Annotated in this window: 103 protein-coding genes and 2 pseudogenes (1 of these 105 only partly in view); 56 read left to right on the top strand and 49 right to left on the bottom strand. The window is 70.0% G+C overall.

The genetic code is table 11. From position 1 onward, the window contains the following. Positions 1-150: 150 nt before the first annotated feature. From FHR37_RS24200 to FHR37_RS24180, 5 genes are all read right to left on the bottom strand, one after another. Positions 151-1,338 carry a globin domain-containing protein gene (locus tag FHR37_RS24200; protein WP_092889013.1) on the bottom strand — a complete coding sequence of 396 codons (1,188 nt, stop codon included), beginning with the start codon at positions 1,336-1,338 and terminating at the stop codon, positions 151-153. Between the two features lie 80 nt (positions 1,339-1,418). Next, entirely contained in the window at positions 1,419-1,889 is a 471-nt protein-coding gene (locus FHR37_RS24195) for an RrF2 family transcriptional regulator (RefSeq protein ID WP_202885100.1), read from the bottom strand. A gap of 89 nt (positions 1,890-1,978) precedes the next feature. Next, entirely contained in the window at positions 1,979-2,461 is a 483-nt protein-coding gene (locus FHR37_RS24190; RefSeq protein ID WP_092889007.1) for a hypothetical protein, read from the bottom strand. A 125-nt stretch (positions 2,462-2,586) separates the two neighbouring features. After that, positions 2,587-5,889, bottom strand: a complete 3,303-nt coding sequence (locus tag FHR37_RS24185; RefSeq protein ID WP_139239182.1) for an NACHT domain-containing protein — start codon at positions 5,887-5,889, stop codon at positions 2,587-2,589. A gap of 453 nt (positions 5,890-6,342) precedes the next feature. Continuing rightward, positions 6,343-6,696 carry a phosphotransferase gene (locus FHR37_RS24180; RefSeq protein ID WP_269086105.1) on the bottom strand — a complete coding sequence of 118 codons (354 nt, stop codon included), beginning with the start codon at positions 6,694-6,696 and terminating at the stop codon, positions 6,343-6,345. A 35-nt stretch (positions 6,697-6,731) separates the two neighbouring features. Between FHR37_RS24180 and FHR37_RS24175 the strand changes: the two genes are divergently transcribed. The 3 genes from FHR37_RS24175 (at position 6,732) to FHR37_RS24165 (ending at position 8,549) form a co-directional block, all read left to right on the top strand. Next, a complete protein-coding gene (locus tag FHR37_RS24175; RefSeq protein WP_092888998.1) occupies positions 6,732-7,478 on the top strand; it encodes an alpha/beta fold hydrolase in 747 nt (248 codons plus the stop codon). 115 nt (positions 7,479-7,593) lie between these two features. After that, on the top strand, positions 7,594-7,974 hold the full coding sequence (locus FHR37_RS24170; protein ID WP_092888995.1) for a VOC family protein: 381 nt from the start codon (positions 7,594-7,596) through the stop codon (positions 7,972-7,974). Positions 7,975-8,072: 98 nt separating this feature from the next. Beyond that, complete coding sequence (locus FHR37_RS24165; protein ID WP_092889093.1) at positions 8,073-8,549, top strand: cupin domain-containing protein; 477 nt, start codon at positions 8,073-8,075, stop codon at positions 8,547-8,549. A gap of 6 nt (positions 8,550-8,555) precedes the next feature. Here FHR37_RS24165 and FHR37_RS24160 read toward each other — a convergent pair whose 3' ends face one another. Further along, on the bottom strand, positions 8,556-9,047 hold the full coding sequence (locus FHR37_RS24160) for an HIT family protein (protein ID WP_092888992.1): 492 nt from the start codon (positions 9,045-9,047) through the stop codon (positions 8,556-8,558). A 209-nt stretch (positions 9,048-9,256) separates the two neighbouring features. Between FHR37_RS24160 and FHR37_RS24155 the strand changes: the two genes are divergently transcribed. Both FHR37_RS24155 and FHR37_RS24150 read left to right on the top strand, forming a co-directional pair. Beyond that, the gene (locus FHR37_RS24155) at positions 9,257-9,814 is read left to right on the top strand and encodes a hypothetical protein (protein WP_139239181.1); all 558 of its coding nucleotides are present in this window, start codon (positions 9,257-9,259) and stop codon (positions 9,812-9,814) included. A gap of 485 nt (positions 9,815-10,299) precedes the next feature. After that, positions 10,300-10,590, top strand: a complete 291-nt coding sequence (locus FHR37_RS24150) for a hypothetical protein (RefSeq protein ID WP_092888986.1) — start codon at positions 10,300-10,302, stop codon at positions 10,588-10,590. A 22-nt stretch (positions 10,591-10,612) separates the two neighbouring features. Here FHR37_RS24150 and FHR37_RS24145 read toward each other — a convergent pair whose 3' ends face one another. The 3 genes from FHR37_RS24145 to FHR37_RS24135 all read right to left on the bottom strand — a co-directional run bounded on the left by FHR37_RS24145 (position 10,613) and on the right by FHR37_RS24135 (position 12,996). After that, positions 10,613-11,386 (bottom strand): ANTAR domain-containing protein, encoded by a 774-nt coding sequence (locus FHR37_RS24145; protein ID WP_202818368.1) that lies wholly within the window; start codon positions 11,384-11,386, stop codon positions 10,613-10,615. An 81-nt stretch (positions 11,387-11,467) separates the two neighbouring features. Next, positions 11,468-12,205 (bottom strand): GAF and ANTAR domain-containing protein, encoded by a 738-nt coding sequence (locus FHR37_RS24140; protein WP_202818367.1) that lies wholly within the window; start codon positions 12,203-12,205, stop codon positions 11,468-11,470. An 83-nt stretch (positions 12,206-12,288) separates the two neighbouring features. Further along, positions 12,289-12,996 carry a GAF and ANTAR domain-containing protein gene (locus FHR37_RS24135; protein ID WP_092888980.1) on the bottom strand — a complete coding sequence of 236 codons (708 nt, stop codon included), beginning with the start codon at positions 12,994-12,996 and terminating at the stop codon, positions 12,289-12,291. Between the two features lie 180 nt (positions 12,997-13,176). Here FHR37_RS24135 and FHR37_RS24130 point away from each other — a divergent pair, with 180 nt between their 5' ends. Then, the gene (locus FHR37_RS24130) at positions 13,177-13,566 is read left to right on the top strand and encodes an alcohol dehydrogenase catalytic domain-containing protein (protein ID WP_269086106.1); all 390 of its coding nucleotides are present in this window, start codon (positions 13,177-13,179) and stop codon (positions 13,564-13,566) included. Next, entirely contained in the window at positions 13,517-13,711 is a 195-nt protein-coding gene (locus tag FHR37_RS32030) for a hypothetical protein (protein ID WP_237769081.1), read from the top strand. The genes FHR37_RS24130 and FHR37_RS32030 overlap by 50 nt, the downstream gene beginning before the upstream one ends. A gap of 544 nt (positions 13,712-14,255) precedes the next feature. On the opposite strand, the gene FHR37_RS24125 is transcribed toward FHR37_RS32030, so the two are convergent. After that, entirely contained in the window at positions 14,256-14,936 is a 681-nt protein-coding gene (locus FHR37_RS24125) for a hypothetical protein (RefSeq protein WP_202818366.1), read from the bottom strand. Positions 14,937-15,070: 134 nt separating this feature from the next. Between FHR37_RS24125 and FHR37_RS24120 the strand changes: the two genes are divergently transcribed. After that, a complete protein-coding gene (locus tag FHR37_RS24120; RefSeq protein ID WP_092888978.1) occupies positions 15,071-15,517 on the top strand; it encodes an Hsp20/alpha crystallin family protein in 447 nt (148 codons plus the stop codon). A 388-nt stretch (positions 15,518-15,905) separates the two neighbouring features. Here FHR37_RS24120 and FHR37_RS24115 read toward each other — a convergent pair whose 3' ends face one another. After that, positions 15,906-16,403, bottom strand: a complete 498-nt coding sequence (locus FHR37_RS24115) for a winged helix-turn-helix domain-containing protein (protein ID WP_202818365.1) — start codon at positions 16,401-16,403, stop codon at positions 15,906-15,908. Between the two features lie 58 nt (positions 16,404-16,461). Here FHR37_RS24115 and FHR37_RS24110 point away from each other — a divergent pair, with 58 nt between their 5' ends. Continuing rightward, positions 16,462-17,388: a S41 family peptidase gene (locus FHR37_RS24110; protein WP_175542791.1), complete on the top strand. Its 927-nt coding sequence runs from the start codon at positions 16,462-16,464 to the stop codon at positions 17,386-17,388. Positions 17,389-17,486: 98 nt separating this feature from the next. Here the strand turns inward: FHR37_RS24110 and FHR37_RS24105 are convergent, their stop codons facing one another. Together FHR37_RS24105 and FHR37_RS24100 are read right to left on the bottom strand one after the other, a co-directional pair. Continuing rightward, the gene (locus tag FHR37_RS24105; RefSeq protein WP_092888972.1) at positions 17,487-19,166 is read right to left on the bottom strand and encodes an MFS transporter; all 1,680 of its coding nucleotides are present in this window, start codon (positions 19,164-19,166) and stop codon (positions 17,487-17,489) included. Continuing rightward, positions 19,163-19,717 (bottom strand): TetR/AcrR family transcriptional regulator, encoded by a 555-nt coding sequence (locus FHR37_RS24100; protein WP_175542790.1) that lies wholly within the window; start codon positions 19,715-19,717, stop codon positions 19,163-19,165. Before FHR37_RS24100 ends, FHR37_RS24105 begins: the two co-directional genes overlap by 4 nt. Before the next feature lie 153 nt (positions 19,718-19,870). Between FHR37_RS24100 and FHR37_RS24095 the strand changes: the two genes are divergently transcribed. Then, on the top strand, positions 19,871-20,227 hold the full coding sequence (locus FHR37_RS24095) for a YciI family protein (RefSeq protein ID WP_092888966.1): 357 nt from the start codon (positions 19,871-19,873) through the stop codon (positions 20,225-20,227). A 38-nt stretch (positions 20,228-20,265) separates the two neighbouring features. Here the strand turns inward: FHR37_RS24095 and FHR37_RS24090 are convergent, their stop codons facing one another. Next, on the bottom strand, positions 20,266-20,925 hold the full coding sequence (locus FHR37_RS24090) for a DUF1345 domain-containing protein (protein ID WP_202818364.1): 660 nt from the start codon (positions 20,923-20,925) through the stop codon (positions 20,266-20,268). Positions 20,926-20,939: 14 nt separating this feature from the next. Next, the gene (locus FHR37_RS24085; protein WP_092888963.1) at positions 20,940-21,416 is read right to left on the bottom strand and encodes a MerR family transcriptional regulator; all 477 of its coding nucleotides are present in this window, start codon (positions 21,414-21,416) and stop codon (positions 20,940-20,942) included. Positions 21,417-21,440: 24 nt separating this feature from the next. On the opposite strand from FHR37_RS24085, the pseudogene FHR37_RS24080 reads away from it, so the two are divergent. Beyond that, a pseudogene (locus FHR37_RS24080) lies at positions 21,441-22,894 on the top strand (DHA2 family efflux MFS transporter permease subunit). Between the two features lie 45 nt (positions 22,895-22,939). On the opposite strand, the gene FHR37_RS24075 reads toward FHR37_RS24080, so the two are convergent. Genes FHR37_RS24075 through FHR37_RS24065 form a run of 3 tightly spaced genes read right to left on the bottom strand, consistent with a single transcriptional unit; the run spans position 22,940 to position 25,782 of the window. Continuing rightward, on the bottom strand, positions 22,940-23,626 hold the full coding sequence (locus FHR37_RS24075) for a Type 1 glutamine amidotransferase-like domain-containing protein (RefSeq protein WP_092888960.1): 687 nt from the start codon (positions 23,624-23,626) through the stop codon (positions 22,940-22,942). Positions 23,627-23,635: 9 nt separating this feature from the next. Next, entirely contained in the window at positions 23,636-24,793 is a 1,158-nt protein-coding gene (locus tag FHR37_RS24070; protein WP_092888957.1) for a Gfo/Idh/MocA family protein, read from the bottom strand. After that, a complete protein-coding gene (locus FHR37_RS24065; protein ID WP_092888954.1) occupies positions 24,790-25,782 on the bottom strand; it encodes a S66 peptidase family protein in 993 nt (330 codons plus the stop codon). Before FHR37_RS24065 ends, FHR37_RS24070 begins: the two co-directional genes overlap by 4 nt. Positions 25,783-25,877: 95 nt before the next feature. On the opposite strand from FHR37_RS24065, the gene FHR37_RS24060 reads away from it, so the two are divergent. The 10 genes from FHR37_RS24060 (at position 25,878) to FHR37_RS24015 (ending at position 42,713) form a co-directional block, all read left to right on the top strand. Further along, positions 25,878-26,939 (top strand): phosphotransferase enzyme family protein, encoded by a 1,062-nt coding sequence (locus FHR37_RS24060; protein WP_092888951.1) that lies wholly within the window; start codon positions 25,878-25,880, stop codon positions 26,937-26,939. A gap of 525 nt (positions 26,940-27,464) precedes the next feature. Beyond that, positions 27,465-28,883, top strand: a complete 1,419-nt coding sequence (gene ngcE, locus FHR37_RS24055) for an N-acetylglucosamine/diacetylchitobiose ABC transporter substrate-binding protein (protein WP_237769078.1) — start codon at positions 27,465-27,467, stop codon at positions 28,881-28,883. Then, positions 28,880-29,878 (top strand): carbohydrate ABC transporter permease, encoded by a 999-nt coding sequence (locus FHR37_RS24050; protein WP_092888945.1) that lies wholly within the window; start codon positions 28,880-28,882, stop codon positions 29,876-29,878. Before ngcE ends, FHR37_RS24050 begins: the two co-directional genes overlap by 4 nt. Next, positions 29,875-30,777 (top strand): carbohydrate ABC transporter permease, encoded by a 903-nt coding sequence (locus tag FHR37_RS24045; protein ID WP_092888942.1) that lies wholly within the window; start codon positions 29,875-29,877, stop codon positions 30,775-30,777. Before FHR37_RS24050 ends, FHR37_RS24045 begins: the two co-directional genes overlap by 4 nt. 190 nt (positions 30,778-30,967) lie before the next feature. After that, entirely contained in the window at positions 30,968-33,001 is a 2,034-nt protein-coding gene (locus tag FHR37_RS24040) for an ABC transporter substrate-binding protein (RefSeq protein ID WP_092888939.1), read from the top strand. A 144-nt stretch (positions 33,002-33,145) separates the two neighbouring features. After that, on the top strand, positions 33,146-33,871 hold the full coding sequence (locus tag FHR37_RS24035) for an ATP-binding cassette domain-containing protein (protein ID WP_092888936.1): 726 nt from the start codon (positions 33,146-33,148) through the stop codon (positions 33,869-33,871). An 8-nt stretch (positions 33,872-33,879) separates the two neighbouring features. Continuing rightward, positions 33,880-36,987, top strand: a complete 3,108-nt coding sequence (locus FHR37_RS24030; RefSeq protein WP_139239179.1) for a hypothetical protein — start codon at positions 33,880-33,882, stop codon at positions 36,985-36,987. Beyond that, positions 36,984-40,061: a hypothetical protein gene (locus FHR37_RS24025; RefSeq protein WP_092888930.1), complete on the top strand. Its 3,078-nt coding sequence runs from the start codon at positions 36,984-36,986 to the stop codon at positions 40,059-40,061. Before FHR37_RS24030 ends, FHR37_RS24025 begins: the two co-directional genes overlap by 4 nt. After that, positions 40,061-40,888 carry an ABC transporter ATP-binding protein gene (locus FHR37_RS24020; protein WP_092888927.1) on the top strand — a complete coding sequence of 276 codons (828 nt, stop codon included), beginning with the start codon at positions 40,061-40,063 and terminating at the stop codon, positions 40,886-40,888. Before FHR37_RS24025 ends, FHR37_RS24020 begins: the two co-directional genes overlap by 1 nt. Before the next feature lie 115 nt (positions 40,889-41,003). Beyond that, positions 41,004-42,713: an HNH endonuclease signature motif containing protein gene (locus tag FHR37_RS24015; protein WP_179771022.1), complete on the top strand. Its 1,710-nt coding sequence runs from the start codon at positions 41,004-41,006 to the stop codon at positions 42,711-42,713. Between the two features lie 30 nt (positions 42,714-42,743). Here FHR37_RS24015 and FHR37_RS24010 read toward each other — a convergent pair whose 3' ends face one another. From FHR37_RS24010 to FHR37_RS23985, 6 genes are all read right to left on the bottom strand, one after another. Beyond that, positions 42,744-43,523 carry a phytanoyl-CoA dioxygenase family protein gene (locus FHR37_RS24010; protein WP_092888921.1) on the bottom strand — a complete coding sequence of 260 codons (780 nt, stop codon included), beginning with the start codon at positions 43,521-43,523 and terminating at the stop codon, positions 42,744-42,746. A gap of 91 nt (positions 43,524-43,614) precedes the next feature. Then, complete coding sequence (locus tag FHR37_RS24005; RefSeq protein WP_092889078.1) at positions 43,615-44,415, bottom strand: sugar phosphate isomerase/epimerase family protein; 801 nt, start codon at positions 44,413-44,415, stop codon at positions 43,615-43,617. A 59-nt stretch (positions 44,416-44,474) separates the two neighbouring features. Then, complete coding sequence (locus tag FHR37_RS24000) at positions 44,475-44,918, bottom strand: hypothetical protein (RefSeq protein WP_175542789.1); 444 nt, start codon at positions 44,916-44,918, stop codon at positions 44,475-44,477. A 135-nt stretch (positions 44,919-45,053) separates the two neighbouring features. After that, positions 45,054-47,258 carry a serine hydrolase gene (locus FHR37_RS23995; protein ID WP_139239177.1) on the bottom strand — a complete coding sequence of 735 codons (2,205 nt, stop codon included), beginning with the start codon at positions 47,256-47,258 and terminating at the stop codon, positions 45,054-45,056. 60 nt (positions 47,259-47,318) lie between these two features. Continuing rightward, positions 47,319-47,528: a hypothetical protein gene (locus FHR37_RS23990; RefSeq protein ID WP_092888912.1), complete on the bottom strand. Its 210-nt coding sequence runs from the start codon at positions 47,526-47,528 to the stop codon at positions 47,319-47,321. 81 nt (positions 47,529-47,609) lie between these two features. After that, positions 47,610-48,563, bottom strand: coding sequence for an SDR family oxidoreductase (locus FHR37_RS23985; protein WP_237769077.1), 954 nt, complete (start codon positions 48,561-48,563; stop codon positions 47,610-47,612). Between the two features lie 61 nt (positions 48,564-48,624). Here FHR37_RS23985 and FHR37_RS23980 point away from each other — a divergent pair, with 61 nt between their 5' ends. Together FHR37_RS23980 and FHR37_RS23975 are read left to right on the top strand one after the other, a co-directional pair. After that, positions 48,625-49,257 carry a TetR family transcriptional regulator gene (locus tag FHR37_RS23980; RefSeq protein ID WP_092888906.1) on the top strand — a complete coding sequence of 211 codons (633 nt, stop codon included), beginning with the start codon at positions 48,625-48,627 and terminating at the stop codon, positions 49,255-49,257. 64 nt (positions 49,258-49,321) lie between these two features. After that, positions 49,322-49,714 carry a VOC family protein gene (locus tag FHR37_RS23975; protein ID WP_092888902.1) on the top strand — a complete coding sequence of 131 codons (393 nt, stop codon included), beginning with the start codon at positions 49,322-49,324 and terminating at the stop codon, positions 49,712-49,714. Here the strand turns inward: FHR37_RS23975 and FHR37_RS23970 are convergent. Beyond that, positions 49,711-50,617: pseudogene (locus tag FHR37_RS23970) on the bottom strand (IS5 family transposase). The gene FHR37_RS23975 and the pseudogene FHR37_RS23970 overlap by 4 nt on opposite strands. A 46-nt stretch (positions 50,618-50,663) precedes the next feature. Continuing rightward, positions 50,664-52,220 carry an FAD-dependent monooxygenase gene (locus tag FHR37_RS23965; protein WP_092880712.1) on the bottom strand — a complete coding sequence of 519 codons (1,557 nt, stop codon included), beginning with the start codon at positions 52,218-52,220 and terminating at the stop codon, positions 50,664-50,666. Between the two features lie 60 nt (positions 52,221-52,280). Between FHR37_RS23965 and FHR37_RS23960 the strand changes: the two genes are divergently transcribed. Further along, positions 52,281-52,916, top strand: coding sequence for a TetR/AcrR family transcriptional regulator (locus FHR37_RS23960; protein ID WP_092879437.1), 636 nt, complete (start codon positions 52,281-52,283; stop codon positions 52,914-52,916). A gap of 7 nt (positions 52,917-52,923) precedes the next feature. After that, positions 52,924-53,310 (top strand): VOC family protein, encoded by a 387-nt coding sequence (locus FHR37_RS23955; protein WP_092879450.1) that lies wholly within the window; start codon positions 52,924-52,926, stop codon positions 53,308-53,310. A 65-nt stretch (positions 53,311-53,375) separates the two neighbouring features. On the opposite strand, the gene FHR37_RS23950 is transcribed toward FHR37_RS23955, so the two are convergent. Beyond that, the gene (locus FHR37_RS23950; protein ID WP_092879451.1) at positions 53,376-54,599 is read right to left on the bottom strand and encodes a beta-ketoacyl-[acyl-carrier-protein] synthase family protein; all 1,224 of its coding nucleotides are present in this window, start codon (positions 54,597-54,599) and stop codon (positions 53,376-53,378) included. Between the two features lie 218 nt (positions 54,600-54,817). Between FHR37_RS23950 and FHR37_RS23945 the strand changes: the two genes are divergently transcribed. The 3 genes from FHR37_RS23945 to FHR37_RS23935 all read left to right on the top strand — a co-directional run bounded on the left by FHR37_RS23945 (position 54,818) and on the right by FHR37_RS23935 (position 59,449). Then, positions 54,818-55,477: a class I SAM-dependent DNA methyltransferase gene (locus FHR37_RS23945; RefSeq protein ID WP_237768502.1), complete on the top strand. Its 660-nt coding sequence runs from the start codon at positions 54,818-54,820 to the stop codon at positions 55,475-55,477. Positions 55,478-55,591: 114 nt separating this feature from the next. Then, complete coding sequence (locus FHR37_RS23940) at positions 55,592-57,463, top strand: glycoside hydrolase family 3 protein (RefSeq protein WP_092879452.1); 1,872 nt, start codon at positions 55,592-55,594, stop codon at positions 57,461-57,463. Positions 57,464-57,568: 105 nt separating this feature from the next. Beyond that, entirely contained in the window at positions 57,569-59,449 is a 1,881-nt protein-coding gene (locus FHR37_RS23935) for a glycoside hydrolase family 3 protein (RefSeq protein ID WP_092879453.1), read from the top strand. A gap of 31 nt (positions 59,450-59,480) precedes the next feature. Here FHR37_RS23935 and FHR37_RS23930 read toward each other — a convergent pair whose 3' ends face one another. Then, positions 59,481-60,644, bottom strand: a complete 1,164-nt coding sequence (locus FHR37_RS23930; RefSeq protein WP_092880716.1) for an alpha/beta hydrolase family protein — start codon at positions 60,642-60,644, stop codon at positions 59,481-59,483. A 97-nt stretch (positions 60,645-60,741) separates the two neighbouring features. Further along, positions 60,742-61,116, bottom strand: a complete 375-nt coding sequence (locus tag FHR37_RS23925) for a hypothetical protein (protein ID WP_092879454.1) — start codon at positions 61,114-61,116, stop codon at positions 60,742-60,744. 265 nt (positions 61,117-61,381) lie between these two features. On the opposite strand from FHR37_RS23925, the gene pknB reads away from it, so the two are divergent. The 3 genes from pknB to FHR37_RS23910 all read left to right on the top strand — a co-directional run bounded on the left by pknB (position 61,382) and on the right by FHR37_RS23910 (position 66,799). Next, positions 61,382-63,283 carry a Stk1 family PASTA domain-containing Ser/Thr kinase gene (gene pknB, locus FHR37_RS23920; protein WP_092879456.1) on the top strand — a complete coding sequence of 634 codons (1,902 nt, stop codon included), beginning with the start codon at positions 61,382-61,384 and terminating at the stop codon, positions 63,281-63,283. Positions 63,284-63,454: 171 nt separating this feature from the next. Next, positions 63,455-66,046, top strand: a complete 2,592-nt coding sequence (locus FHR37_RS23915; RefSeq protein WP_092879471.1) for a polysaccharide lyase family 8 super-sandwich domain-containing protein — start codon at positions 63,455-63,457, stop codon at positions 66,044-66,046. 348 nt (positions 66,047-66,394) lie between these two features. Beyond that, entirely contained in the window at positions 66,395-66,799 is a 405-nt protein-coding gene (locus FHR37_RS23910) for a VOC family protein (RefSeq protein WP_092879474.1), read from the top strand. On the opposite strand, the gene FHR37_RS23905 is transcribed toward FHR37_RS23910, so the two are convergent. Then, the gene (locus FHR37_RS23905) at positions 66,786-67,448 is read right to left on the bottom strand and encodes a TetR/AcrR family transcriptional regulator (RefSeq protein WP_092879478.1); all 663 of its coding nucleotides are present in this window, start codon (positions 67,446-67,448) and stop codon (positions 66,786-66,788) included. The genes FHR37_RS23910 and FHR37_RS23905 overlap by 14 nt on opposite strands. Positions 67,449-67,566: 118 nt before the next feature. On the opposite strand from FHR37_RS23905, the gene FHR37_RS23900 reads away from it, so the two are divergent. After that, complete coding sequence (locus FHR37_RS23900) at positions 67,567-67,941, top strand: ester cyclase (protein ID WP_092879481.1); 375 nt, start codon at positions 67,567-67,569, stop codon at positions 67,939-67,941. A 206-nt stretch (positions 67,942-68,147) separates the two neighbouring features. Here the strand turns inward: FHR37_RS23900 and FHR37_RS23895 are convergent, their stop codons facing one another. From FHR37_RS23895 to FHR37_RS23885, 3 genes are all read right to left on the bottom strand, one after another. Next, positions 68,148-68,531, bottom strand: a complete 384-nt coding sequence (locus FHR37_RS23895; protein ID WP_092879484.1) for a DUF2089 domain-containing protein — start codon at positions 68,529-68,531, stop codon at positions 68,148-68,150. A 4-nt stretch (positions 68,532-68,535) separates the two neighbouring features. Further along, positions 68,536-69,105: a hypothetical protein gene (locus tag FHR37_RS23890; RefSeq protein ID WP_092879485.1), complete on the bottom strand. Its 570-nt coding sequence runs from the start codon at positions 69,103-69,105 to the stop codon at positions 68,536-68,538. Between the two features lie 408 nt (positions 69,106-69,513). Then, positions 69,514-70,170, bottom strand: coding sequence for a hemerythrin domain-containing protein (locus FHR37_RS23885; protein WP_202817845.1), 657 nt, complete (start codon positions 70,168-70,170; stop codon positions 69,514-69,516). Between the two features lie 205 nt (positions 70,171-70,375). Here FHR37_RS23885 and FHR37_RS23880 point away from each other — a divergent pair, with 205 nt between their 5' ends. The 3 genes from FHR37_RS23880 (at position 70,376) to FHR37_RS23870 (ending at position 72,940) form a co-directional block, all read left to right on the top strand. Beyond that, the gene (locus FHR37_RS23880; RefSeq protein ID WP_092879489.1) at positions 70,376-71,014 is read left to right on the top strand and encodes a TetR family transcriptional regulator; all 639 of its coding nucleotides are present in this window, start codon (positions 70,376-70,378) and stop codon (positions 71,012-71,014) included. A gap of 109 nt (positions 71,015-71,123) precedes the next feature. After that, positions 71,124-72,074 carry an alpha/beta hydrolase gene (locus FHR37_RS23875; RefSeq protein ID WP_202817846.1) on the top strand — a complete coding sequence of 317 codons (951 nt, stop codon included), beginning with the start codon at positions 71,124-71,126 and terminating at the stop codon, positions 72,072-72,074. After that, positions 72,071-72,940: an alpha/beta fold hydrolase gene (locus FHR37_RS23870; RefSeq protein WP_092879493.1), complete on the top strand. Its 870-nt coding sequence runs from the start codon at positions 72,071-72,073 to the stop codon at positions 72,938-72,940. Before FHR37_RS23875 ends, FHR37_RS23870 begins: the two co-directional genes overlap by 4 nt. Before the next feature lie 42 nt (positions 72,941-72,982). Here FHR37_RS23870 and FHR37_RS23865 read toward each other — a convergent pair whose 3' ends face one another. Next, the gene (locus FHR37_RS23865; RefSeq protein ID WP_092879495.1) at positions 72,983-73,543 is read right to left on the bottom strand and encodes a TetR/AcrR family transcriptional regulator; all 561 of its coding nucleotides are present in this window, start codon (positions 73,541-73,543) and stop codon (positions 72,983-72,985) included. 104 nt (positions 73,544-73,647) lie between these two features. Here FHR37_RS23865 and FHR37_RS23860 point away from each other — a divergent pair, with 104 nt between their 5' ends. Next, entirely contained in the window at positions 73,648-74,796 is a 1,149-nt protein-coding gene (locus FHR37_RS23860; RefSeq protein ID WP_092879498.1) for an FAD-dependent oxidoreductase, read from the top strand. Positions 74,797-74,842: 46 nt separating this feature from the next. Here FHR37_RS23860 and FHR37_RS23855 read toward each other — a convergent pair whose 3' ends face one another. The 4 genes from FHR37_RS23855 to FHR37_RS33275 all read right to left on the bottom strand — a co-directional run bounded on the left by FHR37_RS23855 (position 74,843) and on the right by FHR37_RS33275 (position 77,803). Next, positions 74,843-75,619 (bottom strand): SAM-dependent methyltransferase, encoded by a 777-nt coding sequence (locus FHR37_RS23855; RefSeq protein ID WP_092879500.1) that lies wholly within the window; start codon positions 75,617-75,619, stop codon positions 74,843-74,845. 86 nt (positions 75,620-75,705) lie between these two features. Further along, entirely contained in the window at positions 75,706-76,683 is a 978-nt protein-coding gene (locus tag FHR37_RS23850; RefSeq protein ID WP_092879503.1) for a phosphotransferase enzyme family protein, read from the bottom strand. After that, entirely contained in the window at positions 76,683-77,321 is a 639-nt protein-coding gene (locus FHR37_RS32705) for an SRPBCC family protein (RefSeq protein ID WP_202817847.1), read from the bottom strand. Before FHR37_RS32705 ends, FHR37_RS23850 begins: the two co-directional genes overlap by 1 nt. Then, complete coding sequence (locus tag FHR37_RS33275) at positions 77,318-77,803, bottom strand: carboxypeptidase-like regulatory domain-containing protein (RefSeq protein ID WP_175542277.1); 486 nt, start codon at positions 77,801-77,803, stop codon at positions 77,318-77,320. The genes FHR37_RS32705 and FHR37_RS33275 overlap by 4 nt, the downstream gene beginning before the upstream one ends. Positions 77,804-78,065: 262 nt before the next feature. Between FHR37_RS33275 and FHR37_RS23835 the strand changes: the two genes are divergently transcribed. Further along, positions 78,066-78,821, top strand: a complete 756-nt coding sequence (locus FHR37_RS23835; RefSeq protein ID WP_139238752.1) for a TNT domain-containing protein — start codon at positions 78,066-78,068, stop codon at positions 78,819-78,821. On the opposite strand, the gene FHR37_RS23830 is transcribed toward FHR37_RS23835, so the two are convergent. The 3 genes from FHR37_RS23830 to FHR37_RS23820 form a co-directional block, all read right to left on the bottom strand. Beyond that, positions 78,814-79,530: a class I SAM-dependent methyltransferase gene (locus tag FHR37_RS23830; protein WP_092879542.1), complete on the bottom strand. Its 717-nt coding sequence runs from the start codon at positions 79,528-79,530 to the stop codon at positions 78,814-78,816. The genes FHR37_RS23835 and FHR37_RS23830 overlap by 8 nt on opposite strands. Continuing rightward, positions 79,523-79,975, bottom strand: a complete 453-nt coding sequence (locus FHR37_RS23825; protein ID WP_092879549.1) for a nitroreductase/quinone reductase family protein — start codon at positions 79,973-79,975, stop codon at positions 79,523-79,525. Before FHR37_RS23825 ends, FHR37_RS23830 begins: the two co-directional genes overlap by 8 nt. A 91-nt stretch (positions 79,976-80,066) precedes the next feature. Then, complete coding sequence (locus FHR37_RS23820; RefSeq protein WP_092879552.1) at positions 80,067-80,825, bottom strand: S1C family serine protease; 759 nt, start codon at positions 80,823-80,825, stop codon at positions 80,067-80,069. Positions 80,826-81,332: 507 nt separating this feature from the next. Here FHR37_RS23820 and FHR37_RS23815 point away from each other — a divergent pair. After that, complete coding sequence (locus FHR37_RS23815; protein WP_092880722.1) at positions 81,333-81,974, top strand: DUF1918 domain-containing protein; 642 nt, start codon at positions 81,333-81,335, stop codon at positions 81,972-81,974. Here FHR37_RS23815 and FHR37_RS23810 read toward each other — a convergent pair. Next, the gene (locus tag FHR37_RS23810; RefSeq protein WP_092879555.1) at positions 81,959-82,906 is read right to left on the bottom strand and encodes an AraC family transcriptional regulator; all 948 of its coding nucleotides are present in this window, start codon (positions 82,904-82,906) and stop codon (positions 81,959-81,961) included. The genes FHR37_RS23815 and FHR37_RS23810 overlap by 16 nt on opposite strands. Before the next feature lie 305 nt (positions 82,907-83,211). On the opposite strand from FHR37_RS23810, the gene FHR37_RS23805 reads away from it, so the two are divergent. From FHR37_RS23805 to FHR37_RS33265, 8 genes are all read left to right on the top strand, one after another. Continuing rightward, on the top strand, positions 83,212-84,075 hold the full coding sequence (locus tag FHR37_RS23805) for an ABC transporter permease (protein WP_092879558.1): 864 nt from the start codon (positions 83,212-83,214) through the stop codon (positions 84,073-84,075). Further along, the gene (locus FHR37_RS23800; protein WP_092879561.1) at positions 84,075-84,962 is read left to right on the top strand and encodes a carbohydrate ABC transporter permease; all 888 of its coding nucleotides are present in this window, start codon (positions 84,075-84,077) and stop codon (positions 84,960-84,962) included. Before FHR37_RS23805 ends, FHR37_RS23800 begins: the two co-directional genes overlap by 1 nt. 44 nt (positions 84,963-85,006) lie before the next feature. Next, a complete protein-coding gene (locus tag FHR37_RS23795; RefSeq protein WP_092879564.1) occupies positions 85,007-86,737 on the top strand; it encodes an extracellular solute-binding protein in 1,731 nt (576 codons plus the stop codon). Beyond that, the gene (locus tag FHR37_RS33270; RefSeq protein WP_092879567.1) at positions 86,734-88,998 is read left to right on the top strand and encodes a heparinase II/III domain-containing protein; all 2,265 of its coding nucleotides are present in this window, start codon (positions 86,734-86,736) and stop codon (positions 88,996-88,998) included. Before FHR37_RS23795 ends, FHR37_RS33270 begins: the two co-directional genes overlap by 4 nt. 98 nt (positions 88,999-89,096) lie before the next feature. Next, positions 89,097-91,241 (top strand): ABC transporter substrate-binding protein, encoded by a 2,145-nt coding sequence (locus FHR37_RS23785; protein ID WP_092879569.1) that lies wholly within the window; start codon positions 89,097-89,099, stop codon positions 91,239-91,241. Positions 91,242-91,360: 119 nt separating this feature from the next. Next, complete coding sequence (locus tag FHR37_RS23780) at positions 91,361-91,693, top strand: plasmid stabilization protein (RefSeq protein ID WP_092879572.1); 333 nt, start codon at positions 91,361-91,363, stop codon at positions 91,691-91,693. A gap of 133 nt (positions 91,694-91,826) precedes the next feature. Further along, positions 91,827-92,372, top strand: coding sequence for a hemerythrin domain-containing protein (locus tag FHR37_RS23775; RefSeq protein WP_092879575.1), 546 nt, complete (start codon positions 91,827-91,829; stop codon positions 92,370-92,372). 14 nt (positions 92,373-92,386) lie between these two features. Then, positions 92,387-92,947, top strand: a complete 561-nt coding sequence (locus FHR37_RS33265) for a DUF402 domain-containing protein (RefSeq protein WP_092879578.1) — start codon at positions 92,387-92,389, stop codon at positions 92,945-92,947. A 25-nt stretch (positions 92,948-92,972) separates the two neighbouring features. Here the strand turns inward: FHR37_RS33265 and FHR37_RS23765 are convergent, their stop codons facing one another. Both FHR37_RS23765 and FHR37_RS23760 read right to left on the bottom strand, forming a co-directional pair. Next, on the bottom strand, positions 92,973-93,365 hold the full coding sequence (locus tag FHR37_RS23765; protein ID WP_092879581.1) for a DUF2237 family protein: 393 nt from the start codon (positions 93,363-93,365) through the stop codon (positions 92,973-92,975). A 266-nt stretch (positions 93,366-93,631) separates the two neighbouring features. Beyond that, the gene (locus FHR37_RS23760) at positions 93,632-94,210 is read right to left on the bottom strand and encodes a GNAT family N-acetyltransferase (RefSeq protein WP_092879584.1); all 579 of its coding nucleotides are present in this window, start codon (positions 94,208-94,210) and stop codon (positions 93,632-93,634) included. 211 nt (positions 94,211-94,421) lie between these two features. On the opposite strand from FHR37_RS23760, the gene FHR37_RS32010 reads away from it, so the two are divergent. Further along, positions 94,422-96,449: an HNH endonuclease signature motif containing protein gene (locus FHR37_RS32010; protein WP_238344812.1), complete on the top strand. Its 2,028-nt coding sequence runs from the start codon at positions 94,422-94,424 to the stop codon at positions 96,447-96,449. Positions 96,450-96,509: 60 nt separating this feature from the next. Here FHR37_RS32010 and FHR37_RS23750 read toward each other — a convergent pair whose 3' ends face one another. After that, the gene (locus tag FHR37_RS23750; RefSeq protein ID WP_092880724.1) at positions 96,510-97,730 is read right to left on the bottom strand and encodes an RNA polymerase sigma factor; all 1,221 of its coding nucleotides are present in this window, start codon (positions 97,728-97,730) and stop codon (positions 96,510-96,512) included. A 216-nt stretch (positions 97,731-97,946) separates the two neighbouring features. Beyond that, on the bottom strand, positions 97,947-98,372 hold the full coding sequence (locus FHR37_RS23745; protein ID WP_092879587.1) for a YciI family protein: 426 nt from the start codon (positions 98,370-98,372) through the stop codon (positions 97,947-97,949). Between the two features lie 253 nt (positions 98,373-98,625). Here FHR37_RS23745 and FHR37_RS23740 point away from each other — a divergent pair, with 253 nt between their 5' ends. The 6 genes from FHR37_RS23740 to FHR37_RS23715 all read left to right on the top strand — a co-directional run bounded on the left by FHR37_RS23740 (position 98,626) and on the right by FHR37_RS23715 (position 108,008). Continuing rightward, positions 98,626-99,150: an SRPBCC family protein gene (locus FHR37_RS23740; protein ID WP_092879589.1), complete on the top strand. Its 525-nt coding sequence runs from the start codon at positions 98,626-98,628 to the stop codon at positions 99,148-99,150. Between the two features lie 63 nt (positions 99,151-99,213). Continuing rightward, positions 99,214-101,016, top strand: coding sequence for an ABC transporter ATP-binding protein (locus FHR37_RS23735; protein ID WP_092879592.1), 1,803 nt, complete (start codon positions 99,214-99,216; stop codon positions 101,014-101,016). After that, positions 101,013-102,905, top strand: coding sequence for an ABC transporter ATP-binding protein (locus tag FHR37_RS23730; RefSeq protein ID WP_092879595.1), 1,893 nt, complete (start codon positions 101,013-101,015; stop codon positions 102,903-102,905). The genes FHR37_RS23735 and FHR37_RS23730 overlap by 4 nt, the downstream gene beginning before the upstream one ends. A gap of 140 nt (positions 102,906-103,045) precedes the next feature. Further along, the gene (locus FHR37_RS23725) at positions 103,046-104,755 is read left to right on the top strand and encodes a cellulase family glycosylhydrolase (protein WP_092879598.1); all 1,710 of its coding nucleotides are present in this window, start codon (positions 103,046-103,048) and stop codon (positions 104,753-104,755) included. A gap of 85 nt (positions 104,756-104,840) precedes the next feature. Further along, positions 104,841-106,472: a hypothetical protein gene (locus tag FHR37_RS23720; protein WP_202817848.1), complete on the top strand. Its 1,632-nt coding sequence runs from the start codon at positions 104,841-104,843 to the stop codon at positions 106,470-106,472. A gap of 27 nt (positions 106,473-106,499) precedes the next feature. Beyond that, positions 106,500-108,008, top strand: coding sequence for a hypothetical protein (locus FHR37_RS23715; RefSeq protein ID WP_175542278.1), 1,509 nt, complete (start codon positions 106,500-106,502; stop codon positions 108,006-108,008). On the opposite strand, the gene FHR37_RS23710 is transcribed toward FHR37_RS23715, so the two are convergent. Together FHR37_RS23710 and FHR37_RS23705 are read right to left on the bottom strand one after the other, a co-directional pair. Next, positions 107,984-109,228 carry an MFS transporter gene (locus FHR37_RS23710; RefSeq protein ID WP_092879607.1) on the bottom strand — a complete coding sequence of 415 codons (1,245 nt, stop codon included), beginning with the start codon at positions 109,226-109,228 and terminating at the stop codon, positions 107,984-107,986. The genes FHR37_RS23715 and FHR37_RS23710 overlap by 25 nt on opposite strands. Continuing rightward, positions 109,225-109,800 (bottom strand): ArsR/SmtB family transcription factor, encoded by a 576-nt coding sequence (locus tag FHR37_RS23705; RefSeq protein WP_092879610.1) that lies wholly within the window; start codon positions 109,798-109,800, stop codon positions 109,225-109,227. Before FHR37_RS23705 ends, FHR37_RS23710 begins: the two co-directional genes overlap by 4 nt. 180 nt (positions 109,801-109,980) lie before the next feature. Between FHR37_RS23705 and FHR37_RS23700 the strand changes: the two genes are divergently transcribed. After that, positions 109,981-110,613: a cysteine hydrolase family protein gene (locus FHR37_RS23700; RefSeq protein WP_092879614.1), complete on the top strand. Its 633-nt coding sequence runs from the start codon at positions 109,981-109,983 to the stop codon at positions 110,611-110,613. Between the two features lie 52 nt (positions 110,614-110,665). Next, positions 110,666-111,466 carry a class I SAM-dependent methyltransferase gene (locus tag FHR37_RS23695; RefSeq protein WP_092879617.1) on the top strand — a complete coding sequence of 267 codons (801 nt, stop codon included), beginning with the start codon at positions 110,666-110,668 and terminating at the stop codon, positions 111,464-111,466. A gap of 63 nt (positions 111,467-111,529) precedes the next feature. Here the strand turns inward: FHR37_RS23695 and FHR37_RS23690 are convergent, their stop codons facing one another. Continuing rightward, on the bottom strand, positions 111,530-112,618 hold the full coding sequence (locus tag FHR37_RS23690; RefSeq protein ID WP_092879620.1) for a mandelate racemase/muconate lactonizing enzyme family protein: 1,089 nt from the start codon (positions 112,616-112,618) through the stop codon (positions 111,530-111,532). 115 nt (positions 112,619-112,733) lie between these two features. On the opposite strand from FHR37_RS23690, the gene FHR37_RS23685 reads away from it, so the two are divergent. Further along, a protein-coding gene (locus FHR37_RS23685; RefSeq protein WP_092879623.1) for an SDR family NAD(P)-dependent oxidoreductase crosses the window boundary here: on the top strand, positions 112,734-113,177 show its 5' portion. 324 nt of this gene lie beyond the right edge of the window; 444 of the gene's 768 nt are visible here — the first part of the coding sequence; it begins with the start codon at positions 112,734-112,736; the stop codon falls past the right edge of the window.

Here is a 113,177-nt window from a genome sequence, read left to right as displayed (position 1 = left end):
GCCTCCTGTGGGCAGGGTGAGACGTACTTCGTCGGACACGGTAGCGACATCCCGCATCGGGATGGGTTCTCGACGCTGCCCGGCAGGTGGCTGTGCACGGGTGCTCGTACGCAGGGGGCCCGGACGACCCCCTGCGTACGGCATCGGGGTCTACTGCTGGCCGAGCCAGAGGTCGGGGCCGAAGACCTCGTAGTGGATGGCCTCCGGTGCGAGTCCGAGCGCCAGCAGCTGTCCTCGTACGGCACGAAGGAACGGCAGCGGTCCGCAGAGGTAGGCAGTCGCGTCCGACGGGATCGACAGCGCACGCAGGTCGACGAACCCCGTCAGCTCAGCCGGCCACTCACCCTCAGGGACCTCGTACCACACCGTCGCCTGCGCGTTCCCCAGCTTCGCGACCAACTGCTCCAGGTCGGACCGGAACGCGTGTGTCGCAGGGGAGTAGTCGCCGTGGGCGACGGTGATCTGCCGCGTGGAGTTCGTGGCGGCGAGGTGGTCGAGCATGCTCATGATGGGCGTGCAGCCGATGCCCGCGGAGGCGAGCACCACAGGGCCGTCCGCGTCGTCCAGGCTCACGTCGCCGAACGGCGCGCTCACCCGCAGCACCGCACCCTCGCGAACGCGGTCGTGCAGGAAGTTCGAGACCTCGCCGTCCGGGGCGCCGACGATCCGCTTCACCGCGAACCGCAGGGCGTCCGGCGCGGTTCCGGTCAGGCTGTACTGTCGGATCTGGTGCGCGCCGTCGGGCAGCTCCACCTGCACCGAGACGTACTGTCCCGGCAGGGCCTGCGGTAGCCCGCCTTCGTCCACCGGGCGTACGAGGAACGTCGCCACGTCCGCGGTCTCCTCGTACCGCCCGACGATGCGGTACTCCCGCCAGGTGTCACCATCGGCGGCGCCGGCCTCCGCGTACAGGCGAGACTCGATGGCGATCAGCGCGTTCGCCATCAGCCAGTACACCTCGTTCCACGCCTGCGCGACCTCGGGCGTGACCGCCTCGCCGAGCACCTCCACGATCGCCTCGAAGAGGTACTTGTGCACGATCGTGTACTGGTCGCGGGTGATGCCGAGCGACGCGTGCTTGTGGGCGATCCGGGCGAGCATGGCGTCCGGTCGTACGTCGGGACGCTCGAGGAGAGCCGACGCGAACGCCGCGATGGAGCCGGCCAGCGCCTGCCGCTGGGCGCCGTTCGCCTGGTTGCCCCGGTTGAACAGGTCTCGAAGCAGTTCGGGGTGGGCGGCGAACATCCGGTCGTAGAAGAGACTGGTGATGTCACCGATCGCCGCGCCGACGGCGGGCAGAGTCGCGCGAATCGTGGCAGCCGACTGCTCGGACAGCATGGTCAACCTCCAGGAGTGGTTTCGTGGGTGGAACGGTGGTGGATCGGGTTGGAGCGTTGGTGCTTCGCGTACCTGCGCACTCAGCTCGCCGCGGGTCGCGCGGCCAGACCGAGTAGCACTGGGCCCGTGGGGGAAGCCACGAGATCCTCGACGGTGACGGGATCGAGCGTGGAGTAGAACGCCTCCAGCGCCTGGCGTAACAACGAGCGCAGCCGGCAGGCGTTACGCAGCGGGCAAGGCGGGTCGTCCTCACACCCCACGACATCGCGTACGCCCTCGAGCTCGCGAACGAGCCAGCCCACGGAGGTGGATCGGCCCGCGTCGGTGAGTGTCAACCCGCCGTTGCGTCCGCGCCTTGCTTCGACGATGCCGAGATGCTGCAGGCGGGTGACGACCTTGGCGGCGTGGGAGTAGGGGACCGCCATCGCGGCCGCCACCTCGCGGGTGGTGGGCATCGAGGCGGCATCGCCCCCTGCGTTCCCGTTCCCGTCCCCGTTCGCCACGGCCAGCCGCATCACCACGCGGAGGGCCAGGTCGGTGCTCGCCGTCATTCGCACGGCCTCAGTGTAGGTAAAGACGAATCGCAGATTCCACTTTGAGGAGTGTTGGGTACGTCACGCTGAGGGTGCGGGTGGGCGCGTCAGGTGCGGGCGAGCAGGCTGACGCCGAGGCCGAGGAGGGCGAGCACTTTCACGACCTCACAAGCGACGTAGGCCAGGTGGCCGTGCGAGCGGGGTTGCTCGGATTCGCCGCGTACGTCCGTTCCTGCGGGCCCGTCTGCTCGGTGACTTGCGCCGGCGAGGACGTCGTCCGACCGCCGGTTGAGCCGCGGACGAATCGCGGTGAGCTGTACGACGAGCAGGGCGACCACGACGACGGTGAACGCCACGACCACCGCTGACGGCCTACCCAATGCCACGGCGATCACGACGGCCAGCGCGAGCAGCACCTCGACGGCGTTGAGCGCACGGAAGACCAGCCGGCCGATGCCCAGCCCGACCGGGATCGTCACGCCGGGAGCGCGGAACTTCAGCGGCGCCTCGAGGAACGAGATGGCGAGCACCATCCCCAGCCACACGAACGTCACCGCACCGGCGGCGACGGCGGCAGCTGTCGAACTCATATCCGCGGCTCCTTGTGCTTCGAACCCGTTAGCTCCCGTCCGCTCCAGCCGGTGCGGACCCGCCGTCGAGGATAGGCGTTGGCCCCGAGCCGCAGACACAGTTACCGAAGCCAGCCCGCCGGTGTCTAACGACGCGCGCGTTCTCTCATGTCGTCCCAGAACGCCTTGAGCTGCCTCGGCGTCTGGCCCTGCCACGGTGCGGTCCGGCTAACGCGGAGCTTTACTCGTATGTTGGTGGGTAACCCGAGTATCACCTTCTGACGCCTGCAAAAGGCCTCGCTGAGCTCGGCTCGTGGGGGCTGCTTTCCTTTCACGGGGTAGGGACACAGGTCGAGCAGACACTTGCAGCTGGTCTCGTTGCCTGGTTTGCGGGTTCGGAGCGGGTCGAGGAGCTCCCGGTCCTTGGTGAGGCACCTTGGCAGGCGCGTCGTCGCGGTAGCTGCCAGACGACGCTCCCGCTCGCGAGGGCCAAGGTCGCCCCCCTCGGCCGTGTTGAGCAGGATCAGAACGTCGGCTGCGAGTTGCTGCGCTCGGGGATCAAGGCCGCTCCATCCAGCAGACAGCGGAATCCACCGGTCACGCCGGGGCGGGTCGGTATCGGTCGGTGGACCGGAGCCCGTCTTGGCCAGAAGGCCGGACTCGTCGATCCACAGGAAGCGCTCTGGTTGTTTACTCGTAAGCGCGAGGGTGCAGAGGTCAGCCGCGTGATAAACGAAGGGATGCTCGGTCAGCGACTCAGACCGGCGAACGCGCTCGGTTTCCTCCTTGCTCATGATTCTCCACTGGCGAACGACCGCGTTCGGAAGTTCTTGGTCATCGGCAGACTCATCATTGCTCTGTGAGAGTGACCAGAGCGTTAATGCCTGGAGGAGCGCAAGGCGGGAATACCAGAAGTCCACCCTGTGGAGCATCTGTCTCGCCTGCTCGGCAAGATACTTCAGTGACTCGGGATTGCAGCGCGGGCCTCCGAGGCGTAGGTTTGCTGAACTCTTGAAGCCTTGCACCAGAGCAATCTTGGTGTTGAGGGGAAACTCCAAGCGTTTGCAACTGCCAGCAACGGCATCAACCCAAGTTTCCAATTTTTCTCTCGCATCGCGGGATCGCCCCTTTCCCTTCACAGAACTGACCAGGAGGGGTGCCAGCCACGCTCGCATGGTGGATGTGCGCAACCTGTGCTCATAATAGACGTTTCCCTGTGCGACGCTCCGGTATTGGTACCTGGCCTCCAGTTCCTCCCTCGAATCCTTCAGTTGGACGAAAGCCTCAACTTGAACACCGCCGGGCGCGGGCCCCAACGGAGTAGTGGCACGGATCACTGGGTGCTGACCCTCGGGTAGTTTTCCTCGCAGGTCTGGCAAACCGGCGCCTGGCTCCCGCACGCAGTCGAACTGCAGTTGAGCCGATGGCGGTATGGGATCCAATTGTGTTTCCAGTGCTTCGTGCGCGAGATCACCTCCAGCCCCGATCTCCTGCGCCAGTGCCAGTCGAACGGCGTAAGACGGCTCGCAATGGCTAAGGCGGACCATCTCGCGGTAGGACTCGAGAAGGTCGTCGCGGCGCTCACTCTCCCGGAAAGTGTCCTTCGCCCCCGCGCGACGAATCGCCTCGCCCAATCGATAGACCAGTTCAAGTCTCTCCTGCTCCAGCGTGCAGGGATCAGCGGCTTGTGTACTGGGTTTCTGCTGTGTCTCGCACACATGCAGTCGTATCTTCCGGATCTTCTCTGCGAACGACTCCTGCTCAGTGTCGGGGATAATCTCCAACGCATGGGTGTACAACTCGAGAAACTTGGCGTCCGAACCCGCTAGGGCGTGCCAGCGATTCTCTGCCTCATCGCAAAGTCTGGTGACGATTTCATCCAACGTCGAGACTGCACCGTCTGGGTATTCGGGAATCCAGGCAGTGGGAAGCGGGCGGGGATGGAAGAGATGTGCGGAATCCCAGCGCGTCGCTGCAACTAGGTCCGGCCTGTCGGCACGTCTCCGGGCATACATGGTGAGGGATAGTAGGAACTCGCGGCCGGACTGCATCAATGCCGTATTCAGATATGCCGAGTTGTCCAGTGCGGCTTCCATGTAGTGTGAACCCAGATACGCCTGCAGGATGCTGTGCGGAAATCGAACGCCATCGCCGAAAGGCTCTACGAATCCGAGTTGCTGTCCACGGGTCGCCGCTAACTGAAGGTCCAGCCTGCGATCGAGTTGACGGAGTTCGTCGCGGAGTTGGGTCAGAATTCCCTTATAGTGCTTCGAATTGTAAGCCTGCTGCTTCTTGTACCTTTTTTGCTCTTCGGATTCGAGTCGGTCCGGATCCCTCCTGCGCATGTACTCTTCTAGCTCACTTGGCTGGTTGAAGTCGGTGAACTTAACATACAGCGAGTCCATCATGAGTCCGACGCAGGCAAGAGCCGAGAGTTGTAGGACGGTGGCCTTCCGATCATTTGCGTCCAAGGTAATCGTGTCACGTAGATAGCAGTCGTTCACGGCGTGGACCCATGTGTCCAGCAATCTCAGCCGCAGCCCGACTAAATCAACTCCCCGGCTGTCCAAGTGGTGGTCGCGCCCAGGGGTGACGCGATGGAGTAGCCCGGCTTTGTTCAGCTGATTTGTAATCTGCAGGTAGAGCGGAGAGTGGGAGATTTCCGCTTGCTCCACGATCGCACGGAGCCGCGGCTCGTTCTCTACTTCACCCTCCTTGCGAAGGTAGCCAAGGGCGTCTCGCTCACTGAGCGGTTCCAGGAGCGTCATCGAGGCATCCATCCCATTGAGGGCCTTGTACGGCCGAGATGCGATGACGATCGGCAGGTTGTCCCTCTTGGCACGGTCGATGGCCACGCGGATGAGGTTGTCCCTCTCGTGCTCGTGTACGACCCCGAGGTCCTGAAGCGCCTCCTCGAGTCCGTCGGCGAGAACCACAATCTGATCGTTGTCGCAGAGGTATTGCCAAATACTCTCCGTGTTCCACATTGAAAACTTGAATAACTTCGCCTCTTCGCAGAAGCGTTGCTTCGCGGCCTCTCGGAAGTTCAAGCTCTTGTCGTAGTCGCGTAGGCGTATCGGAACTGGAATTGCGCCCTTTTTGGCCAGCATCCCAGTGAGCCGTACGATCATCGCGGTCTTTCCCGCCCCGATGCCTCCGACGATAACGTGCGGTCGTCGGTTGTCGCGGTCTCGAAGATCCTCCATGATCGCCCTGCATAAATCATCCCTGCCCACGACGTCGCCTAGCAGTGGACCTGCTGTCCGCACGAAGTCGGCCGTCTTCTTTTTGGCTATGCGGCGGTAGGTCCTCCTAAGTCTGACAATGCGCCATAGGACGAAGAACAGGTATCCTGCGCAAAGAATTGCGATCGGTGTGAGTAGGTCTTTTGCCAGCTTGTAATCATAGGTGTTAATGAGACCGTCTGTGATATTCTCTGGCCACAGCAATTCTAGGATGCTTCGCACAAGTATGAATGAAGCTCCGAGAGCAGCGAGCAACCCGAGGGCGATCCGCTTAGGAGATGATCGCCAGGAGCCTGCGTGCTCCACTGACCTATGTGCTTCTCTGCGCAACAGCAAGCCGTGGGCCCGTCGCAGCCAGGGTTGGTATGTAGCTCGGATGAGTCCTGTCGTCCAAGCCCACATCGGTCTGGCCTCTTGGTGTGGCGCCTTTCGTGTTGTGCTTCTGTCCGCCCTCGTCATACTCCTCGCCCCTTGCCGGAGGACCTGGCCGCGGCTGGCAAAGCGGGGGTTTTGTTCCACCGTGTAGGACCTCGCGGGCCGCGGCATCCCCCGGTCGGCCTTGTCTACGGGGGACGCACTTCCGTGGATCGGGACGCGGGACAGCCTCGTCCCCCAAGGGAGCTACCCCAGAGGTCCTGCCCTGCGGGGGTCCGGCGTTCAGGGGAGCAGCGACAGTCGGCGCGTTCGATGGCCGTCGTCGAGGAGTTCGACGTGCTGGCTGGCTTGGTCGAGGTCGGCCAGGATCCGGTGGCACAGGCAGGTCATCACCACGTCCGCGCTGGTGAGCTCGATCGCACGGTCTACGACGAGGCGCCGCTGGTCCGAATCGGACTGCGAGGGCAGCAACGCCAGCAGGTCTACCGCGACGGTGCCCGTCCCGAAGCCCTCCAGATCCACGACCGTACTCAGGGTGGGGCCATCGAAGGACATGTTGCGGAACGTGAAATCGCCATGGGGCAGCTCGCCCGGTCTGGCAAGTAGCGACCGGCCCGACAAGATGCGTGGGCCCACCGATGGGTTCTGCGGCGACGGGTAGTTGTGGGGACATGCGGACTCACACGCTGGAGACTCCCGATGTGGACCTTGTCTACGACGTGGCCGGCCCGTTGCCGGCCGCCGACGGTCGTCCGCCGCTGCTCATGATCGGCCAGCCGATGGACGCGAGTGGGTTCCGCGAGCTGGCCGGGTACTTCCCGGACCGAACCGTGGTCACCTACGACCCGCGCGGAGGCCCTCGCAGCGTCCGTAAGGACGGACGAGGCGAGCAGACCCCGCAGGATTCGGCCCGCGACGTACACGCGGTGATCGAGGCGGTCGGAGGCGGACCGGTCCACCTCTTCGCCAGCAGTGGTGGCGCGGTGGTGGCGCTCGCGCTCGTCGCCGCGTTCCCGAACCACGTCGCCGTCCTCGTCGCGCACGAGCCACCGATGAACCCGGTGCTGCCCGACGCCGCGGCCGCACACCGCGCCCGCGCGCACTACCTGGAGACCTACCAGGCGAAGGGGGTCGAGGATGACGGCTCGCGCGACAATCCGCTGCTGTCCGGGCTGGCCGTGGCCATCACCGACTACCACCCCGACGTGGCCGCGCTGACCGCGTCGCCGACCCGTGTGGTGATCGCGGTGGGCGAGGAAACCGGCCACGTCTACACGGCCCGCACCGCCCGCACAGCCGCACGGGTGCTGGGCCAGGAAGCGACGAGCTTCCCCAGCCACCATCTCGGCTTCGTCGGCGGGCTCGGCCGGCCGGAGGAGTTCGCGGCACGTCTGCGCGAGGTGCTCGACGCGGAGTAAACCCGTCGCCGGGCTCCGCCTCACCCGGTACGCTCGCGGCGTCGCTCCCGAGATCGGGAGCTCCTGTACGCTCCATAGCCCGCCGAAAAGTCCATGCAGAGAAGAGGTTTCGCCCATGGCGTGCCGGCTCAGTGAGCTCGTACTCGAATGCCGCGACCCGGAGTTGCTGGCGCGGTTCTGGTGCGAGGTCCTGGACTTCGTCGTGCTCGACCGCGCGGACGACGGCGCGTTGGAGATCGGCCCGCGGGAAGGGTTCGGCGGCCCGCAGCCGACGATCATCCTCAGCCCCAACAACGAGCCGAAGAACGCCAATCCGCCGCTGCACATCGACGTCAACGCCACCGACCGCGACCAGGACGCCGAGCTCGAACGCCTGCTCAAACTCGGTGCCCGCCCGGCTGACATCGGCCAGACGGGTGAGGAGTCGTGGCATGTGCTGGCCGACCCCGAGGGCAACGTGTTCTGCCTGCTCAGGGCCCGTCTCGCCCCGCTCTGAATGCTTGTCGGCGCCCAGGGGCAGAATGCCCCTGCGGGCCGATGGAACCCCCGAAACGGCCCGCGACGCTGACCTGACGTCGGACGGAAAGAGTGGCCGTGAGCATCAAGGACATCGGGCCGAAGCCGCAGAGCTTCGACCTGGAGAGCGCGACCCTGGAAAACTCCAACTACAGAACGGTCGCCTGGTCCGGGAAGTACCTCCAGCTCACCCTCATGTCGATTCCCGTCGGAGAGGACATCGGCCTGGAGGCACACCCGGAGACCGACCAGTTCCTGCGGCTCGACGGTGGCCGGGGCCGGGTGCAGATGGGCCCGGCGGAGGACCGGCTCGACTTCGACCAGGAGGTCGAGGACGGCTGGGCGGTCTTCGTACCTGCCGGCACCTGGCACAACATCACCAACATCGGTGACGAGCCGATGCGCCTGTACGCCGTCTACGCGCCGGTCCACCACGCGGCCGGCAAGATCCACGCCACGGCGGCAGACGCTGAACGCGACGAGGAGTCCGGCACCGACGAGCCGCCGAACTGGTCGGTTCAGCCGGGCTCGCAGCCGGAGGACAAGCACGCCTGACGCGGGTCAGCGGCCGCCCTGACCGGCATCGGCCCGGAACCAACGCCGGGCCCGCTCGCAGAAGGCCTCAACCTCTTCGCGCGGCGCCTCGTAGTCGGTCAGCATCATCGCCGCCTGCAGTTGCTCGGACCGCCGACCGTCGAAGGCGCGTACGACATCCGCGGTGACCGGCTGGACGACAAAGTGCAGATGCTTGCGTGCGGACTCACCGTGCGACCACTGGCACACGTACACCTGCTCGGGTTCGCACAACGCCTCGAGCATCCGCGAGGCGTCCCGCAACACCTGCCCCAGCTCCTCCGCAGCGTCGACGGAGAGGTCCGCGGCCGAGACGACGTGCAGGCGGGGGGCGACGATCAGCGTGCCGAGATTCAGCGGACCGAGGACGTGCTGGACGACCCAGTGATCGGTCTCGCGAATGACACCGCCGGGCAGTTCGCGCCTGCCCGCGCGCAGGTCGCACCCCAGGCACCCTGGTACGTCGTTCACCGCCACCATGTCGGCAAGCCTTCCACGGGGCGAACCGTTGCCGATCGCGGGCCGGCATGCCGCTGGCGCGGGAGGCGAGCCCCCACAGGCGTCCGCGGGAGGGAGCCGGCTCCCTCCACCGAGTGAGCCGCCCAGTCCTCCGCTGGGAGAGGTTCGTCTGATGCCCATTCAGGCGGAGCTCACCGGAGCTTCGCCGAACTTCCAGCGGAGGATTTGAGATGAGAGCCACGAACAGGGCCTGGGGACGCGGACTGGTCGCATTGGCTGTTCTGGTCGTCACAGCGGTGGGAACGGTCGCGACCACCCAGGCGTCGGCACCCAAGTCGAGCGGCATCCCGACGGGAAGCGTGGTGGGTACCTCCACCGGGACGCTTCCGGACTGGTTCCCACCGGCATGGGCCGGGGACCGCGTACGGTTCGACCTCGACGCACACGGCAACCCGATGCGGACCACCGGTTCGTTCAGGGTGTTCCACGGTGTGGGTACGACCGACCAGGCCCGGGCCGAGTTCGAGGGCGACATCACCTGCCTGACCGTCGCCGGTCCGGTGGCCATCGCCACCGGCGTCATCCGCCACGGCTACGCACACTTTCCCGGCATGGACAACCCCGACGTGACCGGGAAGAAGGTCTCCTTCACCGTGCTCGACCAGGGCGGCCACGACCGGATGTACTGGGCGTGGGAGTTCGCCCACGCGCCGGTCACCGACTGTATGGGTCTGGCGCCGCTCTTCCAGCCAAGCCACGGCGGCTTCCGGGTGCGCACGCAGGGCTGACCACCAGACGACCGACACCGACAGTGAACGCGACAGGCCGGATGCGGCCACCGAGGCCGGGGCAGGCCACCTGGACCGGCCCCGGCCAGGGTTGTTTGCGTACGGGTGGATGTCCCGGCCCTGTGGTAGCTTCGATTCCGGTTGGGCAGCTAGCCATGCGGCACCGTCGCGGCAACATCGAGTTGTGCGAGGCCTGGCATGTGCGAGCCCCCAAGTTCTGTGAGTCGGATTTTCCGGCGCGGATCCCTGCTCAGGCAGGCCAACCGTCCCGACACTTCCTCTCTGCGGGCGTTCGCCGATCGACGGCCTGACGACTCGATACGTCGCCACGTCGCAGCCCGATCCGGACCTGCACCCAGACCCTGTGCCGACCCGGCGGAGACCCGAGCGGCAACGACGCCTCCCGGACACGACCCGCCTACTGGACAGCCGACCCGGACCCTGCCGGCTGTCCATACCTCCGACCGGGTTCCTGAAGGTGCGTTGTGACCGACCTCGACGAACGCCAACAGCTGAACGCCGAACCGCGCTCGGCCCTCGCGGCGAAGAGCCTCACCGGGCATCACGTTCTGTTGATCACCATCGACGAGGACCTCGGAACCGCCGAGTACGCCTACGGTTACCGGGCCGTCTCCGACGTCATCACCGGCCTGGACGGGCAGCGAACCGTCCAGGTCGCTCAGCACTCCGGATGGCACCCGCACGCGGAGACCGTCACCTGGCCGGCGGAACTCGTGCTGGTCACCTGCGCCGTGGGATGCGCCTGCCTGTCCTGACCATCACCACCGCACACGCCGGTCAGGTGGAGTCGTCGTCATCCAATGAGACCCGCCGGGCCACGATGTCCCGGGCGAGTGCGAGCAGTGGCCGATCCTCGGAGTAGGCACGGGCGCGCAGCCGCGCGAACGCCTCGTCGAGTTCGACCTCCAGGTGGGCGGCCAGCATTCCGGTGGCCAGATGCACCTCGTGGTACGACAACGGCAGGTCGCCGGCGTTCGGCGCGGGGCCCGGCCCCTCCGCGAGCTCCGGTTCCTCCGCGGGATCCGGCACCCCCGAAGGGCCCTCCGCCGGCGAGTCACCCAACTGCCGCAGCAGCGCGTACACCGACAGGTCGGCGAGAACCGCGGCGTCGGCCAGCGCCTCCGGGGTCAACCGGCCGCTCGTACGGCAGAACAGATCGAGGGTGCCCAGCCGGATCGCACCGACCTGCAGGGGAAACGCGACGGCGGCACCGAGTCCGAGACTGGACACGGCCTGGACGAACGCCGGCCAACGGGCCTCTTCGGAGCCGAGATAGGGCGCGAGGACGACGTTCCCGGTCCTGAACGCGTCCAGTCCCGGCCCTTCACCAAGGGTGTACTGCAACTCCTCCAGGCTCGCGGCCCACTCGTCGCTCGCGCCCCAGGTCTCCTGCGCACGGGAGTTCGCGCGTACGGTCAGGGTCGCCGCGTCCACGCCGTCGACCAGCGACACGACGGCGGCGCACACCGCGCCCGCCCACCCGGTCGAGCCGGAGCCCTCCGCCCGTTCGGCGATCGTGCGCCACAGGCGTTGGTGACGCTCCTCGTCCACAGACCTGCTCCTGACTGATCTGACGCGCGCGTTTCCCTGTCACGTAAGGCGTTTGGGTCTTCGGTGCGCGCCGCGGGGACTTCAGCCCGGCTCGGCCGGATGGTCCAGGCCGGCCGGCCGCAGCGATCCGCTGGTGAGGGCATGCGCCACGACGCGCAGGGCGATCCGGCGGTTGCGAGCGTGGTGGCGCACGAGCGTCCACGCCTGGTCCACGTCGATGCCCAGGCCACCGGCGACCATGCCGACCGCCTGGGCGAGCACGGCGCGGTCGTTGACTGCCGCCAACGTGCGTTCGAACAGTCGTTCCGTACGCCGTACACCCGGCTCCTGGGCGAGGCCCAGCACCGCGAGATCTGCCAGCGACTGCGCGAGGTCTCGGCGCCATCGTGGAGATTCCCCGGGCTCAGCGTAGAGGAGGTTCAGCCCGCCGACCGCCCTGCCGTCCAGCCGCATCGGGATCGCGTCCACCGCGTGGTAGCCGGCCGCCGTCGCCGCGGGGGCGAACCGCGGCCATCGGGAGGCCTCGCGGGAAAGGTCGGTCGCCACCACGATCTCACCGGAACGAACGCAGTCCACGCAGGGACCCTGGTCGATCTGCGCCTGCCACAACTCCACGAACTCGGCGCGCTCGTCGGATGCGGTCACCAGGCGTACGACACCGTGCGGGTCGACCATCAGCACCCCGGTCGCGGCCGCACCGAGCACTTTCACACAGGCGGCGGTGACCTGGTGCAGAACCTCCGGATCACCTCGCTCGTCGGTGAGTCCGCCGGTGATCTCGACCAGGCCCGCCGCAAGACGATCCGTCACCTCAGACACGTGCGCCAGAGTACTCGGCGCGGGAGTCCGAGGCCGGTCGACGGCGCGCTGGAGACCGCGAGCGGCAGCCGGCCCCGGCGAGATCAGTCCCGCTCACGAGGGACCTCGCCGGTGTAGATGATCCGGTGCGCCACCTCACGCAACTTGACGTTGCGGTGCTGGGAGATCCGGCGCAGGACCTCGAAGGCCTCCTGACTGGTCAGGTGATGGCGTTCCATCACGATCCCGACCGCCTCGCTGATCTCGGTACGCGTCTTCAGCGCCTCGGTCAGCGTCTCCGCCCGGCGGGCCGCGGCGATCGCGACACTCGCGTGCGCGGCGAAGATGCCGCCGACGGCGCGGGACTGTCCGGTGAACGCGAACGGCCGGTTCGCGTAGAGGTTGAGTGACCCGATCACCTCGCTGCGCGCGCTCAACCGGAACGACAACATGGCGGCCACACCCAGACTGACCGCGGCGGGGCCGAACCTCGGCCAGTGGGGGTCGTTCGCCAGGTCGTTGGCGAGGTTCACCAGGCTGTCGTCGACCGACGCCACGCACGGGCCCTCGCGTAGTTCGTACTGCGCCTTGTCGACCTCGGTGACGAAGCGGGCCGTCGCGGCCGCGGTGTCGATCCGGCCACGTGCGCGCCGCATCGACACGCCTGCCGCCACGGCCCCGGGGACGCTGGCCGCGGCGGCTTTCACCACCGAGAGCAACGTGGATTGTTCGGAGTCGGCCGCCCACAACTCTTCCATCAGGTGGGCGAATCCCAGGGCCAGGCGTTCACCCTCGAATCCCTGCGCATTCATTACGCACGACTACCCGGCCAGGTGCCCTCGAAACGACACCGGTCGTCGTGCCGAGCCGGTCTCGCTGTACGTACAGGGGATTCCCGCCGGCCGCTGTCGCGGATACGGACCGCCTGGTGGGGTACGACGTTCGTTCACGCCGCACCAGTCAACGACCAGTGAGGAGCAAAGCAGGGAAAGATCCTGGGCCACGAGAACATGGGCGTGGTCGAGGAGATCGGCCCCGGGGTGAGCCGTCTCAAGGTCGGCGACCGGGTGTCCGTGCCGTTCAACATCGGCTGCGGCACGTGCCGCAACTGCATCCACGGCTGGACGTCGTTCTGCCTGCGGGTCAATCCCATTGAAGGGATGGACGGCGCGGCCTACGGCTACGCCAACATGGGCCCCTACGACGGCGGCCAGGCGGAACTGCTGCGGGTGCCGTACGCGGACTTCAACCTGCTCACGCTTCCCGCAGGCAGCGAGCACGAGAACGACTTCACCATGCTGTCCGACATCTTCCCGACCGAAGGGCCAGCACATGGGGACCGGCCAGGCGCCGGTCAAGCGGTACAACCAGCAGCTGCGTGACCTGGTCATCTCCGGGAGGGCGACGCCGTCGTTCCTGGTGTCGCACGAGCTGCCGTTGGAGAAGGCACCCGAGGGGTACGAGCGGTTCGACAATCGCGAGGCCGGCTGGACGAAGGTGCTGCTCCACCCAAGCAGGGCAGCCTGACGGAGGTGCTGCCCTGGTGGGAGGCCGGCGTGCGCGTCGGTCCGGCGAAGCGTGAAGACCCGCGGTGGTTCTGGGCACCGCGGGTCTTCACGCTTTCCTCGGGACGAACCGCCCGTGGCCGAAGTGTGAAGCGGTACGGGGGTCCTGGCCACCCGCGGTTTTCACGCTCCGTCTCACCGGCCCCGCCTGGGCCAGGCGAGGAACGGGGGAGCCCGTCTCCGGACTCCCCACCTGGCCTTCGAATCCTGTTCTCACGTGGTGCGGGCAGCCGACGGGGGCTGTGAGCCGACTGCCCGGTCAGTGGAGCGAACGACCTGCTCGGGTCGTGGGTACGGCCACGCGGGCAGGGGTCCGCGACCAGTTGGTGAGAAGGGATGTCGAGTCATGGCCGGCCTCAGGGGCTCGTTGCGGCAGCTCCGCATCGGCTGACTGCTCAACCACCACCGCACCTACCCCTGTTGATCGATCACAACCGTTCGCCGCAGAAAAAGACCGCAGCGGTTCCGTTCCTCGGGTCGTGAAGCAACACCTGGGTCGCGGAGTTTTACCTGGGTGCGGAGTTGCGCCGGCGGTGGTCGGCGTTCCGGATCCGGTCGGTCGTCTCGTCGAGGGAGGCGATGCGTTCGGCGAGGGCCCGGTGCTTTCGCCGCAACGCGGGTTCGACGGCCCGCAGTGGTGCGAGGAGGGTGGCGGCGTCGTCGTTCCCGAGCGCGGTGTGGACGGCTTCCCGAGTAGCCCGCCCGCCCTGGTCGCGTACGGGAAGCGCAGTGATCTGGCCTGCCAGCTCGCGAAGCTGGGCGGCGTGGTCCCGGGCCCACGCGGCGACGGCCCGGTCCCCGGATCGCCGGTCGCGGGTGGTCTGGACGCGTTCCTCGTGAGTGGTGGCGGCCTGGTCGCCGGCCTGCGGGTTGAGCCGCAGGAAGCGGCGTTCGGCGGCCTGGCGGCTGGCGAGTCCCAGGGCCGGCGCGATCTCGGTCCAGGTGAGGCCCTGCGTACGCGCCGCCTCGATGAGGGCCGGCTCCCAGGCCGCGAGCTGGTCCCGGAGCCGGCGCAGGGTGCCGAGAGCCTCCAGCATGACCTGCCCGTCGGGGCCCTTATCCGCCTGGCCGAGCCGGGTCATCAGGTCCGCCAGGTCGGCCATCGCCTCCGCCGCGGCGGGCTCGTCGGAGCCGGCCGGTGCGGGCCGCCGAGTCGGCCGCCTTGGTATGTGGGGCGTACGGGCCATCGGCGCTCCCGGAATCGGAGAATGTCAGCGCGTTGCTGACGGATCCGCTTGTCATCGATCCGATGACATGATACATACATGACGTGCATTGACGTACTTCCGTCCACGTAGACGATCAGGAGGTGCAGGGGACGATGTTGATGCGCACGGACCCCTTCCGGCAGCTGGACCGACTCGCTCAGCAGGCTCTCGGCGGAGGCAACTCTCCGGGCACGTGGTCCCGGCCCAACCCGATGCCGATGGACGCCTACCGCTCCGGCGACCAGTTCGTGGTCGCGTTCGACCTTCCCGGCACCAGCGCCGACTCGATCGAACTCGACGTCGAGCGCAACGTGCTCACCGTCCGAGCCGAACGCCGCCCGCCCGAGGTGGGCGACGGCGTGGAGATGCAGGTCTGCGAACGCCCGCTCGGTGTCTTCTCCCGGCAGCTGTTCCTGGGCGACACGCTGGACACCGAGCGCCTCGAGGCGACGTACGAAGCCGGCGTCCTCACATTGCGGATTCCCGTTGCCGAGAAGGCCAAGCCGCGCAGGATCTCCATCTCCACTACCGATTCCGGCAAGCAGCAGATCAACGCCTGAGCGGCGCTTCGGCGCCGACCGGTCAGCAGACGACCCGCAGTGCACATCGTGGGAAGGGCTGGTGGCGACAGTGGCTGGTACGCACATCGCCGACGAAACGGCAGCTTTCCTCGATCTCGTGTACGGCGATCCGGCGCTGCTGCGGGCGGAGTTCGACGAGCTGATGGCGGCGTGCTGGGAGGATCCCCCCTCTCCGCCCGCACGCCGCCTCGGCCCTCCACGGCGACCGCCCCGGCGGCCACGGCGACCGTACGGAAGGCATCGGCCAACCCGCTCCGGCAGGCACGCGTCAGTAGCGGCGCACCGTCCTCCGGGTAGCCGGCAGCGAGCCCCGCCGGAGCCGGATCGAGCGGCACCCGCATCGCGGCGGAAGGCGGCGTGACGGGGCCTACCGCGAGGACTGGAAGACGCTGACGAGTACGCCGTGCGTCGGTTCGCCGGCCGGCGCCTCGGCCAGTCCGCCGACCAGCCGGTCGAGGTAGGCCGTCAGGTCCGCCGCCTGCGCTCGGGTCAGCCGGATCCGCCGTAGGTGCAGCAGTGAGTCCACCGGAGACGCGGTGATCTCCTCGGCCACCGCCTGGAGCAGCGCGGAGGTGTACTCGCCCCGGTCGCGGCTGCCGCGCAGTTTGCGGTGGATGCGGACGAAGTAGCGCTCGGTGCCGCCCCGCACCTGCCGGGTGTGGCTGATCCGAACCAGCCCGACCCGCTGCAGCACGCCCAGGTGGTGGGCGACGTTCCCCTTGTTCGTACGCAGTCTGACGGCGAGCTGGCTCACGGTCGCTCCGTCGCCTCCGACGGCGAACAGCAGCCGGTTGCGCAACGGGTGCGCCAGCGCACTCAGCTGCTCCGGGGTGGCGTCGGCGATCGGCTCGTCCTCGGGGTTCACGAGCGAAAGCGTCAAGAACTTTTGACGCTTTGTCAAACGGCCGGAGATGCTCGTCGGCATGCAGACACAGACCCGGGCCGCATCAGCCCTGTCGCCCCAGCAGATCGAGACCGTCGTCGCCTCGACCGCCGACGCGGTGGAAGCGGAGTTCTTCGCCCCTTCGCGCGGGTGTGCCATCGCCGCACACGTGCGCAGACTCGCCACCGAGGGCCACTACACCGGGCTCTGCGATCCCGCGGCCCTGGCGGAGCGGGTGACTGCCGACATGCAGGCGGTCCAGCCGGACCTGCACCTGCGCCTGGTCTTCCGGCCGGACGGCGTGATCGACCAGACGGACGAGGCCGCGGAGGACGCCTTCTGGCAGGAGGAGGCGCGGCGTACCGCCGGTGGCGTACGAGGAGTTCACCGGCTGGACGGCGACATCGCCCTGCTCGACCTCGCACCCGCGCTCAGTGACCCGCGGTACGGCGGGGAGGCGATCGTCGCGGCCATGCAACTGGTGGCCGACGCCGCAGCGCTGGTGATCGACCTGCGGGACAACCGCGGCGGTACGCCGGAAGCCGTCGCCCTGATCTGCGGTTACCTGTTCGGGCCGGAGCCGGTGCACCTGATCGACGTCGAGTCGGCGGCCGGAACCCACCAGCACTGGACGCCGGCCTGGGTGCCGGGGCGGCGGTTCGGGCCGGACAAGCCGCTGTTGGTGCTGGTGTCCGGGTGGACGTTCTCCGGCGGCGAGGAGCTCGCCTTCGACCTGCAGGAACTCGGCCGCGCGAGGGTCGTCGGCGAGCAGACCCGCGGCGGCGCGCACCCCCGCGTCGGGGTCCGGGTGCACAGCCACCTCGAGGCGACCGTCCCGTGCGCCCGGTCGGTCAGCCCTCGTAGCGGCACCAACTGGGAAGGCGTCGGCATCTTGCCTGACCTGCCGGTGGCCGCGGACGAGGCGCTCGACGTCGCGCTGAGGCACCTCGCGACCGACGGGACGTGAACGGTCAGGCTCGACGGGCTCTCACCTGCGGCCGCGGAAGAACGCGATCGCGGCGACGATGAGAATCGCGATGACGAAGATGACCAGAACGCTGCCCCTCATGGCGTACACCCCTTCTGTTGGCGGACTGTTGACGGCACTGTTGAAGGCACTGTCCTCGACGCTATCCGGTACGGCGCCCGGGTGTGGCCTCCCCGGCCCCGCACCGGCTCGCCGTCCGCGTCTTCACCACCGACGACTGACGCTGACGAGCGCGCGACCGAACTCTCCAGCCGCTGACCCTTCAACGCGAACCACGCCGCCACCGCGGTCACCAGCAGCACCGCCGCACCCGCGCCCGAGGCCAGGTGCAGGCCGTGCACGAAGGCGTCCCGGGCCGCGTCAAGCAGCGGTTGCGCGGTGGCCGGCGACAGGTGCCTGGATGCTTCCACCGCCGCGCCCAGCGACTCGTGCGCCTGCGGCGGTGTGCCGTACGGACCGGTGAAACTGCGGTAGGCGGCGGTCACGATCGAACCCAGCAAGGCGATTCCGAGCGCCGCACCGAGTTCGTACGCCGTCTCCGAGACCGCCGAGGCCGCGCCCGCCTGTTCCTTCGGCACGCTGGACAGGATCACGTCGGCGGTGACGGTGAAGGAGAAGCCCGCGCCGACGCCCACGACCAGGAGCGCGGCGCCGAGGACGGGGTAGCCGGTGGCCTGGTCCAGGGTCGTCAGCGCGGCCAGCGCCAGGCCGACCGCGGCGAGCCCGCCCGAGACCACCGCGCGGACCGAGAACCGGCGCGCCGCGTGCCCCGCGACCAGGCCGGCCGCCACCGCGCCCACCGCCGCGGGCACCTCGGCCAGGCCCGCCTCGAACGGACCCCTTCCCTGGACGAGCTGGAGGAACTGCGAGAGGAAGAACACCAGGCCGGACATGCCGAGCACGGTCAGCAGGTCGGCGAGGACCGCGCCGCTGAAGCGGCGGTGCCGGAACAGCCGCATGTCCAGCAGTGGGGCCGGCATCGTGAGCTGGCGGTGGACGAACCCGTAGAGCGCCGCAGCGCCGAGCACGGCGGTGCCGAACACCGGCCAGGTGAAGCCGTGCGTCGCCGCCTGCTTGATCGCGTACACGACACCGACCATGCCTGCGAGGGACAGCACGACGCTGAGCAGATCCCAGGGGCCGGGGTTCGGGTTGCGCGACTCGGGCAGGGTGCGGACGCCGACGACGACCAGGACCGCCATCACCGGCAGGTTGATCAGGAAGACCGAGCCCCACCAGAAGTGTTCGAGCAGGAACCCGCCCGCGATCGGGCCGACGGCGGTGCCGGCGGAGGCGGCCGCTCCCCAGACGCCGATGGCGAGGCTGCGTTCGCGCGCATCGTGGAAGAGGTTGCGGATCAGCGCCAGGGTGGCAGGCATCAGGGTCGCGCCGGCCACGCCGAGCAGCGCCCGGGCCGCGATCAGCAGTTCCGGTGTCGTCGCGTAGGCGTTGAGTACCGAGATCGCGCCGAACGCCGTCGCCCCGCAGAGCAGGATCCGCTTGCGGCCGATGCGGTCGCCGAGGCTGCCCATGGAGACCAGCAGGCCGGCGATGACGAAGGAGTAGACGTCACCGATCCACAGCAACTGGGTGCCGGAGGGGTTGAGGTCCTCGCTGATGTAGGGGGTCGCGAGGCCGAGGACGGTCGCGTCGACGGCCACCAGCAGCACGGCCAGCACGAGGACGCAGAGCGCGAGCCAGCGGCCCGGGTTCTGCTCCACCTCGACCACGCGGGCCGGCCGCAGGGTGCTGGTCATGGTTTCTCTCTCGTACGCCGGACGCCGCCGAGCGTCAGCTCGACGACCGAGTGGGTGAAGTCCTTGGCTGCCACCCGGCCCGCGGCCACCGACCAGGCGCCGGCCGCCAGCAGGGCGTACAGCGCCTCGGTGAACCAGGCCGGGCTGAGGTCGATGCGGAACTCGCCGCTCTCCTGGCCGCGCCGGAACAGCGCCGCGAGGCGTTCGTCGATGCGGACCCAGCCCGGGTTCTGTTCTTCTCCCTCGAACAGCTGGTTCTCGGTGTAGAGGAAGGCGAGCAGGGCGGCGGCGGGTTCGATCTCGCGTACCAGCCGGTGCACGGCTTCCCCCGCCGGACCCTCGTCCAGCCGGGCCGCGTCCAGGGCCGCCTCGCACTCCTCGATGCCGAGCTCCTCCAGCGCCCGCACCAGCGCGTCGCGCCCGGCGAAGTGGCGGTGCAGCGTGGCCCGGCTGATGCCGGCGGCCCTGGCCACCTCGTCCATGGTCGCGGTGGACCTGCGGGTCAGCAGGGCGGCCGCGCTGCGCAGCATCTGGTCACGGTCGAGAGCCATGAGACGAGGGTAACCCACGTGAGACGTTCATGTCTCACGTGGGACGCGTCTGGATCACGAGTTTTCGCCGGGCACACTGTCGATCGGCGGACATCCCGTTCGTCATCGACCTGAACGGGCCGACCGGAGCCCCGCACGAAACGGACATCTGTGATGGCGAAGTACCTGGTTCTCATCTACGGCGACGAGCAGAAGTGGGACGCGCTGACGGCCGAGGAGGTGCAGGACTACATGGGCGCGCACGGCGAGTTCGCCGCGGCGGCCGGGGCCGGCCTGCTCGGCGGGAACGAACTCGAGTCGACCTCGGCGGCGACCAGCCTGCGCAACGACGCGAACGGCCGGCTGATGGTCACCGACGGACCGTTCGTGGAGACCAAGGAGGTGCTCGGCGGCTACTACCTGCTGGAGGCCGCGGACCTCGACGAGGCGATCAAGCTGGCCTCCCGGTTGCCGGAGGTGCAGACGCGCCACGGCGGGGTGGAGATCCGGCCGGTCCGCGTCCGGGACTGATCCCTGGCGACGGCGGCCGGGTCGTCGCCGGCAGGTCGTCAGCGGTTCAGGCCGGCCACCAGGTTGATCAGCAGAGCCAGGATGACCGCACCGAACAGGTACGACATCAGCGCCTGGCGCAGCACGTGGCCGCGGAAGCTGGTGGTGCGCAGCTCGGTGTCGGAGACCTGGTAGGTCATCCCGACGGTGAAGGCGATGTAGGCGAAGTCGACGAAGCGCGGTTGGGCTTCGGGGTCGCAGTCGTGGAAGTTCACGCCGCCGCGGCCGTCGGAGTAATCGGAGTAGTAGAGCCGGGCGTACCGCAGCGTGAAGATCGTGTGCACCACCACCCACGAGACGATCACGCTGGCGACCCCGAGCCCGACGTGCAGGACGACATCGAGGGGTTGCCGGTCGTTGGCTCGTACGATCATCCAGCCGATCGCCAGCAGGCTGGCCACCGCGGCGACCAGCAGCACCAGGTCGGCGACGGCTCGGGTGGGGTCCTCCCGGCTCGCGTCGGCGGCGGTCGCCGGGCCGTCGAGATGACCGATCCGCCGCCAGATGATCGCCAGGAACACCAGCGCACCCACGTCCCAGCCGATCAGGGGCAGGTACGGCGCCGGCAGCACGACCGAGGCGACCGCCGCTGCCAGCACGCCGCACCCGGTCGCGACCAGCACGGCCCGGCGAGCCGAGGCCCCGGCCACGTCCGACACCCGCCTGGACCTCATCAGCGGCGGGTGCGGGGCGGCCCGTCCGGCGCGGGTGCCCACAGGTGGTCGGCGTCTCCGGCCTCGAGCCGGCCGCGGTACACGTCGATCTTGTGGTCGATCAACCGGAGGTTCTCCTGGATGTCGGCGAGCTGGGCGAGCACCTCGGTGCGGTGCGCCTCCAGCAGGGAAAGGCGTTCCTCCTCGTTGCCGCGTCCGGCGGACACGAGTTCGGCGTACCGGCGAATGGTCCTGATCGGCATGCCGGTGGCGCGCAGTCTGGTGCAGACGCCGATCCAGTCGAGGTCGAACTGGTGGTAGCGGCGACGTCCGCCGGCGGTGCGGTCGACGTCGGTGACGACCAGTCCGGCGCGTTCGTAGTAGCGCAGGGTGTGCGCGCTCACTCCCGTGCGGCTCGCGGCCTCGGCGATGCTCAGGCCCGCGTCCGGAACGGAGTCGGGTGGGGCGGCTTCGGAGTTCGAGTTGACTTCGAGCACGCTCTAAATCCTAGCTTCGTCGTCATGAGCAGCTCAGCGCTTTCGACGACTGTCGCACCAACGGGCGAACTCGGCCGGCGTCACCGGCTCGTGGTGCTCGCGATCTGCTGCATCAGCATGCTCGTGGTCATCATGGACGTTTCCATCGTCAACGTCGCCTTGCCGGCGATTCGGCACGACCTGCGGGCAACGACGTCCGGCCTGCAATGGACGGTTGACGCCTACACCCTTGTGCTGGCGGGCTTCCTGGTGCTGGGTGGGTCGACCGCCGATCGGGTCGGGCGGCGGCGGATCTTCCAGATAGGGCTGGCGTTCTTCGGTGTCGGGTCGTTGCTGTGCGGCCTGGCGCCGGGCATCGGCTGGCTGGTCGCCGCGCGTGCGCTGCAGGCCGTCGGCGGAACGATGCTCAACCCGGTGGCGATGGCGATCGTCGCCACGACGTTCCCCGATCCGGTCGAGCGGGCCAGGGCGATCGGTGTGTTCGGCTCGGTGAGCGGCCTGGCGCTGGCGCTCGGTCCCATCCTCGGCGGAGCGCTCGTGGACGGCTTCGGCTGGCACTCGATCTTCTGGGTCAACGTGCCGATCGTCCTCGCCGCGATCGGATGCACCGCGGTGTTCGTGCCGGAGTCCCGCGCGGCCCGGGCGCGCCGGTTCGACCCGGTGGGACAGCTCCTGGTGATCCTGATGCTGGGCAGTGTCGTCTACGCGATCATCGAGTCCCGGCGGCTGGGGTGGACCTCGCCGGTCATCCTCGGCCTGCTCGCCGTCGCCGCGCTCAGCGTGGTGGGCATTCTGGCGTACGAGCCGCGCCGGGCGGATCCGCTGCTGGAGTTGCGGTTGTTCCGCAGTGTGTCGTTCAGCGGTGCGATCGTGACGGCCGTGCTGGCGTTGTGTGCCTTCGGCGCGTTCCTGTTCGTGACGCCGCAGTACCTCCAGGACGTGCGGGGATGTCGCCGCTGCACGCGGGGCTGAGCATGCTCCCGGTCGGGGTGCTGGTGGCGGCGCTTTCGCCGGCCGTGGGGCGTTTCGTGGGTACGCGGGGACCCCGGTTGCCGTTGCTGGTGGCCGGATCCGCGCTGGTGCTGGGCGGCTGCATGTCGCTCCTGCTCGGGTCGTCGACCCCGCTGCCGGGCGTACTCGCGTCCTTCCTGGCGTTCGGCGTCTTCCTGGCCTGCGTCAACCCGCCGATCACCAACACCGCCGTCGCCGGCATGCCCCGCGCGATGGCCGGGGTGGCCGCGTCGGTGGTCTCCACGGGACGGCAGGTCGGCGTCACCATCGGCGTTGCGATCTCCGGGACGATCGTGGGATCCGCGGTGGGCCGCGGCGGTCCGGCGTTCGTCCGTACGGCACACGGCGTGTGGTGGCTGGTGCTCGGACTCGGCGTCGGCATCGTCGCGCTCGGGCTGCTCGGCACCGGCCGCTGGGCGTCGCGCACCGCCACGCGCGCCGCGGAATCCTTCGAGACCCTGAGCTGACGAGCGTTGCCAACCACCAGTTGGCGAGGAAGCGCGGATTCGGCGTCAGGGGTTGAACAGCTTCCAGTGCCCTTCGGAGACGACCTCGGCGGTGCCGTCGATCACCTTGATGGCCGTGTCGTCGTCTATCGCGTACGTCGGGACCGGGATCTCGGCAGCCCACTTCTCTATGTTGGCCAAGGAGGTGTCCGGCATGTCCGCGTCATCGAGGTGCGGATACAACGTGAAATCCACCAACCCCAGTGCCCTGTCGGCTCCCTGCGCCATGTCGCTGCCTGTGGGCACGAACTCCAGGTCGAACTCCGCGTCACAGTTGTAGGGGGTCACCGCGATGCTCCCGGCGCTCACGCCCACGTAGACCGTTTCGCTCAACGACGGCAGGAGGTCCGCCAGGCCCGACTGCCGCATCCAGTGACACAGATACAGCACGTCACCGCCCCAGACAAGCAGAGCGTCGGCGTCCCGGACCGCAGGAACCCAGTTCTCCTCCCGGATGGTTGGCAGCGCGGTGAGCTCCAGCACTCCCAGGGACTTCCAGCCCAGCTCGCACAGCGGGCTCCGAGCATTGCCGGAGATCGCCCGCCACGCCGAGCCTGCGCCGCCGGGGAACGGGTAGACGGCGGTCGGGACGATGAGGGCGCTGGACTCGGCGATCGGCTTGCCCAGCAGTTCGACGAGCGTGTCGGAGATACTCTGGTTGCTGATGCCTGCGGAAGTGAGAAGAAGCTTCATGGGCAGACCCTAGGCCAGCGGACTCTCCCGGCCGGGATCGGTGCCGATGCCGCCGGTGAACCTCGCCGGGTCGGGGACCGCGATCCAGGTTCCGCCCTGGTGGATGGAGGTCTCGGACACGATCCCGGGGAGGGACATGTTCAGCGCGGCGTAGACGTCGACCGGCACCGAGCCCTGTGGTGGTTGGCCTTCGCGTACGGTCTCGATGAAGTCGAGGATCGGCCAGGCGTCCGCACCCCAGTGCCCTGCGTGGGTGGGCTGTCGCGCGTAACGGGCCGGGAGGAAGTCGGCGGCGTAGGAGTCCAGCGAATCCCACGCGTTCTCGCCGCTGCGCCCGCGCACGTACACCCTGGGCTCCTGACCAGTCGCCCGCGCCGCCTCGTAGGCGCCGGTGGTGCCCTGCAGCGAGAAGTAGTCCATCAGGTGCGGCCGGTTGGACAGCATGTCGAGGCGGGCGCGCAGCAGGGCGCCGCGGCGGGTACGGGCGAGCAGGATCACGGTGTCGTCGATCTCGTGCTCGGGTGCGGTGTGGTTGCCGGTGCCCACGCAGCTGACCGCGACGATGCGGTCGTCGAACCACTGCAGCAGCGGGCCGAGACTGTGGGTGGGGTAGGTGAAACCGTTGCGGCCGGTCTGCCAGTACGACCGCCAACTCCGTTGCCCGCTTGAAGTCTGCTGCAGTTCGCGGACGTCGTGGAGGTACTCGCCCTCGCCGTAGTAGAGGTCACCGAAGACACCGGACCGCGCCATCGACCGGACGATCAGGTTGGGCCGGGTGTAGCAGAGGTTCTCGGCCATGGCGTAGGTCGCGGTGCTCGCGCGGACCGCCCCGACGAGGGCCTCGCTCTGCGGCAGGCTGACCGCGGCGGGCACCTCCGACAGCACGTGCACGCCGGCGTCGAGCGCGGCGATCGCCTGCGGGGTGTGGTGGTGCTGCGGCGAGGAGAGCACCACGGCGTCGGTACGGTCCAGAAGCTCCTCGAAGCTCGAGCACGGCGCCGGTACGCCGTACTCGCGCGAGAAGCGTTCCGCCGCGGAGGGATCCGGATCGTAGACCGCCTCCAGCCGTGCCTTTCCGGCCGACTCCGCCACCCGTAACCCGGCGACGAAACCTGCCCCTCGTGCGGCCCCGGCGATGCCGATCCGAAGTGCGTCTGGGCGCGTCATCGCACACCTGCCTCAATGGTCAACGTGCCGGCGGAGGTGTCGATGCTCGCCTCGGTGCCGAGTGGAAGGGTGGGGAGGTCGAGTCGTTTCGCATGGCCGGCCGGAATGCCGCCGAGGATGGGAACCCCCAGCCTGCCGAGGCGGTCACGCAGTACGTCGAGGATGGTCCAGCCGTGCACGGTGTCCTGTTCGAAACCGGGGAACTGGCCGACGGTCACGCCGCGCACTCCGTCCAGGGCGCCGGACCTCAGCAGTTGGGTGAGCTGCCGGTCCACCTGGCCCAGCCCGGTGCCCTTCTGGTCCTCGACGAACAGGATCGCACCGTCCAGGCTGGGCAGGTCCGCGCCGACCTCGGTGCAGATCGCGGTGAGGTTGCCGCCGAGGAGGAAGCCGGTCGCCGTCCCTTCGGTCGAGACCTTCGCGGTGGGTACGTCCGGGTCGGCGTGCACCGTGACGGGATCGGTGGTCGTCAGCGATCGGCGCAGCGCCTCCGCCGCGTCCGGGCCGGTGTACTCGTCGTACCAGTTGACGAACGGCCCGTGCATGCCCGCCAGCCGGCAGTGCCGCCACAGGGCGAGATGCAGATGGGTGATGTCGCTGAACCCGACCAGCGGCTTCGGGTCGCGCCGGGCGGCGTCGAAGTCGAGGTCGCCGGCGATGCGGTAGGCACCCTTGCCGCCCCGGGTCGCGAAGACGGCGCGTACACCAGGGTCGCGCAAGGCCGCGTTGACGTCGGCCAGCCGATCCTCGTCGCTACCGGCCAGGTAGCCCACCTGGTCGAAGACGTGGTCGGCGACCTCGACCCGCAGACCCCAGCCGGTCAGCAGCTCGACGCCGCGCTCGACTCCCTCCCGGCTCGGTGGACTGGCCGGCGACACGAACCGAACGCGATCGCCGGGCCGCAGCCGCGGAGGGAGTACGGCAGGCGACTGGCGTTCGGCAATCTCGACCGGACCACGAGCCGTCGGGGGAGGCGTGCGCAGCGACATGCCGCCCAGTGTGGCAAGGGAAACGACGGCCGGCCCATACCGTGGTCAAAACCGGTTGCCCCCGAAGCGCCGGGAGCGACATCCTCACCCGGGTGATGGCGCAGCGAAGGTTGGAGCCGACGCAGGCCGCGATCCGGTACATGTGCGAACGGTTCGCGCTGGGCGGCCACTGCGACGGCCGGTTGACCCCGATCGCCCGTGGTGCGATGGGCCGGATCTGGCGGCTGTCGCTTTCGGGCCGTGACTACGCGGTCAAGGAGCTGTTCTGGGGGTTCGACGAGGCCGCGGTGGTACGGGAGGCCGCCCTCCGCGACGCCGCCGCGGACGCCGGGGTCGCCTCGCCCGCCAACCTGCGTACGGTCGGCGGCCGGTACGTCTGCACGCTGCCGACCGACCTCGGCGGTGCGGACGTGCGGGTGTTCACGTGGGTGGAAGGCCGCCAGGTCGAGGCCGGTGAGCCGGGCGTCATCCGTTGGGTCGGGCACACGCTGGGCGTCCTGCACGGCCTGCGGTACTCCTACCCACACGTCCCTTCCGACCCGTGGTACGACCGGGTGCCGACGCCGGAACAGTGGGATGACCTGCTGACCAGGGGGAGAGTAGACCGTCGGCCGTGGGCGTCCCTGCTGGAGCAGCGACTTCCACTGCTGAACACCCTGTGCGCACAGGTGAAACCGCTCGACCCGGCGGCGCTGATCTACAGTCACCTGGACTTCCAGCCGCAGAACGTGTTCGTCGACCGCGCCGGACGTCACGTGTTGCTGGACTGGGAGGACGCCGGGCCGAGCATGCCGGACCGCGTGCTGGCCGGCGTACTGACCCCCTGGTGCACCGAGGACGGAGTCGTGTACGCCGACCGGGTGCGGGAGTTCCTGCACGCCTACCGGCTGGCAGGTGGCACTGGGCGGATGACCGGCATGGAGTCGTTCAGCGCGAACCTCGCGGGCTACCTGAACTACGTGTCCGCGCAGGCGTCGTTCAGTCTCGACCACACCCAGGCGGCCGACATGCGTGAGTACGCCGACCACGAGGCCAGCGGCGCGCTCGCCAACCCGTCCACCACCGAGCTGTTCGGCGAGATCCTGCGTGCCGTCGAGGGTGTGCGGCGGCACGGCACATGCGAGTCCGGACGCGTCGATCGCGGTGACTCTGTGTGATACCAGTAGGCCTCCGGTGTCCGGGAGGTCGCGCCGATCGTGCAAGTTAATTACAAGTGTGCCAAGTGCACCGGCAAATCCTTGTTGGGCCATCACGGTGGCACTACGCTGCCTGACACTCCGTCGCACCTGACCGGCGCGTCGGTACCTACGGTAGGCGCGAAGTGACGACCTGGAAGGACTCGTGAGCATCAGGCAGGACGCCCACGCGGCACAGGTCGCACAGGTCACCCAGGTCATCGAACGGCGGTGGCGGCCGCGGAGTCCGTCGGCCGGATCCTTCGAACGCCTCACGCCGGTGTTGCCGCAGGGGCCGATCCCCGCGCGCTCTGCCTGCCCGGTGCCGACGAACCAGCCGCGTCCGGCAGACGACATCGGAAGCTGCGCGCTGGATGCTCGCGCTTTCTCTCGACGGGCTCCACACTCGTCCGGCCGACCCGGGGCCATCGGCTCGCAGGCGTCCGAGAGCCGGCGGCACCGGCACCGCTTCATCATCGACACGGAAGGTCGCACCACACCATGGACATGAACACCAGGCGGGTCACCCGGCGGCGCATCCTGCAGGGGGCCGTCGGGGCGGCTGCGCTCGCACCCTTCGGCGGGGCCCTGACCTCCTGTGCCGCAGGCACCACCGGCGACTCCGGTGCGAAGAAGAAGCAGCCCGCCAAGTCCGCCACGTCGGCGAACAACCCGTTCGGGCTGGAGAAGAGCTCATCCGTCGAGGCGGTGATCTTCAACGGTGGTTACGGCTACGACTACGTGACGTTCGCGACCAAGCAGGTCGACGGCAAGTTCTCCACCAAGACCAAGGTCACCCCGACGACGCAGATCGCCCAGCAGTTGCAGCCGCGGTTCGTCGGCGGCAACCCGCCCGACCTCATCGACAACTCCGGTGCCAACCAGATCGGCTTCAACACCATCGTCGACCAGCTGGAGTCGCTGGACGACCTGTTCGAGTCGAACAACTACGAAGGCACCAAGATCGCCGACACGGTCTATCCCCACGTGAAGGACCCGGGGACGTTCAGCGGCAAGTTCGCCGCGATGAACTACGCGATGACCGTCTACGCCGTGTGGTACTCCAAGACGCTCTTCGACCAGAACGGCTGGACGGCTCCGAAGACCTGGGACGAGACCATCGCGCTCGGCGAGAAGGCGAAGGCCAAGGGCAAGTACCTCTTCGTCTGGGGCAAGGAGGCGGCGACCTACTACCACACGCTCGCCATGGACTCCGCCATCAAGGAGGGCGGCCCGGAGGTGCGGCTGGCGCTGGAGAACCTCGAGCCGAAGGCCTGGTCGCACCCTGCCCTGCAGCAGGTGTTCAAGGCCATGGAGACCTGTGTGAAGAAGGGCTACTTCGTTCCGGGCGGTGCGGGGACCCAGTTCACCTCCGCGCAGGCGAAGTGGAGCAACGACCAGCAGGCGATCCTCTACCCCTCCGGCGGCTGGATCGAGAACGAGATGAAGAAGGCCACCAAGGCCGGCTTCACGATGACCGGCATCCCGGAGATGACCGTCACCGACAGCCCGAAGATGCCGTACGAGTCGCTGCGCAGCGCCGCCGGTGAGCCCTTCATCGTTCCGAGCAAGGCGAAGAACTCCGCCGGTGGCAAGGAGATCCTGCGGGCGATGCTGTCCAAGGATGCCGCGACCAACTTCAGCAAGACCCGCCTCGCGCCGACCATCGTCAAGGACACGGTGCCCTCGGACGGGTTCGGCTCCTCGGCCCTGGTCTCGCAGACGTCGATGCTGTCAGCCGCCGGCACCAACGTGTTCAACTACCAGTTCGGCACCTACTACGGCCTGAACGCAGACCAGCTGACGGTGTGGAACTCCTTCCTGTCCGGCAAGCTCGACGTGGCGGGGCTGACCAAGGGCCTGCAGCAGATCAGCGACAAGGTTGCCAACGACTCCTCGGTCAAGAAGCTCAAGGTCACTTCGTGAGCAGTCGCACCACCACCGCCACCCGGCCGGCCGGCACTCGCCCGGCCGGCCGGGGACGCCGGCGTCCGCTCACCTTCGACCGGGTGAGCTTCTTCGCCGTGTTCCTCGGCCTGCCGCTGGTGATCTTCGCGGTCTTCGTCATCTCCCCGTTCGTACAGGCGCTGTACTACTCCCTCACCGACTGGAGTGGGTTCAGCGCCTCGATGAACTTCGTCGGCTTCGACAACTACGTCCGGCTCTTCCAGGACGACCAGTTCGTCAAGTCGATCCAGAACAGCATCGTGCTCGGCCTGGTCGTGCCCGCGGTGACCATCGTCATGGCGCTCGTCCTGGCGACGCTGATGACGGTCGGCAGCAGCGGCACCGGCACGGTCCGCGGCCTGCGCAACTCCAACATCTACCGGGTGGTGTCGTTCTTCCCGTACACCATTCCGGGCATCGTCATCGGCATTATCTGGGCCCAGATCTACGACCCCGCACGCGGCATCCTCAACGCGCTGCTCACCGGCGCCGGACTCGGCGGGTTCGAGAACTTCGCCTGGCTGGGTGACTCCCGGACCGCCATGGGTGCATCGATGTTCGCCATCATCTGGAGCTTCGTCGGCTTCTACATGGTGTTGTTCATCGCCGCCATCCGGGGCATCGACCCCGACGTGTTCGAGGCCGCCCGGATCGACGGCGCGGGCCGGCTGCGCACCGCGTGGTCGATCATCATCCCGTTGATCAGGGACAACATCCAGACGGCCTGGGTCTACCTCGGCATCGCCTCGCTCGACTCGTTCGTCTACATGGCGGCGCTGAACCCCGGCGGCGGCCCGCAGAACTCCACCCTGGTGATGGCCCAGGAACTCTTCAACACCGCCTTCACCAAGGGCAGGTTCGGCTACGCCACCGCGATGGGTGTGATGCTCGCGGTCGTCACGCTCGTGTTCGCGGCTCTGGTGTTCACGGTGAACGCCCTCACCGGCGGTCGCGACAAGGAGGCACGCCGATGACGCAGGTCACCGAGGCCGAGCGGGCGCGGGCACCGCGGGCTCCCCGCACGTCGCGCCGGGACTCCGCCCAGGAGAGTTCGGTCGCCTACAACGTGGTCGCGCACGTCCTGCTGACGCTCTGGGCGCTGATCGTCCTGCTTCCGCTGGTGTGGGTCCTCGTCTCCTCGTTCAAGACGACCCAGGAAGTGCTGGGCAACCCACTGACCTGGCCGCACCACTTCGAGTGGCAGAACTACGCCAACGCGTGGACCACGTCCGGTGTCGGACGGTACTTCCTGAACACCGTCATCGTCGTGGGATCCGCGCTGGTGATCGTGATGCTGCTGGGGGCGATGTGTTCGTACGTCCTCGCACGGTTCAAGTTCCCCGGTAACCGCGTCGTCTACTACCTGATGCTGGCCGGACTGACGTTCCCCGTCTTCCTGGCGATCGTCCCGCTGTTCTTCGTGCTGCAGAACTTCGGCCTGCTGAACACCCTGCCCGGGCTGATCCTCACCTACGTCGCGTTCGCGTTGCCGTTCACGGTCTTCTTCCTGCACTCGTTCTTCAAGACCCTGCCCTACGACGTGTACGAGGCGGCGCAGGTCGACGGTGCGGGGGAGTGGCGGACGTTCTTCCAGGTCATGTTGCCGATGGCGCGGCCGGGCATCGCGTCGGTGGCGATCTTCAACTTCCTGGGTCTGTGGAACCAGTTCCTGCTCCCGGTCGCGCTGAACACCGACACCGGCAACTACGTGCTGACCCAGGGGATGGCGTCGTTCCAGTCCCAGGCCGGCTACTCGGTCGACTTCGGCGCGCTGTTCGCGGCCGTCGTGATCACCGTGACGCCGGTGCTCGTGGTGTACATCATCTTCCAGCGCCAGCTTCGCGACTCGGTCGTCGCCGGGGCGGTCAAGTAGCCGCAGGGGTGTGAGACCTGGCGACCGGGGTGTGTTCGCGGCACACCCCGGTCGCCGTCTGGTTGCCGTGTGGTCGACGTGTGGTTGCCGAGGTCGGCCGCAAACGCCGTTCACCCTTTACACGCAGGTGTCGTACGGACACGATGGGCGCACGCCAGCGGGGGCCCCGACTCCGACGAGGAGCGTGCGCATGAGAACAGCCGGAACACCGAACCACCGGCCGGGCCGTACGCCGGAGCGGGCGTCTGGCGAAGCGCCGAGCAGACGCGACCTGTTCCGGTTCGGCCTCACCTCGGTCGCGGCGTTGTCCGTCGCCGGGTGCTCCGCGCTCTCGCTCAACCCGTCGGAGAAGAACGGTGGCAAGGGTTCCGGAGGCGGCGCGAAGGCCGGTACCGGACTCAAGGAAGCGCCGGCGCTGAGCGAACAGGTGAAGGCCGGAAAGCTTCCGCCGCGGGCGAAGCGGATGCCGGCCAAGCCGATGGCCATCAAGCCCACTGAGCCCGGCGGTGTGTACGGCGGCACCTGGAACACCATCCTCACCTCGGTGGACGCCGACCCGCACCTGGTCGGTTCGTTGTCGTACGAGCCGCTCGTGCGGTGGGACGTCGACCAGACCAAGATCTCGCCGAACGTCGCGGAGTCCTGGGAGATCGGCCAGGACGGCCGGGTCTACACGTTCAAGCTGCGCGCGGGCATGAAGTGGTCGGACGGAAAGCCCTACACCGCTGACGATCTGCTGTTCGGATACGAGGACGTGCTGAGCAACAAGGACCTCTATCCGGTGATGCCCGCGCAGTTCGCGCCGGACGGAAACCCGGCGAAGCTGGAGAAGGTCGACGCCACCACGGTGCGGTTCACCTTTCCCACCCCGCAGGGGCTGTTCCTGGACCAGGTGGCGTCCTCCGGCGGTGCCGTCCTGCACTGCCTGCCGAAGCACTACCTCAAGCAGTTCCACAAGAAGTACAACCCGGACGCGGACAAACTGGCGAAGGACGCGGGCCAGTCGGACTGGACGAAACTCTTTCTGAACAAGGGCGGCAACGGCCCGACGGAGTTCGGCTCCTGGCAGAACACCGAGCTGCCGGTCATCTACCCGTGGAAGTTGTCCTCGCAGTCCGGCAACCGGCTGGTGGTCGGCCGCAACCCGTACTACTGGAAGTCCGACACCGACGGACGGCAGCTTCCCTATCTCGACCGGGTCGTGTTCGACATCATCACCGACCCGCAGGTCAGCACGCTCAAGCTCAGCCAGGGCGACTACAGCCTGGTCACGCCCGGGCTGGTCACCCTGCAGAGCAAGCCGGTCTTCGCGGGCGGGCGGGAGAAGGGGAGCTTCCACTTCATCGCGATCGGTTCGTCGCGGATGAACGACGCGACGTTCCTGCTCAACCAGACGCACAAGGACCCGGCGATGCGGGAAGTCATGCGAAACAAGGACTTCCGCATCGGTCTGTCGTACGCCCTGGACCGCCAGGAGATCATCAAGGTCGTACTCCTGAACCAGGGTGAGCCGTGGCAGACCTCGCCCCGCAAGGAGTCCGGGCTCTATCTCCAGCAGCTCGCCAAGCAGTACACCCAGCACGACCCGGCGAAGGCGAACCAGCATCTGGACAAGGCCGGTTACCGGCAGCGCGACAGCAAGGGGTTCCGGCTGCGCCCGGACGGCAAACGACTGGGCTTCACCGTCGAGGTGCGTACGAACTTCAACCCGCTGTGGGCCGACGTCGCCCAGCTCGCGTCCGCCTACTGGAAGAAGGTCGGCGTCGACGTGCAGGTGAAGGTGGAGGACGCCACCCTGCTGTTCAACCGGGTCGACGCCAACAACCACGACGCGGTGATGGACGACGGCGACGGCGGCGACCTGCCGATGCTCAGCCCGGGATGGTACTTCCCGGTGGACGCCGGTGCGGCCTATGCGGTCGAGTGGGGCCGGTGGTACGCGACGAAGGGCGCGCAGGGGCAGAAGCCACCCGCCGGCCCGCTGCGGCAGATGCGGTTGTTCGACCAGATCAAGGTCACGCCCGACAAGCAGAAGCGCGACGAGCTCTTCATGCAGATCCTGCGGATCTCCCAGGAGGAGTTCTACGTGATCGGGACGGTGCTGCCCGAGGCGAGGTACAACGTCGTCCAGAACGCCCTGCACGGTGTGGGCGGGGAGATGATCGACGACTGCTGCGAGCCGGGCCCGTCCGCACCCGAGCAGTACTTCTGGAAGAAGACGTAGCGCGCGCCCTTTCCGGCCACCCGTTGTCCTGGTCAGGGCACCGCCGGGCATCGCGCAGGAGGCGGTATCCGGGGTAGCGTGCAGCACAGTTTCCCGGGGCGTGTTCGATCATGCCCTCAAGGCCCGAGGTGATGCGAGGAACCTTTGCGAACCGTCTCCGTGAACCGGCTGACCGCCGCGTACGACGTCGGCCCACCGGTCCTGCAGGACGTGACGGTGACCGTGGAGCCGGGCCGGATGCTGGCGGTGACCGGACGTTCGGGGGCGGGCAAGTCCACCTTGCTGTCCACCATCGCCGGCCTGCTGCGCCCCGCCGAGGGAACGATCAGTCTGGACGGCGAGCCGCTGGGTGACCGCGACCGCGCCGTCGCACAGGGTGTGGTGCTGGTGCCGCAGGACAACGGCCTGGCGACGTTCCTGACCGCCGGGGAGAACGTCGAGGTGGCGCTGCTGGCCAACGGCCGCGGCCCGGCGGACGCGCGCCGGCTCACCGTCGAGTGCCTCGCCGCGCTGGGGCTCGCCGGGCAGCGCGACCAGCTGGTGGAGGAACTCTCCGGCGGTCAGCAGCAGCGCACCGCGATCGCCCGTGGCCTCGCCCTGCGCGGAGACGTCCTCCTCGCCGACGAGGTGACCAGCGAGCTCGACGCGGTGTCCCGGCAGACCGTGATGGACCTGCTACGCAAGGAAGCCGACCGGGGAGCCGCGGTGGTGTTCGCGACCCACGACCCGGACGCCGCGGCCGTGTGCGACGCCGAGCTCCACCTGGTCGACGGACGTGCCGAGATCGTCCGGTCCGAACCCGTGCCGGACGCGACGGTGGGCCGGCCGAACTCCTCGGCCACCTCCACCTCCACGACGGCCAGGGCGTAGGCAACGACATGTGGGCAGTGCTTCGGGGCGCCCTGGCTGCCCGGCGTGGGCCGGCGATCGTCGTCACGTTGGTGGCGCTGCTCGCGGGTGCCGCGGTCACGGCCGCGCCCTTCTACGCCGTGAAGGCTCAGCAGCAGGTCGGGGTGGCCGCGGTCGGGAGCGCCCCGGTCGAGCAGCGGCTGATCCAGGTGAGCTGGCTGTCGGCCTGGCGCGGCACCAACGACACCGCCTCCGAAGCCGCCATGAAGGACGCCCGGAAGGCGTTCCGGCCGCCGGGGTTCGCCACCATCGACGGCGCGTTCGCACCGGGCGGCGTGCGCCGGGCGGGGGTGAAGAGCCCGGCGGCGGTGGTCAAGATCGCCTACCGCGACGACGTCTACCGCCACCTCACGGTCACCGGGTCCCGCCCCACCGCGGCCGGTCAGGTGGTACTCCCGGCGGCGTTCGCCGCTCAGCAGTCCCTGAAGGTCGGTGACGACCTCTCCCTCACCGGCGGGAAGAAGCCGGCCCGGGCCAAGCTGGTCGGCGTCTACCGCGTGATCGACCCCAGCGAGCCGTACTGGGCGGACGGCTACCTCGTCGGCCTCGGCTCCGACGACCGCAGCAAGCAGGCGACCGCGTTCACGGCCCCGGTGACGATGACCGGCTGGGAACAGACCACCTACACCTACGACCTGCTGGCCTCACCCGCGGCGTTCGCCACGATGAACACCGACGGGCTCGCCTCGCAGATCAACGCAGACCTGTCGACCCTCGGCCAGCAGGGGTTCTCCACCAGCATCACCGGCCTGGACGGCCTGCTCGACCGGATCTCCCAGGACCGGCGCAACGTCCTCGCCGGCGTGGGCGTCGGCGTGGTGGTGCTGTTGCTGCTCACGTGGTTCGCCCTGGCCGTGGTGGTCCGCGAGGCCGCGGTGCAGATCCGCGGCGACGTCGGCTGGTGGAGACTGCACGGCGCGCCGTCCGGCCGCGGCTGGGTGCTCGTCCTCGGGCAGAGCGTGGTGCCGCTGGTGGGCGGCGCGGTGGTGGGTGCCGGCGTGGGCTTCGCCGTCGGCCGCACCATGGCCGGGACGCTCGACGCCGCCGGCCAGCGTACGGCCCTGCTGTTGTCCCTGTTGCTGCTCGGGCTGACCCTGGTGGGCGGGCTGGTCGCGGTCGTGGCCGCGCAGGTCGGCACCCTGCTCACCCCGGCGCGCGACCTGCTGCGGCGGATCCCCGTCCGCCGTCCCGGCTGGCGGCGTTCGCTGGTGGACGTCGTGCTGGTCGGCCTGTCGGTGTACGGCGTCGTCCAGGCCGTCGTGGTCGGCGGCAGCGTGGAGGGCCTTCCGCTGCTCGCGCCCGCCCTGGTCGCGCTGGCGGTCGCACTGGTGGCCGCCTGGGGCGTGCCGCCGCTGGCCAACTCGCTCACCCTCCGCGCCCGCCAGGCCGGCCGCCCGGCGATGGCGCTGATCGCGGCGCTGACCGCGCGCCGGCCGGAGACGCACCGCCTGTTCGCCCTGGTGGTGGTGGCGATCGCCCTGGTCACCACCGCGTTCGTCGGCTGGGACACCACGTCCCGCACCCAGGTGCAGCGGGCCGCGCTGGAACTCGGCGCCGACCGGGTGCTCACCGTGGACGCCGACGACCCCGCACAGCTGATGGCCGCGGTGCGGGCCGCCGACCCGAGCGGGAAGTACGCCATGGCCGTCGTCGACCAGCCGGGGGAGAGCAGCGGCGACCCGTCGGTGCTGGCGATGGACACCACCCGGCTGTCGGTGGTGACCGGATGGCGCAAGGAGTACGGCGGTGAGCCGTCGGCGGTCGCCGCCGCGCTCCGGCCGTCCGCACCGCACCCGGTCACCCTGCGCACCGGCCGGCTCGTCGTCGACGCGTCCGGCCAGGACCCCGACGGTGAGCCGCTGCACCTGCGGGTCCGGATGCGTACCGCCAAGGACGGCAAGCCCGTCGACGCCATCGTCGGCCCGCTGACCGAAACGAGGAAGGCGTACTCCGCCGACGTGGCAAGCTGCGCGGCCGGCTGCCGGCTGGTCGGCGTCCAGGTGCTCGGCGACCGGCGGGCCGACGGTGCCACCGGTGACGTCGCCGACCCGACCGGCGTGGGGTACGAACCCGCGACGGCGGGCGCGCGGGTCGACCTGTATCCGGCGGGTGGTGGGAGTACGGCCGGGACCGCCGGTACGGGAGTCCGCGCCACCGGCGCGGCCGCCGAGCGGTCGTCGCTGCCGGCGGCGCTGATCGCCGCACCCGAACGCTGGCGGCCGGCGGTCGGCCCCCGCGACCTCGGCCCCACGATCGCCGCCGGGAAGGACAGCCTGCGCCTCACCGTCTCCCAGCCGCCGGAGAACGTCCCGCTCGACCGCAGCGACTGGGCGTTCGTCGCGGACACCCCGGTGCTGCTGCCCGCGCTCGTCGCCGGCTGGCGGCCCGACCCGGCCGAGGAGACCCGGCTCGTCCCGCTGCCCGGCGCGGCGGTGCCGGCCCAGATCGTCCGCACCGGCTCGCTCGTACCCCGCCACGACAAGACAGGCACGATCGTCGACCTCACCTACGCCGAGCGGCTGGTGCCGTTCCCGCTCGCGGGCTCGGGGTTCCCGCAGGTGTGGCTGTCCGCCGACGCACCCGCGTCGGTGGTGGCGGGCCTGCACGACCACGGGCTGACGACCCTGCGGGAGGAGTCCATGTCCACCCGACTGACCCAGCTGCGCGCGGAGGGAAGTGCGGTCGGCGTACGTTTCCAGGTCGCGGTCGCGCTGGTCGGCCTGCTGCTCGCGGCCGGTGCCGTCCTGATCGACGCCGCCCGCGAACGCCCCGGCCGGGCGGCCGAGCTGGCCGCCCTGCGCGCCCAGGGCGTCGACGCGCGCGCCATCCGAGCCGTCGGCTACGGCTCCCTCGGCACCCTCGTCGGCACGGCAGCGGTGATCGGGCTCGCCGCCGGAGTGGTGGGCGCCGCCGTCGACCGGATCCTGTACCCCGGCTTCGTCGACGGCTGGTCGGTGCTGCCCACCGTCGACACCCGCGGCTACCCCGTCCTGGCCGCCGCGCTGGCCGCCGTCGTCGTGCTGGGCACGGTCGTCGTCGCGTCCGGTTCCGCTCTCGTACGCCGGGCGCGGCCATGATCGCGGTCGTCTTCGCGCAGCTGGCCACCCGCTGGGGCCAGGCGCTGACCCTGTTCGTCCTGTCCATGGCGGCCACCCTCGCGGCGGTGTGCGTGCCCGCGTTCGCGGTGGCCATCGACCGGGCCGCCATCCGCAACGAGGTCGCCGTCGCCGACAACTCCGACCGCACGGTCTCGATGCCGCCGCTGTCGGTGGACTCGCCGAACCCGCGTACCGACGTGCTCGAGTCGGCCGACGGCCTGCAGACCTACACCGACGCGCGGTCCCGGCTGAAGGGCTTCACCCCGGTCACCACGGCGCAGGTCCACGTGCGCGGGATCGAACGCGGCCGTCCGAACGCCGAACCGCGAAGCCTGCTTGCCCGGGACGGCTTCTGCCGGCACGTGACGTTCAAACAGGGCCGGTGCCCGGTGGGCAGCAGGGAGGTCGCGCTGCCGGCCTCGCTGGTCCCCGAGGCCAAGGTGCACGCCGGTGACGAGGTGACACTCACCCCCGTACGCCGCAAGGACCAGACGTGGGAGCCGGACGGTCCGGCGGCCGCGCTCACCGTGGTCGGGGTGTTCGAGGCCGACCATCCGACGTCGGCGTACTGGTCGCTGGAGGACCCGCTCGGCCGGCTCGGACCGGCCGCGATCATGACCAACCGGGCGACCACCGGAAGCCTGCTGCACCGGCAGGAGACGCTCTACCTCGACTCGATCATGCCGACCGGCCTGCTCACCCCGGACAGCGTTCCGGCGGTCCGTTCACACCTCGACGCGGCCGAACGCCGGCTCGTCCAGGACGACCCGTACGGCGGCGGTCTGCTGTCCACCCTGCCGTCCCTGCTGGATCGGATCGAGGCGCACGGCACGCATGCCCGCGCGCTGCTGCCGATCGCCGCGGCGCCGCTGATCGCCCTGTGCTGGTTCGTCATCCATCTCGCCGTCGGGCACGGCGTGTGGGGGCGCCGCCAGGAGATCGGCGCGGTCGCGCTGCGGGGTGCCCGGTGGCCGACGCGGGCGCTCGCCATGTCCGCCGAGAGCCTGCTGCCGTTGCTGGCCGGCGTCCCCGTCGGGCTGCTGATCACCGGGGTGCTCGTCACCGCGACCGTGTCGGGGGAGGCGGGGAGGACCGGCCTGGTGGGCGTCGACCGGGCCCAGCTGATCGCGGCCGGGGTCGCCGCCGCCGGGACGATCGTTGCCGCCCTGCTCGCCCTGCGCCGGGAGCTTTCCGCGCCGGTCGGCGCGCTGCTGCGCCAGGTTCCGTCCCGCTCCCGCCGCGTGGTCGTGGCGGCGGTGGAGGTGGTCGTGGTCGCGCTCGGCGTCGTGGTCGTGGCCGAGACGCGCTCCCTCGGCGGGTCGTCGCTGGTCGGGGTGATGGTCGCCGCTCCGGTCGTGGTCGTGCTCGCGGTGGCGATGCTGGTGTCGCTGGGAGTCCGGCCGCTGATCGGCATGGCCGGCCGGTGGTCGCTGCGCCGGGGGCGGATCGGCCCGGCGGTGGCGGCGTTCTACCTCGCCCGCCGGCCTGGTTCGGTGCAGCTGCTGGTCGTGCTCGCCCTGGCGTTCGGCACCTTCGGCTTCGCCGTGACGACGACGGACGTGGCCGCGCAGGGACGGCAGGCGACGGCCGAGCAACTGCTCGGGGCCGAACGGGTTCTGGAGGTGCAGGACGTCGACCGGACCGAACTCCTGCGCGCGGTGCGGACCGCAGACCCGACCGGTCGGCACGCGATGGCGGTGGTCTCCGCACCGAGCGGGGACGGCTCCCAGCCTCCGGTCCTCGGCGTCGACGCCACCAGGCTGGCGAAGGTCGGCCGCTGGCCGGAGGGTTCCGGCAGCGGCGACGGGCCCAGCCCGGCGAAGCTCGCGAGCCTGTTGCGCCCGCCCGCGCCGGAGACGATCTTCGTGGGCGACGGCGAGTTGACAGTACGACTGGAGCCGGACCCGTTCACCGCCGACAAGACCCTCTCCGCCACGGTGCTGCTGCGGACGGCCCGCAACGACCAGGTGGCGGTGAAGTTCGGTCCGGTGTCCGCCGGACAGCCGATCTACCGTGCCCAGGTCAGCGAATGCCAGGACAAGTGCCGGTTGACAGGGGTCAGCATCAGCACCACCGCCGTGGGTGCGCAGCGGATCGGCGTCAACCTCGCCGCCCTGCGGCTGAACGGGAAGGACGTCCTGACCCGGGCCGAGCTCGCCGACCCCCGCCGCTGGCGCACGTCCGAAAGCGGACCGGTCACCGACCAGCTGCGCATCATCGGCGACGAGGACGGCCTGCTGATGACCCAGTCGTCGCCGCGGTCCGGCCACGACTACGTACTCCGCGCGGTCGACGTGCCGTACCCGCTGCCCGCGATCACCGCCGGCACCATGCCCGGCAAGCAGCTGACCAACATCGACGGCGAGCCGGTCGACTTCGTGGCGAAGGCGAAGGTGGCGACCCTGCCGGGCGTGGGTGCCAAGGGCGCGCTGATCGACCTCACCTATGCCGAACGCCTGACCGCGGAGCCCGGCTTCGCCACCACACCACAGGTCTGGCTGGCGCCCGGCACTCCGAACCAGGTCGTCGACCGGCTGCGCAAGGAGGGGTTGGCGATCGTCACCGACCGGACGGTCGGCGAGGTGCGCGACTCGCTGGAGAAGTCCGGTGCGGCGATGGCGCTGCACGCCTACCAGCTCGCGGCCGGGGTGACCGTCCTCGTCGGGCTCGGCGCACTCGCCCTGGTGGTGGCCGTCGACCGCCGGACCTGGAACCCCGGCATGCGCGCACTCCGCGTACAGGGTGCGCGTGAACGCATGACGACGGGTGCGGCACTGTGGTCGTACGGCGGGATCGTGGTGACCAGCGCGGTCACGGGCGCGATCGCCGCGGCCGTGGCATGGTTTGCCACCAGCAGACGGCTGCCACTCGGTGTCGACGCGTCACTGCTCGCGAACTGGCCGCGATGGCCGCACGTCGCGGCGCTCGAACTGCTGGTGGTGGGAGTACTCGTCGTGGGTGCGGTCGCCGGCGGCTGGTGGCAGCGCCGCCTGGTCGAGGGACGCCTGGTCGAAGGTCGGCTGGTCGAGGGACGGCAGGAGGCGGGTGGCTGATGGGCTTGGCGGTGGCATGCCGAAGAGTCGTGCACATCTACCGGATCGAGGGCTCCGACGTCGTCGCGCTGTCCGGTGTCGACCTGTCGATCAACTCCGGTGAGATGGTGGCGCTGGTCGGCCCGTCCGGGTCCGGCAAGTCGACGCTGATCTCCTTGCTGTCCGGGCTGATGCGGCCGTCGGCGGGGCGGATCGTCGTCGGTGGGTACGACATCGGGAAGCTGAGCGACGCGGAGCTGAACCGGCTGCGCGGCACCGAGATCGGCGTCGTGCTGCAGGGCTCCGCGCGCAACCTTCTGCCGTACGCCAGTCTGGTGCGCAACGTCTGGCTCGCCCAGCGCAGAGCCGCCGCCACCAAGGGGATCGAACTCTCCGAACCCGAGCAGATCCTCGACCTGGTGGGGCTTTCGGCGATGGCCAGGTCGAAGCCGCCCGAGCTCACCCGCGGAGAACAACAGCGTGCCGCCCTGGCCGTCGGCATCGCCGCCGGACCCGGACTGCTGCTCGTGGACGAGCCGACCAGCCAGCTCGACACCTCCGGCCGCGACGAGGTGGTGGCCGCGCTGAAGTCGGTGAACGCCCTGCGCGACACCACGGTGGTCGTCGTCACCCACGACCCGGAGGTGGGCACCCAGCTCGGCCGGGTCGTCACCATCCGGGACGGCCGCGTCGGAGCGGAGGGTCGCGACGGTCAGGACTTCGCCGTCGTCGCCGGTGACGGCACCGTTCAGTTGCCGCCGGAGACACTCGGCGAGTTCCCACCCGGGACGCTCTTCCTGGTCGACCACGAAGAGGGTGTCGTACGCCTGCACTCCGACGGCGACTGACGTCCTGCGAGTGCTCTTGCCGAATGCCACTAGGCACTGAATTCCCTTTGTATCAAGGGGAATCCCGCCTTGTGGGCTAACCGGGCTTGTCGGTGGTGCCCGATACGATTCGATCATGTCTTCGAGTGAGTGGGGTGCCTGGACCGGTGGTGATGCCGCCGGCCGGATCCTGGCTGCGCTCGATCGGGTCGACGCGCCGCTGGACGAGGCGTGGGTGGCCCCGAAGGGTGGCCTGAAGCCGGAGGAGCTCGCGGCGGTGATCGCTGCGGCGCGGGCGAAGAAGGCCCGCCTGGAGGCCCTGGAGCTGGACCTGGTGGCGCTGGCGGAGGCCTGTGACATCGGGAGGCTGACCGGTTCCCCGAACGCGACGGTGTATCTGCGGACCGCGCAGCGGCTGGGCCAGCGGGAGGCGTCCGCGGTGGTGGGGTTGGCCCGTGACCTGGGCAAGGTGGCGCGGCTGACGTTGGAGGCGATGGCCGCCGGGGCGGTGTCGGCCCAGCAGGCGAAGGTGATCGCCGAAGCACTGAAGAAACTCCCCGAATATGTAGATGCGGATGAACGGCACCGGGCGGAGGAGTTCCTGATCGAGAAGGCCGGCTTCGCCAACCCCGACGAACTCCGCAGGATGGGCGAGTCGCTGCTGGAACGCATCGCGCCCGAAGAGGCCGAACGGCTGGAGGGGGAAGAACTGGCGAAGAAGGACCGCAAGGCCGAACAGAAACGGTCCCTGCGGTACATGCCCAACGGGATACCCCAGTCGGAGACGGTGCGGATCACTTTGCCGTCGTGGGAGATGGAACTCTTCCGCAAGCTCATCGAGCCGTTGGCGGTGCCGGTGAAGGGTGCTGAGCCTGACACCCGCCCGATCGACCAGCGGCGAGGAGACGCGTTCGCCGAAACCCTCGGCCTGCTCGCCGCCGCCACCACCGCACCCGTACGCGGCGGCAGACCACCCCAGGTCACGGTCACCATCCCGATCGACACCCTCCTGACCGGCACCGGTGCCGGGACGATCGACGACACCGCCACCCCCGTACGCCCCCGGCCCTGCACCTGTCCCTGCACCGACCCCAAGTACGGCACCACCAAGGACACCGGCAACACCAAGGACACCGGCAACACCCGGAACGCCAAGAACGCCAGACAGGCCCGTACGGACGGGGAACCGACACCGGAGGAAGCAGCAGGCCAGGAACAAGCCCGGGCAACTCAACCAGGTATGGGGAAACGGCCACCATCGGGTACCGGCTCACCCACGGACGGGATACCACCACCGCGAACACCCGGCCAACCCCCACAACCGAACACCGACCCCGGAACCGAGGAGGACGACGCCGAACCCCACGGTGCGGTGGGGCTGAAGGACGCCATCGACCCGCACGACGGGTGCCCCAAGTGCGGAGGCGGCGGATCAGCCCGCTACCTCGGCACCGACGGCAAACCCATCTCGGCGGCGACCGTGCGCCGGTTTGCGTGCGAGGCCGACCTCATCCCCGTCGTCCTCGCAGGAGACGGGCAGGTGCTCGACCTCGGCCGCTCAGACCGCTTCTTCAGGGAACACCAGCGACGAGCACTCGCGATCCGCGACGGCAGCCACTGCCACTTCCCCGGCTGCAACATCCCCGAACCACGCTGCATCACCCACCACATGACCGCCTGGGACCACAGTGGCCCGACCGACCTGAACAACGGCGTGCTGTTGTGCCGCTTCCACCACGTCACCGTCCACCACAAAGGCTGGCAAGTCCGCATGGGCGCACACGGCCACCCCGAGTACGTACCCCCGGAGTGGGTGGACCCGCGGCGACGCGTCCTCCGGCCCTGAGCGAGTCGAACGGAAGTTGGTCACTGCCACTCAGTCGAAGGGCGGTGGCTCGTACCCCGCCCCATACGGCGCATCGGGCCGCTCGAACTCGCCCATCAGCGCCCGGCGCATCGGCGTCGTTCGTTCCAGGAAGTCGGCGGAGTTCGTGAGCCGGTCGGCCGGGCGTACCCACGGCGGGCTGTAGACGTAGTGCGCCGTGTAGCGGTCACGGTCTCCGTCGTGGCGGTACGTCCGGTGCCAGACTCCGTTGTGGAACAGCAGGACCGACCCGATCGGCGCGCAGATGACGTGTCCGATCGGTACATCCCCACGAGCCGCGCGGATGTCGGCGGGCAACGGCACCGTGCTGCGGTGGCTGCCGGGGATCAGCTCCATGTTGCCCGTGCCCGGCCGCGTCTGGTCGGTCAGCAGGAACGACGCCCGCAACTGGATCAGCGGCACCGGATAGCCGAGCTTGCCGAAGTCGTACGCACCCGAACCGTCCTGGTGCCAGCCACCCGTCCTGCCGTGTGCGGGTTGCATGGTGTTCCAGCTCGACTGCAGGACGAACCGGTCACCGAACAGCCCACGTACCTTCGGGAGTACGGCCGGATGGTCGATCAGTCGTTCCAGGCTGGACTCGGTCTCATAGCCCCGGCCGAGCTGACCGAACTCCTTGTCCCGTGCGGCGTGCAGCCGCTCCGACGCGTCGTAGCACTCCTCGGCTTCCTCCGCGGTCAGTACGTCGGGGATCACCAGGTAACCCCACGACTCGAACACGAACCGGTCCAGCTCGGTGAACGCTCCCGGCGCCACCTCGGGATTCAGCATTGTCCGGAGCTCCTTGCCCAGAAGGGATCTGGCGAGGTTGGGATACAGCGAACTTTGGAAGTACAGCGACCACCTGCGATCTGGCGAGGACTCAGCCGAAGACGCCGGTGGCGATGGCGTGCTCCTCCTCCAGGCGGTCCCACTCGTTGTCGTCGGCACCGTCGTAGACGAGGGCGAGCGGCCCGCTGTAGTCGGCCTGGCGGAGTGCCTGCAGTGACCGGGTGAAGTCCTCCCGGTCGGGACCGTCGGCGTCGAAGCGGCACTTGGCGTGGCAGGTCTCGCTGCGCGATGCGACGGCGGCGAGCTGGTCGTACTTGTCCGGGCCGGTCCAGTTGCCGAGGTCCACGAGCAGACCCACCTGACCGTCCGCGGCGTCCAGGATCGCGTGCACCTCGTCGGCGCCGGCGGTGAGCGCGAACCAGTTCTCGGTGACGACGCGGATCTCCGGGTGGTCTCCGGCCAGTTTGCCCAGCCGGCGGCCGCTGTCCTCCAGCCGGGACGGGTTCGGCGACTGCTTGCCGGCGATGACCCGCGCTCGGCGCGCGCCGAGCGTGGTGGACACGTCGAGCCAGCCGTCGATCCAGGCCTGGTGGGTGTCCGCGTCGGCCGGGTGGGTGAGGTCGCCGTCGTCGACGAGTACGGCGTCCAGGGTGACGCCCTCGGACTCCAGCGCCGACCGGAGTTCGCCCAGGTAGCCGGACTCGCGGCTGGGAAGGTGGAAGTGGCACAACTGGACCGTGTCGTAGCCACGGCGCCGCAGCTCCGCCGGCAGGTCGAGCAACGCCATCCCGGCGCCGGGCTTCGCGAAGGTGCCGGCGCCGCCGTCGGCCTGGTCGCCGGACATGTACGAGCCGAGGGTGCGGTGCAGGGACCAGCTGGAAACAGATTTCACGGCTTCCACTCTGGCGGCGCCGCCTTGCGATGAGGTGGGACCTGTCCTCAACCGGCCGCTCAGATGTTCGCGGACTTGCGCAGTTTGCGAACGCGGCGCCCGGCGTTCTTGCGTACCTTCCTGGCGCTCTTGGCCGTTCCCTCGAGTTGGTCGCCGGCCTTCCTGCCCGCCTTGCGGAGGCCCTTCCGAGCGCCCTCGACCTGGTCGCCGGTGTGGCCACGCGTTTTCCGGAAGCGCTTCTTGACGCCCTTGATCTCGCTGCCGGCGTCCTTGCGTACCTTCTTGGTCTTGCGCCGCCACAGCTTGTGCAGGCCGTGCTGCACCTCCTGCGGGCGGGGGAGCAACATCTTGGCGCCCTTGCCGTACAGCCGCACCGCGAACATCGCCAGTGGAATCCCCAACGGGAGCAGCACGACGGTCACGCAGCAGACGAGGGAAACGATCATGAGGACGGTGGCGAGCAGGAACACCCCTGCGGCACCGAATCCTCGCGTCACTCTCACGGCAGAACACCTCCTTGACTCCCCCAGAGCGGCCACCATACGCCGAACGGCCGCTTAGGTCCTGGTGGCCGGAATCCGTCGGAGGCAGGTGGGACATACCGCCCAGGAAGGTCACTGATCAGCTGGCGTGGCCGATCAGCTCGCGTCGTCGAGGTGGAGGGCGATGTTGGCGTACGTGGGCCGATCACCGGTCAGGTCCAGCGCCTCGCCCATCGAGCAGAAGTACAGCCCGGGCCGGTGCTCGGTGAGCCGCAGAGCGCGGAAGTCGAAATGCCCGGGCTCGCCGTCACCCGCGAGGGCGGCGCCGTCACCGGATCGCCGCAGCCGCAGCGTTCCGGCTCGCGCGCCCATGTAGTCGACGCCGTACGAAGCCACGCTGGCGTCGTCACCGAGAGACGGCGCGTCGTTGCGGTAGTAGGTGGCGCCGTCGTCGGCGCTGACGAGGTAGTCGTGTCCGGGCCCGCCGTCGTGGCCGAGCAGCCGGAACCGTTGGTAGCCGTCGTCCTCGGCCACGAGTTCGTTCGGGCCGATCACTCGCAGCGGCTGCCGGGTTTCCGCGCGTTCCAAGGAAACCCTGTCCCCGTCGACGTTGATCCGGACGACGCTGAAGCCGCGCCCGACGTACTCGCCGGCCATCGTCGCCAGCGCCTTGCGGTCGACCCCGGTCGCCGCGGGAGGAAGTGCCGGGACGTACGAATCACTGCCGGCGAGGTCGGCCAGCAGGTCGGCGGCCAGGTGCGTCTTCAGCGATTGGTCGGTGTTGGTGAGCATCACCACCCCGACACCGGCGGCCGGGTCCCAGGCCATGGCGGACTGGAAGCCGAAGCCGCCGCCGCCGTGGTTGAGGACCCGGCGGCCGTTCCAGCGGCTGACCTGAACACCGAGCCCGTACCCGAATCGCTGCCCTGGCAGGGGTTTCGGGATCTCGTACATCTCCTCCAGCAGGTCCGGACGCAGCACGCCCTGCCCGCCGGTGAGGTGAAAGCCCAAGTAACGCAGGGCGTCGTCGACATTCGTGTACGCACCACCAGCGCCGACCATCGGCACCCGCACCGGGACCCGGCTGCCGACGGTGGAGTGTCCGACCGCCCGGTCGGGGTCGCGCGCGATCACCTCGTGGTCGAGGCTGGTGCGGTGCAGTCCCAACGGCTGCAGGATTTCCGTGCGTACGAACTCGTGGAACGCCAGCCCGGTGACCCGCTGCACGACCAGCGCCGCGAGGTCGATGCCGAGGTTGGAGTACTCGTAGTGGTGCCCGACCGGAAACCGCAGCCAGGTGTCGCGGATGCTTCGGCAGTGCTCCTCGAACGAGGTGTCGCGGTCGTCGAAGTTGCTGCCCAGCGGCGCCTCGTGGGTGAAGCCCGCGGTGTGGGAGAGCAGGTGTCGCAACGTCATCCGCTGCTGGGGTTGGGATTCCCAGCGGCTGTGCACGGTGAAGTCGGGAAGGTACGCCGTGACCGGAGTGTCGAGGTCGACCAGCCCGCGCTGGACGGCGAGCATCACCGCGGTCGCGGTGTACATCTTCGTGCCCGACTGGATGCTGAACACCGTCTCGGTGGACACGGGCTCACCCCCGCCGCGGGCGCGGACGCCGAACCCGGCCGACCACCGGATGCCCGACCGGTCACAGATGCCGACCGCCATGCCGGGTATGTCCTTCTCGGCGAGCAGTCGCGGGATCTCCTCGCTCAGCCGCCGCGCCACCGCATCGACCGCGGCATCGTCCGCGGCCTCGGTGTTCGCCGGTCCGGACAGCCGGTCGGCCAGCACCTCCCGCGCGATCGGTGACAGGTCCTTGCGGCCGATCTCGTCCCGGGCCACGAAGACCATCGCCTGGCCTTCGCCGAGCACGATGTCGTCGTCGGTGGCGTCGGTGGTACCCGCGAACACGTGATACCGAACCGACCTCGGGCCGTGGAACTGCCGCTCGATCACGCGTACCAGCGACAACGTGGCGCACCGGAGCCCGGTCTCCTCCAGTAGCTCCCGGTGTACGGCGGCCTCGGGGTCCTCGCCGGGCTCGATCATGCCGCCGGGAACGGTCCACCGGCCGGGATCGGTCGGCGCGTCGTCGGTCCGGTGCTGCATCACGGTCCGCCCACACCGGTCGGTCAGTATCACCAACGCCACCTCGACCCGTCCCATGATGATCACCCTAGCCGCGACGATGCGCCGTCGGTTCGAGGTCGGCTCAGGATGGACGGATGGTTGGGCCGGCCCGGCCCGGGTCACGCCCAGCGGGCTCGGCTCAGCTGGTGGTGTAGAACGACTGCGGGTGAACGGGTCGACCAGGACCAGAACGGCAATGAACGCCTGGATGTAGATCTCAGCGGTCTGCACGTCCGGGATCCTGCTCCTGCCGCCGTCCGGCGAAGCGGGTCGAACAGAACGCCGGGTCGGTCAGAGACCGAGCTTGCCGCCGACGTCCTTCGCCGCGTCGCCGAGGCCGCCCTGCGTGAGCTGGCTCGGGTCGACCCCGTGCTGCTTCAGTTGGTCGGCGTGCTTGTCGGTGTCGATGGTGTCCGGCAGATGCTGTGAGACGGCCTGGGCCTTGTCGCTCTGGCCGTGCTGGTTGAGGAAGTCCACGACCTGCTGCTTCTGAATCTGCATGGGCCCGGGCCTACCCGACCGGCCCCGTCGCAAACGGGACCGGATCGGGCGGGCCTCAAGCCGTACACAGGCAGCGGCGCGTCAGCGGTAGAGGTGGGCGGCCGGCGGCTTCCCGGGGTCCTGGACCTCGACCATGTAGCGCCACGCGTCCGGGGAACTGCCGTCCAGGTCGGTGAAGCCGTACTCCTTCGCCAGTTGCCCCGACGACAGCGACTCCTGGTTCCACCGCGCGAGGTCCGGGTCGGCGGCCAGTGCGGCGACTGCCCGGCCGACGTACCGCGGGCTCTCGGAGATGCCGAAGTGACCCGGGTCGGGGGCCGGTGGCTGGGCCGGACGATCGAGGGCCTCCCGCCAGGTTTCCTCGGTGACGCCGTAGTGCTCGAGCATCATCTCCGAACGCATCCAGCCCGGAGTGAGCGCCACCGCCGTGCAGCCGTACTCCGCGAGTTCCCTGCCCTGGCTCCAGGCCAGCCGCAGCACCGACCACTTCGCCAGGTCGTAGAACGCCGACAGACGGTAGGTCCGGGAGTTGTAGTCGTACGTCCCGTCGGTCATCTCCACCACGAGCCCGCCCGGTTGCCGGGTGAGCAGCGGCAGCGCGTGATGGCTGGTGATCAGGTGGGTGTCCACCGCCAGCCGGAGCAGCCGCAGCCCCTTGTCCAGGTCGTGGTCCCACAGCTTCGCGTCCCATTCGAACAGCTGCTCACCACCCCAGATGTCGTTCACCAGGACGTCCAGCCGACCCGACTCGCGTTCGATCCGGCGTACGAGCTCGGCGACCTGGTCCGGCTGCCGGTGGTCCACGGCCACGGCGGTGCCGGTGCCGCCCGCGGCGGTGACGAGCTCCGCGGTCTCCTCGATCGTCTCCGGCCGGTCGTACTCCGACCTGTGTTCGCGGGTGGTGCGCCCGGTGACGTAGACGTGCGCGCCCGCCGCGCCGAGCTCGACCGCGATGCCGCGTCCGGCACCCCGGGTCCCTCCGGCGACCAATGCGACCCTGCCGTCCAGCGCGCCGCTGCCGTCCAGTGCGTTCACGAGATCGTTCCTCCCTGCCCAACGTATATGATCAACCGTTCGTTTATATAGGATGGCCCGCATGCCCCGCAAGCGAACGGTCCCCGACGAAGTGCTCCTGTCCGCCGCGCTGTCGATCGTGCGCGCCGCCGGTCCGGACTCCCTGTCCTTCGGCTCGCTGGCCGCCAGGGTCGATCTCGCCGCCTCGACCCTGGTGCAGCGGTTCGGGTCGAGGGCGGACCTCCTGCGGGCGGCGTTGCTGCTCGCCTGGGACCGGCTCGACGAGCAGACCGCGCGGGCGTGTGCCGAGGCGCCGTCCGGTGTGCCGGGGGTCGTCGACCTGTTCGTACGACTGAGCGGGCAGTACGACAGCTGGAACGAAGGGGTCGGCGGGGGCGCCGGCGGGGACACCGGCGGGTCCAATGATGCCGACGACTACGCCGACCAGTTGATGCTGCTGCGCGAGGACCTGCGCGATCCGGTTCTCCGCGCCCGTGGGCAAGCCTGGATTGACACCCTCGCCGCCGCCGTCGAGGAACGCCTGGAGGATGCGCCCGGCGAGGTCCCCGGTGGCGTGTCCGGGCTCGGTGAGCTCGTGGTCGCCCAGTGGCAGGGATCGCTTACGGTGTGGGGATTCCGGCGTCGACCCGACGTGGCGACGGCCGTCCGGAGCGCACTGGATACGCTACTCGCCAGGATCTCGGCAGCTTCGTGACCGAACCTCTGGAATCGATACCACTTCACCATGACGGCACCGGATGCGGTGTCAAGGAGGACGCATGACCTCGCACGCGACCGGCCAGGCCGCAGGTTCCCCGATCGAGAACCGCGTGGGCATGGTGTTCATCCCGGTGCGGGACATGCGGCGGTCGATCGAGTGGTACTCCGCCTTGCTGGGGCTGCCGGTCGGGGACGCCTCGCACGAGGACACCATCTACGACCTGCCGACCACCGGCGAGGTGGGTCTCGCGCTGGACGCCAACAAGCCGGAGTTCGACACTGCCGGTCCGCCGCGGTTCTTCTGGTGGGCGACCGACCTCGAGACGTGCCTCGCGCACCTGAAGGTCAACGACGTCAAGGTCGAGAGCGACATCGAGGACATCGGCAGCGTGTCCTTCCTGCAGTTCCGCGACCCCGACGGCAACCTCCTGATGGTCTGCAAGCGCAACTAGGGCGTGTCTCCCAGTTCGCGTAGCCAGGTGATGATCGCGCCGAGTACGACGCCGCCGCGGTAGGTCAGGGCGAGCTTGTCGTACCTGGTGGCCAAGCCTCGCCACTGCTTCAGGACGTTGAAAGAACGCTCGATGACGTTGCGCCCCTTGTACGCCTCGGCGTCGAACGTCGGTGGTCGGCCACCCTTGGAGCCCTTGCGTTTGCGGTTTCCTGTCTGGTCGGACGGTTCGGCGATCACGGCGGTGATGCCACGGGAGCGCAGCAGCGCCCGGTTGCCGCGGGAGGAGTACGCCTTGTCCGCCAGGACCGCGTCGGGTCGGGTCCGCGGGCGCCCTCGACCCTGCCTGGGTACGCGAATCGCCTTGAGCAGGTTCGCGAACATCGGCGAGTCGTTGGCCTGGCCGGGCCCGAGCAGCAGCACGAGCGGGCGGCCCTTGCCGTCGCACAAGTGGTGAATCTTCGTGCTCAGGCCTCCGCGGGAGCGGCCGATGGCGTGGTCAGCCGGCTCGATCCGCAGATTCGTGTGATTCGACAGTTCCCCCTGTGCCAGTGGCGGGCCTGGTCAGGTTGGTGCCGTGCTGGTGCGCGCGGTTGATCGTCGAGTCCACGCTGACCGACCAGTCGATGTCACCGGCCGCGTCGGCGTGCGCGAGCAGCGCGGTGTGGATCCGGTCCCAAGTGCCGTCGCCGCAGAACCGGCGATGCCGCTTCCAGACCGTCTGCCACGGCCCGAACCGCTCCGGCAGGTCACGCCAGGCGATGCCGGTCCGGAACCGGTACACGACACCCTCGACGATCCTGCGGTGGTCCCGAAACCTGTTGCCCCGCTTGCCGTCCGAGGACGGCATCAAGGGCTCGATCAGCTCCCACTGGGCATCGGACAGCACGGCTGAACGCGACATCGGTCAACCATCGCAGCCCGGAAGGCCGACATTCGGGAGACACGCCCTAGACGTTGACAGTGGTCCGGGTCCAGCGGGACAGCGCCTCCGGGAGCCCGTCGGCGGTGCCGCCCTCGCGGGCCCAGGCCACGTAGCCGTCAGGTCGAACGAGCAACCCGGTGATCCTGGTGGATTCCGCCCTCCCCGCAACGACCTTCACCGGCAGATCGGTCCCGGTCGCGAACCCTTGCAGGCGGTCGGCGCCGGACAGGTCGAGCAGGACGAAGCCGCCGTCGTGGAAGTGGTCGGCGAGGGTGGAGCCGTCGGCCAGCCGTAGCAACGGCATCAGCCGCCCCACCAGAGGGTGGTCGCCGCCGAGGTCGTACCGCTGGGCGAACCCGCCGATCAGCTTGACGAAGTAGGCATTCCCCTCGTGCGTGTCGATCAGGTCCGACACCACGTCCCGCAACGCGTTCGTGTGCGGGTCCGGCCGCATCAACGCCACCTGGGCGCGGGTGATCTCCAGCACGCGCGCGGCGATCGGGTGGCGTTCGGCGGTGTAGGTGTCGAGCAGGTCGATGCCGGCCCGTCCCCGCACGACCGCGGCCAGCTTCCAGCCCAGGTTGACCGCGTCGCCGATGCCGAGGTTGAGCCCCTGTCCACCGAACGGTGAGTGCACGTGGGCGGCGTCCCCGGCGACCAGGACCCTGCCCTGCCGGTACGACGTGGCCTGCCGGGCGTTGTCGGTGAACCTGGTCGCGCTCCGCACGGCGGTGATCCGCACGTCCTGCCCGCTGACCCTGCGGAGGCTGGTCTCCAACTCCTCCCGGGTGACCGGAAGGTCGCGGTCGGCGGGCGGTCCGTCGAACTCCACGGTGAGGATCCGGCCCGGCACCGGGCCGTGCACGACCATGCCGACCTCGGTGCGGTTCCACCCCTTCGGCAACCGCTCCGGGTGGTCGATCGTCACCATGGCCTGGCGCCCGGTGATGCAGGGATCGGTGCCGGGGAAGTCGAACGCGGCCTGCCGGCGCACGATGCTGCGCCCGCCGTCGCACCCGACCAGGTAGCGCGCACGCACCACCTCCGCGGCGTCCCCGCATCGCACGCTCACCCCGTCGTCGTCCTGACCGATCTCGGTGACGGCGACGCCGCGCCGGATCCGCACGCCCAGAGCGACGGCCCGCTCCGCCAGCAGGCGTTCCAGTTCGACCTGGGGCATCACCGCCAGCGGGTTGGCGTCGGTGATGTCGAGGTCGGGGTCGTCGGCATCCAACCGGGTGGGGTCGAGCTTGAACAGGCCGCCGAAGTGGCCGCCCACCGTGCGCATCCGTTCTCGTACGACGGACACGTCGGGCGCGGGCTTGCCCGGCTCGGCCCACATCTGTGCGACCGAGGCCAGCATGCCGGCCTGGAACCGCTCGATCGGGCCGAGCAGGTCCCGCCGGCGGAACGCCTCCAGCGTGGGCACGTTCACCGAACCCGCCTTGATCGTGGCGTCGGGTTCGGTCAGGCGTTCCAGTACGAGTACGTCGGCGCCGTGCAACCGCAACTCGCAGGCGAGCATCAGTCCGACCGGCCCACCGCCGGCCACGAGTACGTCCCAGGTCTTCGGTTCGCGCATGGGAGTCACCATGACATGAAACTATACTGAGTACAAGATTCGACTGAGTATGCTTTCGCCATGGCCGGGCTACGGGAACGCAAGAAGTGGGAGACGCGGCGGCGGATCTCCGACGTCGCCACCGGACTGTTCTTCGCGCGAGGCTTCGACAACGTGACCATCGCCGAGGTGGCCGAGGCGGCCGGTGTGTCCCGGATGACGGTGTTCAACTACTTCCCGCGCAAGGAGGACCTGTTCCTGGACCGGGCCGCCGACACGGTGGTCGACTTCCGGCGGGCGATCAGTGAGCGCGCCCCCGGCGAACCCGTCGCCGAAGCGGTGCGCCGGCTGCACCGCGGCTGGCTCTCCGAACGCCATCCGATGTCGGGCGTCGTCGACCAGGGACAGGTGTTCTGGAAGGTCGTGGACGAGACGCCGGCGCTGCGTGCCCGCACCGTGGAGCAGCAGGACGAGTTCCGCGCGGAGTTGGTGGGCATCCTCCGCGCCGAGGGCTTCGACGAGGTGAGCGCGACCCTTGGTGCGGGGTTCGTCGCCGCCGCGCACGCCACGGTCTACGACTCCGCCCGGCTTCGGATCATGGCCGGCGACAAGGTGGCGAAGGTGCGCCGGGGACAGGAAGCCGTGGTGGAGCGGGTGTTCGACGCGCTCGCCGACGCCATGCGCGGCCTGGAACCGCACCGACACGCAGTGTTATAAAGGTCTGATGACCGCCGTCGTACACAACATCGTGTTCGACTGCGCCGACCCGTTCGAGTTGGCGCAGTTCTGGAGCAAGGTCACCGGCCGTTCGCTGGCCGCGGACGACTTTCCCGGTGACCCCGAGGCCAGCATCTCCCAGCCGTTCGGGCCGACGCTCTTCTTCTGCCGGGTGCCCGAGCCGAAGTCGGTGAAGAACCGCGTCCACGTGTGCCTGCGCCCCGCGGGCGATCCCGACACGGAGGTCAAGCGCCTGCTCGAGGTCGGCGCGACCATGGTCACCGACCGCCGCAGCGGCGTCGACCACGGCTGGGCGGTGCTCGCCGACCCCGAGGGCAACGAGTTCTGCGTACTCCGCAGGAGTGCGAGCGACCACCCGGCCGCGACGGACTGACGTACCGACGGACCGACCCCCGTCGCCGGTCGGCGAACGGGGGCCAGTGCGGGGCGTACGTCAGGTCACGGGGCGGTGGTGAACACCAGTGCCGCGTTGTGCCCGCCGAAGCCGAACGAGTTGGCCAGCGCCGCGTTCAACTGCATCTTGCGCGCCTCGCCGGACACCACGTCGAGCTTCACCTGCGGGTCGAGCTGGTGGAGGTTGATCGTCGGGGGTACGACCTGCTCGCGCAGAGCGAGGATCGCCGCCATCGCACCGATCGCGCCCGCGGCCCCGAACGTGTGGCCGGTCATCGACTTCGTGGCGGTCACGGCCGGGTGGGTGCCGATCGCCTCGGTGACCGAACCGGCCTCGGTGATGTCGCCCATCGGCGTCGAGGTCGCGTGCGCGTGGACGAGCCCGATCTCTTCCGGGCTCACCCCGGCGGACTTCAGCGCCATCCGGATCGCGCGGGCTTGGCCGTCCTGGCTACCCGCGGTGATGTGGCCGGCGTCGGAGGTGATGCCGGCCCCGGCGAGGGTGGCGTGCACGCGCGCCGACCGGGCGGCCGCGAAGTCGGCGCGCTCCAGGACGAGCAGGGCGGCACCCTCGGCGAAGACGAAGCCGTCCCGGTCGACGTCGAACGGACGCGACGCCTCCGTGGGTGCGTCGTTACGCATCGAGTGGGCGCGCGCATTGGCGAACCCGACCAGCGGCAGCGCGCTGATGCAGGCTTCCGTACCACCGGCGATCACGACGTCGGCACGGCCGAGCCGGATCAGGTCCAGCCCGAGGGCGATCGCCTCCGCGCCGGACGCGCAGGCGCTGACCGGGGTGTGTGCGCCGCCGCGGGCGCCGAACTCCATGCTGACGTACGCAGCCGGGCCGTTCGGCATCAGCATCGGCACGGTGTGGGGGGAGACCCGGCGTACACCGGAGGTCTCCAGTACGTCGTCCTGGCCGAGGGTGGTGAGCACACCGCCGATGCCGGTGCCGATCGCCACCGCGAACCGCTCCGGCTCGACCTCGGGCCGGCCGGCGTGCTCCCAGGCCTGCCGGGCGGCGATCAGGGCGATCTGCTCGCAGCGGTCCAGTCGCCGGGCCTCGACCCGGCCCATGACCTCGCTGGGATCGACCTTCAACCGGCCCGCCATACGCACCGGGAGGTCGGCCGCCCACTCCGCCTCGAGCGGAGTGATCCCCGACTCGCCCGCGAGCATGGCCGCCCAGGTCGAGTCGACGTCCCCGCCGAGCGGTGTCGTCGCGCCGAGTCCGGTCACCAGAACGGCCTCGTTGCCAGCAGTCATCAGCGCACCCCTTCTTCGTGAAGCTCCACTATCCGCCACTTTGCCAAGTCGTTCACGCCTCATCAGCACGGCAGCCCACGGAGTCGGCGGCGCGGATTTGTCCGATCCGCACAAACGCCACGCTCTGTGCGCGGCGGGGGCGGCCTCCGGGACTGCACCGCGGTGCCCTGCGGAGCGGCGGCGACAGTGGGTCCGGGGTAGACAGTACGGTCGGGCGGGTGACCGACGTCGAAGCCCCCCACCTGCACGTGACCAGAACCGCCTACGACACCGTCGCCGCCGACTACGCCGAGTTGCTACGGGACGAGCTGGCCGGCAAGCCGGTGGAGCGGGCGATGCTCGCGGCGTTCGCCGAGCTCGTACGGTCCGACGGCGGCGGACCGGTCGGCGACCTCGGGTGCGGACCCGGCCGGGTCACCGGGCACCTGGCCGGCCTCGGCCTGGACGCGTTCGGCGTCGACCTGTCACCGGGGATGCTGGCGCAGGCGCGCCGGGACCACCCCGGGCTGCGGTTCGCCGAGGGCACGATCACCGCGCTGGACCTGCCCGACGCCGAACTCGCCGGGGCCCTCGGGTGGTACTCCGTCATCCACACCCCGCCCGCGGAGCAGGGGGCGGTGTTCGCGGAGTTCGCCCGGGTGCTGCGTCCCGGCGGCCGGCTGCTGCTCGGCTTCCAGGTGGGGGAGGACCAGCGCATCCGCCGGGAACGCGCACAGGCGTACGGCCACGAGGTGACGTACGACATCTACCGGCTGAGCCCGGACCGGGTGATCCGGGACCTGCGGGACAACGGGTTCGCGCTGCACGCCCGGGTGGTCCGGGAGCCGGAGGACCGGGAGCCGACGCCGCAGTGCTTCGTGCTCGCAACCCGAGCTTGACACCGGCCCGGCGGACCCGGGCCGCCGCGGGGGCGGGTGCGAACGGCCGTCACGTTGTCCCGGCGTACCACACAATCGGTTTCGCCACGGCGCTTTCGTCCCACACATCTTCGTATGCAGACCACACCTCCCACGGGTGAAGGCTCCTCGGGGGCGCCTGGGCGACGGGCGTTCGTTCTCGGTGCGGCCGGCGCGGTGGCCGGTCTGGCGGGCGCCTCCGCCGACGGGTTCGCCCGGCCGGCTCCCGCGCATGCCGACACCGCCGACACCGCTGCCGCCGCCGCGATCGCCGACCGGATCGCCTCGATGACGGTGGCGGAGAAGGTCGGGCAGTTGTTCGTCAACGTGGTGTACGGCGCCACCGCGCACACCTCGGATGCGAACAACACCAGGCTCTACGGCGTCGCCACCCCGGCCGAGGTGGTGGCGAAGTACCACCTCGGCGGCGTCATCTACTTCACCTGGTCGAACAACCTGGTCGACCCGGTTCAGGTCGCGGGCCTGTCCAACGGGCTGCAGACCGCCGCCGTCGGCAACGGAGGCGCCGTTCCGCTGCTGATCTCCGCCGACCAGGAACAGGGAACCGTCGTCCGGCTCGGCCCGCCGGCCACGCAGTTCCCGAGCTCCATGGCGCTGGGGGCCAGCCGGCACTCCGTCAACGCGCAGGTGACAGCGCAGATCACCGGGCTGGAACTCGCCGCCGTCGGCATCAACCAGGACAACGCGCCCGACGCGGACGTGAACGTCAACCCGAGGAACCCGGTGATCGGCGTACGGTCGTTCGGTTCCAGCCCCAACCTGGTCAAGACGTGGGTGGCGGCGGAGGTACGCGGCTACCAGGACGACGCCGGAATCCTCGCCACCGCCAAACACTTCCCGGGCCACGGGGACACCACCGTCGACAGCCACACCGGGCTCCCGGTCATCACCCACTCCCGCACCCGGTGGCAGAACGTCGACGCGCCGCCGTTCGTGTCCGCGATCGCGGCGGGCGTCGACGCGATCATGGTGGGCCACCTGGTGTTCCCGGCCCTGGACCCCTCCGGGAACCCCGCGACGTTGTCGTACCCGATCATCACCGGGATCCTGCGCAACCAGCTCGGCTTCGGTGGCCTGGTCATCACCGACGCGCTCACCATGGCCGGCGTCCGCCAGAAGTACGGCGACGACCGGGTTCCGGTGCTCGCGGTCAAGGCGGGATGCGACCTGCTGCTGATGCCGCCGAGGATGGATCTCGCCTACAACGCCGTCGTCGCGGCGGTGCGGAGCGGCGAGATCAGCGGGGCGCGCCTGGACGCGTCGGTCGCCAGGATCCTGCGCGCCAAGACCGCGGCCGGGATCGTGGCCGATCCGTTCGTCGACGTGGGCAAGGTGCGCGACGTCGTCGGAACGCCCGCCCACCTCGCCCGCGCGGACCAGATCGCCGACCAGACCACCACGCTGATCAAGAACTCCCGCCAGGTGCTGCCGTTGTCCTCTGCCGTTCGCACCGTGCTGGTCACCGGAGCCGGCTCGGCGGCGACCCAGACGCTCACCGACGAGTTCCGGTCCCGCGGGAAGACCGTCACCCGGCTGGTCACCGGCACCCAGCCGACGACCGACCAGATCGCTGCGGCAGTCGCTGCTGCCCGGGGGAAGAGCCTGGTCGTGGTGTGTACGCAGAAGGCGTGGGACACCACCGTGGACCCGCTGCGCCACCAGCGCCTCCTCGTGCGCAACCTGGTCGCGACCGGCATCCCGGTGGTCGCGGTCGCGATCTCCGACCCGTACGACATCGCGTACTACACCTCGGTGTCCACGTATCTCGCGGCGTACGCGGGGAACGCGGTGTCGATGCGGGCGTGCGCGCGGGTGATGTTCGGTGAGGTGAACCCGACCGGCATGCTGCCCGTCTCCATCCCGACCGCGGCCGACGCCGGCGTGACGTTGTACCCGTACGCGTGGGGTTTGTCGTACCCGTCGATGATGATGTCAAGGAAGCATTGACGTCAGGTGACAGGCGCGGACCGGCGGCGCCGGAAGTGTCGTGGGTATGTCTGCAACGGGCGCAGAAGCGGTTTCGGGGCAGGCGTCGCGTTCAATGAGGAACGCATGCAGACCACACCTTCGCCGAACTCCGCCACCGGGCGGCGGGCGTTCGTTCTGGGTACGGCAGGCGCCCTCGCCGGCCTGGTCGCCTCCTCGGCCGACGTGCTCGCCCGGCCGGGCGCCGCGTACGCCGACGGCGGGCGCCGGCCCGAGCATGCGCACGACCGTACGAAGAAGCGGATCGAGCGGCTGATCGCCTCGATGACGCTGCAGGAGAAGGTCGGGCAGTTGTTCGTCAACGTGGTGTACGGCGCCACCGCCGAGACCGAGGACCCGAACAACACCTCGTTGTACGGCGTTTCCACGCCCGCCGAGGTCATCGCGAAGTACCACCTCGGCGGCGTCATCTACTTCGTGTGGGCGCACAACGTGAACGACCCGGTGCAGGTCGCCGGCCTGTCCAACGGGCTGCAGGCCGCCGCGATCGCCAGCGGGGCCTCGATTCCGCTGCTGCTGTCCGCGGACCAGGAGCAGGGGCCGATCGTGCGGCTGGGTCCGCCGGCGACGCAGTTCCCGAGCTCGATGGGGCTGGCGGCCAGCCGTTGCCCGGAGAACTCCGAGGTGACCGCCCGGATCACCGGCCAGGAACTCGCCGCCGTCGGCATCAACCAGGACAACGCGCCCGACGCGGACGTCAACATCAACCCGGCGAACCCGGTGATCGGCGTCCGGTCGTTCGGCTCGAATCCCAAGCTGGTCAGCACGTTCGTGGTCGAGGAGGTGAAGGGCTACCAGAACGAGGCGCACATCCTCGCCACCGCCAAGCACTTCCCCGGCCACGGCGACACCACGGTCGACAGCCACACCGGCATCCCCGTCATCACCCACACCAGGGAACAGTGGGAGACCATCGACGCGCCGCCGTTCGAGGCCGCGATCAAGGCCGGCGTCGGCTGCATCATGACCGGGCACCTGGTGTTCCCCGCACTCGACCCGTCCGAGGATCCGGCGACGCTGTCGTACCCGATCGTCACCGGGCTGCTGCGTGACCAGCTCGGCTTCGAGGGGCTGGTCATCACCGACGCGCTCACCATGGCCGGCGTCCGCCAGAAGTACGGCGACGCGCGGATTCCGGTGCTCGCGCTCAAGGCGGGATGCGACCTGCTGCTGATGCCGCCACTGATGGACGTCGCGTTCGACGCGGTGGTCGGCGCGGTGCGCGACGGCGAGATCAGCGAGTCGCGGCTGGACGAGTCGCTGCGCCGGATCCTGGGCTGGAAGTTCGGCTCCGGCATCGTGTGCGACCCGTTCGTGGACGTGGACAAGGTGAACGAGATCGTGGGCACTCCCGCTCACCTCGCCCGCGCCGACGAGATCGCCGATCAGGTGATCACGCTGATCAAGAACGACGACGACCTGCTCCCGCTGCCGGACTCCATCAGCACCGTTCTCGTGACCGGCAGCGGTGAGACGGCCCTGTCGACGTTCGTCACCGAGTTCGACGCGCGCGGCGTCACCCCCACCAAGGTCGTGACCGGCACCAAACCGACCGACGACATGATCGCCGCGTCGGTCGCGGCCGCGCGGCTCAACGACCTCGTGGTGGTGTGCACCCAGAACGCCTGGGACACCACGACCCTGGACCCCGAAGGCCGGCAGCAGCGCCTCGTGCACGAGCTCGTCGCCACCGGCACCCCGGTCGTTGCCATCGCCATCTCCGCGCCGTACGACATCGCCCACTTCACCGAGGTGTCGACCTTCCTCGCCGACTACGCGGGCAACGCCGTGACGACGAAGGCCTGCGTGCGGGTGATGTTCGGCGAGGTGAACCCGCGCGGGAAGCTGCCGGTCTCCATCCCGACCGCGGCCGATCCCAAGGTGACGTTGTATCCGTACGGATGGGGCCTGTCGTACGACCCGGTGCTCATGTCAATGGGCCGTTGACACGCTCGCCGGGGCCGGACCTGGCCACCCGTCACGGCCGGAAGCGCACCTCCGGGTAGCTCCGCGACGGGCCGTCGAGCAGCGGCCGGTTCCGCCCGCGCAGGTGCTGGTCGAAGAACGCACCCACGTAGGTGTTCGTGACCAGCACGGCGCGGTCGCCGTCGATGGTCTGCCCGAGGTCCAGGCCGAGCTGGTCGGCCAGCGTTCCGTAGTCGGTGAACGAGGCGTGCACCGTGCCGGCGACGGTGATCCAGCGCTTCCACCCGGTCAGCCGCTGCCAGTCCCGGTCCCAGGTGGTGTCGTCGCCTCCTGGGGAGTGTCCGTCCTCGGTTCCTACGAACATGAACGGCACCTCCAGCCCGCTCTCGGGCAGCGGGTCGAACTGCGTGCCGTCCAGGTTGACCACGGCCCGCACACGCGAGTCGCGGACGGCGGTGGTTCCGCCGGACGCGCCGCCGATCGAGTGGCCGGCCATCCCGATCCGGGCCGGGTCGACCAGCCGGGCGTACCGCCAGACCGGGTGTGGCCCGAGGAGTTCGTCCAGGACGAACGAGACGTCGGTGGCTCGTCCCCGGATCACCTGTTGCGGATCCAGGTCCGTCTCACAGGCCACACAGGTGGTGACGTGACCGTCGGGGAAGGTGGTGGCCACCGACTCGTAGGTGTGCTCCACGGCGGCGACGACGTAGCCGTTGCTCGCCAGATCCTCCGCCAGGGCGCTCAGCGAGGACTTCGGAAAGCTGAACCCGGGCGAGAGAACGACGAGTGGGTAGTCGTGCCTGCCCGCCCGCGGTGCCGCGCCGGAACGGGCGTACGTCCGGACCGTGCTCAGGGTGTCCGCGGGGAGGTCGGTGAGGCCCTGGCTCGCGAGGATCAGCTCGGACTCGCCGGGCGTGACGTAGCGCGCCGGCGTCCCCGACCCACGTCGGGCCGGGTAGTACATCGAGACCATCAGCTCCCGTGGCCCGGCCTCGGGCACCCACGGGTCCGGACGGTCGGCGTCGACGAGGTGCAGGGTGTCCGTGCCCACGCCGTACGGGCCGGTGGGCCGGGGGAGGGTGAGGGAGGCGGGGCGAGGCGGGTCGGCCGGACTGCCGGCTGTCCCCGCCTGGGCGGCAGCGGGAGCGAGGAGTCCCAGGGCCGCGAGGCTGACGCAGGCGGTGACGGCCGCGCGCCGGAGAGCGGTAGTGATCATGAAGCTCACTGTGGCGACGGGGCGGCCCCAGCGCATCGTTCGAAGGTGGGGACGCATCCCCACCGAAGGGCGCGGGTCGACCCCGCCGGAACGCGACTCAGGGCTGGTAGTAGTAGCTCTGTACGGACCTTCGGCTCGGCCTTCGCCGCCGGCTCATGACAGCGGTGGCGATGATCGCGATCGTGCCGGCGATCATCAGGATGGCCCCCATCGCGTCGTCGGCGATGTAGGGGAGGTCGGCGTCGACCGCGAAGTACAGAATGGCGCCCGCGGCGATCAACGCGATGCCGGTCCCCACTCCCGCCTCCGGACGGTCCGCGCGCAGGACCACGGCGACGATCACGACGGCGAGGCCGGCGAGCAGCAGGATCAGCCCGAGTGCGTCGTCGTCGACGTAGGGAAGATCGACGTCGACCGCGCCGTACAGAATGGCTCCGACGACGATCAGCAGGATGCCGGATCCCAAGCCCATTGCTTCCAACCTCCAGAGGGGGTGTGACCGCGAGATCCGCCGGACTCTACCGAGATCCCCGGTCTCAGCCCAGCCGGGGACGCCGCCCCTGGCCAGGGGGTTGGTCGTGCCCGGCGGATCGCTCACCTAGACTTTCCGGCGGCACACAGAGCGTACGGCGGCATGGCCCCGCTTCACCGCTCGGACGACGGGGGCCGCGCTGAGCGGGTGACCAACTGCTCTCGGTGACGAGGCGACCAGTGAAGTCGACGATCGGACAGCGAGGATGACCCCCAACGACCGGGCCCAGCCCGGCCCCACCGGCGACACCGGCGACGCGGACCGCACGGTCCCGCGCCGCGTGCTCGGCGGCCGGTACGAGCTGCACCAGGAGCTCGGCCGCGGAGGCATGGCGGTGGTGTGGGCAGGTACCGACCTGCGGCTGGGCCGCCGCGTCGCGGTGAAGACCATGCGCCCCGAGCACGCCACCGACTCGACCTTCCAGGCGCGGTTCCGCCGGGAGGCGCAGTCGGCCGCGTCGCTCAACCACCACTCGATCGTCGCGGTCTACGACAACGGCGAGGACGAGCTGAACGGCGTCTCGGTGCCGTACATCGTGATGGAGTACGTCGAGGGCCGCACGCTGCGCGACATCCTCCGCGACGGCCGGCCGATCCTGCCCGAGCGCGCCCTGGAAGTGGCGGCGGAGGTCCTCGACGCCCTGGAGTACAGCCACCGCGCCGGGATCATCCACCGCGACGTCAAACCGGCCAACGTGATGGTCACCCCCGCCGGCGACGTCAAGGTCATGGACTTCGGCATCGCCCGGGCGCTCAGCGACGTCTCGGCCGGGCTCACCCAGACCGCCGCCGTGATCGGCACCGCGCAGTACCTCTCCCCGGAGCAGGCACGCAGCGAGCAGGTCGACGCCCGCAGCGACGTCTACTCCACCGGCTGCCTGCTGTACGAGCTGCTCACCGGCCGGCCGCCGTTCACCGGGGACTCGCCGGTCTCGGTCGCCTACCAGCACGTACGCGAGGAGCCGCGACCGCCGTCCGCGGTCGAGTCGCGGGTGCCGCCCGAGGCGGACCGGATCGCGATGCAGGCGCTGCGCAAGAACCCGGCCGACCGCTACCAGAGCGCCGGGCAGATGCGTGCCGACATCCACCGGGCACTGGACGGCCAGAACGTGCACGCCTCCGAGGCGCCGACGGTGGCGGCCGCGACCGCTGTCGCACCGGTGCCGGCGGACGCGACCGCGCGGTACGCGCCCGCGGCGGACCCCCAGTCCGGGTGGAGCGAGACCGCCGAGCAGCGCCGGTCCGCGCCGTACGGCCGAGATGACCGCGACGACCGCGACGGCCGCGACGACGAGAAGCGCAAGGCGCTGCCGTGGGTGCTCGCCCTGGTGGGGCTGGTGCTGCTCGGCATACTCGCCTTCGCGGCGTACCAGCTGATTGACGGCGGGTCGGCGCAGACCACCAGCTCGCCCAGCCTGGTCGGTAAGACCGAGTCCCAGGCCAAGGCGATCCTGGCGGCGAAGAACCTCAAGCTGGGCGACACCACCGACAAGGCGAGCGAGGACGCCCCGAAGGGGCAGATCATCGCCCAGGACCCGGCGCCCGGCGGCTCGGTGCGGGTCGGCGGCGCGGTCGACGTCACGGTGTCCAGCGGGACGCCGGAGGTCCGGATCCCCGAGGTCGTGGGCGACCAGATGTCCGAGGCGCGCACGGCCCTGGAGGAGGCCGGGTTCCGCGTACGGGACAAGGAGGACAAGCAGTCCAGCAAGCCCGGAGGCGAGGTGACCAAGGTGGACCCGCCGGAGGGTTCGCTGGTGGCCAAGAACTCCCTGGTGACGATCTACCACTCCACCGGGCTGACCGAGGTGCCCGACGTACGCAAGAAGGACGAGGGCGAGGCGAAGGCGATCCTCGAGGACGCCGGCTTCAAGGTCCGCTCGATCCCGGAGGAGAACGCCGACGCCGACCCCGGCACCGTGCTGTCGCAGATCCCCGAAGCCGGTTCGCGCAGGGAGGCCGGCACGCGGGTGACGATCGTGGTGGCCAAGGAACCCAAGGCCACGTCGGAACCGACCCCGACGGACACGCCGACGCCCACGGACACCCCGTCGCCGACACCGACGCCGACCAAGGACAACAAGCCGAAGCTTCCCAAGCTCCCCTTCTGAGTCAGCCCCGGCCGCTTCTGACCAGGCTGTCCTCGGGCGAGACGTTTGTGTCCCCCGATGATGCATACTGTCGTCGCACCACCTCGTAACGTCAGCTCTGCCGCGTAGTTCCGTACGCCTGCCCGCGTAGGTCCCGTTCCGCCGCCGTCCTGCCGCCGCCGGGGAGTGCCCATGAGGATCAGCCGCCGTCAGTTGTTGTCGCTCCTGCCGACCGCCGGGCTGGCGACGGCCATCACGCCCGAGCGCGCGGGAGCGCAGCCGATCGTCAGGTCGGCCGGCCAGGTGGACGCGGTGGGCACCGTGGATGCCGACGTCGCCCGACTGCTCGCCAACACCGTCGCGATCTTCGCGGGGGTCCCCGAGTCCAACGCGCGGCCCGAGGTCGCCGCCAGGCTGACCGGCATCGACCGAACCGCGCGCACCTGGCTGGCCGCCATGAAGGACACCGGCAGCCCGGGCACCGAACTGTTCGCCGGGATCCCGCTGGGCACCAGCGACCCCAACCTCACCGCGTCGTTCCAGCACCTGTACGAGATCGCGCTCGCCACCTGCGTCCCGGGTGGCCCGGCGTCGGACCTGCACGGCAACACCACGGTGCGGCGCCGGGTGCTCGACGGCCTGGCCTGGCTGCACGAGTACTACTACGGCGACCAGGCCAAGGGCTACTACGGCAACTGGTTCAACTGGGAGATCGGCATCTCCACCAACGTCAGCAGGACGCTGGTGCTGCTGGCCGAGGAGGTGCGCGTCTACCGCCCCGACCTCGCGCGCACCTACGTCGCGTCGATGGACGCCTATCTGCGCAACGGCAAGAACGGCGACGTCGACCTCGACTCCCGCTTCCACACCGGCGCCAACCTCGCCGACATCACCACCAACCGCATCCTGCAGGGCGCGGTGCTCGGCGACGAAGCCCGGGTGGACAAGGCGGTCGAGGACCAGTTGACGGTCTTCGCCACCGTCGATCCCTACCACCTGCAGCACGGAGTGACCGACGGCTACTACGCCGACGGTTCGTTCATCCAGCACGACTCCGTCGCCTACACCGGTTCCTATGGCAAGGGCCTGTTGACACGGGTCGTGCAGACGCTGAAGATCCTCGACGGAACGAGCTACCTGCGCGGCGACGACCTCGTGTCGGTGATCGACGGCTGGGTGCGCGACGGCTTTGCCCCGTTGATCTTCCAGGGCTGGATGATGGAGGTGGTCAAGGGCCGCGCGGTCTCCCGCACCACCACCGGGTACGCCGACGTGGCCGTGGTGGTCGAGGCGGTCGTCGACCTGTCCAGCGTCGCCGAGGGCGATGCGGCCCTGGCGCTGAAGAGCTACGTGAAGTTCGTCCGCGAGACCTCCCGAGCCGCGCTCGACCCGACCCGGTTCGTCTCACCGGTGAGCATCGCGCGGTACGCCGACATCGTCGCGGACGACTCCGTTCCGGCGCGGGATCTCAACCCCGCTTCGCGAAGTGTGGCGTACAACGCGATGGACCGGCACGTCCACCTGCGTCCCGGCTACGCGTTCGCGCTCGCTCGCAGCTCCGACCGGATCAGCAAGTACGAATACATGAACGGCGAGAACCTCCAACCCTGGTTCCAAGGTGACGGCGCCTACTACCTCTACCTGTCCGGCCAGGACCAGGCCCAGGCGTACGGCGTCGACTACTTCACCACCGTGTCGCCGTACGCGCTGGCCGGGGTCACCTCGCCGGTCGAGCAGCGGAAGACGATTCCCGAGCTGTACGGAACGCCGTACTACGACAACCCCGACCACCCGCTCAACTTCACCGCGTCGTCGGAGTCGCAGAACACCTACGTCTACTTCCCGCGCGGCACCAACCGCCACTCCGGCGGCGCGACCCTCGGGGCGTTCGGCGCCGCCGCGATGATCCAGTCCGACGACGTCGCCTACGTGGCCAAGCAGCAGGGCCTGTTGCCGACCGACTTCGTGGTCTACCAGAACGCCCGCGCGCACAAGTCGTGGTTCATGCTGGACGAGGAGATCGTCGTACTCGCGGCCGGCGTCGGCGATCCTGCCGGGCGGGCGGTCCTCACCACGGTCGACTCCCGGACCGCCGCGCCGACGGACACGATCACGATCAGCGGCGCTCGGCGCGACGGAAGTGCGTGGGCAGGTGTGGGCACCGCCGACCTGGCGTGGTTGCGGTACGCCAACGCCGACCAGTTGACCTCGGTCGGCTACGTCTTCCTCGACACCACCGGACCGGTGCGCGTCGCCCACGGGCGGGTCACCCGCAGCCTCCGGGTGGTGCGTACCGCCAATCCCGACACTCCCGTGACCAGGTCGGTGTTCGGCGTCCACCTGGACCACGCGCCCGGGGTCGCGCCCTCCTCGCTGGCGTACGCGCTGGTGCCGAACGCGTCCGAACGCCAGTTGGGTTCCTACGGCGCGGGCCGGGTCGTCGTGGCGGCGAACACCACGCAGGTGCAGGCCGTCCGGCACACCGGGCTCGGGCTGACCGCGGTGAACACCTTCGGCGCGGGCGCGTACAACGTCGCGGGCGTACGGGTCGACGGAGCGGCGTCGGTGCTGGTGCAGCGGCGGCGCGACGGGCGGACCGAGGTCGCCGTCGCCGACCCCACCACGGACCGGGAGACGATCGCGGTGGTCCTGCGTGGCCGGCCGCTGACCCCGGTCGAGCCGGCCGAGGGTGTACGGGTGAGTGCGGTCGCGGGCGGTACCCGGCTGGACGTCGACACATCGCAGCTGTACGGGCGCAGCCGCACAGTCACCCTGGAGCTCTGAGCTCGACGGCCGGTGAACGAACGGCTACGTGGTGCGCGGCCCGGCTGCGCAGCTTGTAGACCTTGTGGATTGCCCCTCGAGCCAGGGGCCGGACTTAGGCAGTGGGATTGAGGTGTTCAACGGCTCACTGCGTGGTATCTCTACCAGCGAACAGCCCCGATCGGCCCCTGATCTCACGATCATGTCCCGGGGCTAAGCCCTTTTCTGGGGCCGGTACGCCTGCGCTCATCGTCTCCCGAACACTTGGATAGGGCTTGACTTATATAAGTCCAGGATGAAACGCTCGGTCGCACAGCATCGTTCGGTGCTGTCCTGACGTCGTTTCACTCCGGAGGAGACCGGCTCGCCATGATCGTCAGTACGCAGAAGATCTCGACGTTCCTCATGTTCACCGGGCAGGCCGAGGAGGCGATGACCTTCTATGCCTCGCTGTTCCCCGACTCCGAGGTGCGGTCGGTGACCCGCTACGGCGCGGACGGCCAGGGCGCGGAGGGAAGCGTGCAGCACGCGACGTTCGCCCTTGCAGGGCAGGAGTTCATGGCTATCGACAGCCCGGTCGAGCACGCGTTCGGCTTCACGCCGTCGGTCTCGCTGTTCGTGACCTGCGAGAGCGAGCAGGAGCTCGACCGGCTGTTCGCCGCACTGTCGGAGAAGGGCCAGACCCTGATGCCGCTGGGCGAGTACGGATTCAGTACGAGGTTCGGCTGGGTGAACGACCGGTTCGGCGTCTCCTGGCAGCTCAACCTGCCCTGACCCTCGGCTTCGCCCTCGGCCTTGGCCGGCGGGGCTGAGGGCGTAGCCCGTCGAGGATCAGTTGGGCGAGGTGGGCCGAACGTTCGCGGCTGGTTTCGGCGTCGGCGTGACGGATCGCGGCGAAGGCGCCGGCGACGAGGGCCATCACCTCGTCGACGGTGACGTCGTGGCGTACGACGTCGGCGGCGTGTGCGCGCTCGAGCAGGTCCGTGACCCGGCGGGTGAGGTCGGCCGCGACACCCGGGGCCGCGGTGCGCAGGTCGAACTCCGCCGCCACGAGTGCGCTCTTGACGGCTGCGTTCTCAGCACCCGAGGCCATCATCTGGGCCAGCAGTGTGAAGAGGGCAGCGGGATCTCCGGCGGCGGCGAGGTCGTCCGCCTCGGTGATCAGCTGCTCCAGTTGGTCGATCGCGACGGCGAGATACAGCGCTTCCTTGCTGGGAAAGTGCCGATGGACGGTGCCCGGGCCCACGCCCGCGCGGCGCGCGATCTCGTCGAGGGAGACGCCCAGACCGTCCCTGGCGAACAGTTGTTGGGCGGTCCGCAGGACCCGATCGCGATTACGTCGGGCGTCCGCGCGCAAATCCCGGCCGCTGTCGGAAGCGGACGGCGGAACCTTGCGTGCGGGCTTGCTCGGGTGGCCGGACATGGTGATTCAGCATAACCGGGGCGCCGCACCGGATACAGTGACTGTAAGCGGGGCGGCGCACCGGTTACGGCCGTGCCGCTCGCCAGGTCCGGACCATCTGCCGCGAGGGGATCCACCGATGAACGCACGCGCCGCGAACGCCGCCCTGGTGCGGAGGATGCTGGAGTGTTTCAACACCCGGCAGTTCGACCAGGCGGACGATCTGTTCACCCCCGACTTCTTCAGTCATCCGCTCGGTACCACCGGGTTCGAGGCGGGTAAGGCTGCCTGGCGCACGCTGGTCGCCCGGTTTCCCGACATGCGCGTCGTCGCCGAGGACGTTCTCGCGGACGGCGACAAGGTCGCCGTCCGCTCCTCCGTCGAGGGGATGGCCCCGGACGGAGCCACACACCCGATGATGATCGAGATCTTCCGTATCGACGACGGACGGCTCGCGGAGAACTGGGCGCTCAGCGAGGGCACGCAGAAGAGTGCTCTTGGACTTGGCCAGTAGGGGATATGGGCTTGGTCGGTAGGGATGCTCGCTGTCGCGGGCTAGGGCGTGTCCTGCGGATCAGGCGGCGAAGGTGAGCGGGCCATCCGCGCCCGGCTGGCAAGGCGGAGGAGGAGCGCGTAGCGGTGTTCTACGCGCGACGACGACAACGCCGCCAGCCGGGATGCGGGGGCACGCGAGCCGCCGCAAGATCCGCAGGACACGCCCTAGGCCTGGGTGAGTTCGGCCATGGCGTCCTCGACGTCGACGTCACCGCGCGCCACGGCGTCGAGTAGTTGCCGTCGCCTGGTCTGCCGGTCGACCGGCGGCGCGGAGGCCACGCCGAGCGCGGTGAGGAGCTCGTCCAGCCGGGCGCGTGCGGTGGGGTAGCTCACGCCCAGGTGGCGTTCGAGTTCCTTGGTGTTGCCGCGGGCGGCGAGGAACACCCGCAGCAGGTCGCGCTGGGCGTCGTCGAGCGCGCAGAACTCGCAGTGCCGGAAGTGACCTCGTACCTCGGTGTCACACCGGTCGCAGTGCAGCCCCGAGACCGACAGCGGTGCCTGACAGGTGGGGCAGGCGCTCGGCGGGGTGTGCTGAGGGTGCTGGGTCATCGGCTCAGCCCACCCTGACCGAGACCTCGGCGAGGTTGCCGTCGATGTGGAGCTGTGCGGTGCCCTCGCCGAGCACGTACTCGCCCCGGCCGGTCTTGTTCAGGCGCTGGTCCATGTCGTACTCCGCCGGGCACTCCACGACGACGCGCACGTCGGAGTCGGGGGCGAGCACCACGGTGACGTTGCCGGCGTTGGCGTCGATGTGGGAGTCGCCTTCGGTCAGCTCGGCCTCCAGTCTCACGTCGCCCACGTTGAACTCGCCGTGGAACGAGCCGCGAAGCCCGCGGACCAGGGCGTCGCCGCCGTTGAGTTCCAGATGCAGCTGAGCATTCGCCGGTACGACGAGGAGGGTGTCGTCGCCGACCTGGCCCTCCACGTGCACGTTGCCGCCGTCCCGCTCGATCGAGCCTCGGTACGGACCCTCGAACCACACGTCGTCGGCTTCCCGGTCGCCGGCCACCTCGATCGTCCCGGCGGCATTCAGGCTGGCGTGCACCGTCAGCGTCTCGGAGGTGGTACGGCCGCCGGACCGTCGGCCACCGGGTTCGAGCGGCTCGGCGGGTTCGAGGGGCACGGCGGGTTCGAGGGGCTCGGCGGGTTCGCCCGGAGTCGCCGGTGCGGCCGGCGTCGCGGGTACCGGAGGGACAGGAGCAACCGGCGCGACGGGTTCGACGCCGACCGGGGGCGGTGGTGGAACTGGTGTCGGGTCGGCCTGACTCGGCTGCTGGTTTGGCTGCTGGCTCGGGTCCAGGGCGGCCAGTTCACGTTCGGCATCTTCTGGCGAGATCTCGCCTCGGGCGACCCTCTCCAGAACTGATCTCTGCTGCGCGATTGTCATGGCAGGTAGTAAATCTCAAATTGACAGATTGTCAACCGTTGGCGATATCGACTTGCCAACCTGAACTCCGGCTGATCGATCGGCCGGCCAGCCAGCCGGCCGGCCAGTCGGGCGCCGACGGCCGGAACGGCCGAGGGGCCGATGTCAGGCCGTCGGAGTGGTCCACCGGGGCGTGCGGGTGTAGCTGGGCAACCACCTCTTCCGGTAGAGCAACCGGGCGGGGGCGGGTAGTTCGCTCAGCACCCGGTCGGCGAGTTCGGCGGTGGCCTCGTCGAGCAACCACGGAAGGAACTCGGCCGCACCCTTCAGCCCCTGCATCTTTCGGATCGCCTCGCGGAACGCGTCCCACCCTTTCGGCCCCAGGTGGGTCTCGACGAGCGGCAGGGCCTCCTCCTCTTCGTGTTCCATGTGTGCCGTGAGGGTGGCCGCGAGCTCCTCGGCGGCGGCGTTCAGCCGGGGACCGTCGCCGGCGCCGAACGCGGCGTCGACCCGGGCGAGCAGTGGATCGATGAGCTCGTGTTCGGCCTCCATCGCGTCCAGCACCGCCACGTCGGCCGGCCGATCGAGCCGCCGGCGAAGCGGTGGCCACAGCGCCGTGTCCTCGACGGTGTGGTGGATGTGGAGCTGCTTCTTGAAGGTCTCCCACCCGGCGCGAAGGGCGGGGTCCGGCGTCCGGCCCGCCTTCGCCGCGGCGGTAAGCCGGCGCAGGTCACGGTTGAACGCGTCGTGACCGGCGTACATGAAGGTGAAGTCGACGTCGCCCCGCAGAGCGCGGCGCTGCCTGGTCCGGTGATCGGTCATCTGTTCTCCACGGGATCTTCGGTGCGTCATGGCACGGGCGCGATGCGTGCGCTGCCATGGGAGCTCGACTGCCAAGCATCCATGGGAACCATAACATACGAAACTCAAATTACCTGACGCCTGCGCCAGGCGCCGACTGGGCAGGGCCGCGGTCGTGGGCTCCGTCGCGGCGTCTCCCGCACGTGGCCTGTAGGAAGCTGGGGGCATGGACGTCACTGGTGAGGAAGGTTCGCGCGGACGGGCCGGATATCGGCGATCGACAGGGTCCCCGCGCGGCGAGGCCAAGCGCCGGGAACTGCTGGAACGGGTCGTCGACGACCTCGCGGTGAACGGACTGGTCGACTTCTCGCTCCGGCGTGCCGCACGGTCGGCCGGTACGACGCACAAGGTGTTGCTCTACCACTTCGACGGTGTCGACGACCTCCTCCGGCAGGCGGTCTTCGAACTGCGTGGGCGGCGTATCGGCAACGCGCTGGCCGCCGGAGGAGTGCCGGCCGGCGGTCGGACGCTGGCGGACCGGGTGCGCGCCGTCTGGCCGACCCTGTGGGAGGAGGAGCTCGGCCTGCGGCGGGTGCTCGACCAGGCCATCGGCCTGGCGATGTACGACCCGGGCCGGTACTCCGATCTCGCCCGGGAGGCCTCGCGGCAGTACCTGCCCTTCCTGCAGTCCCTGTGTCCTCCGGAGTGGCCCGACGAGCGCAAGCTGGAGATCTCCCAGATGATCCTCGCGACGCTCCGGGGCTTTCTGCTGGAGCGGCTGACGACCGGGGACGAGGCCGGAGTCGACGCGGGGCTCAGGGGCCTGCTCCGGGTGCTGGAACTGGAGGAGCTCGCCGACCGGTGACCGCTCGCTCTCGGTGTCCGCGGTGGACCAGGACCGACACTGGACAGTTTGAGAACCACGTGGTTCACTCGGGCTCATATCGAGTGCTTCGGGTGACGTGGAGGTCGCAGTGCGGGAGAAGGTCCGTTTCATCAGCGACGGTGTCGAGTGCGTCGCCTGGCACTATCCGGGGGTCAACGGCGCCTGCGTGATCATGGGCGCGGGGGGCGGGGTGACCAAGGAGCCCGGCACCGACCGGTTCGCCGGGCGTTTCCACGACGCCGGGTACACCGTCCTCGCCTTCGACTACCGAAGGCTCGGCGAGAGCGGAGGCCGTCCGCGCCAGATCCTGCGGATGGGCGAACAATTCGCCGACTGGCAGGCCGCGATCACGTGTGCCGCCACCCTGCCCGAGGTCGACCCGACCAAGATCGCGATCTGGGGATTCTCCTTGTCGGGCGGCCATGTCTTCCGTGTCGCGGCGCGCGACGCACGGGTGGCCGCGGCGATCGCGCAGACGCCGCTCGCCGACGGTCTGGCCGCCATCAGCAAGGCGGGGCGGCACCAGAAGCCGGCCGCGATGCTGCGCTTCACGGGCAGGGGGATACGCGATGCCGTTGGCGCTCTCGGAGGGCGTGCGCCGCTGCTGGTCCCGCTGGCGGGCGAGCCGGGCACGGTGGCGCTCCTCACCACGCCGGACAGTCTCGACGGCGACAGAGCCCTCAATCCGGGCAACCAGTATCCGGACTGGCAGCAGGAGGTCGCCGCCCGCTTCGGACTCCGCGCCCCCTTCTACCGGCCCGGCCGGGACGCGCCCCGCGTGCGATGCCCCTTGCTCGTGCTCGTGTGTGACCAGGATCAGGCCGCGGCTCCGGCGGCGGCTGTCGAGGCGGGGCAGCGAGCGCGCCGTGGGGAAGTCGTACACCTTCCCGGTGGTCACTACGCGCCGTTCCTGGACGCCCACGAGCCGGCGGTCGACACCGAGCTGTCCTTCCTGAGCCGGCACCTGCTCGACCATCCCCGAACGGAGCACCCCGCCGTCGGCGTCGGTGACTTCTCGCGCCGAGGTGGACTCGCGTGAAGACCATCGAGTTGTCCGTGGGTGCGATCGACTACGAGGACACCGGCGGTGACGGGCCCGTGGTCGTGCTGCTGCACGGGCTGCTGATGGACGCCACGTTGTGGGACGGGCCGGTCGCCGCGTTGTCCACCGACCATCGCTGCGTGGTTCCCACGCTGCCGCTCGGTGCGCACCGCCACGGGATGAGCGCCGATGCGGACCTGACCCTGCCCGGAATCGCCGGACTGGTCGCGGAGCTCCTCGACCACCTCGACCTGCGCGACGTCACCCTGGTGGGAAACGACACCGGCGGTGCGCTCGTCCAGCTCCTCATGGCCGACGGGGCCGCCCGCGTGGGACGGGTCGTCCTCGCCTCCTGCGACGCGTTCGACAACTTTCCCCCGGGCCTGACCGGCAGGACCCTCTTCCTCGCCGGCAAGCTGCCGCCCCGGGCGTTCGGGCTGTTCATGCAGCAGATGCGCCTCCGCGCGGTGCGGCGGCTTCCCATCGCGTTCGGATGGCTGACCAAGCGAGGGGACGCCGTCACTGCCCGGTGGGTGCGGCCGCTCCTGCACCAGCCGGAGATCAGCCGCGACACCGTACGGATCCTGCGAGCGGCCGCGGCCGACACCGATCTCCTGGTGCGCGCGGCCGAACACCTGCCGGGCTTCGATCGCCCTGCCCTGGTGATCTGGGGAAGTGAGGACCGGGTGATGCCGGTCGAGCACGCCCGCCGCCTCGCCGACCTGCTTCCGTACGGCCGGCTGGTCATGGTGGACGACAGCTACACGCTCATCCCGCTCGACCAGCCGGCGAGGCTCGCCGAGCTCATCCGCGAGTTCGTCCTCTCGTCCCGGCTCGGGAACGCCGGACGGCCCGGCCGCTGAGTCTCGGCGACCAGCCTTCGGGCGGCGGGCCGGGCGGAGCCGCTACGTCAAAGGCGCGGTGAGATAGCGCTGGATGGTGGGCGCGAGGGCGGCGACCATCGTTTCGGCGTCGAGGGCGACGACCGGCGGCAGCCGCAGGATGTATCGGCACAGTGCGACGCCGAGAAGTTGGCTGGCGACCAGGCCGGCGCGGGTCGGGCCGTCGTCCTCGGCGGCGCCGATCACCGCCTCGACCTGGGTGGCGAAGACGGTGCGCGCGCGTTCGGCCGCGGCCTCGTTGGTGACCGCCGACCGGAGCAGCACCGTCAACGCGTCGCTCGGCCGCCCACCCTCCCAGAGTCCCAGGAAGTGCCGTACGAGGGCCTCGCCGCGACGCTCGGGTGCCAGGTCGCCGAAGGACGGCAGGCGCAGGGCGATGTCGACGGCGGCGGCGAACAGGCCGTCCTTCGAGCCGTAGTAGCGCATCACCATCGAGGGGTCGATGCCCGCGTCGGCGGCGATGGCGCGAATCGTGGCGCGCTCGTAGCCGTCGTCGGTGAAGCGGCGGCGGGCCGCGGTGAGGATCGCGGCCCGGGTCTCCTCGGAGCGCTGGGTGAAGGCCATACCCGAAGACTATGCCAACGCGTGTTGGCAGATCACCCGCGCCGGAGTAGCGTTCGATGCAAACAACTGTTGGCCATCAAGTGTTGGCCCGTTCGGAGGTAGGGATGTCGTACCTTCCCGCCGTAACCGATGTCGTGATCGTCGGCGCCGGCCCCACCGGTCTCACACTCGCCGCCTCCCTCGTCGCGGGGGGCGCCGACGTGGTGTTGCTCGACAAGGCGCCGGAGGGCGCGAACACCTCGCGCGCCGCCGTTGTGCATGCCCGCACGCTGGAGGTGCTGGAAGGGCTGGACGTCTCCGGCGAGCTGGTGAAGCGGGGCGTGATCGTGCCGACCTTCACCGTCCGGGACCGGGACCGCATTCTGCTGACCGTGGGGTTCGAGGACCTGCCCACCGCCCACCCGTACACGCTGATGATCCCGCAGAGCGTGACCGAGGAGGTCCTGGCCGGCCGGCTCCGCGAACTCGGCAGCCAGGTGTACCGGCCGTACGACGTGGTGGGCGTGGCTCAGGACGAGGCGGGGGTTGTCGTCACGACCTCGGCCGGGGACAGCGTCCGGTGCCGTTACATGGTGGGCGCCGACGGCATGCACAGCGTGGTCCGCGAGCAGGCCGGCATCGGGTTCACCGGCGACAGCTACGCCCAGTGCTTCGTCCTCGCCGACGTGCGCCTGGACTGGGATCTGTCCGCCGAGGAAGTTCAGCTGTTCTTCTCGGCGGCGGGGCTGGTCGTCGTCGCGCCGCTGCCCGGCGGCAGGCACCGGATCGTCGCGACCGTCGAACCCGGCTCCCAGGGGGCGGTCGAGCACCCGGACGCCGGCGAGGTGCAGGCGCTGCTCGACGCCCGAGGTCCGCGGAAGACCAGGGTGCACGTTCATGAGGTCGTGTGGAGCTCGCGCTTCCGGGTGCACCACCGGCTCGCGGATCACTATCGCGCGGGCCGGATCTTCCTCGCCGGGGACGCCGCACACGTGCACAGCCCAGCCGGTGGCCAGGGCATGAACACAGGCATTCAGGACGCGACCGAACTCGCGAGCCGAATCCTCGAGGGAACAGAGGACGGCTACGAGTCGGTGCGCCGCCCCGTCGCGGCCGGCGTGGTCGAGATGACCGACCGGATGACCCGCGCCGCGACCCTGGGCAACCCCGCCGCGCGTGCGCTCCGCAACACCGTCCTCGCCCTCGCCGGCCACAACGCGGCGGTGCGCAGAAAGCTGGCGATGCGGCTGTCCGAACTCACCGTCGATCGCTGACACTCGCCCGAGGAGGCCTGCGCGCCACCAGGTCCGGCTGGTTCCCCTACGCCGGGTTCTTCCGCGCGGTGATCAACGCGAACGTCAGGAACTCCCCGCCGTCGGCTTCCAGCATGGCGTTGACGCTCTCGACGGCGGCCCGGTCGGCGCCCGTGGCCCGCGTCAGGGCCGCGCGCCCCCACGCCAGCCAGTCCTCCCACCCGCTCGGCTGCAGCCGGGCCGAGGTGACGGTGACAAGTTCGGTGACCTCCCACTGGAACCGCCACCAGTCAGCGGTGTGCCAGGCGAGCGCCTCCCAGCCGACACATTCCCTGATGTGTGGCGGGATGCCGCCGAGGTCGCGGACCTCCCGGGTCATCGCGGGCGTGGCGACGCCGAACTGCCCACCGGGCTTGAGGAAACCGAGGATGTACGCGAGATAGTTGTCGGCCGTACCGAAGTACTCGTACGCGTCGACGCACACGATGGCGTCGAACGACTCGGGCTCGAAGGGCAGCGCGTGCGCCTCGGCATGGACCGCGCGTACGGTGTCGGCGACTCCGGCCGCGGTGAATACCTGCGTCGCGGTCTCCGGTGCGATCCACAGGTCGGCGGCGACCACCTCGACGCCGAACTCGCGGGCCAGGAACACCGACGTCGCGCCCTTGCCCGAGCCGAGGTCGAGCACCCTCATGCCGGGACGCAGGTCGAGGTCGCGGGCCAGGTCCTCCAGCAGCCACAGGGGATGTGGCCCCATGTCCAGGCTCAGGACCCATTCCGGGTCGTACCTGCTGGACAGGGGATAGTCCGCCGGGCGGACGAGCGCGTCGAGTTCGGCAGTCATCGGCACGTACCCAAGCACCGCCCGCGGTTCCGCCGCAAGCAGATAACCGCTGCCAGGCCAGGATGCGGTCGGGCCAGGATGCCCTGTCAGGTCAGGGCGCGCCGCAGGTCGTGCCAGTGCCGGCTGAACGGAACGAACGGCCCGGGCCGGACGAACTGGCGTACCCGGTCGTTGCCCCGCAGGTAGAGCTCGTCGAGCAACCAGGTGGAGTGCACGTCCCCGAAGGTGCGGATGTCGGCCGCCAGGTCGAGGTCGTCCATCGCGAGCGGGCTCACCGAGCGGTAGCCCTCGACGAAGGCGGAGCACAGGCCGGGCGCGAGAAGCAACGAATAGTGGAGTGCACGAAGGATCTCCTCGGCCGGCCAGTGCACCTCGGCCTTGTCCCAGTCGATCACCGCGGCCACGCGTACGTCGGTTCCGTCGCCGGCGAAGAACAGGTTGGTCTCCTGGTAGTCACCGTGGGTCAGCCGGGCCGAGCCCGCCGGAGCCTCGGGCAGGGTGAGCCGGGCGCCTTCGGACGCGAGCCAGGTCATCGTGCTGCGCAGCCGGTCCAGCGCCCAGGCGTCGCACCGGTCAAAGTTCTCCCGGCGTTCGATCAGCGCGACGAGCTCCGCCATCCGCCGCAGGGTCTCCTCCGGGGCCGGCGCCGGATTCACCTTCGCCGGTGGGAGATCCGGCACGTCGGCCAGCGCGCGGTGGATGTGGGCCAGCGTCACCCCCATCGCCCGGGCATGCTCGGGGCGCAGCCGGTCGCGATCGACCTGCTCGCCGTCGGCGTAGGTGGACAGCGAGAACCACCTCCCGCCGTGCCCGACGACGAAGTCGCCGCCAGGTGTGGGGATGGCGGCAGGGACCGGCACGCCGCCCGCGCGGGCGTGCGCGACGACCTCGTGCTCCCACTCGATCCGGCTGAGGTCGGTACGGCGATGACGACGGAGTACGACCCGGCTGCGGGCGGTGGCGACGACGTAGGTGTCGTTCATCGTGCCGGACTCGCTGCGCACGATCGCGTCGGCGGGTTCGAGCCCCCAGCGGTCGAGGACCAGGTGGAGCTCGGAGCTCACTACTGCGGCTGGCCGGTGTAGAAGGCGGTGGTACGGGCGGCCGACTCCGCCGCGGTCGCCTCGTCCTCGCCGTTGGCGGCGTTGGCCGTGCCCCACCGCTCACTCGACGACGCGATGAACTTCCGGCCGTCCTCCGACAGCGGCCAGGCCGCCGCCTCCTCCGGGTCGAGGTCGCCGGCCCCCGACAGGTGCGTGGCCAGGCCGAGCAGGGCGAGGTCCCAGCCGACCCCCACCGCGCCCGGGCCGAACTGCTTCCAGCGTCCCGGGTCGACGTGTGCCGAGTGCTCGAGGTCGAGCCGGGTGCGCCCCGGCCCCTCCTCGGTGAGCCGGACCTCCAGCCAGGTGACCTCCTCGGCGGACTCCCAGGTGGCCGCGAGATGCGACGGCGGCGTGCACGCGAGGATCTCGCCCGAGGCGTTCCCCTCGAGGTGGTAGCGGCCACCGACCCGCAGGTCGCCGGTGACCGGCAGGAACCAGCGGGGGAGCCGCGCCGGATTGGTGAGCGCGTCCCACACGTCGTCGACGGCGTTGTCGTAGGTCTGGCTCACGGCTACGACCCGGGTGGGGGCGCCGTCGCGCTCTCCGCTGCGGACGGTGCGGTCGACCGCGCCGAGTTGGTGGGTCACGTCGTCGATCACGGCGACTCCTTCGACTCTGCTGCGGACATGGGGTCTGCCCCGCGGATCCTGGAAGCTGCACTGTATAGGTCGAAGGTGATACTTCGCCCGCCGGTCACGACGAGGCGTGTCGGCCGTGCCATCACCGGGCCGCCACCCGAACCGCTGCCGTGCCCGGCCCGGGCGGCGGGTCGGCAACTGAGGTTCGGCAGGGTCACGTCCCGCCGTACGTCCTCACCTCGCAACGTCACGTCGAACGCCGTCGGCCGGTAAGCGTCGGCGGCCACGATCACCTGGCTCGGCTGCCCACCGGCCGGCACCCACAGGACGTACTCCCCGGTCGCGTCCGTGGTCAGCGTCCACGCGTCGCGGCCGCGGTCGACCGCGACGACGGCGCCGGGAAGGGGCCCGGGCACACCGTCGCAGGTGGCTCCGCGGACCTGGCCGGACAGTCGTACCCTGCGGGCGGCCGGTGCGAGGTCGACCCGCGCGGTGAACGCCACCCAGAAGTCGCGATTCCCCTTGTCCAGTTGGCGGCGCAGTGCCGGCTGGATCTTGCGGTCGGACGTCGCCTACCAGCAGGGCGACCGCGATCGCCGCCACCCGACGATGCCTGTTCGCTCGCACGGAGCCTCCCGGTCAGCAGGCTGCTGAACGTGGTCACGACCGCCGTCCAGCGATCGGTGATCTGGCCCATCGGTTAGCCACCACCTGGTCCATGGGTACGAGGAGTTCGATGGGCGGTCACGTCTGTGTGGGGGAATCATGAGGCGTTTCATGCGCCGGGTCGGGCTCACCGTGGCACTGGGCGCGGTGGCGATCGCGCTCGCGGCCGGCGGTGCCCAGGCGGCGACTCTGCCGGGGCAGTACGTCGTGCCCGGGGTCGCGCCCGGAAGTGTGCCCGGAAGTGTGCCCGGAAGTGTGCCCGGAAATGTCCAGAGCAGTGCGGCCGCCGAGGTCTGCGGTACGCCGTACGTCGGCGACGATCCCCGGCTCGGTCCGGTCCGCCTTCCCCACAAAGGAATTCTGGGGTACATCGTCCGGGGGTACGACCCACTCGGTGACGTCCGCCCGCACCGGTTCGTCAAGCGGTACTGGCTGTCCGCGAAGAACTCCTGGCAGTACCCACCCGACGCGGGGTTCGCGCACGCCGACGGCTACTCCAACGCGAAGGTGCTCAGGCGGACCGTCACCTTGGCCGAAGGCACCGAGATCGACCGCTTCGGAGGTGAGGGCGGCAGCTACCTGTCGCCGCTCGGCGCGTCGTACGAAGGCCGGGCCATTCCGCCGGACAGCATCAACACCTTCCCGGGCGACCCGCACCTCTGCAACTACCACGCCTACCTGGTGATCGAGGAGTTCCGCGCCGACGGCGGACCGGCCGCGCCGGCGTTCCAGCAGGAAGGCGGGGACGTGCAATACCACCTGCTGAGCAGATATCTCCCCGACGCCCCGCAGGCCGATCCGGAGCTCCCGGTCGGCTGGCTGGTCAGGGCCGGCTACCTCCTGCCGCTCAACTGACCTCCGCTGCCGAACCGACGTCCGCTGCCGAACTGAACTCCGCCCGCCACCGGCCCGGGTCGGCGGCGTCGTTCCGGATCCGTTCGACGCGTACCGGCCGCAGCTCTCCGGTCGCGAACGCGTCGATCTCGGCCCGGCTCAACGGCCACGGCGGACCCTGGACGCGACCGCCCGGGCCGTCACCGGCGACGGCGATCACCAGCAGCGTCCCGCCCGGTGCCACCAGCGGGCCGATCCGGGCGATGGCGTCCGCACGCGGCGGATCGGGCAGCGCCTGGACGTTCATGCTCTCCACCACCAGGTCGTACGCACCCGTCCAGCCGGCCGGCAGATCCAGCAGGTCGGCGGTGACGTAGTCGACCGGTGAGCCCGCGTGCCGGCGCCGCGCCTCCTCGACGGCCGTCGCGGACACGTCGAACGCCACGGTGTCGTATCCCAGGCGTGCGACGAACTCCGCGTCCCGTCCGAAGCCGCAACCCACCACCAGGGCGCGAAGGCCCGCCCCGGACGGCTGCCGCCGCTGCGCCCAGTCCGCCAGCAGCGAGTGCGGAGTTTCCCGGTCCCACGGGATCACGGGCTCACCGCCTGATTCGGACCTCCCGGCGGCCCCGGCTTCGGCGTACAGCCGCTCGAACCAGCCGATCGGATCGTGCGCGGTGAGCGACTCCGCGGCCAGCCGGCGTACGCGCTCCTCGGGAAGCTCAGGCATCGGCGTAGGCCGGTTCGAGTACGACAACCGGAATCCTCCGGCTCGTGCGGGTCTGGTAGTTCGCGTATCCCTGGTAGGAGGCGACGATCCGCGGCCACAGCGCCGCGCGCTCCTCCTCGTCCGCGGTCCGCGCCCGCATCGTCCGGGTGGCGCCCAGACCGGTCACCCGGACGGTCGGGTGGGCGCGCAGGTTGAGGTACCACGCCGGGTGACGGTCGTCGCCGCCGTACGACGCCACCAGGACCAGCCGGTCGCCGTCGACGACGGGGACGGTCAGCATGGTGGAGCGTTCCTTGCCGGACCGGCGGCCCACGGTGACGAGCTCGATGACGGGCATGCCGAGCGCCCGGCCGAAGACCCGCCCCTTCGTGGCACTGAAGACGGCCCGGTGGGCGCCGGTGCCCAGCCGGACGAGCCTGTCCTTGGCGGCCGTACTGGTCCTCATCGCGACGCCTTTCCGCGCTGGTGGTCTGCGCTGGTGGTCGGACGGAAGAACGACCGCGACCGCGTCGGTGTTCCGGCCGTCGGGACCTCGGTCACTTCGGCCCGTACTGCACCACCATCGCGCGGACGAGCTTCTCGGCGTCGTTGATCGGGATGGCGAACCCGACGCCGATGCCGCTGCCGCTGGTTCCCTCGAAGACGGCGGAGGTGATCCCGATGACCGTCTCGGTCTGGTCGACCAGCGGCCCGCCGGAGTTGCCCGGGCTGAGCGCGGCGTCGGTCTGGATGGCACGGTAGGTGACCGGTGGGCCCTGGCCGGCCAGGCCCAGGCTCGGGCCGGCCACCCGCACCAGCCGGTCCAGCGCGCTGACGATGCCGAAACTCGCCGTGCCCTGCAGCCCGGACGGCGCGCCCATCGCGATCACCGGGTCGCCCACGGTCAGCCGGTCGGAGTTGCCCAACGGCGCCGGTACGAGGCCGCTGGCGTTGGTGATCCGGATGACCGCGAGGTCGGCCTTGGGGTCCGCGCCGATCAGCGTGGCCGGCTGGACGGGGCCGGCCGTGGCCGCGGTGCCGGTCTGCACGGTGATCCGGCCGGCGGGGGACGCGCCGGAGATGACGTGGAAGTTCGTCAGCACCAGCCCGTTGGAGGTGAGGATGATTCCGCTGCCGATGGCGTGACTTCCGAGGGAGGACGTACGCACCTCCACCACGGCCGGGCTGATCCGGTGCACGATCCGCGGCAGCCCCTCCGCCAGCATCACCGGCCGGCCCGTCGGCTCGGAGGGGCCGGCGGTGAACCGGGAGAAGGCCGCCGCGCCGACCGCCCCGCCGACCAGGCTGGCGAGCACGGCCGTCAGTACGAGAAGGACGGCAAGGTGTTCCCGGGCCCAGCCGCGGAACGTGGGGGCCGTCCGGCCCCGATCGGGCGGTGCCGCGGGGCCGACGTGCCCGTCACCGCGTGTCGGTGCGCCCGCCCCGCCGGCCGCACCGGGTGGGGTGGTTTCCGCACCTCTCGGCCTGCGTGCCTCCGGAACCCACAGTTCGCGGCGATTGTCCGGCGGCTGCTCGCTCCTGGGAGCGTCGGCAGGGCGTGCGGAAGGCCTGCTCCGCCACCTCCACACCCTGTCAGTATCCCCGCTGTCCCCGCCGATCCGGCGGCTCGTACGGGTGCCGGTTTCCTACCGGGAGGCCGCCCCGCCGGGCATTCGTGCCCGCACCCGGCCCACTGCGGCCGACCGCGGGGACCATCGGCCCTTGGTGCCCGGACCGGCCGGTGGACAGGGTGCAGTCAGCACCCGAGACGTCTGTGCCGCCGGGGTGAGCGCCGGCGCACCGGAGTGGAGAGCGAGGCGGCCATGCACGCGACAGTCGGCGACCGGATCATCGTGCAGGCGGAGGTGACCGACCGGCCCAACCGGCTGGGCACGGTGCGCGAGGTGCTGGGCACGGAGGTCGCCGAGCACTATCGCGTGGACTGGGACGACGGGCACGAGTCCCTCCTCTACCCCGGCCCGGACACCCGGGTGCTGCCCCGGCAGCGAGCCGGGGAGGAACTGCCCACGAAGGCACCGGAGGAGATGGCCGGGCCGGTGCGGCCCGACGACCCGGTCGAACGCATCATGGGCGCGCCGGTCGCCAACGTCGACGCGCACGACTCCCTGCGCGTCACCGCCGTGTCCCTCGCCGACGCCGCCGTCGGTGCGCTGGTGGTGATGGACCGGGGATCGCCGTTGGGGATGATCTCCGAGCGCGACGTCGTGCACGCCCTGGCCGCCGACAGCGACCCGGACGAGGTCCAGGCGCACAACCTGGTCGGCGCCACCACCGTGTGGGCCAGCCCCACCGACAGCATCCTCCGGGTGGCGGCGCTGATGCGCGACGGCGAGGTACGCCACATCCCGTTGCGCCGGGAGGACACGGTCGTCGGCGTGGTCTCGATCCGTGACGTCCTCCGCGTACTGGTGGACTACGCCGGCGGGCCTCACCGGTTCGGCTGAGCCAGTAGACGTCCTGGGACGCCCGGAGCGCCCACCGGGCCCTCCGAGCTCGGCGAGACCAGGCATCGCGAACGATAGGCGGTCGGGCTCAGGCCGGACAGCGCGCGGAACCTGCGGGCGAAGTAGTTCGGGTCCGGCCAGCCGACGGCCGCACCCACCTGGGCCACGCGCAACGTCGTACCCGCGAGAAGCACCGAGGCGCGTTCGATCCGCAGCCGGGCGAGGTAGCTGATCGGCGGCTGGCCGAGGTGGTGCCGGAACAACCTGGACAGGTACGCCGGATCCAGGTTGACCATTCCGGCCAGCCGCTCGACCGTCCAGGGATACTCGGGCTCGTTGTCCAGGGCCCGCACGACGGCATCGACCACCGCCGGCCTCGGCTCGGGCGCCGGCCGGAACGGTGTCGGCGTACCCACCAGATGGCCGAGTACGGTCAGCAACCTGGCCATCAGCAAGACGCGGTTGACATCGCCGTGCAACGCCGCGGTCAGCCGGCCGATCTCGGCGTACGCCAGCATGGCCGCTTCCGGCGCGACCCGGGTGCTCAGCACGCCCTTGCGGCCGGCCGCCGCGGGCGCGGTCCACAGGAGTTCGCGGAGCTCGGGGACGACGTGCAGGAAGCTCAGGTCGGCCACCCGGTCCGACGTACCGACACAACAGTTGGCCACCTGCAGCTCACTGCAGTCGGTGAAGCCGTGCCAGGCGCCGGGCCGCAACACCAGCACGTCACCCACCTGCACCGACGCGGATCCGGTGGCGGTGCGGTGCCGGCCGGTTCCCTCACCGACCACGGCGATCTCCAGGAAGTCGTGGGCGTGGTCCTCGAGGTCGCCGTCGAGGCGTACGACGCTGGCGAACAACGGCATCGGGCCCGGGCCGAACACGTCGTGCTGGCGATAGGTCGCAGGGGAGTCGACCGGGCGCCGCGCCATGTCAGGATCGTACTAACAGCGGTCGGCTACGGCCTAGTCGAGACCGCATCCCACCTTCATCCTTGTGGGGCATCGCCTACGGAGCGTGCGTCCGGGTCGGGGGGCTGGCCTCAGTTCCGCAACGGCGCAACCTGCCAGGGTCTGTGGGGGTGATGACGTCGACGACGACAACGGCGTCCAGTAAACCGAGTGCACCCGACGTCCGGGGTTCCTCGCAGCAACGAGCGCGACGTGCTCGAAGACTTCGCCCTGCCGGGGACGGCACGGGGCTGGGGCTCGCGCACCGGATGTGGCGCGAACGATGGATGTACGTGCTCATCGCGCCGGGCCTGCTGTTCTTCGTGGTGTTCCGTTATCTGCCACTGCTCGGGAACATTGCCGCCTGGCAGGACTACTCGCCGTTCCTGGGGTTCCGGCGTAGTCCGTGGGTGGGCTGGGCGAACTTCGCGCAGATCTTCAGCGATCCCGAACTGCTGAACGCGTTGCGCAACACGCTGCTGCTCAGCGGGCTGCAGATCGTGTTCGCGTTCCCTGCCCCGCTTGCCCTGGCGCTGTTGCTCAACAGCGTCATCAGCGTGCGGGTACGCCGGTGGATCCAGACGGTCGTCTACCTGCCGCACTTCATCGGCTGGGTGATCGTCGTCTCCATCTGGAACCAGATGCTCGGCCCGACCGGTGTGCTGAACCACGTGCTCAAGCTGTTCGGCCTGAAGGCCGCGGACATCATCGGCAACCCCGACTCCTTCGCCGTCCTCGTGACCGCACAGGTGATCTGGAAGGAGGTCGGCTGGGGGACGATCATCTTCCTCGCCGCGATGCTGGCGATCCCGCAGGAGTTGTACGAGTCCGCGGCGCTGGACCGGGCCGGGCCGTGGCGGCGGATCTGGCACGTGACCCTGCCGGGCATCGCGTCGGTGATCATCCTGCTGCTCATCCTCCGGCTGGGCAGCGTGCTGTCGGTCGGCTTCGAGCAGATCCTGTTGCAGCAGCCGGCTGTGGGCGCCGACGCCGCGCAGACGCTGGACACCTTCGTCTACTTCCGCGGCATCAACGGCGGCGACTGGGGCCTGGCCACCGCGGCCGGTCTGGTGAAGGGTCTCGTCGGCACCGTGCTGGTCCTGGGCGCCAACCGGGCGGCCAAGAAGCTGGGTGGGGAGGGCGTCTTCTGATGGCGACACGTCCGATCTGGCAGGAGAAGCCGAGCACGTTCGTCTCCGTGCTGAAGGTGCTCGTGCTGGCCTTCACTGTCGTGGTGACGCTGTATCCGTTCATCTACGTGATCGCGGTCAGCCTGTCCAACCCGAAGGTCTACACACCGGGAGACCTGCTGCTGTGGCCGAAGGGCTTCACCACGGCGGCGTACCAGCTCATCATGGCCGGGCAGACCGTCCCGCGTGCGCTGGTGGTGAGTGTGTGCGTCACCACCGTCGGGACGCTGGTCAGCATGTTCTGCACGGTCACGATGGCGTACGGGCTGAGTCGTACCAGCCGGGTGCCGGGAGCGCGGCCGATCCTGTTGCTGGTGTTGTTCACGATGCTCTTCTCGGCCGGCATCATCCCGAGCTACCTCGTCGTGCGCGGCGTCGGCCTGCTGGACAACTACCTCGCGCTGATCGTGCCCGGCGCCATCAGCGCGTTCAACCTGGTGGTGATCCGCAACTTCTTCATGAACATCCCCGAGGAGCTGTACGACGCGGCTCGCATCGACGGCGCGGGAGAGTTGCAGATCCTGTGGCGGGTGGTGCTGCCGCTGTCCAAGGCGGTGCTGGCGGTGATCGCGCTCTTCTACGGCGTGGGCTACTGGAACTCCTTCTTCGAGGCGATGCTCTACCTCAACGAGCCGCGGATGTGGCCGATCCAGTTGATTCTTCGCCAGTACGTGCTGCAGGCCGAGCCGCTCGGCGACGCGGCCCGCGAGCAGACGCAGGTGCACCTCACGCCGGAGACGATCCAGATGACGGTGCTCGTGCTGGCGACCGTACCGATCCTGTTGGTCTACCCGTTCCTGCAGCGGTTCTTCACCAAGGGCGTTCTCACCGGGGCCATCAAGGGCTGAGGCCGGCCCACCAGGGCTGGTGCCGAGGTCAGAAGGAGACAACCATGACCAGCGAACTCGACCGTGCGCTTCGCCGCCGGGACCTGCTGCTGCTCGGCGCCGGTGCGCTGGGCGGCGCCGTCCTGAGCGGGTGTTCGAGTGGTGGCGGTACCGGGACGGGCACGAGTGGCTCCGGTGGCTCGGGCGGCTCGGGCGGCGCCGACAACGGTGAGCCGTTGCCGGTGACCGTTGCCAGGAAGGAGATTCCGGGTGCTCACCTGTCGGCGGATCCGGCCATCCCGCCGGCGTTCGAGAAGCTCCCCAGGCCCGGTTACCGCTCGGTGCCGAAGACACCCGGCAGCGGCGGTGACGTCACCAGCTTCACGATCACCTGGGGAGCACCGCCGACGCCGCTGGAGCAGAACGTCTGGCACCAGGCGGTGAACAAGGCGCTCGGTGTCAACCTGAAGTCGACAGTCGTTCCCGCGCAGAGCTACGGCGAGAAGCTGGTGACCACGATCGCCAGCGGCAACCTGCCCGACATCGTGACCAACGAGCCGAGCTACCGCGGCCGGGCGGCCCGGAAGTTCCTACCCCAGGGAGTGTTCTACGACCTGCGGGAGTTCCTCGGCGGCGACAAGGTGAAGAAGTACGCCAACCTGGCGCTGGTTCCCGAGTACGCCTGGAAGAACTCCCGGATCAGCGGCGCGGTGTACGGCGTTCCCTGTTACCGCCCGCAGGCCATCGGTGGCACGGTCACCTACCGCCAGGACTGGGCCGAGAAGGGCGGCATGCCCGACAAGCCCAGGAACCTCGACGAGCTGTTCGCCTGGCTGAAGGCGATGAAGACCGGCGGCGGGCCGAACACCTACCCCATCGCCACCATCGACGTGGCGTTCAGCTTCTGCGGCCTGCAGGTCTACCGAGCCCCTGTCAACTGGCGCCTGCACAAGGACGGCAGCCTCACCAAGGACCTGGAGACGGAGGAGTACGAGCACGCGCTGGCGTTCGCGAGCAAGCTGTGGAAGGCCGGTCTGATCCACCCGAACGTGCTCACGCTGACGCCCAACCCCGCGCAGTACCACGGCTACTGGACCGCCGGCCGGATCGCGATCCTCAACATCAACGGGCCGGAGCAGTACTACGGCGTCAACGGCGCCCGCCGGGAGATCGCCGGCCGGGACCCGAAGGCGAAGACCGACGTGCTGGTGCCGCCCGGCCACGACGGCGGCCTCGGCATCGTCCCGGCCGACCTCGGCTACTACGGCATGCTGAGCATTCCGACGTCGGTGAAGGACAAGGGCCGGGTCGAGGAGCTGCTGCGGGTCATCGACTACCTCGCCGCGCCGCTGGGCAGCCGGGAGTGGTTCCTCACCCACATGGGGGTCGAGGGCCACCAGTGGAAGTACGACGCGAACGGCGTCCCGGTGGCGTCCACCGACCCGAAGATGGGTGCGGAAAGCTTCCTGTCCCTGATGGCGATTCCCGGCATCGGCTACTACTTCCCGAACGCTCCCGGCGACGCGCTCAAGGCACAGCAGCTGGTGGAGGAGATGTCGAAGGCGTTCGCCCAGGACCCCACCGCGGGCATCGACTCCGCGACGTACTTCACCAAGGGCGACGCCCTGACCGCGCTGGTGCAGGACTACACCAACGGCATCATCACCGGGCGCCGTCCGATCAGCACCCTGAAGGAGATGCGCAAGCGGTGGCGCTCCGGTGGCGGCGACCAGATCAGGTCCGAACTGGAGAAGGGCCTGGCCGCCGAGAAGGCCGCGCGGAAGGGGAACTCGTGAGCCGTCCGCTACGGACCGGGCAGGAGTACGACCGGTTGCGGGCACGCAGCCGGGACGTCGACTTCGCCCCCGCGTGGACGCACCTGCTGGCCCGGGCCGACGAGGCTGTCAACGCGGGCTTGCGGCCGGCCGAGGTCGGCGCCGGGTGGGGGCACGCGTACTACTGCCCGGACCACGTGGTGCTGCTGGACTTCGACCCCGACCGGCCGCACGAGCACCCGTGCCCGGTGGACGGCGCCGTCTGGCGGGGCGAGGCCTTCGACGGCGGCTGGCGTTCGGTGCTGAACGGCCACATCCTGAACGGCCTCTCCACCTGCGCGCTGGTGTGGCAGGCGACCGGGCAGGAGCGCTACCGCGACCACGTGGCCGGCCTGCTGCTGGACTATGCGGACCGCTACCCGAAGCTGCCACCGCACGGGCAGCACGTCGGCCACGGCCGGGTCACCGGCCAGTCGCTGGAGGAAGCGGTATGGGCCATCGGGATCGCCTACGCCTACGACGGTGTACGCGAGTCCCTCGGCGCCACGGACCGGGAGCGGATCGAGACCGACCTGCTGCACAACCTCGGCGCCCACGTCACCGACAACCTCCTGCACAAGATCCACAACATCGAGTGCTGGCACCTCGCCGCGCTGACCACGCTCGGCGTGCAGCTGGACGAGAAGTCGTTCCTGGACACGGCTTTCGCGCATCCGCACGGGCTGACCGAACAGCTCCGGGAGGGCATCCTCGACGACGGCTGGTGGGCGGAGGGCTCGCCGTCGTACCACTTCTACATGCTGTCCGCCGTCCTGTCGTCCGCGCTCGCCCTGCGCCATGTCGACCCGGGCTTTCTCGACTCGCCGCGGCTGCGGTCGACGTTCGTCGCCCCGCTGACCATGCTGCGTTCCGACCTGAGCCTGCCCGCGCTGAACGACGGCTGGATCAGCATCGCGCTGCCGTTGGGTGTCGGGGGATACGCCGCGCACTACGAGCAGGCGTACGGCCTGTGGAACGACCCGGCGGACGCGGCGTTCCTGCGGACGGCCTACGACCGCGGCGTTCCCCGGTTGTCGGAGGCGGCGCTGCTGATGGGCCCGGACCTGCGGACGGTTGGCCCAGGGAGTTCCCGGTCTTCCCCGTCGCCCCGGCCGTCCTGGCCGCGGCGGGCGGTGCATCCGGCCAGCGGGTACGCCGTGCTGTCCGACGGTGAAGGCGGGACCGAGCGCAGCCTGCTCGTCAAGTACGGCTTGCACGGTGGCGGGCACGGCCACCCGGACAAGCTGATGCTGGACCTGCACGCGTACGGCGTCCGGCTGGCGCCCGACCCCGGGTCCCCGGCGTACAACTCACCGCTGCAGGGGCCGTGGTTCCGGCAGACGCTCGCGCACAACACCGTGGTGATCGGCGAGGTGTCGCAGCCGGAGGCGCAGGGCCGGTTGCTCACCCACGTCGCACCGGGCGCGGGTCGGCCAGGTGTGGTAGACGCGGCGGTCTCCTGGCCGGTCGACCCGGACGCCGACAGGGGACCCCAGGGGTCGTGGCTGCGCGAACCCCGGCGGGTGCACATCCCCGCCTACGCAGGGGCGACGGTTCGCCGGTGCGTGCTGTGGAAGCCGGCGCCGGGCGGCTACTTCCTCGACGTCGTGCTGGTCACGACCGCGGGTGCGGAGCCGGTCGACCTGGCCTGGCACCACCGGGGCACGCTGGTCGCACCGGCCCCCGCTGACCTCACCGCCGACCTCGATCTGCCCGGCCGACCACCGAGCGGCGAGGAGTACCAGTACCTCGAGGACGTACGCCGGCTGCCTGCCGAGGTTGGTGGGGCGGCGTCGTGGGAAGCGGCATGGGAGGTGGACGGGGCGGGCACCCGGATGTGGGGGCTGGACCCCGAGGAGGCGATCGCGCTGGTGGCGACCTCGCCGTCCAACCCGCCGGCCGAACGCCAGGCGACGCTGCTGCGCCGCTCACACGGTCCGCGGGTGAGCTTCGCGGCCGTGGTGGAGCCGGTCGACGGACCCGTGGGAGCCGACAGGACGAGCGGCGCAGTGCGGACCGTCTCCTGGCGTACGAACGAACTCGCGGCCGGCGGTCCGTTGCGCCTCGACGTCACCCTCGCCGACGGTGGCCTGGACCGGTGGTCGGTGTCGTTCGGCGGCGAAGCCTCCACCGACGGGTCCACCACCGACGGGTCCACCGACGCGGCACCCGGGGCGGTGGTGGAGCAACACACCGACGGCGATGTCACCACGTACACCTGCGTCCTCCCCGACCCCTGGTGAGATTCCGCGACGGCGGATTCCGGACGTCCGGAACCGGCCGGAGGTCCGGCGGCCGCACCGCGCTCGACCTAACGTGAGCGCGAACTGATTGGGGTCGCATGAGCAGTGAGCAGGCGAAACACCCGTCCCGGCTCAGCCGCCGGGCTTTCCTCCACGGTTCCGCCGTCGCCGCCGGTGCGGCGATGCTGGCCGCGTGCTCGGGTGGTGGGGACGCCACCCCGGCCGCGAACGGCGGACCGACGAAATCCGCGGCCACCGGCAAGGGGTCGAGCACCAAGGCGCTACCGACGCCGGCGAAGTTCTCCGAGTCACCACTGCTGGCCAAGCAGGTGAAGGCGGGCTCGCTGCCGAAGGTGAGCGACCGGCTGCCGGTGAAGCCGTACGTGCTGCCGCACAACTGGCTGCGGCGCGGGAAGTACGGCGGCAACCTGCGGCTCATCGTCGACGACACCGCCAGCGGTGTGGTCAAGGAGTTCATGTACGGCCACTCGCCGCTGCGCTGGCTGAACGACGCCCTCGACGTGGGCCCGGGCCTGGCGGAGAGCTGGGACACCAACGCCAACCAGACCGAGTGGACCCTGCATCTGCGCAAGGGGCTGCGCTGGTCCGACGGCGAACCCTGCACGGCTGCCGACATCATGTTCTGGTGGAAGGACATGGTGCTCGACGAGCGTCATCCCGAGGTGGCGCCTGCCGAGCTCATCGCCGCCGACCACAAGGTCGCGGAGCTGTCCGCGCCCGACGACCTCACCGTCACCATCAAGTTCAGCACCTCCGCGCCGCTCACCGCCGCGTACATCGCCAACTGGGTGAAGAACGGCAACGGCCCGACCTGGATCGTGCCCAAGCACTACCTGGTGAAGTACCACCCCGCCTACACCGGCGGGCTGGGCGAGAAGTGGGTCGACACCTTCGAGTCCAAGCGGAACTTCGGGATCAACCCGGACTGCCCGACGATGACCGGGTGGCGGCTGAAGTCCTACCACGAGGGCCGCACCATGGTGTGGGAACGCAACCCGTACTACTGGTGTGTCACCCCGGACGGCGACCAGCTTCCCTACGTCGACACGCTGACCTTCACCGCGGTGAAGGATCCGCAGGTCTCCAAGCTGCGCGTACAGAACGGCGACGTCGACTACGCGCACGGCACGTTCATGGGCATCTCGCTGGCGGACGTGTCCGGGTTCAAGGCGGTGACGAAGAAGAGCAAGCTGAACGTCCTGTTGTGGGACAGCGGATCAGGCTGCGGCTCGTTGTTCTTCTTCAACCTCAACTACAAGGATCCGGCGATCCGCAAGGTGCTGAACGAGCCGAAGTTCCGGCAGGCGCTGTCCCACGGCGTGGACCGGGACGAGGTGCAGAAGGCGGTGTTCTTCAACACCGGCTACAAGACGACCGGCACCTACAGCCTGAAGGCCTCGGACTGCCTGGCCGACCCGGAAGGAAAGAAGACCTTCGAGTCCTGGCGGGACAGCTACGTCACCCACGACGTGGAGAAGGCCAAGAAGCTGCTGGACGAGATCGGCGTCGTGGACCGCGACGGCGACGGGCTGCGCGAGCTTCCCGACGGCGGGCGGTTCCGGTTGCGGCTCGACCAGGCGGCCGACGCCAGCGCCGACGGCGACAAGATGGGCAACCTGCTGCAGAAGTACTGGAAGGCACTGGGGCTGGACGTCATCCGCAACCCCGTCCCGCCGGCGCAGTGGGGCGTCAAGTGGCAGGCCGGTGAGCTGATGGCCTACACCGCGTGGATGAACCCCGCGATGCCGGTGCACGAGTGCCTGGTCAGCCCGGAGCTGATGGTCCCGGTGGGCAACGGGCTCAGTGCCGCGTTCTGGGCACCCCTCTACGCGAACTTCGACATGATCCGCAACACGCCCGGGGAGAAGAAGGTCGCGAACGTCGACCCGTGGAAACGCAACCCGCCGAGCGAGAAGCCGCCGGCCGAACACCCGGTGACCCGGCTGTGGGAGATCTACGACAAGGCGCGGGTGGAGACCGACGCGCTGAAGCGGTTCGCCGGCGTCTGGGACATGATCAAGATCCACATCGCCGAAGGGCCCTTCTACATGGGCGTGGTCGGCAACTATCCGTGTGTGGAGCTCGCCCACCAGGAGCTCGGCAACGTACCCGCGCGGGAGAACCTCAAGCTGAACGGCCTGATCGCGCCGTGGCAGCACCCCACGCCCGCGGCGTACGACCCGGAGGCCTTCTACTGGACCAACCCCGCGCAGCACTCCTGAGCGGATGTCACCGGGCGTGACCGGGCGGGCGTGGCCTGTTCCGGTCACGCCCGCGTGTGATCGCCCGGCCGCGGGGTACGTGCTTCGCAGAAAGCGAAGTACGGAGATCGGAGTTTCCGATGCCACAGCAGGCCTGGGGTTCCAAACGCGAACGTCAGTACGAGCACGTCAAGGAGTCCGCCGAGGACCGTGGCGCCGGCGAGGGCCGGGCCAAGGAGATCGCCGCCCGCACGGTGAACAAGAACCGCGCGCAGTCCGGTGAGTCCGACCAGGCCAGCACGGAGTCCGTCAAGGACACGTCGCCGCAGCAGCGCGGTGGTCAGCGCTCCGGCAACCGGTCCGGCCCGAAGGGGCGGACCAGGCAGGAGCTGTACGGCGAGGCGCGGCGGCGCAACATCAAGGGCCGCTCCGGCATGACCAAGTCCGAGCTGGAGCGCGCGCTCGGCACGTGACCGGCGTCACCCTCCGGCCGCCCGCGCTGCCGCGTCGTCGCGACAAGCGACCAACCAGGAACCATGGTGCAATGGCGACGCGGCCGACGGCCGTGCCCAAAGAAGCTGGAAACATCGGGGAGAGGAAACACCTATGGCGGATGTCGTCGACCTGATCATGGCAGACCATCGCGAGGTCGAGCGGTTGTTCGACGTCCTGCAGAACGAGCCTGACAAGCGGGCATTGACACTGCCCGAGCTGTCGGCCCTGTTCGTGGCACACTCCCGGGCCGAGGAGGCCGAGGTCTACCCCGTGGCTCGCGGCGAGGCGGGAGAGACCGACGAGGTCGCGCACAGCCAGGAAGAGCACGCCGAGGCCGAGGAACTCCTTGCCCGGCTGAAGGCCACCGATCCTCAGGACCCGAGCTTCGAGTCCAAGCTGAACGAGTTCGTCGAGGCGGTGCAGCACCACGTCGACGAGGAGGAGAGCCAGGTTCTTCCCGGGCTCCGCGACCGGCTCGACGACGCGCGCCGCGAGGATCTTGGCAAGGCGTTCGCGGCAAGCCGGGAGAAGCACATCGGCGAGCAGCCCGGCCAGGAGACCAAGGAAGAACTGCTCATCCAGGCACGCAACGCCGGCATCGAAGGCACGGCGAGCATGTCGAAGGAAGAGCTGACCCAGGCTCTGAAGTCGCAGTAGTCCGGGCCGCCGGCGTGGGGTTTCGGACCGCCCGCAAGCTGAAGTATCCGGATCGGATCAACGCGTCGTGGTCCGAACGCGTACTCGGCCGGGACGAGCATGGCGAGTGGGCCGTGCTCCCGGCCGGGTCCCCGGTCCGGCGGGCCAGCGGCACGATTCTTCGGTACTCGACCGATCAGGTCTTCTGCTACCCGTACGACTGCTGGTGGGTGGCACGGATGGGCGTGCCGCCGGTCGGCTTCCGGGCCCACCGCGCTGACGGGTCGGTGCGGATCTTCGACGGCGTGGAGCCGGACCGCGTGGACATCTCGACCCCGGCGCGGGTGGGCGCCGACGGCGTCTCGTTCGTCGACCTGACCCTCGACGTCGTTCGCGACCGGCACGGTGTGGTGACCGTCCTCGACGAGGACGAGATGGCCGCCGACGTCGCGCGCTACTCGGTCCCGGCCCGGCACGTGGAGACCGCCCGGCGTTCCTGTGCCGAGGTGGCGGCGCTGATGCTGGCCGGCGAACCGCCGTTCGACGGTTCGGCGCTGCGCTGGCTGACGGTCGCCGCCGACCCCTCTTTCAGGTGAGCCCCTCGTTCAGGTGAGCGACCGCTCAGGTGAGCGACCGGATGTCCGGTGGTACGTCCACGGCGTGCCGGCGCAGCGTCTCCAGCGGAATGACCTGCGTGGCCTGGGCGTTCGTCGCCTCCAGTACGACCGGCGGTGCCACCCCCGCCTCGAGCGCCTGCAGCCAGCGCGCGGCCACCACGCACCAGCGGTCGCCGGGGCGTAGGCCGGGAAAGTGGAACTCCGGCCTCGGCGTGGCCAGGTCGTTGCCGAGTTCGCGTTGCTGCGCAAGGAACTCCTGGGTGACCACCGCGCAGACCGTGTGGCTGCCGAGATCGTCCGGTCCCGTGCTGCACGTGCCGTCCCGGTAGAAGCCGGTCACCGGGTCGGTCCCGCAGGGGGCGAGTTCACCGCCGAGCACGTTCCGGTCGTCGTTCATCCCGCACAGCCTGCCATGTCCACGCCGGTGACGGGTGCCACGGCCGTCCGCGCGCCACGACTGTCCGCGCGCGGCCGCGTCCTGGCCAACTCCGTTACGGCGAGGAAAAAGCCGGCGCACTTTCGTTGACGAACATTCGCGAACAGGTGTAGTCCAGTAACGCGAAATGATCAAGGGCCTACCCGGGGTGTGCGCTGGGCTGTGCCGTACGAACGGAAGATGTGGGCGCGTGACGGGCGGGCCTGACCAGTAGCCGTGGTGGAAGCTCAGGGTTGCTCGGTGTGCCAGGGGAGGGGACGGGCGAAGAAGAGCGCGATCTCCCTCGGTCCGCTCGGCGGGTCGCAGTAGAGCTCGAGGTCGAGGCCGCAGAGTTCGAAGCCCAGTGCTCGGTAGGCACGGATTCCGGGCACGTTCAGGTGTGAGGTCTCCAGCCACACGCAGTGCCCCTGCTCGCGAATCAGCGGATCCTCGTCGATGTGGTCCAGCAGCGCACGGGCAATGCCCTTACCGCGATGGGCGGCGTCGACGTAGAGGTGGTAGAGCTCGACCCGATGGTTCCACCGGGAGAAGCGGGCGGCGGCGAAACCGACCACCGTTGCCGGTGATCCGCCGTCGTTTGTTTCGGCGACCCAGGCCGCGTCCCAGCGGCCGTGGTCGGTCTGCTGGTCCAGGTCGAGCGGGAATACCTTCGTGAGTCGTTTGCTGGGTACTTCGGTCAGCTCGAAGCCGTCGTCGGTACGCGAGACCTGCATGGCCTCGTCGGTGCGAAACGATCGGTCGATCGCGCCCACCGCATCGGTGTCCGTCGCCTTGTCGAACGGCCGGACTGTCACCGCAGGGTTCATCGTCGTCCATCCGTCCTCGCCGGTACGCCGGCGGTCGGCGTGCTGAGTATGGTGCCAGGGCGGTCCCGATGTGGGTATCGGCGGCGGGTGTCGGATGTACGTGGGTCGACGTTGCCGTGCTTTCGGTCAAGTTGAGATTGACGCGGATTCGTCTTGTGGGTAAGGGGTTTCCCGCGAGCGTGAGCTGATCTTGAGCGGTAAACTCGAACGCATGAGCGACGGCGGTGAGTACTTCGGCGACGACCTGGGCGATGGCCCGGGTCGTCGCCGGGTGCTGCCGGATGGGTTCGCTGATGTGCGGGGTGGGCCGCGGCTTGCGGTGCTGCTGGCGTCGGTGGATCGCGGGGTGTGTAACGGGTTTGAGGTGGAGGAGCGGGCCAGGGCGTGGCGGCGGCTGATCGGCTGGGCGGAGGCCGAGTGTCTGTCGGAGGTGAACGAGCTGGCCTACGCCGAACCCGGTATGCCTGATGAGCCGGCTGTGCGTAGTGCCGAGATGGACCCGATGACCCAGGCCGTGCTGGAACCTTTGCTGCGGTGGTCGGGCTACCGCGCCAGCTGGTACCTCGCTTTGGCCCTCACCCTGCCGCGTCTGCCGCGTGTGCGTGCGGCGCTGGCGTCTGGTGGGCTGGAGCTGCCCGACGTGCGGGCGATCGTGGACCGGATCACCGACGCGAAGCCAGATCTGTGGGGTGCGGTCGAGGACGCGATCTTCCCGAAGGTGCTGGAACTTCGGGGCGGGTTGTTGCGGGCGAAGGTCGAGTCCGAGGTCGTGAAAGCCGACCCCGAGGCTGCCGGTAAACGGCACCGTGCCGCGCGGACCGGGCGGAACGTCGCGATCTGGCCCGCCGTCGACGGGGTCGCCGACCTCGCCATCCGCGGACTGTCCGCTGACCAGGCCGCCGAGGCGTACGGCTACATCGACGCGATCGCGCGTGCGGTGAAGTCCGCCGGTGACCCGCGCAAGCTGAGCCAACTGCGCGCGGACGTCGCCTTCTCCCTGCTCAGCGGCACCGCCGACATGATCGACTGCTCCGCCCCCACAACCACCGCCGACCAGGGCGAGACTGAGCACCAGTCTGCGCACGAGGACTCTGGGGAGAACGGCAATGGGCCGGACGACTCCGAGCAGCAACAGTCGGAGGAGCAGGCCCAGGACGGCTCTGAGCAGGACGACTCTGGGCAGGACGACTCTGGGCAGGACGACTCTGTGCAGCGCCCGGCGGAAGCCGAATCTCCGCAGGAGCGAGACGACGCCGAACAGGCCGAAGACGAGCCGCGAGCCCGAGACGACGCCCAGCCCGAGAGCGAGCGGGCGCAGGGAGATACCGACCAGGACGAGTTGGGGCACTGTGCTGTTCACCGGTTCCCCGACCACGACCTGCACGACAGCTGGTGTGAGTGTGGGAACTGTTCTCCGGCACCGGTGGCCAGCTGCACCGTGTGTGGTGCGGCCGCGATGAACGGGGTCCGAGTCCACGACACCGCCGCCCACGAGGCCGCAGCCCGCAACGCCGAGCCGCCGGATCCGCCGGATCCGCCGGATCCACCTGATCCGCCGGGTCGGCCTGATCCGCCTGATCCGCCTGATCCGCTGGGTCGGCCTGATCCGCCGACAGACAATTCCACACCGCCACCGCCGCCGTGGACCTCTTCGCAGCCGAGCTGGGGTCCGATCAAGACGCGCGCCAAGGTGCAGCTGAACATGCCGCTGACCACCCTGATGGGGCTGTCCACCCAGCCCGGTGAGCTCGGCGGAGTCGGGCCCATCATCACCGAGGTGGCTCGCCGGATCGTGGCGAACCACCTCGACAATCCCGAAGCCCGCTTCAGTGTCGGCATCACCCATCCGGTCACCGGGCGGTTACTGCATCTGCATCCGATACCTGCGAGGTTCCTGCGCGGACTGCAGGCCGAGCTGGTGCATGCCCGCGACCAGCGGTGTGTGTGGACCACCTGCCGCCGTCCGGCAGCGACGTGTCACCTGGACCACAACACCGAGTACGCCGACGGTGGCGAAACGTCCGTGGACAACATCGCGCCGCTGTGCCCACGTCACCACAAGGCGAAAACCGAGAGGGACTGGAAACTGAAGCAGACCGGGCCCGGCGAACACACCCTGACCGATCCGTTCGGCCGCCAGTACAAAGGCACAGCGCCGGCCCTCACCGATCCGGTCGACGAACCAGCACCCGCCACTGCGGGCACACGGTCGGCCGACGACGACCTGCCACCGTTCTGAGGGACGACCATGCCCGAAAGCCGGCACACCCGTAAGTCCACTTCAGAGCCCGAGCCCGGCTCACCCGGAGGCGCAGTCGGCGGCACGTCCCAGAAGCAGGGAACGCTCACGTTCGTTACGGGTAAGGGAGGCCGCGCGCTCGAACTCCGCCCGCGCCTCCTCCTGCCGGTCCAGCTTCACCAGCAGGTCTCCGCGTACCGACGGCAACAGGTGGTACTCCGCGAGCGCACCCTCGGCAACCAGCGCGTCCACCAGGGCGAGCCCCTCCGCCGGCCCCCGGGCCATCCCCACCGCGACGGCACGGTTGAGTTCGACCACCGGCGAGGAGACCATCGCGGCGAGTACGCCGTACAGCCCGACGATCCGGGTCCAGTCGGTCTCCTCCGGCGTACGGGCACGCGCGTGGCAGGCGGCGATCGCGGCCTGCACGACGTACGGCCCGGCTGGTTGGCCCAGCGAGTCGGCCCGCTCCAGCGCGGTCAGTCCCCGGCGGATGAGCAGCTGGTCCCAGCGCCCGCGGTCCTGGTCGAGCAGCAGTACCGGCTCCCCGGACACGTCCACCCGCGCGCTCGCCCGCGACGCCTGGATCTCCATCAGCGCGACGAGCCCGTGCACCTCGGCCTCACCCGGTGCGAGCTCGGCCAGGATCCGCCCCAGACGCAACGCCTCGTCGCACAGTGCCGGCCGCAGCCAGTCGTCACCGGCGGTCGCCGCGTACCCCTCGTTGAAGATCAGGTAGATCACCTCGAGCACCGACGACAGCCGGGCCGCACGGTCGGCACCCTCGGGGATCTCGAACGGCACACCGGACGCGGCGAGCGTGCGTTTCGCGCGCACGATGCGCTGGGCGATGGTGGCTTCGGGTACGAGGAAGGCGCGGGCGATCTCGTCGGTACGCAGGCCGCCGATCACCCGCAGGGTCATCGCCAGCCGGGCATCGGTGGACAGCACCGGATGGCAGGCGACGAAGACCAACCGGAGCAGGTCGTCCTCGATGTGGTCGTCCAGGGCAGCGGCCACCTCGGCCGCGTGGTCGCCCTGTTCGACGTCGAGGTCACGGGCGATCTCGGCGTACTTCTGGTCGCGCCGTTCCTCCCGCCGCAGCCGGTCGATCCCGCGCCGCTTGGCGATGGTCATCAACCACGCGGCCGGTTTCGGGGGCACCCCCTCGGTGGGCCACTGCTCCAGGGCGGCGACCAGCGCCTCCTGGGCGAGCTCCTCGGCCAGGCCGACGTCGCGCACGATCCGGGTCAGCCCGGCGATCAGCTTCGCGGACTCCATCCGCCAGACCGTCTCGATCGCCCGATGGGCGTCCGGGTGATCGTCGGGGTGATCGTCGGGGTGGGCGTCCGGCCGGACAGTCGGTTGGTCGGCCGGGTCGCCGGCGAGCTGGGATTCTGCCCTCACGGCCCCATCAGACCATGCCCGCCGGCCGACCCGTCGGACCGCCGCCCGGACCGCCGGACCGCCGCCCGGACCGCCGCTCGGCCCGCCGACCTACTGCCGCTGCGAGGTCTGCGCGCGCAGGCGCTCGGCGCGCTCCCGGGCCTCGGGGGTGTACGCCTCGCCGAAGTCGTCCGCCTCGAACACCGGACGGATCTCGATCTCGGAGTCGCCGAGCATCGGGTTGGGGCACCGCTTCACCCACTCGACCGCCTCGTCCATCGAGCGGACCTGCCACAGCCAGTAGCCGGCGACGAGTTCCTTCGTCTCCGCGAACGGCCCGTCGATCACCGACCGCTCCTTGCCGGAGAAGCGCACCCGGACGCCTTTCGAGCTGGGATGCAGGCCGTCGCCGGCGAGCATGATCCCGGCCTTGACCAGCTCCTCGTTGTACTTCCCCATCTCGGTGAGCAACTGCTCCTCCGGCATCACACCGGCCTCGGAGTCGTTGTCCGCCTTGACCAGGACCATCACCCGCATGTCGATCTCCCTCTGTGTGATTCGAGCCTGTGTGATTGGAGTCTGTGTGATTCGAGCTTCGAGGCACCTTCCAACCACACTTCGAACGACCGGACGCCGGTTCGACACGGTGCCCGAACCTTTTTCTCGACGTTTCCTGTCGGGTGCGCGGTCAGAACGATGGCGCATATTTAAGTCACGTCTTATAGTCGGTGGCTTCGAGTCGTACGACAAACAGACAGACAGGCCAACAGACAGAGCAACGGGAGCGTTCATGACCGACACACATGCCGACCTCGGCAGGGTGGTCCCCGAGGGCGACACCGACGGCGACACCGGGGGAGTACGCCTGGAGTTCCGCCGGAACTACCCGGATCCCGTCGAGGAGGTGTGGGCGGCCGTCACCGAGTCCGACAGGACGGCCCGCTGGATCGGCACCTGGACGGGGAGTCCGGGCGTCGGGTCGACCGTGGAGTTCACCATGACCGGCGAGGACGGCGCGGGGCCGGAGCCGGTGCAGATCCTGGAGTGCGAGCCGCCACGCCGGCTGGTGGTCGACTGGTCCGTTCCGGGGCAGCCCCGCTGGCGGGTGGAGGTCACGCTCAGCCCGGAGGGCACCGGCGAAGCCGAGGGCACCAGCCTGCTCTTCGTCCATCGGCTGCCGTCGGCCGACGACGTGACCGACGTGGCCGCCGGCTGGCACTACTACCTCGACCGGCTGGCCGCGGCCCTGGCCGACCGTCCGGGACCGGAGTGGGACGACGTCGTGGCAGGGCTCACCAAGCTGTACGCGCGGTAGGGTGTCGCCTCCCCCGTAAACCAATTGCCGCGCAGGCGTCCGCCTCGTAGCGTCGAGGCGATCATGTCTGCTTCCCCCTCCTCCCGTCGTGTCGTCCTGAGCCTGCTCTGGCCCGGGCGGCGAGCCGCGCTTGCCCTGACAGCGGTCATCCTGGTCGCCACCGTCCTGCCGCTGCTGGCGCCGCAACTGACCCGCAGGTTCGTCGACGACGCGATCGGCGGCGCGGGCACCGGGCAGCTCACCTGGCTGGCGGTCGGCTACCTCGCGCTCGCGGTGTTCGGCCAGCTCGCCCGGATGCTGACCGCCTGGCTGGCCAGCCGGCTCGCCTGGGACGGCACCAACCGGCTGCGCGAACGCCTCGCCGAGCACGCCCTCGGCCTGGACATGGGCTACCACGGCAAGCGCACCCCGGGGGAGATGATCGAGCGGGTCGACGGTGACGTGGTGGCGCTCGCCGACTTCGTGGTGGCGTTCCTGCTCGACGTCGTGGCCAGCCTGCTGCTCCTGGTCGGCGTGCTGATCGTGGTGCTCAACGTTGACCTGCGCATCGGTGCGGTCCTGCTGGCGTACTGCGTCCTCATCGGCTGGTTCATGGTGCGTGCCCAGCGGGTCGCGGTGCCCGCGATGACCCGCGTACGCGAGAAGTTCGCGGCGTTGTTCGGCGCCGTGGAGGAGCGGCTGGCCGGGGCCGAGGACATCCGGGCCAACGGCGCGGGAGAGCACGTGGTCCGGCGGTTCCACCGCACCAGCGCCGAGGTCTACCGCGCCGAAGTGCGCGCCGAACGCATCGGTGGCGGGCTGTTCGCCCTCACCAACCTCGCGTTCGCCGCCGGCACCGCGCTCGTGCTCGGGCTCGCGGCCTGGGTGCAGCAGTCGGGCACGCTGACCGTGGGTACGGCCGTGCTGTTGTTCCAGTACACCCAGATGGTGCGGTCGCCGTTCGAGCGGATCATCGACCAGCTGCAGCAGTACCAGAAGGCCCTCGCGGGCGTGGCCCGGATCGGCGGCCTGCTCGCCGAGCGGCGCACCCTGCCCGAACCCGCCGACCCCACGCCGCTGCCCGCGACCGGCCCGCTGCGGCTGGAGCTGTCCGGCGTGCACTTCGCCTACGCCGACGACGACGAGCCGGTGCTCACCGATGTCAACCTGGAGTTGGCGCCGGGCGAGACCCTCGGCCTGGTGGGGCGTACGGGCAGCGGGAAGACCACGATCGCGCGGATGGTGTTGCGGTTGTACGACCCGACCCGGGGAAGCGTGCGGCTCGGCGGCGTCGACCTGCGCGACACCGACCTCGCCTCGGTGCACCGCCGGATCTGCGTGGTCACCCAGGACGTCCAGCTGTTCGCCGCCAGCGTGCGCGACAACCTGATGATGTTCCGCCAGGACGCCGACGACGACCTGCTGCGGGAGGTGGTCGCCGAGGTCGGGCTGGGCGACTGGCTCGCGTCCCTGCCCGACGGCCTGGACACCGTGCTCGGCGCCCAGGGCGGCGGCGTGTCCGCCGGGGAGGCGCAGCTGCTGGCGTTCGCCCGGGCGTTCCTGTCCGACCCGGGGCTGGTCGTGCTGGACGAGGCGTCCAGCCGGCTCGACCCGGCCACCGAGCACCACATCGAGGGCGCGATCGACCGGCTGCTGACCGACCGTACCGCCGTCCTCATCGCCCACCGGCTGTCCTCCCTCGCCCGGGTGGACAAGATCGCCGTGGTCGACGACGGCCGGGTGGTGGAGTACGGCCGGCGCGAGGTGCTGGCCGCCGACCCGGACAGCAGGTTCGCGCACCTGCTGGCCGCCGCGGGCCTGACCGGGCCGCGACCAGGGCACGCAGGGAGATCAGGCCGCGCAGCGATGAGTGGAGTACGCCGATGAGCACGCCGACCGACACCGCCACCGGGGCGCGGGCACCCCGGCCGCCGGTGAGCTGGCGGTCCGGCGTCCTCCTCGTGATGCGCCGGCTGGTGGGGTTCGACCTGCGCCGCTACGTCGTCGGCGGCCTGCTGTGGTCGCTGTTCTTCGTCGTACCCCTGCTCACCGGGCTGATCCTGAAGGGGCTGTTCGACCAGATCAGCGGCCACAGCACCGCCGGCCTGGACACCGCGCTGTGGCTGTGCGCGGCGTTCGTCGTGACGGAGGCGGCCCGCGGCGGGGTGTTCTGGTTTGCGGTGAACATCTGGCCGTACTGGTGGATCGGCGCGGGCACCATGCTGCGGTCCAACGCGCTGCGGTCCATCCTCACCGCCCGCGGCCCGGCGGCGAGCCGGCTGCCGCACTCCTCCGGTGAGGCCGTGTCCCGCTTCCGGGACGACGTCGAGGACCTCGTGATCGCCACCGACAACGGCGTCGACCTGATCGGCGCGGTGCTGTTCGGTATCGGCGCGTTCGCCATCATGACCTCGATCGACCCGGTGATCACCGTCGTCCTGGTGCTCCCGCTGACGGTCGTGGTCGTCCTCATCCGGGTGCTCAGCGAGGTGATCCGGCGCATCCACGCCCGGGCCCGCGAGCTGGGTGCGGCGGTGACGGCGTTCGTGGGCGAGACGTTCGCGGGCGTGCTCGCGATCAAGACCGCCGGTGCGGAGAACGCCGTCCTGGACCGGCTGCGGGCACACAACCGGCGCCGCCGGCAGGCCGCTGTCAAGGACCGGTTGGCAATGGACATGCTGGACACGGTCACCGGTGCGACCGTCGAGGTGAGCATCGGCCTGGTGCTGCTGCTGGCGGCCCCGGCGATGCGGCGCGGCGACTTCACCGTCGGCGACCTGGCGTTGTTCACCAGCTACGTCGGCTGGCTGACGATGCTGCCACGGATCCTCGGCCGGATGCTCTACCGCATCCCCCAGGGCGCGGTCGCCACCGAGCGGCTCACCCGGCTGATGGCCGAGCACGAGACCGCCGACGACCTGGCCCGGCACTCACCTGTGTGGTTCGACGAGGAGCCGCCGCCGGTGCTCACCGAGGCGCCGGACCGGGCCGGGGCGGGCGACCGGCTGCGCTCCCTGGAGGTGCGCGGCCTGACCGTACGCCACCACGACGGCGGCCGCGGGATCGCCGGCGTCGACCTGCGGGTCGAACGCGGATCCTTCACCGTCGTCACCGGTGCCGTCGGCGCGGGCAAGACGACGCTGGTCCGGGCGATGCTCGGCCTGCTGCCGGCCACCTCCGGCACGGTGAGCTGGAACGACCAGCAGGTGGACGACCCGGGCACGTTCCTGGTGCCCGGGCGGGTCGCCTACGCCGGACAGGTGCCGCGGCTGTTCTCGGAGTCGCTGCGGGAGAACCTCCTGCTCGGCTGGCCCGCCGACAAGGACACCCTCGCGGACGCGATGCGGCTGGCCGCGCTGGAGCGGGACCTCGCCGAGATGCCCGAAGGCCTGGAGACCGTGGTCGGGCCCCGCGGGGTGAGGCTGTCCGGAGGTCAGGTGCAGCGGGCGACGGCGGCGCGGGCTCTCGTACGCAATCCCGACCTGCTGGTGGTCGACGACCTGTCGTCGGCGCTGGACGTGGAGACCGAGCACCTGCTGTGGGACCGGATCGCCGACGCCGCCAAGCAGGGGCGCGGCCCGGAGACGGTGTTGGTGGTGTCCCACCGAAAGGCGGCGCTGCAACGCGCCGACCAGGTGGTGGTGCTCGACCGCGGCCGGGTCGTCGGCAGCGGACCGCTGCCGCACCTGCTGGCGACCTGCCCGGAGATGCGCCGGCTGTGGGTGGAGGAGTTGGTGGTCGAGGCCGAGGAGGACCCGGACACCGCGACCGTCTGAGCGGCGGGCCGGATCCGGCGGGCCGGGTCCGGCCGTCCTGGAACGTCGTCACGCCTGGAACAGGTGGGTAAGCGTAACTACGCTCCGGTGCGTTCGTGCCCGGGAAAGGTCCACCAGCCGGTCCAGAAGGGTCGTGCCGAATGTTCGGACGCAGCAGGCGGGCCCTTCTCGCGACCCTCACGATCGCGCTGGCCCTCGCGTTGTCGTCCGCCGGCGGACCGGCGCTCGCCCAGGGACGCGCCATGCCATCCGATGACCTGCAGGCCTACGTCGACGCGATGCAGCCGGGCTGGAACCTCGGCAACACCTTCGACTCCACCGGCCCGGACGAGACGTCGTGGGGCAATCCCCGGGTGACGAGGGAGTTCCTGCAGCAGCTGAAGGCGCAGGGCTACCGCAGCATCCGGATCCCGGTGACGTGGTTCCAGCACATGGGTCCCGCGCCGGACTACACCATCGACCCGGCCTACCTGGACCGGGTGGAGCAGGTGGTCGACTGGGCGTTGCAGACCGGCTTCTACGTGATGGTCAACATGCACCACGACTCCAGCACCTGGGTCATCGACATGCCGAACCACCACGACGAGGTGCTGGCGAAGTACCGCGCGGGGTGGACGCAGATCGCCGACCGGCTGCGGGACGAGCCCGACCGGCTGATGCTGGAGAGCATCAACGAGCCGCGCTTCTCCGGCGACTGGAACGCCGACGCGCCGGAGTACTTCCGGTGGCTGGACGAACTGAACACGTCGTTCCACCAGATCGTCCGGGACTCCGGCGGCCGTAACGCGACCCGTCCGCTGGTGCTGCCGACGCTCACCGGCTCACCGTCGCAGGCCCGGCTGGACGAGCTGAGGAAGACCATCACCACGCTGCACGACGACCGGATCATCGCCACCGTGCACTACTACGGCTACTACCCGTTCAGCGTGAACATCGCCGGCGGCACCCGCTTCGACGACGCCGCGAAGCAGGACCTGACCGACGCCTTCGACCGGGTGCACGACACGCTGGTCGCGGCCGGCATCCCGGTGGTGCTGGGGGAGTACGGCCTGCTGGGTTTCGACAAGAACACCGGGACGATCGAGCAGGGCGAGAAGCTGAAGTTCTTCGAGTACCTCGGCTACTACGCCCGGCAGCGGCACATCACCACGATGCTGTGGGACAACGGCCAGCACTTCGACCGGGTCGCCTACCGGTGGCGCGACACCGCCCTCTACGACGTGATGCGGACGAGCTGGGTGGCGCGTTCGTCCACCGCGAGCAGCGACCTGGTGTTCGTGGGCAAGGGCGACGCACCCGCCGACCGGACGGTCACCCTGAACCTCAACGGCAACCGGCTGGTCCGGATCGAGTACGCCGACCGGGTGCTGCGGGCCGGGCGCGACTACGTGCTGGACGGCGACCGGCTGACGTTCCGGGCGGATCTGCTGGCGTCGCTGACCGCCGGCGGCGACTACGGCACGAACGCCGTCCTGACCGCGAGGTTCTCCGCCGGCTCGACCTGGAGGTTCGAGGTCGTCGTCGCGGACCGTCCCGTGCTGGGCGCGGCGACCGGGACGTCCGACGCGTTCGCGGTGCCGACCGCGTTCAACGGCGACCGGCTGGCCACGATGGAGGCGGTCTATCCCGACGGGACCAACGCCGGGCCGGCGAACTGGACGTCGTACAAGGAGTTCGGCGCGTCCTTCACTCCCTCGTACGACACCGGCGACATCAGGCTGCTGCCCGCGTTCTTCGCCGAACTGAACGACGGCGTCGTCCACCTGCGATTCCACTTCTGGAGTGGCGCGGTGCTCGACTACACGGTGACGAAGGCAGGTACGGCCATCGCCGGCGCGCCCGCGGGGTAGGCCCGGTGCCGGCTGTCCCGGTCCGGCCCGCGTGGCAGCGGCATGTGCGCGAGCACCTACCGGTTGCGACAGTTAGGCTCGGGCGGTGATCTTCAACGGGGGCAGCGAACGACCGACCGGCACGACCCGGGTGGGTCCGGCCCGGAGTCGCGCGCGCCTGCTGGCAGCCGTGCTCGTGTGTGTTCTGGCCGTCCTGGCCATGGCAGGGTGCACGTCGGGGGCGACGGACAAGGGTGGCGACGGCGGTGCGGACGGGGGTCCGGGTGCGGACAAGGACGCGAGTCCGAGTGCGAGTCCGAGTGCGACCGCCGATCGCGAGCAGGCCGTCACCGCCGTGCCGAAGGACCCGGCCACGGTGGTCGCCGGAACGACCGCGGCACAACTCGCGCTCGGCGCGAGCCGGTCCCTCTACCAGCGGTCACCGGCCGCCGTCCTGGTCGCCGACGGCGACCAGGGCAGTCTGACCAAGGCCACCGCGACGGCCGAGCGGCTCGGCGTTCCGCTGCTGGTCACTCCGGCGGCCGGCGGCACCGCCGAGGCCGCGAAGGCGGCCGGTGACGCGGTGCGCGCCGAGCTGGATCGGCTGAAGGTACGCACGGTCGTTCCGGTAGGTACGGCGAAGGCGTGGGCACGGAAGAACGCACCGGACGCGTCCGGCGGCGACGTGGCCGGCATCGAGCCGCCAACTCCGCTGAAGGACCTGGTGGTCCTCGCACTCGACCGGCCCGCCGGCCGGGCGGCCACGGCCACCGCGCGCGCCACCGGTGCGCGGGTGGTGCGGACCAGCAGCGCCGACCCGCGCGCCGACGGTGATGCCGTCACCGCGCTGGCCAAGGACGACGCGTCCCGGGTCCTCGCGCTGGGCAGCGACTTCGGGCCGGCCGACCGGCTGCGCGCACGCGTCGACGTGGCCGCGACCGGCGTCCAGTTGCCCGGCGGCGGCCAGGTGGTGTTTCCCGGCCGCCGGATGGTGGCGCTCTACGGCCACCCGGGCAGCTCGGCGCTCGGCTCGCTCGGGCAGCAGCCACTCGACGAGGCCATCGCCCGGGCCAAGCGGGTCGCCGCCGACTACCAGCCGCTGAGCAAGGAGAAGGTCGTACCCGCGTTCGAGATCATCACCACCGTGTCCTCCTCCTCCGCCGGAGGGGACGGCAACTACTCCAACGAGACGTCGGTCGACACGCTGCGGCCGTGGGTCGAGGCGGCGCACCGCGAGGGCCTGTACGTCGTGCTCGACCTGCAGCCCGGCTACACCGACTTCCTGACCCAGGCCAAGCGGTACGCCTCACTGCTCAAGCTGCCGAACGTCGGCCTGGCCCTGGACCCGGAGTGGCGGCTCGAGCCGCCCCAGCGGCCGATGAGCGTGATCGGTTCGGTCGGCGCGGCCGAGGTCAACCGGACGGCCGAGTGGCTGGCCGACTTCACCCGGAAGAACCACCTGCCGCAGAAGCTGCTGATGCTGCACCAGTTCAGGCTGGACATGATCTCCGACCGGTCCGCGGTGCACACCGACTACGACGACATCCAGGTGCTCATCCACGCCGACGGTTTCGGCACTCCCGGGGAGAAGTTCGAGACCTGGAACACGCTGCACCGCAACGCACCGGCCGACGTCCGGTGGGGGTGGAAGAACTTCTACCGCGCGGACAGCCCGACGTTCACCCCGCGGCAGACGATGGAGGTCAGTCCGACCCCGGTCTTCGTCTCCTACCAGTGACCGGCCGGTGATCGGTATGCTCTGCCGGTGATCCGCAGGGGTTCTCTCGCAGCGGTCGCCGCGGGGCTCACCCTGGTGGCGTCGGTGATGCTGGCCGCGTGTGGCACGACGTCCACCGCACCGTCCGGCGCGACCACCCGGCCGAGCACCCCGAGCACCCCGGCCACGTCGGCCCCGAGCACCGCTCCGGCTTCGAACCTCGACTGCACGCCGACCGTCGCGCCCACGCCGTCCCCGTCGGCCGACGTGCCGCGGATCGTCGCCATCAGGAACGAGGACTGTGAGCTGACGCCCGGCGGGCCGCCCGCGCGGTTCGGGGTCGAGGTCACCAACCCGACCGGGCGGGCCGTCCGCGCCGGTCTGTCGTTCACCCTTCCCTGGGGCCTGAAGGCGGACGAGTTGCGGCTGGAGTACCACGACGACGCCGGGTGGCACCGACTGACGATGACGTGGATCAGCGAGGACGAACCCGAAGCGCTCCACAGCGAGCTGGCGCCGGTACGCCTTCGGCCCCACGAGACCCGGACCTCCCGGCTACGGGTCGCTGTGCCGAGGACCTACCACGACGGGGTGAACTTCTGGGCCCGGACCAGACTGGATCTGGGCGACCCGAGCCACCGCGACGACAGCTCTGCCCCCGGGCCGGTGTTCGCGCTGAACCCACCTGTGGGCACTCCTGTCAACCTCACCTTGCCCGAGCGGCGCGTGCCGGTCGGCGGCGCACCGGTCGAGTTCACCGCCACCGTCGACAACACCACCGGCCGGTCGTACCGCCGGGCGGGTCTCGACCTCGGCATCGACTTCGCGGCGGCCGACCATCTGCGGTTGGAGGTTTTCCGCGGCGGCGGCTGGCACCGGCTCACGCTGCGGGCAGCGGACGACCACAGTGTGCTGGCGTCACCGACCGCCGACGCGGCGATGCCGGCCGGCTACCACCACACCTACCGCTTCCGGCTCACGCTGCGGCCCGGCTCCGTACAGAACGACAAGCTGCTGTCGTTCTCGCTGCGGGACCGGACCCGGTTCGGCTCCGGCGCCCTGACGAGCGAGGGCGCGGACCTCGGTACGGCGTACCGGAAACTGCACGTGTTGCTGCCGACCGTCCACATCCGTACGCCCGAGGCGGTCACGGTCCCCGGATCGGCCAACCTGACCGTCGGTTTCGTCAACGACACCAGCGTCTCGCTGCCACCTGTCCACGTCCGGTTGACAGTCACCAACCCGGCCTCGCGCGCATGGTTCACCGTGCGCACCCGACGATCCGGCAGCACTGCGCTGTGGAGGAAGCTGCCGGCACACGCGGCTCCGGACGGTTTCCACGCCTGGACGGTGGACCTTCCCGCACCTCGCGACGGCAGTACGCCGGCCGGCTTCGGCGCCGACGACGAGGTCCGGATCCAGCTGTCCACCTGGGACCTCGAGGTCGCCAACATGCTGCACGTGGCGGCGCAGGTGGTGCTCGCCGACGGGACACCGGTCTCGGCCTCGACGGAGGGCGACACCGAGCACGCCTACATCGGGGTGTCGACCCGCTGAGCGACGTCGGTCCGGCGCAGCCCGCGTACGGAGGAGTCCGCGGCGGTGAGCGCCACGACCACCGCTAGTACGACCGCACCGCCCACCACGACCTCGGACGCGCCGAACACCGCGGCCAGCGGCCCGGCCGTGAGCTGCCCCACCGGCACCGCGACCAGCGAGCCCAGCATGTCGTAGGAGGCGACCCGGGACAGCCGGTCGGTCGGCACGTGTTCCTGCAACGCGGTCTCCCAGCCGATGCCGAACAGGTCGGTGCCGATGCCGACCAGGAAACCGATCGCGAGCAGTGGCGCGAGCGTGGGTGACAACCCCAGCAGCAGCAGCTCGAACACCGCGATCCCGCAGCCGAACATACCGACCACGAGCGGCCGGCGCGGCCGCCAGCGCAGCATCACGAGCGCACCGACCACCAGGCCCACGCCGCCGGCCGACTGCACCAGTCCCCAGCCCACCCGGCCGAAGGTCTCGTCGGCGATGACCGGTCCGAGAGTCTGCACGGCGCCCGCGGTCACCGCGTTGAACACGCTGAACGCGAGTACGATCACCCAGACCCAGCGCCTGGAGACGAACTCCTGCCAGCCCACCCGCAGGTCGGTCCAGGTGGAGGACCGCTGCCCGGCCTCGCGCGGCACCCGGGCCAGCCGGAGCCGGGAGATCAGCACCGCCGCCACGCCGAACGTCACCGCGTCCACGGCCAGTCCCCAACCGGGGCCGAGGAATCCGACCAGCGCACCGCCCACCGCCCCGCCGCCGATCATGGTGATGTTGCGGCTCAGGCCGTTCAGCGCGTTCGCCTGCTGGAGTTCGGTGCGGTCCACGAGTTGCGGCATCAGTCCCTGCAGTGCCGGGAAGGTGAACGCGGCGGCCGCGCCGTTGACTGCCTCGATCGCGGCGATCTGCCAGACGTCGGCGTTCCCCGTGAGCAGCAGGACCGCGGCCAGCGATTGGGTGCCGAAGCACAGCAGGTTGGCGGTGAGGAGAACGACGTCGCGGCGGATCCGGTCGGCGAGCACCCCGCCGAACAACACCAGCACGACCATCGGGATCGTCCGGGCGGCGAGCACCAGTCCCAGGGCCGACGGGGAGTGGGTCAGGTCGAGCACCGCGAACGCGACCGCGATCGGCGCGATCGCGCTGCCCAGCAGGGTGGAGAAGCGGGCGCCGAGGAAGTAGCGGAAGCGCCGGTGGCGCAACGGCGCCAGCGAGTGCCGGTCGATCATCGCCCGTTCCCCTTCTGTGCGGTCTCCTTCGGGTCGAGCTCGAACAGCGCCATCGTCGCGTTGACCCGGATGGTGCCGGACGTGCGAGGCCGGCGGGCGTTCGTGTGCAGCAGGTTGGACGCCTCGGCGGTGAGGGCGACCACCCGCTGCCAGGTCTCGGGCTCGACCCAGAGGTCGGCGTCGGTGAGGGAGGCCGGATGGCCGGCGCGGATCTGGTGGTGCGCGCGCCGGACGAGTTCGTCCGCGATCGCCTGCCAGACCGGCAACTGCTCGAGGTCGACCTCGCCGGGCGGCGCCGTCGTACCGGGTGACCCGGCTGCCCCGGGAGTCCCGGGTGTGCGGGCGAGATAGCGGTAGCGCTTGGCGACTCCGCCGCGGACGTTCTCCTCACCGGCCGGCTCCAGCATGCCGGCCGCCACCAGCAGCCGCAGGTGGTAGGACGCGTTGGCGTGGGTGATGTCCAACTCCTGGGCGAGCTCGGTGGCCGACATCGGCGCACCGGTGAGCAGGGAGAGCATGCGAAGCCGGACCGGGTGGGCCACGGCCCGCATGCTCTTGATCTCCGACGGCATGCGGGGACGGTAGTGGCTCGGCGCCCCGACCGTCAAATAATTGTTGGAAGGTCGTGTTCGGCCGGCGACTCCTGCTTGTAACCCGGCGCGTATGCAAGTTCACTTGGCGGCAACACCGGCTTCCTAACGTCTGCAGGAAGTCGTCGCGGAACCTGCCACTCGCCTGGGGAAGGTGGCGCCATGAGAGCGCTCGTCGTCATCGACATGCAGAACGGTTTCTGTCATCCGGAGGGATCACTCGCGCACGTGGGCATGAAGCTCGCCGACGTGGACCAGGCCGTACGGACCACCGCCGAGGTGGTCGCCGACGCGCGCCGCAACCGCGTACCCGTGATCTTCACCCGGCACGGCTACCGGCCCGGCCGCGCCGACGAGGGACCCAACGCCGCCCGGCTGAACCCCAAGCTGGCGCGGCTGGACGGACTGGTCGCGGGCACCTGGGACAGCGCGCTCGTCGCCGAACTCGGCGCGCTGCCCGACGACCTGACGGTCGACAAGGTGCGCTTCGACGCGTTCGTGTGGACCTCCCTGGACCCGCTGCTGCGGGGGCTCGGCGTCACCGAACTCGTCCTCGCCGGCGTCGTCACCAACATCAGCGTGGAGTCGACGGCCAGGTCGGCGTTCATGCACGACTACGAGGTGACGGTGCTGTCGGACTGCTGCGCGGCCCAGACGCCACGCCTGCACGAGATCTCGCTGGAGGTGCTGGACGCGTGCGGCCTGGCCACGGTCACCTCCGTCGACGCCGGCTTCACCTTCGCCCGGGAGGCCACCATCGAACCCCCGGCGGAGGCGATGCCCACGGTCGCCTAGGACTGGCCCTAATTGGGGTGCTCCGGGGAGCCGGCCGGTGCATGATGGCGCGATGTCTGACGATCGGCGGCTGCGGACCACCTTCGACGAGGCGGCGGTGTCGTACCAGTCGGCCCGTCCCGACTATCCCGGGCAGGTGTACGCCGACCTGCTCGACGTCACCGGGCTGAACCCCCCGGACCGCCTGCTGGAGGTGGGCTGCGGCCCGGGCAAGGCCACCTTGCCGCTGGCCCGGGCCGGGTTCGCGATCACCGCCGTGGAGCTGGGACCGGCGCTGGCCGAGCAGGCCCGGCACAACCTGGCCGGCTTCCCGGACGTCGAGGTCGTCACCGCGTCGTTCGAGGACTGGCCGGGTCCGGCCGGCGGTCCGCCGTTCGGCCTCGTCTACGCCGCGACCGCCTGGGCCTGGATCGACCCGGCGGTGAAGTACGCCAGGGCCGCGGAACTGCTGCGGCCGGGCGGGCACCTCGCGGTGTGGAACGCCGTGCACGGCTTCCCGGCCGGGTACGACCCGTTCTTCGAACAGATCCAGGAGGTCTACGTCGAGCTCGGCGAGGACCGGCCCGGCGACCGGTGGCCGCCGCCTCCGCCGGAGGAGGCGCCGGACCTGGCGGGGGAGTTCGAGGAGTCAGGCCACTTCGAGCCGGTGGCGGTACGCCGTTACGTGTGGGGGATCCGCTACACCGCCGAGGAGTACATCGCCTTGCTGGACACGTTCTCCGGGCACATCGCGATGGGCCCGGACAAGCGCGACCGACTGTACGGCGAGATCCGCCGCCGGCTCGCGGCCCGCCCCGACGGCCGGCTGACCCGGCACTGGGCGTCGGTGCTCACCGTCGGCCGCCGCCGCTGACCGCCGTTCCGCCGGGCGTCAGGCGACCCGGCGGTCGTCGATCGCGTCCTGGTTCGCATAGCGTCAGGCGACCCGGCGGTCGTCGATCGCGTCCTGATTCCACGCGATGCCGAGCCCCGGCGCTTCCGGCACGACCGCGTGCCCGTCGACGATCCTCAGCTCCTCGGTGGTGATCGCCCGCAGCTGCGGGATGTGCTCGACGTAGGAGCCGTTCGGCACGGCGGCGGCGAGGCTCACGTGCAGCTCCATCAGGAAGTGCGGCGCCACCGCGACGTTGAACGCCTCCGCCAGGTGGGCGACCTTCAGCCAGGGCGTGATGCCGCCGATCCGGGCCACGTCGACCTGCACGATTCCGGCCGCACCGGCCTCGAGGTAGCCGCGGAACTGTCCGAGGGAGTACAACGACTCGCCCACCGCGACCGGAACCGAACTAGCCCGGGCCAGCAACGCGTGCCCCGACACGTCGTCGGCCGGCAGCGGCTCCTCCAGCCAGGCGACGTCCAGCTCCTCGAACGCCCTCGCCCGCCGGGTCGCGCCGGCCACTGTCAACGACTGGTTGGCATCGACCATGATCTCCATGCCGGAACCGACCTCGGCTCGGACGGCGGCGATGCGTGCGACGTCCTCGGCGACGAGTCGCTTGCCCACCTTGAGTTTCACCCCGAACAACCCGGCGTCGCGGGAGGCGGCCGCACCGGCGACGAGCTCCTCGGTCGGCAGGTGCAGCCAGCCGCCCTCGGTGTCGTAGACCGGCACCTGCCGCCGGAACCCGCCGGCCATCCGCCACAGCGGCTCACCCGCGCGCCGGCAGCGGATGTCCCACAGGGCGGTGTCCACGGCGGCCAGGGCGAGCGCGGTGATGACGCCGATGCTGGTCGCCCGGGTCACGGCGTACAGGTCGTTCCACCGCGCCTCGATGTCGCCGGCCTCGGTGCCCACCAGCCGCGGCAGCAGGTCGTGCCGCAACAGCGCCAGGACGGCGTGCCCGCCGGTGCCGATCGTGTAGCTGTAGCCGAGTCCGGTGTGCCCGTCGTCGGTGGCGAGCTCGACGAACACCGTCTCCTGCTTGACGAACGACTGCACCGCGTCGGTTCGCGGGGTCTCCACCTCCAGGTCGACGAGGTACGCCGACGCGCTGACCACCCTGCTCATCCGTCCTCCACTGGCTCGGGAGTCCCGACGCTACCGGCAGCACCGGCAGGCCCGGCAGGTCCACAGCGGGCCGGATAGCTTTGGGACGCAGATCGGCCAACCGAAGGGACAGCGCGTGAACGTCTTCGACAGCTTCAGCCTCGCGGGTCGCAAGGCCCTGGTCACCGGCGGCAACCGCGGCCTCGGCAAAGCCTTCACGGTCGCCCTGGCCCAGGCCGGCGCCGAGGTCGCCTTCGTCTCCCGGCACGCCGACCGCAACGAGCGCGCCGCCGCGGAGCTGGCCGAAAACGGCGTCCGCGCGGTGCCGATCACCGGGGACATCACCGTCGCCGCCGACGTGGACCGCGCGGTGGAGGAGACCGTCAGCTCGCTCGGCGGCCTGGACATCCTGGTCAACAACGCCGGGGTGTGCTTCCACGCGCCGTCGTGGGAGGTCACCGACGAGGAGTGGGACCAGGTGTTCGACCTCAACGTCCGTGCGCTGTGGCGGTGCTGCCGGGTCGCCGGCAAGCACATGGCGGCCAACGGAGGCGGCTCGATCGTCAACGTGGGTTCGATT

This window comes from Actinopolymorpha cephalotaxi (assembly GCF_013408535.1).
Lineage (GTDB): Bacteria > Actinomycetota > Actinomycetes > Propionibacteriales > Actinopolymorphaceae > Actinopolymorpha > Actinopolymorpha cephalotaxi.
The sequence above is the reverse complement of the archived record's forward strand: the minus strand, read 5'-3'. Positions and strand labels throughout refer to the sequence as shown.

What these genes read in the sequence shown, in the direction of transcription:
- FHR37_RS24160 (WP_092888992.1), bottom strand. Translation starts at nt 9,047, where the DNA reads ATGGTGGCGGTGAACGACGTACCAGGGTGCCTGGGGTGCGACCTGCGC.
- FHR37_RS24095 (WP_092888966.1), top strand. Translation starts at nt 19,871, where the DNA reads ATGGCGAAGTACCTGGTTCTCATCTACGGCGACGAGCAGAAGTGGGAC.
- FHR37_RS24070 (WP_092888957.1), bottom strand. Translation starts at nt 24,793, where the DNA reads ATGACGCGCCCAGACGCACTTCGGATCGGCATCGCCGGGGCCGCACGA.
- FHR37_RS23880 (WP_092879489.1), top strand. Translation starts at nt 70,376, where the DNA reads ATGGACGTCACTGGTGAGGAAGGTTCGCGCGGACGGGCCGGATATCGG.
- FHR37_RS23710 (WP_092879607.1), bottom strand. Translation starts at nt 109,228, where the DNA reads ATGATCGACCGGCACTCGCTGGCGCCGTTGCGCCACCGGCGCTTCCGC.
- FHR37_RS24025 (WP_092888930.1), top strand. Translation starts at nt 36,984, where the DNA reads ATGATCGCGGTCGTCTTCGCGCAGCTGGCCACCCGCTGGGGCCAGGCG.
- FHR37_RS23775 (WP_092879575.1), top strand. Translation starts at nt 91,827, where the DNA reads ATGGCGGATGTCGTCGACCTGATCATGGCAGACCATCGCGAGGTCGAG.
- FHR37_RS24010 (WP_092888921.1), bottom strand. Translation starts at nt 43,523, where the DNA reads ATGCTGAATCCCGAGGTGGCGCCGGGAGCGTTCACCGAGCTGGACCGG.
- FHR37_RS24040 (WP_092888939.1), top strand. Translation starts at nt 30,968, where the DNA reads ATGAGAACAGCCGGAACACCGAACCACCGGCCGGGCCGTACGCCGGAG.
- FHR37_RS23795 (WP_092879564.1), top strand. Translation starts at nt 85,007, where the DNA reads ATGACCAGCGAACTCGACCGTGCGCTTCGCCGCCGGGACCTGCTGCTG.
- FHR37_RS23930 (WP_092880716.1), bottom strand. Translation starts at nt 60,644, where the DNA reads ATGATCACTACCGCTCTCCGGCGCGCGGCCGTCACCGCCTGCGTCAGC.
- FHR37_RS23780 (WP_092879572.1), top strand. Translation starts at nt 91,361, where the DNA reads ATGCCACAGCAGGCCTGGGGTTCCAAACGCGAACGTCAGTACGAGCAC.
- FHR37_RS23925 (WP_092879454.1), bottom strand. Translation starts at nt 61,116, where the DNA reads ATGGGCTTGGGATCCGGCATCCTGCTGATCGTCGTCGGAGCCATTCTG.
- FHR37_RS23810 (WP_092879555.1), bottom strand. Translation starts at nt 82,906, where the DNA reads ATGGCGCGGCGCCCGGTCGACTCCCCTGCGACCTATCGCCAGCACGAC.
- FHR37_RS32030 (WP_237769081.1), top strand. Translation starts at nt 13,517, where the DNA reads ATGGGGACCGGCCAGGCGCCGGTCAAGCGGTACAACCAGCAGCTGCGT.
- FHR37_RS24100 (WP_175542790.1), bottom strand. Translation starts at nt 19,717, where the DNA reads ATGGCTCTCGACCGTGACCAGATGCTGCGCAGCGCGGCCGCCCTGCTG.
- FHR37_RS23695 (WP_092879617.1), top strand. Translation starts at nt 110,666, where the DNA reads ATGTCTGACGATCGGCGGCTGCGGACCACCTTCGACGAGGCGGCGGTG.
- FHR37_RS23835 (WP_139238752.1), top strand. Translation starts at nt 78,066, where the DNA reads ATGAGGCGTTTCATGCGCCGGGTCGGGCTCACCGTGGCACTGGGCGCG.
- FHR37_RS23895 (WP_092879484.1), bottom strand. Translation starts at nt 68,531, where the DNA reads ATGACCCAGCACCCTCAGCACACCCCGCCGAGCGCCTGCCCCACCTGT.
- FHR37_RS32010 (WP_238344812.1), top strand. Translation starts at nt 94,422, where the DNA reads ATGAGCGACGGCGGTGAGTACTTCGGCGACGACCTGGGCGATGGCCCG.
- FHR37_RS24075 (WP_092888960.1), bottom strand. Translation starts at nt 23,626, where the DNA reads ATGAAGCTTCTTCTCACTTCCGCAGGCATCAGCAACCAGAGTATCTCC.
- FHR37_RS23960 (WP_092879437.1), top strand. Translation starts at nt 52,281, where the DNA reads ATGGCCGGGCTACGGGAACGCAAGAAGTGGGAGACGCGGCGGCGGATC.
- FHR37_RS24105 (WP_092888972.1), bottom strand. Translation starts at nt 19,166, where the DNA reads ATGACCAGCACCCTGCGGCCGGCCCGCGTGGTCGAGGTGGAGCAGAAC.
- FHR37_RS24170 (WP_092888995.1), top strand. Translation starts at nt 7,594, where the DNA reads ATGGCGTGCCGGCTCAGTGAGCTCGTACTCGAATGCCGCGACCCGGAG.
- ngcE (WP_237769078.1), top strand. Translation starts at nt 27,465, where the DNA reads ATGAACACCAGGCGGGTCACCCGGCGGCGCATCCTGCAGGGGGCCGTC.
- FHR37_RS23980 (WP_092888906.1), top strand. Translation starts at nt 48,625, where the DNA reads ATGCCCCGCAAGCGAACGGTCCCCGACGAAGTGCTCCTGTCCGCCGCG.
- FHR37_RS23800 (WP_092879561.1), top strand. Translation starts at nt 84,075, where the DNA reads ATGGCGACACGTCCGATCTGGCAGGAGAAGCCGAGCACGTTCGTCTCC.
- FHR37_RS23865 (WP_092879495.1), bottom strand. Translation starts at nt 73,543, where the DNA reads ATGGCCTTCACCCAGCGCTCCGAGGAGACCCGGGCCGCGATCCTCACC.
- FHR37_RS24190 (WP_092889007.1), bottom strand. Translation starts at nt 2,461, where the DNA reads ATGAGTTCGACAGCTGCCGCCGTCGCCGCCGGTGCGGTGACGTTCGTG.
- FHR37_RS23825 (WP_092879549.1), bottom strand. Translation starts at nt 79,975, where the DNA reads ATGAGGACCAGTACGGCCGCCAAGGACAGGCTCGTCCGGCTGGGCACC.
- FHR37_RS23700 (WP_092879614.1), top strand. Translation starts at nt 109,981, where the DNA reads ATGAGAGCGCTCGTCGTCATCGACATGCAGAACGGTTTCTGTCATCCG.
- FHR37_RS23690 (WP_092879620.1), bottom strand. Translation starts at nt 112,618, where the DNA reads ATGAGCAGGGTGGTCAGCGCGTCGGCGTACCTCGTCGACCTGGAGGTG.
- FHR37_RS23940 (WP_092879452.1), top strand. Translation starts at nt 55,592, where the DNA reads ATGCAGACCACACCTCCCACGGGTGAAGGCTCCTCGGGGGCGCCTGGG.
- FHR37_RS24200 (WP_092889013.1), bottom strand. Translation starts at nt 1,338, where the DNA reads ATGCTGTCCGAGCAGTCGGCTGCCACGATTCGCGCGACTCTGCCCGCC.
- FHR37_RS23955 (WP_092879450.1), top strand. Translation starts at nt 52,924, where the DNA reads ATGACCGCCGTCGTACACAACATCGTGTTCGACTGCGCCGACCCGTTC.
- FHR37_RS23725 (WP_092879598.1), top strand. Translation starts at nt 103,046, where the DNA reads ATGTTCGGACGCAGCAGGCGGGCCCTTCTCGCGACCCTCACGATCGCG.
- FHR37_RS23730 (WP_092879595.1), top strand. Translation starts at nt 101,013, where the DNA reads ATGAGCACGCCGACCGACACCGCCACCGGGGCGCGGGCACCCCGGCCG.
- FHR37_RS24015 (WP_179771022.1), top strand. Translation starts at nt 41,004, where the DNA reads ATGTCTTCGAGTGAGTGGGGTGCCTGGACCGGTGGTGATGCCGCCGGC.
- FHR37_RS23735 (WP_092879592.1), top strand. Translation starts at nt 99,214, where the DNA reads ATGTCTGCTTCCCCCTCCTCCCGTCGTGTCGTCCTGAGCCTGCTCTGG.
- FHR37_RS23935 (WP_092879453.1), top strand. Translation starts at nt 57,569, where the DNA reads ATGCAGACCACACCTTCGCCGAACTCCGCCACCGGGCGGCGGGCGTTC.
- FHR37_RS24135 (WP_092888980.1), bottom strand. Translation starts at nt 12,996, where the DNA reads ATGAATGCGCAGGGATTCGAGGGTGAACGCCTGGCCCTGGGATTCGCC.
- FHR37_RS23910 (WP_092879474.1), top strand. Translation starts at nt 66,395, where the DNA reads ATGATCGTCAGTACGCAGAAGATCTCGACGTTCCTCATGTTCACCGGG.
- pknB (WP_092879456.1), top strand. Translation starts at nt 61,382, where the DNA reads ATGACCCCCAACGACCGGGCCCAGCCCGGCCCCACCGGCGACACCGGC.
- FHR37_RS23900 (WP_092879481.1), top strand. Translation starts at nt 67,567, where the DNA reads ATGAACGCACGCGCCGCGAACGCCGCCCTGGTGCGGAGGATGCTGGAG.
- FHR37_RS23965 (WP_092880712.1), bottom strand. Translation starts at nt 52,220, where the DNA reads ATGCGCGAACCGAAGACCTGGGACGTACTCGTGGCCGGCGGTGGGCCG.
- FHR37_RS23830 (WP_092879542.1), bottom strand. Translation starts at nt 79,530, where the DNA reads ATGCCTGAGCTTCCCGAGGAGCGCGTACGCCGGCTGGCCGCGGAGTCG.
- FHR37_RS23765 (WP_092879581.1), bottom strand. Translation starts at nt 93,365, where the DNA reads ATGAACGACGACCGGAACGTGCTCGGCGGTGAACTCGCCCCCTGCGGG.
- FHR37_RS24125 (WP_202818366.1), bottom strand. Translation starts at nt 14,936, where the DNA reads ATGGCCCGTACGCCCCACATACCAAGGCGGCCGACTCGGCGGCCCGCA.
- FHR37_RS24175 (WP_092888998.1), top strand. Translation starts at nt 6,732, where the DNA reads ATGCGGACTCACACGCTGGAGACTCCCGATGTGGACCTTGTCTACGAC.
- FHR37_RS24155 (WP_139239181.1), top strand. Translation starts at nt 9,257, where the DNA reads ATGAGAGCCACGAACAGGGCCTGGGGACGCGGACTGGTCGCATTGGCT.
- FHR37_RS24030 (WP_139239179.1), top strand. Translation starts at nt 33,880, where the DNA reads ATGTGGGCAGTGCTTCGGGGCGCCCTGGCTGCCCGGCGTGGGCCGGCG.
- FHR37_RS24110 (WP_175542791.1), top strand. Translation starts at nt 16,462, where the DNA reads ATGCAGACACAGACCCGGGCCGCATCAGCCCTGTCGCCCCAGCAGATC.
- FHR37_RS23705 (WP_092879610.1), bottom strand. Translation starts at nt 109,800, where the DNA reads ATGCCGTCGGAGATCAAGAGCATGCGGGCCGTGGCCCACCCGGTCCGG.
- FHR37_RS23885 (WP_202817845.1), bottom strand. Translation starts at nt 70,170, where the DNA reads ATGACCGATCACCGGACCAGGCAGCGCCGCGCTCTGCGGGGCGACGTC.
- FHR37_RS23905 (WP_092879478.1), bottom strand. Translation starts at nt 67,448, where the DNA reads ATGTCCGGCCACCCGAGCAAGCCCGCACGCAAGGTTCCGCCGTCCGCT.
- FHR37_RS24020 (WP_092888927.1), top strand. Translation starts at nt 40,061, where the DNA reads ATGGGCTTGGCGGTGGCATGCCGAAGAGTCGTGCACATCTACCGGATC.
- FHR37_RS24060 (WP_092888951.1), top strand. Translation starts at nt 25,878, where the DNA reads ATGGCGCAGCGAAGGTTGGAGCCGACGCAGGCCGCGATCCGGTACATG.
- FHR37_RS23740 (WP_092879589.1), top strand. Translation starts at nt 98,626, where the DNA reads ATGACCGACACACATGCCGACCTCGGCAGGGTGGTCCCCGAGGGCGAC.
- FHR37_RS23915 (WP_092879471.1), top strand. Translation starts at nt 63,455, where the DNA reads ATGAGGATCAGCCGCCGTCAGTTGTTGTCGCTCCTGCCGACCGCCGGG.
- FHR37_RS23815 (WP_092880722.1), top strand. Translation starts at nt 81,333, where the DNA reads ATGCACGCGACAGTCGGCGACCGGATCATCGTGCAGGCGGAGGTGACC.
- FHR37_RS23860 (WP_092879498.1), top strand. Translation starts at nt 73,648, where the DNA reads ATGTCGTACCTTCCCGCCGTAACCGATGTCGTGATCGTCGGCGCCGGC.
- FHR37_RS23750 (WP_092880724.1), bottom strand. Translation starts at nt 97,730, where the DNA reads ATGGAGTCCGCGAAGCTGATCGCCGGGCTGACCCGGATCGTGCGCGAC.
- FHR37_RS23975 (WP_092888902.1), top strand. Translation starts at nt 49,322, where the DNA reads ATGACCTCGCACGCGACCGGCCAGGCCGCAGGTTCCCCGATCGAGAAC.
- FHR37_RS24065 (WP_092888954.1), bottom strand. Translation starts at nt 25,782, where the DNA reads ATGTCGCTGCGCACGCCTCCCCCGACGGCTCGTGGTCCGGTCGAGATT.
- FHR37_RS23990 (WP_092888912.1), bottom strand. Translation starts at nt 47,528, where the DNA reads ATGCAGATTCAGAAGCAGCAGGTCGTGGACTTCCTCAACCAGCACGGC.
- FHR37_RS23785 (WP_092879569.1), top strand. Translation starts at nt 89,097, where the DNA reads ATGAGCAGTGAGCAGGCGAAACACCCGTCCCGGCTCAGCCGCCGGGCT.
- FHR37_RS23745 (WP_092879587.1), bottom strand. Translation starts at nt 98,372, where the DNA reads ATGCGGGTGATGGTCCTGGTCAAGGCGGACAACGACTCCGAGGCCGGT.
- FHR37_RS24195 (WP_202885100.1), bottom strand. Translation starts at nt 1,889, where the DNA reads ATGACGGCGAGCACCGACCTGGCCCTCCGCGTGGTGATGCGGCTGGCC.
- FHR37_RS23950 (WP_092879451.1), bottom strand. Translation starts at nt 54,599, where the DNA reads ATGACTGCTGGCAACGAGGCCGTTCTGGTGACCGGACTCGGCGCGACG.
- FHR37_RS24120 (WP_092888978.1), top strand. Translation starts at nt 15,071, where the DNA reads ATGTTGATGCGCACGGACCCCTTCCGGCAGCTGGACCGACTCGCTCAG.
- FHR37_RS23805 (WP_092879558.1), top strand. Translation starts at nt 83,212, where the DNA reads ATGTACGTGCTCATCGCGCCGGGCCTGCTGTTCTTCGTGGTGTTCCGT.
- FHR37_RS24045 (WP_092888942.1), top strand. Translation starts at nt 29,875, where the DNA reads ATGACGCAGGTCACCGAGGCCGAGCGGGCGCGGGCACCGCGGGCTCCC.
- FHR37_RS23855 (WP_092879500.1), bottom strand. Translation starts at nt 75,619, where the DNA reads ATGACTGCCGAACTCGACGCGCTCGTCCGCCCGGCGGACTATCCCCTG.
- FHR37_RS23760 (WP_092879584.1), bottom strand. Translation starts at nt 94,210, where the DNA reads ATGAACCCTGCGGTGACAGTCCGGCCGTTCGACAAGGCGACGGACACC.